Origin of the sequence: Methylobacterium marchantiae (assembly GCF_042679825.1) — a bacterium.
Classification (GTDB): domain Bacteria; phylum Pseudomonadota; class Alphaproteobacteria; order Rhizobiales; family Beijerinckiaceae; genus Methylobacterium; species Methylobacterium marchantiae.
Window position 1 is genome coordinate 1 of the sequence record NZ_JBHTND010000020.1, and the last position, 83,244, is coordinate 83,244.

At 66.9% G+C, this 83,244-nt stretch carries 79 protein-coding genes and 2 pseudogenes; 39 read left to right on the forward strand and 42 right to left on the reverse strand.

Going from position 1 to position 83,244, the window contains the following annotated elements:
- A pseudogene (locus tag ACFQ4G_RS14760) lies at positions 1–102 on the forward strand (IS481 family transposase); the annotation flags it as partial.
- Here the strand turns inward: ACFQ4G_RS14760 and ACFQ4G_RS14765 are convergent.
- Positions 99–3,560, reverse strand: a complete 3,462-nt coding sequence (locus ACFQ4G_RS14765; RefSeq protein WP_238205210.1) for a DUF3971 domain-containing protein — start codon at positions 3,558–3,560, stop codon at positions 99–101. The pseudogene ACFQ4G_RS14760 and the gene ACFQ4G_RS14765 sit on opposite strands and share 4 nt — an antisense overlap.
- Before the next feature lie 170 nt (positions 3,561–3,730).
- On the opposite strand from ACFQ4G_RS14765, the gene ACFQ4G_RS14770 reads away from it, so the two are divergent.
- A complete protein-coding gene (locus ACFQ4G_RS14770) occupies positions 3,731–4,198 on the forward strand; it encodes a peroxiredoxin (RefSeq protein WP_238205212.1) in 468 nt (155 codons plus the stop codon).
- A gap of 105 nt (positions 4,199–4,303) precedes the next feature.
- Positions 4,304–5,566: a M23 family metallopeptidase gene (locus tag ACFQ4G_RS14775; RefSeq protein ID WP_238205214.1), complete on the forward strand. Its 1,263-nt coding sequence runs from the start codon at positions 4,304–4,306 to the stop codon at positions 5,564–5,566.
- A gap of 51 nt (positions 5,567–5,617) precedes the next feature.
- Here ACFQ4G_RS14775 and prfB read toward each other — a convergent pair.
- Positions 5,618–6,746 (reverse strand): peptide chain release factor 2 gene (gene prfB, locus ACFQ4G_RS14780; protein ID WP_238205215.1). Its coding sequence is split into 2 segments (ribosomal slippage): positions 5,618–6,676 and positions 6,678–6,746, totalling 1,128 coding nucleotides; the frame shifts between segments, so codons are not numbered across the junction.
- A 131-nt stretch (positions 6,747–6,877) separates the two neighbouring features.
- Between prfB and ACFQ4G_RS14785 the strand changes: the two genes are divergently transcribed.
- Positions 6,878–7,348, forward strand: coding sequence for a DUF2809 domain-containing protein (locus ACFQ4G_RS14785; protein WP_238205216.1), 471 nt, complete (start codon positions 6,878–6,880; stop codon positions 7,346–7,348).
- On the opposite strand, the gene ACFQ4G_RS14790 is transcribed toward ACFQ4G_RS14785, so the two are convergent.
- Positions 7,342–7,665 (reverse strand): hypothetical protein, encoded by a 324-nt coding sequence (locus tag ACFQ4G_RS14790; protein WP_238205217.1) that lies wholly within the window; start codon positions 7,663–7,665, stop codon positions 7,342–7,344. The two genes, ACFQ4G_RS14785 and ACFQ4G_RS14790, sit on opposite strands and share 7 nt — an antisense overlap.
- A 227-nt stretch (positions 7,666–7,892) precedes the next feature.
- Between ACFQ4G_RS14790 and ACFQ4G_RS14795 the strand changes: the two genes are divergently transcribed.
- Positions 7,893–8,186 (forward strand): hypothetical protein, encoded by a 294-nt coding sequence (locus ACFQ4G_RS14795; protein ID WP_238205218.1) that lies wholly within the window; start codon positions 7,893–7,895, stop codon positions 8,184–8,186.
- A 124-nt stretch (positions 8,187–8,310) separates the two neighbouring features.
- Here ACFQ4G_RS14795 and ACFQ4G_RS14800 read toward each other — a convergent pair whose 3' ends face one another.
- The 3 genes from ACFQ4G_RS14800 to ACFQ4G_RS14810 form a co-directional block, all read right to left on the reverse strand.
- On the reverse strand, positions 8,311–8,523 hold the full coding sequence (locus ACFQ4G_RS14800; protein WP_238205515.1) for a hypothetical protein: 213 nt from the start codon (positions 8,521–8,523) through the stop codon (positions 8,311–8,313).
- A gap of 131 nt (positions 8,524–8,654) precedes the next feature.
- Positions 8,655–9,872: an LL-diaminopimelate aminotransferase gene (locus ACFQ4G_RS14805; protein WP_238205219.1), complete on the reverse strand. Its 1,218-nt coding sequence runs from the start codon at positions 9,870–9,872 to the stop codon at positions 8,655–8,657.
- A 125-nt stretch (positions 9,873–9,997) separates the two neighbouring features.
- Positions 9,998–10,258, reverse strand: coding sequence for a hypothetical protein (locus tag ACFQ4G_RS14810; RefSeq protein ID WP_238205220.1), 261 nt, complete (start codon positions 10,256–10,258; stop codon positions 9,998–10,000).
- 224 nt (positions 10,259–10,482) lie between these two features.
- Here ACFQ4G_RS14810 and ACFQ4G_RS14815 point away from each other — a divergent pair, with 224 nt between their 5' ends.
- Positions 10,483–12,285 (forward strand): PHA/PHB synthase family protein, encoded by a 1,803-nt coding sequence (locus ACFQ4G_RS14815; RefSeq protein WP_238205221.1) that lies wholly within the window; start codon positions 10,483–10,485, stop codon positions 12,283–12,285.
- A gap of 288 nt (positions 12,286–12,573) precedes the next feature.
- Here ACFQ4G_RS14815 and ACFQ4G_RS14820 read toward each other — a convergent pair whose 3' ends face one another.
- Complete coding sequence (locus ACFQ4G_RS14820) at positions 12,574–13,896, reverse strand: OmpP1/FadL family transporter (protein WP_238205222.1); 1,323 nt, start codon at positions 13,894–13,896, stop codon at positions 12,574–12,576.
- A 434-nt stretch (positions 13,897–14,330) separates the two neighbouring features.
- On the opposite strand from ACFQ4G_RS14820, the gene ACFQ4G_RS14825 reads away from it, so the two are divergent.
- From ACFQ4G_RS14825 to bioB, 3 genes are all read left to right on the forward strand, one after another.
- Entirely contained in the window at positions 14,331–15,215 is an 885-nt protein-coding gene (locus ACFQ4G_RS14825) for a fumarylacetoacetate hydrolase family protein (RefSeq protein WP_238205224.1), read from the forward strand.
- Between the two features lie 75 nt (positions 15,216–15,290).
- Complete coding sequence (locus tag ACFQ4G_RS14830) at positions 15,291–16,283, forward strand: DUF808 domain-containing protein (RefSeq protein ID WP_238205225.1); 993 nt, start codon at positions 15,291–15,293, stop codon at positions 16,281–16,283.
- An 88-nt stretch (positions 16,284–16,371) separates the two neighbouring features.
- Positions 16,372–17,391 carry a biotin synthase BioB gene (gene bioB / locus ACFQ4G_RS14835; protein ID WP_238205227.1) on the forward strand — a complete coding sequence of 340 codons (1,020 nt, stop codon included), beginning with the start codon at positions 16,372–16,374 and terminating at the stop codon, positions 17,389–17,391.
- Positions 17,392–17,614: 223 nt separating this feature from the next.
- Here the strand turns inward: bioB and ACFQ4G_RS14840 are convergent, their stop codons facing one another.
- The 4 genes from ACFQ4G_RS14840 to mnmA form a co-directional block, all read right to left on the reverse strand.
- Positions 17,615–19,099, reverse strand: a complete 1,485-nt coding sequence (locus tag ACFQ4G_RS14840) for a sensor histidine kinase (protein WP_379040477.1) — start codon at positions 19,097–19,099, stop codon at positions 17,615–17,617.
- 184 nt (positions 19,100–19,283) lie between these two features.
- Positions 19,284–20,066 (reverse strand): TVP38/TMEM64 family protein, encoded by a 783-nt coding sequence (locus ACFQ4G_RS14845; protein WP_238205228.1) that lies wholly within the window; start codon positions 20,064–20,066, stop codon positions 19,284–19,286.
- Between the two features lie 22 nt (positions 20,067–20,088).
- Positions 20,089–20,739 (reverse strand): class I SAM-dependent methyltransferase, encoded by a 651-nt coding sequence (locus tag ACFQ4G_RS14850; protein WP_238205229.1) that lies wholly within the window; start codon positions 20,737–20,739, stop codon positions 20,089–20,091.
- A 38-nt stretch (positions 20,740–20,777) separates the two neighbouring features.
- Positions 20,778–21,935: a tRNA 2-thiouridine(34) synthase MnmA gene (mnmA, locus tag ACFQ4G_RS14855; protein WP_238205230.1), complete on the reverse strand. Its 1,158-nt coding sequence runs from the start codon at positions 21,933–21,935 to the stop codon at positions 20,778–20,780.
- Between the two features lie 660 nt (positions 21,936–22,595).
- On the opposite strand from mnmA, the gene ACFQ4G_RS14860 reads away from it, so the two are divergent.
- The 10 genes from ACFQ4G_RS14860 to ACFQ4G_RS14905 all read left to right on the forward strand — a co-directional run bounded on the left by ACFQ4G_RS14860 (position 22,596) and on the right by ACFQ4G_RS14905 (position 31,838).
- Positions 22,596–23,591, forward strand: coding sequence for a flagellar hook-length control protein FliK (locus tag ACFQ4G_RS14860; RefSeq protein ID WP_238205231.1), 996 nt, complete (start codon positions 22,596–22,598; stop codon positions 23,589–23,591).
- A 10-nt stretch (positions 23,592–23,601) separates the two neighbouring features.
- Positions 23,602–24,279: a flagellar hook assembly protein FlgD gene (locus ACFQ4G_RS14865; RefSeq protein ID WP_238205232.1), complete on the forward strand. Its 678-nt coding sequence runs from the start codon at positions 23,602–23,604 to the stop codon at positions 24,277–24,279.
- 104 nt (positions 24,280–24,383) lie between these two features.
- Positions 24,384–24,659 carry a CtrA inhibitor SciP gene (gene sciP, locus ACFQ4G_RS14870; RefSeq protein WP_018044452.1) on the forward strand — a complete coding sequence of 92 codons (276 nt, stop codon included), beginning with the start codon at positions 24,384–24,386 and terminating at the stop codon, positions 24,657–24,659.
- Between the two features lie 361 nt (positions 24,660–25,020).
- Positions 25,021–26,634: a flagellar basal-body MS-ring/collar protein FliF gene (fliF, locus tag ACFQ4G_RS14875; RefSeq protein WP_238205233.1), complete on the forward strand. Its 1,614-nt coding sequence runs from the start codon at positions 25,021–25,023 to the stop codon at positions 26,632–26,634.
- Positions 26,635–26,697: 63 nt separating this feature from the next.
- Positions 26,698–27,747, forward strand: coding sequence for a flagellar motor switch protein FliG (gene fliG / locus ACFQ4G_RS14880; protein ID WP_238205234.1), 1,050 nt, complete (start codon positions 26,698–26,700; stop codon positions 27,745–27,747).
- Positions 27,744–28,352 (forward strand): FliH/SctL family protein, encoded by a 609-nt coding sequence (locus tag ACFQ4G_RS14885; protein WP_238205235.1) that lies wholly within the window; start codon positions 27,744–27,746, stop codon positions 28,350–28,352. Before fliG ends, ACFQ4G_RS14885 begins: the two co-directional genes overlap by 4 nt.
- 30 nt (positions 28,353–28,382) lie before the next feature.
- Positions 28,383–28,727: a flagellar motor switch protein FliN gene (fliN, locus tag ACFQ4G_RS14890; protein WP_238205236.1), complete on the forward strand. Its 345-nt coding sequence runs from the start codon at positions 28,383–28,385 to the stop codon at positions 28,725–28,727.
- A 68-nt stretch (positions 28,728–28,795) separates the two neighbouring features.
- On the forward strand, positions 28,796–30,160 hold the full coding sequence (gene flbD, locus ACFQ4G_RS14895) for a sigma-54-dependent transcriptional regulator FlbD (RefSeq protein WP_238205237.1): 1,365 nt from the start codon (positions 28,796–28,798) through the stop codon (positions 30,158–30,160).
- Positions 30,161–30,277: 117 nt separating this feature from the next.
- Positions 30,278–30,604, forward strand: coding sequence for a (2Fe-2S) ferredoxin domain-containing protein (locus ACFQ4G_RS14900; protein WP_238205238.1), 327 nt, complete (start codon positions 30,278–30,280; stop codon positions 30,602–30,604).
- A gap of 181 nt (positions 30,605–30,785) precedes the next feature.
- On the forward strand, positions 30,786–31,838 hold the full coding sequence (locus tag ACFQ4G_RS14905; RefSeq protein WP_238205518.1) for a lysylphosphatidylglycerol synthase domain-containing protein: 1,053 nt from the start codon (positions 30,786–30,788) through the stop codon (positions 31,836–31,838).
- Positions 31,839–32,029: 191 nt separating this feature from the next.
- Here the strand turns inward: ACFQ4G_RS14905 and ACFQ4G_RS14910 are convergent, their stop codons facing one another.
- The 10 genes from ACFQ4G_RS14910 to ACFQ4G_RS14955 all read right to left on the reverse strand — a co-directional run bounded on the left by ACFQ4G_RS14910 (position 32,030) and on the right by ACFQ4G_RS14955 (position 41,330).
- Positions 32,030–32,416, reverse strand: coding sequence for a glyoxalase superfamily protein (locus tag ACFQ4G_RS14910; protein ID WP_238205239.1), 387 nt, complete (start codon positions 32,414–32,416; stop codon positions 32,030–32,032).
- A 13-nt stretch (positions 32,417–32,429) separates the two neighbouring features.
- Positions 32,430–33,083, reverse strand: coding sequence for a guanylate kinase (gene gmk, locus ACFQ4G_RS14915; RefSeq protein WP_238205240.1), 654 nt, complete (start codon positions 33,081–33,083; stop codon positions 32,430–32,432).
- A 12-nt stretch (positions 33,084–33,095) separates the two neighbouring features.
- Entirely contained in the window at positions 33,096–33,974 is an 879-nt protein-coding gene (locus ACFQ4G_RS14920; protein ID WP_238205241.1) for a YicC/YloC family endoribonuclease, read from the reverse strand.
- A gap of 67 nt (positions 33,975–34,041) precedes the next feature.
- Positions 34,042–35,418 (reverse strand): endolytic transglycosylase MltG, encoded by a 1,377-nt coding sequence (gene mltG / locus ACFQ4G_RS14925; RefSeq protein ID WP_238205242.1) that lies wholly within the window; start codon positions 35,416–35,418, stop codon positions 34,042–34,044.
- Positions 35,419–35,578: 160 nt separating this feature from the next.
- Positions 35,579–36,574 (reverse strand): acyltransferase family protein, encoded by a 996-nt coding sequence (locus ACFQ4G_RS14930; protein ID WP_238205244.1) that lies wholly within the window; start codon positions 36,572–36,574, stop codon positions 35,579–35,581.
- Positions 36,575–36,786: 212 nt separating this feature from the next.
- On the reverse strand, positions 36,787–38,046 hold the full coding sequence (gene fabF, locus ACFQ4G_RS14935) for a beta-ketoacyl-ACP synthase II (protein ID WP_238205245.1): 1,260 nt from the start codon (positions 38,044–38,046) through the stop codon (positions 36,787–36,789).
- A gap of 94 nt (positions 38,047–38,140) precedes the next feature.
- Entirely contained in the window at positions 38,141–38,377 is a 237-nt protein-coding gene (locus ACFQ4G_RS14940; RefSeq protein ID WP_018044468.1) for an acyl carrier protein, read from the reverse strand.
- Positions 38,378–38,677: 300 nt separating this feature from the next.
- Complete coding sequence (gene fabG / locus ACFQ4G_RS14945; RefSeq protein ID WP_238205246.1) at positions 38,678–39,418, reverse strand: 3-oxoacyl-[acyl-carrier-protein] reductase; 741 nt, start codon at positions 39,416–39,418, stop codon at positions 38,678–38,680.
- Positions 39,419–39,432: 14 nt separating this feature from the next.
- Entirely contained in the window at positions 39,433–40,374 is a 942-nt protein-coding gene (fabD, locus tag ACFQ4G_RS14950) for an ACP S-malonyltransferase (protein WP_238205247.1), read from the reverse strand.
- A 233-nt stretch (positions 40,375–40,607) separates the two neighbouring features.
- Positions 40,608–41,330, reverse strand: a complete 723-nt coding sequence (locus ACFQ4G_RS14955; protein ID WP_238205248.1) for a carbonic anhydrase — start codon at positions 41,328–41,330, stop codon at positions 40,608–40,610.
- Between the two features lie 246 nt (positions 41,331–41,576).
- Between ACFQ4G_RS14955 and rpoZ the strand changes: the two genes are divergently transcribed.
- The 4 genes from rpoZ (at position 41,577) to ACFQ4G_RS14975 (ending at position 46,289) form a co-directional block, all read left to right on the forward strand.
- Complete coding sequence (rpoZ, locus tag ACFQ4G_RS14960; RefSeq protein WP_019904660.1) at positions 41,577–41,987, forward strand: DNA-directed RNA polymerase subunit omega; 411 nt, start codon at positions 41,577–41,579, stop codon at positions 41,985–41,987.
- 198 nt (positions 41,988–42,185) lie between these two features.
- Positions 42,186–44,423: a RelA/SpoT family protein gene (locus tag ACFQ4G_RS14965; RefSeq protein WP_238205249.1), complete on the forward strand. Its 2,238-nt coding sequence runs from the start codon at positions 42,186–42,188 to the stop codon at positions 44,421–44,423.
- A 245-nt stretch (positions 44,424–44,668) separates the two neighbouring features.
- Positions 44,669–45,259 (forward strand): orotate phosphoribosyltransferase, encoded by a 591-nt coding sequence (gene pyrE, locus ACFQ4G_RS14970; protein ID WP_238205520.1) that lies wholly within the window; start codon positions 44,669–44,671, stop codon positions 45,257–45,259.
- A gap of 358 nt (positions 45,260–45,617) precedes the next feature.
- Complete coding sequence (locus ACFQ4G_RS14975) at positions 45,618–46,289, forward strand: LabA-like NYN domain-containing protein (RefSeq protein WP_238205522.1); 672 nt, start codon at positions 45,618–45,620, stop codon at positions 46,287–46,289.
- Between the two features lie 75 nt (positions 46,290–46,364).
- Here ACFQ4G_RS14975 and ACFQ4G_RS14980 read toward each other — a convergent pair.
- The 3 genes and pseudogenes from ACFQ4G_RS14980 to dapA form a co-directional block, all read right to left on the reverse strand.
- Positions 46,365–47,106, reverse strand: a pseudogene (locus tag ACFQ4G_RS14980) (prephenate dehydrogenase/arogenate dehydrogenase family protein).
- Between the two features lie 227 nt (positions 47,107–47,333).
- On the reverse strand, positions 47,334–47,807 hold the full coding sequence (smpB, locus tag ACFQ4G_RS14985; protein ID WP_238205250.1) for an SsrA-binding protein SmpB: 474 nt from the start codon (positions 47,805–47,807) through the stop codon (positions 47,334–47,336).
- Positions 47,808–47,889: 82 nt separating this feature from the next.
- Positions 47,890–48,789: a 4-hydroxy-tetrahydrodipicolinate synthase gene (gene dapA / locus ACFQ4G_RS14990; protein ID WP_238205251.1), complete on the reverse strand. Its 900-nt coding sequence runs from the start codon at positions 48,787–48,789 to the stop codon at positions 47,890–47,892.
- Between the two features lie 185 nt (positions 48,790–48,974).
- On the opposite strand from dapA, the gene ACFQ4G_RS14995 reads away from it, so the two are divergent.
- Positions 48,975–51,281 carry a lytic transglycosylase domain-containing protein gene (locus ACFQ4G_RS14995; RefSeq protein ID WP_238205524.1) on the forward strand — a complete coding sequence of 769 codons (2,307 nt, stop codon included), beginning with the start codon at positions 48,975–48,977 and terminating at the stop codon, positions 51,279–51,281.
- A 75-nt stretch (positions 51,282–51,356) separates the two neighbouring features.
- Here the strand turns inward: ACFQ4G_RS14995 and ACFQ4G_RS15000 are convergent, their stop codons facing one another.
- The 5 genes from ACFQ4G_RS15000 to ACFQ4G_RS15020 form a co-directional block, all read right to left on the reverse strand.
- The gene (locus tag ACFQ4G_RS15000; protein ID WP_238205252.1) at positions 51,357–51,665 is read right to left on the reverse strand and encodes a hypothetical protein; all 309 of its coding nucleotides are present in this window, start codon (positions 51,663–51,665) and stop codon (positions 51,357–51,359) included.
- 16 nt (positions 51,666–51,681) lie between these two features.
- On the reverse strand, positions 51,682–53,739 hold the full coding sequence (locus ACFQ4G_RS15005) for a hypothetical protein (RefSeq protein WP_238205260.1): 2,058 nt from the start codon (positions 53,737–53,739) through the stop codon (positions 51,682–51,684).
- A gap of 316 nt (positions 53,740–54,055) precedes the next feature.
- Positions 54,056–54,961, reverse strand: a complete 906-nt coding sequence (locus ACFQ4G_RS15010; RefSeq protein WP_238205261.1) for an amino acid ABC transporter substrate-binding protein — start codon at positions 54,959–54,961, stop codon at positions 54,056–54,058.
- 61 nt (positions 54,962–55,022) lie between these two features.
- Positions 55,023–56,231: an aminotransferase class I/II-fold pyridoxal phosphate-dependent enzyme gene (locus tag ACFQ4G_RS15015; protein WP_238205262.1), complete on the reverse strand. Its 1,209-nt coding sequence runs from the start codon at positions 56,229–56,231 to the stop codon at positions 55,023–55,025.
- Between the two features lie 28 nt (positions 56,232–56,259).
- A complete protein-coding gene (locus tag ACFQ4G_RS15020) occupies positions 56,260–56,931 on the reverse strand; it encodes an RraA family protein (protein ID WP_238205268.1) in 672 nt (223 codons plus the stop codon).
- A gap of 93 nt (positions 56,932–57,024) precedes the next feature.
- Here ACFQ4G_RS15020 and ACFQ4G_RS15025 point away from each other — a divergent pair, with 93 nt between their 5' ends.
- Both ACFQ4G_RS15025 and ACFQ4G_RS15030 read left to right on the forward strand, forming a co-directional pair.
- Positions 57,025–57,927 (forward strand): LysR family transcriptional regulator, encoded by a 903-nt coding sequence (locus tag ACFQ4G_RS15025; protein ID WP_238205269.1) that lies wholly within the window; start codon positions 57,025–57,027, stop codon positions 57,925–57,927.
- Positions 57,924–58,187: a hypothetical protein gene (locus ACFQ4G_RS15030; RefSeq protein ID WP_238205272.1), complete on the forward strand. Its 264-nt coding sequence runs from the start codon at positions 57,924–57,926 to the stop codon at positions 58,185–58,187. Before ACFQ4G_RS15025 ends, ACFQ4G_RS15030 begins: the two co-directional genes overlap by 4 nt.
- Before the next feature lie 560 nt (positions 58,188–58,747).
- Here the strand turns inward: ACFQ4G_RS15030 and ACFQ4G_RS15035 are convergent.
- The 4 genes from ACFQ4G_RS15035 to ACFQ4G_RS15050 form a co-directional block, all read right to left on the reverse strand.
- Positions 58,748–60,565: an ATP-binding cassette domain-containing protein gene (locus ACFQ4G_RS15035; protein WP_238205274.1), complete on the reverse strand. Its 1,818-nt coding sequence runs from the start codon at positions 60,563–60,565 to the stop codon at positions 58,748–58,750.
- Positions 60,566–60,621: 56 nt separating this feature from the next.
- On the reverse strand, positions 60,622–60,834 hold the full coding sequence (locus ACFQ4G_RS15040; RefSeq protein ID WP_238205276.1) for a hypothetical protein: 213 nt from the start codon (positions 60,832–60,834) through the stop codon (positions 60,622–60,624).
- An 83-nt stretch (positions 60,835–60,917) separates the two neighbouring features.
- A complete protein-coding gene (locus tag ACFQ4G_RS15045; protein ID WP_238205278.1) occupies positions 60,918–61,235 on the reverse strand; it encodes a polyhydroxyalkanoic acid system family protein in 318 nt (105 codons plus the stop codon).
- 156 nt (positions 61,236–61,391) lie between these two features.
- Positions 61,392–61,697: a septal ring lytic transglycosylase RlpA family protein gene (locus ACFQ4G_RS15050; RefSeq protein ID WP_238205280.1), complete on the reverse strand. Its 306-nt coding sequence runs from the start codon at positions 61,695–61,697 to the stop codon at positions 61,392–61,394.
- Between the two features lie 647 nt (positions 61,698–62,344).
- On the opposite strand from ACFQ4G_RS15050, the gene ACFQ4G_RS15055 reads away from it, so the two are divergent.
- Positions 62,345–63,538, forward strand: coding sequence for a site-specific DNA-methyltransferase (locus ACFQ4G_RS15055; protein WP_379040490.1), 1,194 nt, complete (start codon positions 62,345–62,347; stop codon positions 63,536–63,538).
- A 323-nt stretch (positions 63,539–63,861) separates the two neighbouring features.
- Here ACFQ4G_RS15055 and mutY read toward each other — a convergent pair whose 3' ends face one another.
- Positions 63,862–65,169: an A/G-specific adenine glycosylase gene (mutY, locus tag ACFQ4G_RS15060; protein ID WP_238205284.1), complete on the reverse strand. Its 1,308-nt coding sequence runs from the start codon at positions 65,167–65,169 to the stop codon at positions 63,862–63,864.
- Positions 65,170–66,241: 1,072 nt separating this feature from the next.
- Here mutY and ACFQ4G_RS15065 point away from each other — a divergent pair.
- The 9 genes from ACFQ4G_RS15065 (at position 66,242) to ACFQ4G_RS15105 (ending at position 72,433) form a co-directional block, all read left to right on the forward strand.
- On the forward strand, positions 66,242–66,727 hold the full coding sequence (locus ACFQ4G_RS15065; RefSeq protein ID WP_238205287.1) for a DUF721 domain-containing protein: 486 nt from the start codon (positions 66,242–66,244) through the stop codon (positions 66,725–66,727).
- A 185-nt stretch (positions 66,728–66,912) separates the two neighbouring features.
- Positions 66,913–67,566 carry a thioredoxin domain-containing protein gene (locus tag ACFQ4G_RS15070; RefSeq protein WP_238205289.1) on the forward strand — a complete coding sequence of 218 codons (654 nt, stop codon included), beginning with the start codon at positions 66,913–66,915 and terminating at the stop codon, positions 67,564–67,566.
- A gap of 206 nt (positions 67,567–67,772) precedes the next feature.
- Positions 67,773–68,165: an AtpZ/AtpI family protein gene (locus ACFQ4G_RS15075; RefSeq protein WP_238205291.1), complete on the forward strand. Its 393-nt coding sequence runs from the start codon at positions 67,773–67,775 to the stop codon at positions 68,163–68,165.
- 105 nt (positions 68,166–68,270) lie between these two features.
- Complete coding sequence (locus ACFQ4G_RS15080) at positions 68,271–69,026, forward strand: F0F1 ATP synthase subunit A (protein WP_238205293.1); 756 nt, start codon at positions 68,271–68,273, stop codon at positions 69,024–69,026.
- 90 nt (positions 69,027–69,116) lie between these two features.
- Entirely contained in the window at positions 69,117–69,344 is a 228-nt protein-coding gene (locus ACFQ4G_RS15085; protein ID WP_018044493.1) for a F0F1 ATP synthase subunit C, read from the forward strand.
- Between the two features lie 104 nt (positions 69,345–69,448).
- On the forward strand, positions 69,449–70,009 hold the full coding sequence (locus tag ACFQ4G_RS15090; RefSeq protein WP_238205294.1) for a F0F1 ATP synthase subunit B family protein: 561 nt from the start codon (positions 69,449–69,451) through the stop codon (positions 70,007–70,009).
- Positions 70,010–70,081: 72 nt separating this feature from the next.
- Positions 70,082–70,567, forward strand: coding sequence for a F0F1 ATP synthase subunit B family protein (locus ACFQ4G_RS15095; protein ID WP_238205526.1), 486 nt, complete (start codon positions 70,082–70,084; stop codon positions 70,565–70,567).
- Between the two features lie 166 nt (positions 70,568–70,733).
- Positions 70,734–71,660 carry an ABC transporter ATP-binding protein gene (locus tag ACFQ4G_RS15100; protein WP_238205295.1) on the forward strand — a complete coding sequence of 309 codons (927 nt, stop codon included), beginning with the start codon at positions 70,734–70,736 and terminating at the stop codon, positions 71,658–71,660.
- A gap of 11 nt (positions 71,661–71,671) precedes the next feature.
- A complete protein-coding gene (locus ACFQ4G_RS15105) occupies positions 71,672–72,433 on the forward strand; it encodes an ABC transporter permease (RefSeq protein ID WP_379040501.1) in 762 nt (253 codons plus the stop codon).
- 130 nt (positions 72,434–72,563) lie between these two features.
- Here the strand turns inward: ACFQ4G_RS15105 and ACFQ4G_RS15110 are convergent, their stop codons facing one another.
- Positions 72,564–72,893 carry a DUF6714 family protein gene (locus ACFQ4G_RS15110; protein WP_379040503.1) on the reverse strand — a complete coding sequence of 110 codons (330 nt, stop codon included), beginning with the start codon at positions 72,891–72,893 and terminating at the stop codon, positions 72,564–72,566.
- Here ACFQ4G_RS15110 and ACFQ4G_RS15115 point away from each other — a divergent pair.
- The gene (locus ACFQ4G_RS15115) at positions 72,873–73,067 is read left to right on the forward strand and encodes a hypothetical protein (RefSeq protein ID WP_238205297.1); all 195 of its coding nucleotides are present in this window, start codon (positions 72,873–72,875) and stop codon (positions 73,065–73,067) included. The two genes, ACFQ4G_RS15110 and ACFQ4G_RS15115, sit on opposite strands and share 21 nt — an antisense overlap.
- Before the next feature lie 314 nt (positions 73,068–73,381).
- Here ACFQ4G_RS15115 and ACFQ4G_RS15120 read toward each other — a convergent pair whose 3' ends face one another.
- Positions 73,382–74,146, reverse strand: coding sequence for an alpha/beta fold hydrolase (locus ACFQ4G_RS15120; protein ID WP_238205529.1), 765 nt, complete (start codon positions 74,144–74,146; stop codon positions 73,382–73,384).
- A gap of 259 nt (positions 74,147–74,405) precedes the next feature.
- Here ACFQ4G_RS15120 and ACFQ4G_RS15125 point away from each other — a divergent pair, with 259 nt between their 5' ends.
- Entirely contained in the window at positions 74,406–74,852 is a 447-nt protein-coding gene (locus ACFQ4G_RS15125; protein ID WP_238205298.1) for an SRPBCC family protein, read from the forward strand.
- Between the two features lie 536 nt (positions 74,853–75,388).
- On the opposite strand, the gene ACFQ4G_RS15130 is transcribed toward ACFQ4G_RS15125, so the two are convergent.
- Positions 75,389–76,735, reverse strand: coding sequence for an MFS transporter (locus ACFQ4G_RS15130; RefSeq protein WP_238205299.1), 1,347 nt, complete (start codon positions 76,733–76,735; stop codon positions 75,389–75,391).
- 422 nt (positions 76,736–77,157) lie between these two features.
- Between ACFQ4G_RS15130 and ACFQ4G_RS15135 the strand changes: the two genes are divergently transcribed.
- Entirely contained in the window at positions 77,158–78,006 is an 849-nt protein-coding gene (locus ACFQ4G_RS15135) for an FkbM family methyltransferase (RefSeq protein ID WP_238205300.1), read from the forward strand.
- Positions 78,007–78,285: 279 nt separating this feature from the next.
- Here ACFQ4G_RS15135 and ACFQ4G_RS15140 read toward each other — a convergent pair whose 3' ends face one another.
- The 5 genes from ACFQ4G_RS15140 to ACFQ4G_RS15160 all read right to left on the reverse strand — a co-directional run.
- A complete protein-coding gene (locus ACFQ4G_RS15140; RefSeq protein ID WP_238205301.1) occupies positions 78,286–79,818 on the reverse strand; it encodes an acyl-CoA carboxylase subunit beta in 1,533 nt (510 codons plus the stop codon).
- A 115-nt stretch (positions 79,819–79,933) separates the two neighbouring features.
- Positions 79,934–80,728: an ATP12 family chaperone protein gene (locus ACFQ4G_RS15145; RefSeq protein WP_238205531.1), complete on the reverse strand. Its 795-nt coding sequence runs from the start codon at positions 80,726–80,728 to the stop codon at positions 79,934–79,936.
- Positions 80,729–80,783: 55 nt separating this feature from the next.
- The gene (locus ACFQ4G_RS15150) at positions 80,784–81,482 is read right to left on the reverse strand and encodes an HAD-IA family hydrolase (RefSeq protein ID WP_238205303.1); all 699 of its coding nucleotides are present in this window, start codon (positions 81,480–81,482) and stop codon (positions 80,784–80,786) included.
- 86 nt (positions 81,483–81,568) lie between these two features.
- Entirely contained in the window at positions 81,569–81,946 is a 378-nt protein-coding gene (locus ACFQ4G_RS15155) for a hypothetical protein (protein ID WP_379040496.1), read from the reverse strand.
- A 178-nt stretch (positions 81,947–82,124) separates the two neighbouring features.
- Positions 82,125–83,244, reverse strand: a 1,120-nt coding sequence (locus ACFQ4G_RS15160; protein WP_379040498.1) for an RluA family pseudouridine synthase, incomplete at its 5' end; no start/stop codon positions are given.

Here is an 83,244-nt window from a genome sequence, read left to right on the forward strand (position 1 = left end):
TTCCGCTACAACTGGCAGCGCCCTCACATGGGCATCAACCGACAAACACCCATCAGCCGACTCCGCCTCTCCGAGGACAACCTGTTGATGCTCCACATCTAGCGTTGAGTCTCTCCTGCGGGGGGCACGCCGGGCAGCCCGTCATTGCCGCCTCCGGCGCTGAACAGCCGGCGCAGGATGCCCGGCGCCAGGACGGAGAGCGGGTTCACGCTCACATCGGGTTTCGACAGGCGGCCCGAGACCCGGAAATTCAGGGCGAACAGGCCCTCGTTGTTGCCCCCGCCCAGGAGTTGGCCGAACAGCGGCACGTGGGAGACGACGTTGTTCAGGCCGTAGAGCGGAACGAAGGTGCCGTTGATGTCCGCGCGTTCCTTGGCCGTGTCGAGGTAGCCGCTCATGGTGAAGCCCATGGCGGCGTTGGAGATCGCGGCATCGGTGAAGTCGACGCGGCTGCCGATGCGGGTGAAGTTCGCCCTCAGGCGGTCGAAGCTCACATCGTTGCCGGCGTTCTGGATGATCTGCTTGCGCCCGGCGGAATCGACCACTTCGCTGGTCGCCGGTCCCTGCGCCATGATGCTCGACAAGGCCGGCTCGTTGCGCAGGATGAAGTCCCGGATCTGGACGACGCCGGTCTGCGGCCCATCGCCGAGAGAACTGCCGAGGAGGAGTTTCCCGCCATACATGCGCTTGTAGATGTCGACGAAGCGCAGGGTCGCCCCGGCATCGGTGGTCTCGATGTTGATCGCGGGGTCGCCGCGCCCCGAGCGCGACACCACCGCCGAGAACCCCGCGCCGTTGAACCGGCCCTGCAGGCGCCCCGAGCGGAAGTCCTTGCCCTTCATCGATAGTTTCGCGCTGGCGCCGGTCAGGGCCTCGCCGTTGAAACCGGTGATGATCCCCAATGTGATGTCGGCTTCGATCTCTTTGGTCGCCTGATCGCGGCCGCCTTCCTTCGAGGCCTTGCCTTCCGGTCCGCCGAGGGTCTTCAGGAACGGGCGTGCATCGGCCACGGCGCCCTTCACCCCGACCTTGTAGAGGCTGCCGCTGCGGTCGATCTGGATCCGCATGTCGTCGCCTGGGGACAGCTTGAAGCTCGACAGGTCCGCCCGGTCGAACTGTCCGTCACCGTTGATCGCGGCGGTGCCGCGAGCACTCGCGGTGCCGGCATCGAGGACGATGTCGCGCAGGTCCATCGCCCCGCCCGCATTGGCCTCGGTCATGACGAAGGCGACTCGGCCCGGCTTGCCGGCCGCCTTGACGAAGCCGGGGATCAGGCCGTCGATGGAGGCGCGGGCGAGATCCGCCTCGACGCGGATGGGCGCGCGGGCCGGGCTGCCCTTGCCGATGGCGAGGTTGATCTTCAGCGGAATCGGCCCGGCGAGCTGGGGTGCCACCGGCAGGCCTTTCCTGGCACGCAGGGCCTCGTCGAGGAGAAGCGTCGCGTTGATCTCGCCCGGTGCGCCGGCCTTCGGCTGACGCAGATCGACGGTGAGCGGCGAGCCCAGCACCTTCCCGTCGCCCTTGAGCGTGAAGCCGCCGCGCTCGTAGGTGACGGCGAAGCGTCCGGCCTCCAGCTTCTCCTTGCCGAAAGCCTTGTCCACCGCGACGTCGCTGAGAGTCCCGCTGATGCTCACGGGCAGCTCCGGCAGGTCGGGGATGTTCTTGAGGTTGAGCGGGAAGTCGATGCGCAGGTCGGTGTTTCCCTTGACGGAGGCCGGATCGATATCGACCCCCGTCAGGCTCTTGAACATCTTGGTCTGCAACAGGGCGACGAGGGCATCCGCACCGCCGCCGAGCTTGAGCCCGATCTGTGCGACGACGTTCTCCGGCGTAATCTTCGGGATCACGAAGGACCCGTCGGTGACGAAGAGGGTCCGATCGTCCGGCAGCCTGAGATCGGCGGTGACGCCGCGGATGTTCGTGGTGAGGCCGGTAATGGTTCCCGTGACGCGGCCTCTGCTCAGGGGTGGAGCATCCGCGGTCACGGCCAGCGTCGCGTCCGAGACGGAGAAATCGATATGGACGGCGCCGTCGGGCATCGGCTCGCCTCGCGTGGCGGCGGCAAGCTCGCTGCCGCTCATGTCCACGGTGATGTCCACCTTTTCCACGAGGCCGCCCTGGAGGTTGTCCACCAGGTAGTTCCGTGCCGGAGGGGCGATGTGCTCCGGCCAAAGGCGCATGGCCATGCGCCCGTCGGTATGGCCGGCCGTGATGTGCAGGGTCAGGCCGCCCTCATCCGCCGTCGTGTCGACCGTGCCGGTGACCCGGCCGGTGGCTCCCCCGGCGCCGGCGACCGTGAATTCGTCGATGGACATGCCGCCATCGCGGCCGGTGACGTGCGCCGACAGAGCGTCGAGCTTCACAGGCTTGTCCGACTTGGCGGCGCCCCGCAGGATCGCGTCCTTGCCCGCGAGCGCGAGGGTCCAGGCCGTCGGTCCGCCCGCCGGGCTGGCGGTCCAGACACCGGCGAGGCGCACGGCGTTGCCGGCCCCGAGGTAGTCGATGCTGTTGAGGTTGAGGACCCGGCCGGCCTCGTCCCAGCTGATCGCGGCGGTCAGGCTCTCGATGGTGACCGGGTTGAAGTCCTTCTCCTCGATGAGGAAATTGCCGTCGCTGGTCTTGACGGTCGCGCTCAGCGTCGCGATCCGGCCGTTGTCCAGGGCGACCTCCGCCTTGGCCGAGACTTTCAGGTCGGTCTCGATCGGCAGTTTCGATTGTCCCGAAAGGAGGAGCAGGTCGGTGACGGGCAGGTCGTCGAGGGTGATGATGCCGTTGCGCTTGCCGCCGCCATCCTCGTGCAGGTCGCCGCCGAAGCGCCATTCCCCATGGGGGCCGTCGATGCGCAGTTCGAAGACACGGGAATCGCGCACTGGATCGCGGCGGAACAGCCCGTTCACGTGCTCGAACACGCCGCGCTGGCGGGCATCGTCGTCGATCAGAGTCAGGCGGCCATTGGTGATCCGTGCCCGGTCGAGGGCGCCGACCACCCCGGCGGGATCGAGCACGATGCCGAAGATCGAGGCGACAGCCGCGGAGATCGGCGATGTCGTTCCCCGGGTGGAATCGACGCTCGGCAGCGTATGGGGCTCCGCCGCGAGGCGGTTCGCATCCGATCCGGCGAAGGCGATCGACCCGTCGCGGTGGACGAGTGCGGTCATCTGGAGGTCGCGGAACTCGATCGCCCTCGGCTGGATAGAGAGATGAAGGAGGCCCCATGTGTCGAGGCTCACGACGGCCTGCGGCGCGCGCAGGACCAGGGCTCCCTCCGGATTGCGGATATCGAGCCCGGCGACCTGAAGCGCCAACGAGTTTTCCGAATCGAGCTCTACGGTGCTGTCGCGCAGGTCCACCCGCCAGCCGGGCCCGATGCTGCCGGCGATGGCCGAGGCCACGCGCTCGGACATTCCGTCGACGCGGAGCGGACCGTTGGTGAGACGCCAGACCAGACCGGACACGCCGAGCACCAGCCCGACGATCAGGACGAGCGAAAGCCATAGCAGGGGCCGCCGCCGCCGGGGCGACCTGCCCCGTCGTAAACCTGTGGCCGTGTCCTGATTCATCGATCCTTGAGCCGCTGGATCGGACAGGCCGCTCGCGCTATCGAGCGGATGTCCGTGGATTCGGGGTTGCCTTGACCCGGCAATCTTTCGGTCCTCATCCGAGGGGCTCGCTGCGCCCCTCGTTCAACGCCCTTTGTGGCACACTATCAATCGGCCGAAAGGAAGGCACCATGCCTCTCGACATCGGAGATCGGGCCCCCGCATTCACATTGCCCGGTGCGGGTGGTGAGGAGATCAGCCTGGATGCGCTCAAGGGTCGCAAGGTCGTACTTTATTTTTACCCGAAGGACGACACCAGCGGTTGCACCCTCGAGGCACAGGGCTTCAACGCCCTCGGCGAGGCCTTCGGGGAAGCCGGCGCGGTCGTGGTTGGCGTCTCGCCGGATTCGGTGAAGAGCCACGACAAGTTCCGGTCGAAATACGGCCTGACCTTCCCCCTCGCTTCCGACGAGAGCAAGGCCATGCTCGAAGCCTACGGCGTGTGGGTAGAGAAGAGCATGTACGGCCGGAAATACATGGGCGTGGAGCGCACCACCGTGCTCATCGACGGGCAGGGCCGCATCGCGCGCATCTGGCCGAAGGTGAAGGTGCCCGGCCACGCCGAGGAAGTGCTGGCGGCGGCCCGCGCACTCACCTGACCCTCCTTCTTCCGGGGATTCATGGTGAACCATCGATTCCCGGACTTTGCGCTTCGTTAACCCTGTTCGGCTCAGATGGCGCGAGTTGGATCGGGGTCGGCCGGAATGCGCCTTTCGTTTCCCATCGTCGGAGGGATGCGCCTGCCGGCCACCGGACGGCGCCTGGTTCCCGCGCTCGTATGCGGCTTCGCGCTCGCCACGCTCTGGGCCTGTGCCGCCACATGGTACCTCGTGTTCCATGACGAGGTCCTGGCCCGCTTCGTCTCCCAGCAGAGCGCCATGCAATACGGCTACGAGGAGCGGATCGGCGCCCTCAGGCTGCAACTCGACCGGGCCGCGATGGAGCATCTCGCCACGCGCGAGGGCGTGACCGCACGGGTCGCCGATCTGTCGCAACGGCAGGCGGCCATGGAGAAGCGGCAGGCCCAGCTCTCGCTTCTGGCCGGCGAGGCGGGTCGCCCGGTGGCACCTGCCGGCCAATGGGACGGGGATGATCCCGCCGAGACGGGTGCTCTCGGCTATGCGAGCCCGGAAAAGCCGGCCGCCAAACCGATCCTGAAGCCGATGCTGAAGCCGTTCCCGACACCGGATGCCCTCGAATTACGCTCACGCGACAGCGACGGGCCCGGTGATCCGGGCCGCCAATCCATGCGGGAGGCCGAGCAGGTGCTGACCGGCATCGAGCAGCGCCTCGATCGACTGGGCGCGAACCAGATCCGAACCCTCGACGGGCTGGGTGTGCGCGCCATCCGCGGCTCCCAGCGCCTGCGCGACATCGTCATGCGGGTCGGCCTCGATCCGCAGCGTTTCGAGCGCCAGCGTGACACGGGCGTCGGTGGACCGCTCGTTCCCCTCTCCACCGATCCGTTTGGCCTCGCGGCCGCACAGGTCCAGCGGGCCATGGCCGAAGAAGAACGCCTCCGTCGGATCGCCTCGTCCCTGCCCCTGCGGCGGCCCCTATCCGGCGATTACAGCCTGTCGAGCACTTTCGGGCCGCGCCTCGATCCGTTCACGCGAGGGCTCGCCATGCATACCGGCCTCGACATGAAGGCCGAGTTCGGAGAAATCGCCCGTGTCACGGCGGCGGGCCGCGTCACGATCGCGGATTACAACGGCGGCTACGGCAACATGGTCGAGGTGGATCATGGAAACGGGCTCGCCACCCGTTACGCCCATCTCTCCTCCGTCTCGGTCGGTCCGGGCCAGTGGGTCGATGCCGGCTTCCCCATCGGCCGGGTCGGCTCGACCGGCCGCTCGACGGGAAGCCACCTGCATTACGAGACCCGGATCGACGGGGAGCCGGTGGACCCGCAGCGGTTCCTGCGTGTGCTCACCGGCCCGGACTCGCAGTTCCTCGCCGCCCGATAGGAAGATCTCGCCTCCGCGCATGATCCCGACGGCCCTCGATGAGACCGAGGCCTACTCGATGTCCTCGACCTCGCCTGCGCCGCCATAGACCCGCTGGGCCAGAGACGCTTCCATGAACGGATCGAGGGCACCGTCGAGCACCTCGTCCGGGTCGGTGGACTGAGTGCCCGTGCGCAGATCCTTCACCAGCTGGTAGGGCTGCAGCACGTAGGACCGAATCTGGTGGCCCCAGCCGATATCGGTCTTGGCCGCGTTCTCGGCATTGGCCTTCTCTTCGCGCTTCTTGAGCTCGGCCTCGTACATCCGGGCGCGCAGCATGTTCCAGGCCGTCGCGCGGTTCTTGTGCTGCGAGCGCTCCTGCTGGCAGGCCACCACGATCCCGGTCGGATTGTGGGTGATGCGCACTGCCGAATCCGTCGTGTTCACGTGCTGGCCGCCGGCGCCCGACGAGCGATAGGTGTCGATGCGACAGTCCGATTCCTTGATCTCGATGACGATGCGGTCGTCGATCACCGGATAGACCCTGACGCTGGCGAAACTGGTGTGCCGGCGTGCGCTCGAATCGTAGGGTGAGATCCGCACGAGGCGATGCACCCCGGACTCGGTCTTGAGCCAACCATAGGCGTTGTGGCCCTTGACCATGAGCGTGGCGCCCTTGATCCCGGCCTCGTCGCCATCCGACCATTCGACGATGTCGACCTTGTACTTCCGGCGCTCGGCCCAGCGGCCATACATGCGCTGGAGCATGTTGGCCCAGTCCTGGCTCTCCGTACCACCCGCGCCCGCATGGACCTCGACATAGGTGTCCAGCCCATCGGCCTCTCCCGACAGGAGGGTCTCGATCTGGCGGCGCGCGGCCTCCTTCTCGACGGCGCGAACCCCGTTCTCGCCTTCGAGAATGGTGTCCTGGTCGCCCTCCATCTCCCCGAGCTCGATCAGCGTCGCCGCGTCGTCCAGATCCTGGGCGAGCTTCCGGATCGCGCCTGCGGCCTCTTCGAGGGCGCCGCGTTCGCGCATGACCTTCTGCGCCGCCTCGGCGTCGTTCCAGAGGTCGGGGTCCTCGGAGGCTGCGTTCAGCTCAGCGAGGCGTTTCTCGACGGTATCCCAGTCAAAGATGCCTCCTCAGCAGTCCGATCGACTGCTTGGCGGCATCCGAGAGTTGTTCGATCTCGGCGCGCATCTGGTGTTTTGGCTCGTGGTGCGAAGGTTATGGGGTCCGGCGTGTGAGCGCGGGTGATACCGAGACGCCCGCCCGGTGTAAACGGCGGCTCCCGCCTTCATTCTTCTCTCGATCCAGGACGCGCGACACGCATGCCGGGTTTCCTCATGCCAAGTCTCCTCATGCCAGGCTTCCTGAAGGCAAGGGCGATCTATCTCGCTGCGACGGTCGTCGTCGTGGGTGTGGGGCTCACCCTTCGCCTCGTGCCTCTCGGATTGCCGATGGGGGTCGTGAAATACGGCGGTTCGGCCCTGTGGGCGGCGATGGTCTATGGATTGGTCGCGACCTGCCTGCCGGAAAAGCGCGGGCGAATTCTCGTCGTCGCCGGAGCGATCGCCGTTGCCGTCGAGCTCTTCCGCCTCGTGCACACGCCCTGGCTCGACAGCTTCCGGCTGACGCTCGCCGGCGCGCTCCTGCTCGGGCGCATCTTCTCGATCTGGAACCTCGTCGCCTATGCCGCAGGTCTTGCCGCGGCAGCGCTCGCCGATCGATGGGTCGGCCCCGCCCGTCCCCCGAGACGACAGGCAGGTTATCCCGCCGGGGACGGTGTCAGACGTCAGTAACGGGGGGTGGGAGGAGCGACTCGGGCGGGTGAGAGGACGTATTCATGGGGACGGCGGCGTCCGTTGAGCGGACCTTCCGTCGGCGAATCCTCGAAATAGCTGTTTCCCGTCAGGCCGAAGCCACCGCCATTCATCACGCTCGGTACCGGAATGGCGCGCGCTTCGTCCGGGATCGGACGGCCCGTCGCACGGTCCGTCGGCAGGATGTAGGGGCCGGTCGCCCCCGTATAGGTGGTCTGGGCGACGGCGCCGCCGGCGACGGACAGGCCGAGGCCGATCAGGCCGGCGGCGACGACGATCTTCGAGATGGGCTGCACCGGTCACTCCGTCGCGGATGTCTGAATGCGGCCGCTGCCGCGCGTATTCCCATCATGCCCGAGGAGAGGTTGCCTGTCCGTGTCCTCGCCGCGCCAGGCCGCAACTTTTTCGGAAGCCGCCGTCTCGGCGAAGCCGGCGCATCGCCATTCAGTCGGCAACCGGCTCCGATCCGTCGCGTTGACCCCGCAAGCGCAACGAACAAGCGCATTCAGCAAGGAGCCACAACGTGACCGCCATCAAGATCTCCGCCGCCGCTGCCGCCATGGTCCTCGCCCTGTCGGGCACCGCCTTCGCACAGGCCGGCATGCCGGAAAGCCACGGCACCAACGCCGCCGGTTCCAAGTCGGGCGTCGTCGGCAAGGGCGACAGCCTCGAGGCCGGGCCCGCCACCACCGGGACCGCGACCGCGCCGGGTGCACGCATGGCACCGGGCACCGCGATGCCCGCCACTCCCGGCATGACGAACGATAACCCGAGCGCCGCGCAGCGCCCGGTCAGCCCGGCACCTGCTGCCCGCTGAACTGCGGATTTCGTCATCCCAGAACAGGAAAGGCCGGAGAACCCCTCCGGCCTTTTTTCGTGCCACCGCGCAAGTCCGACGAGGTGCTTCCGGCCAAACTCTTCCGTCCGAGACCGGAACAGGTTCAGCCCTTCGCGCGGAGAACGACCTGGGGCTCGCGCTGCACGGGCTGGCAATTGGTGCGAACAGCGTTGAGCACGAAGGGCTGCGAATCGCAGATATAGCCGAGACCCGGCTCGGGCGCGGGAACAGGGTCACGCGCGACGATCGGGTTCGGCGCGCAGGCACCGGCCGATGCGGCCAGCAGCAGCGCGACGGTCAGGGTCAATCCGCGCATACGATCCTCGGTGACAGGCGACATGGCGCGACCCTGCTCACCCGCAGGGCCCGTGACAAGCGCGAGGGGCCGCCGGGCACCGCTTTGGCGCCGGCTGTCTCCTCACCGCAACATCGTGGCCCTGCGGCGCCTCAGGCCGTCTTCGTCAGCGGCACGACGTTGTGGAGCGTGCGGTCCGACGTCTCGAAGAAACGGCGGATGTTGCGCGCCGCCTGGCGGATGCGCTGCTCGTTCTCGACCAGGGCGATGCGGACGTAATTGTCGCCGTGTTCACCGAAGCCGATGCCCGGTGCCACCGCCACGTCCGATTTCTCGAGGAGAAGCTTGGAGAATTCCAGGCTGCCGAGGCTCTGGAACTTCTCCGGGATCGGCACCCAGGCGAACATCGAGGCCGAGGGGCTCGGGATCTTCCAGCCGGTCTTGTCGAAGGACTCGATCAGGGCGTCGCGGCGCTTCTTGTAGATCGAGCGCATCTCGACGATGCAATCCTCCGGTCCGTTGAGTGCGGCGGTCGCCGCCACCTGGATCGGCGTGAAGGCACCGTAATCGAGGTAGGACTTCACCCGGGTCAGCGCCGCGAGCAGGCGCTCGTTGCCGACCGCGAAGCCCATGCGCCAGCCTGCCATGGAGAAGGTCTTGGAGAGCGACGTGAACTCCACCGTGCAGTCGATGGCGCCCGGCACCTCCAGCACGGAGGGCGGCGGATCGCCGTCGAAATAGACCTCGGCATAGGCGAGGTCCGACAGGATGATGATCTCGTGGCGTTTCGCGAAGGCGACGAGGTCCCGGTAGAAATCGAGGCTCGCCACGTAGGCGGTGGGGTTCGAGGGATAGCAGACCACGATCGCCACCGGCTTGGGAATCGAGTGCTGCATCGCCTTCTCCACCGCCGGGAAGAAGGCCGGCGTTGGCTCGGCCGGGACGGAGCGGATCACGCCGCCCGCCATGAGGAAGCCGAAGGCGTGGATCGGATAGCTCGGGTTGGGCACCAGCACCACGTCGCCGGGCGCGGTGATCGCCTGCGCCATGTTGGCGAAGCCTTCCTTCGAGCCGAGCGTCGCCACGACCTGCGTATCGGGGTTGAGGCTCACGCCGAAACGGCGCTTGTAATAATTCGCCTGGGCGCGGCGCAGGCCGGCGATGCCCTTCGAGGACGAGTAGCGATCCGTGCGCGGGCGGCCCGCCGTCTCCACCAGCTTGGCGATGACGTGGCGCGGCGCATCGAGATCGGGATTGCCCATGCCGAGATCGATGATGTCGGCGCCGTTGGCCCGTGCCTGGGCCTTGATCCGGTTGACCTGCTCGAACACGTAGGGGGGCAGGCGCTTGATGCGGTGAAAATCGGTCATGGGCTTCACGGGATCCGATGCGCCAATCGCATGATTCGCGCGTTCAAAACTGTCATCACTCTGACGTGGTCGGCCTGTCTACCATCTCGGGCGCGCGGAGCCGACCGTTATTGTGCCGGCTGGCGCTATTGTGCGGGCGGCGTCTGGCCGGTGGTGCGCGCGGCACTCTCGGCGGCGCGGCCCTTAGCCTCGTTCTGTCCCCGCGCGCCCATCAGGTCGTTTTCGAGGGCCTTGGTCCCCTCGGCGGTTCGGGCGCGGATGGATCTGGCGGGCGCCGCGACGCCGACCGGCAGGTACTCCGCATTGGGCTTGCGCGATTCGGCGACGAAGTCCGGCGCCTTCAGGTCCTTCTGTCCTCCCCCGGCCAGCGCATAGGCGTCGCGCATCGGATTGAGGTCGCTGGAGCAGCCTCCTGCGGCGAGGAGGCCGGCGACGGCGAGAACCAGGCGTGAAGCGACGCCGCACCGCCTTTGATTTTGTGATGAAGGCTCTGACATATCGACCTTAAACGTAAGCCGCACCCTGGCACAAAGTCGAGCTGCCGCGTTAATTTGTCGGGAACGAGGACGGTTCGACCGGACCGTCCCGAGAAGTGAGGGGAAACACACGCGTGACGACCGACAGGACGACACCGCTTCCCGACATCGACGCCTTGTCGCGCAACGCGACGCTGCTGATCGAGGAATTCGGTCGTACCGCCAGCGCTTACATGAAGCCGATCAGCCACGCCGATCCGCTCGATCCCGAATTGGCAAAGCCGCCGGAAGAGGTCAACGACGTCGTCAAGACCCTCGGTACCGTGGCCGAGCGCTGGATGGTCGATCCTCAGAGGTCGATGGAGGCCCAGAAGAAGCTCAGCGACGCTTTCATCACCCTCTGGGGCTCCACCTGGTTTCGCCTCCAGGGCGAGGTCGCGCCCCCCGTGGCGCTTCCGGAGCCGAAGGACACGCGCTTCAAGCACGCGGAATGGACGACCAATCCGATCTTCGACTTCATCAAGCAGAGCTATCTCATCACGTCTCGCTGGGCGGAGGAGCTGGTCGAGGAAGCGGACGGGATCGACGAACACACGCGGCACAAGGCGCAGTTCTACCTGCGCCAGATCGTCGGCGCCCTCTCGCCCTCGAACTTCGTGATGACCAACCCGGAGCTGATCCGGCACACGCTCCAGGAGAACGGCGCCAATCTCGTGCGCGGCATGAAGATGCTCGCCGAGGATATCGAGGCCGGCAAGGGCCAGTTGAGGGTCCGCCAGACCGACCCGTCCGGTTTCGAGGTCGGGGTCAACGTCGCGGTCACGCCGGGCGAGGTCGTGTTCCGCAACGACCTGATGGAGCTCATCCAGTATTCCCCGACCACGGAGACGGTGCTGAAGCGCCCGTTCCTGATCGTGCCGCCCTGGATCAACAAGTTCTACATCCTCGATCTCAACCCGGCCAAGAGCCTGATCGGCTGGATGGTGTCCCAGGGCCTGACGGTGTTCTGCATCTCGTGGGTCAATCCCGACGAGCGCCATGCCGACAAGGATTTCGAGAGCTACATGCGCGAGGGCATCGAGGCGGCCATCGACGCGATCGGCGTCGCCACCGGCGAGAGCGAGGTCGCCGCGGCCGGCTACTGCGTCGGGGGCACCCTGCTGGCGGTGACGCTGGCGATGCAGGCGGCCACCGGCAACAAGCGCATCAAGAGTGCCACGTTCCTGACGACGCAGGTGGACTTCACCCATGCCGGCGACCTCAAGGTCTTCGCCGACGAGGAGCAGATCCGCGGTATCGAGGCGCGCATGAAGAAACGCGGCTATCTCGAAGGCTCGGGGATGGCCACTGCCTTCAACATGCTGCGCCCCAACGACCTCATCTGGTCCTACGTGGTCAACAACTACGTCAAGGGCCAGACACCTTCGGCCTTCGACCTGCTATACTGGAACGCCGATGCCACGCGTATGCCGGCGGCCAACCATTCCTTCTACCTGCGCAACTGCTACCTCGATAACACCCTCGCGCAGGGGCGGATGATCCTCGGCAACGTCCGCCTGGACCTGAAGAAGGTGAAGGTGCCGATCTTCAACCTCGCCACCCGCGAGGACCATATCGCTCCGGCCATCTCGGTATTCGAAGGGTCCTCCAAGTTCGGCGGCACGGTCGATTACGTCCTGGCCGGGTCCGGCCATATCGCCGGTGTCGTCAACCCGCCCGCCAAGCCGAAATACGGGTTCTGGACCGGTGGCCCGGCCAAGGGACGCCTGGAGGACTGGATCTCCGCTGCGACCGAGCACAAGGGCTCGTGGTGGCCCTACTGGTTCGACTGGCTGGAGCGGCAGGCCCCGACACGCGTGCCCGCGCGCATCCCCGGTGAAGGCGGATTGGCCTCCCTCGGCCCGGCGCCGGGCACCTATGTCCGCATGAAGGCGTGATCGGATTGGACGCCTGCGATTCGGCCTGAAGAGCCGGGTCGAGGACGAAACTGTCGGCGCCCCCGTGTCCGCCCGATGATTGTTCGACTGGGCTTTTCAAACACCATCACCTCATCCTGAGGTGCCGGAGCGTAGCGGAGGCCTCGAAGGAGGGCTCCAGTTCGCGCAATGGTGTCTGGAGGGCTCCTTCGAGGCGGCTCTCGCCGCACCTCAGGATGAGGTGGAGGATGGACAGGTCTCCTCAAGGCACCGGCGTTTACTCAGGTGCCCGACGTCCTTCCTATACCCTCAGAACTTCCGCACCAGCGGTGCGGGAGCGATCGGCGCCGCCGGGGCGCCGAAGACGTAACGGAAGCCCACCGAGACGATGTCCGCGCTGCCGCTCGTGTCGGCGGCGAGGGCGATGCCGGGGACGTTGTAGTCCCGACCCGGCCCGGCCAGGAGCTTCGAATCACCCACGAGGAAGAGGTGCGAATAGGCGATGTTCAGGGTCAGCTTCTCGTTCCAGCGGTAGCTGCCGCCGACGGAGACGTTGAAGCGGTCACTGTCCGGCAGTCGCACCGACCTGTTCGAGAAGTCGATCGGCGATTGCTCGTAGGCAACGCCGGCCCGGACGGTGAGAGCGGGGGACCAGTCGTACTCGCCGCCCACCGAGTAGGTGTAGCCGTCCTTGTAGTTCAGGGGCAGCGTGGTCGCGATGCCGCCGGTGGTGCGGCCGACGATACCCACCGTGCCGAGCCTCGACCAGTTGTCCCATTCGAAGCCGAGGCTCATGCGGGCGACCGGGCTGACGGCCTGGGTCAGGCCGACGCTGAGCTTCTCCGGCGTATTGAGATTGGCGGTGACCTGCTGGCTCAGGAACGAAACGGGGGCCGGCAGCGCGAAGGCGCCTTCGATGTCGTGATGCACCGATGAGCGATAGCCGATGCCCAGCGCCGTACCGGTCCAGGGCGTGATCAGGACACCCGCCGTGAATCCGACCCCCCAGGATTCGCCCTTGAGCGACGCGTTCGGCAGGTTGAGCAGGTTGGGCGAGATCGGCAGGGCCTGGCGCAGGGTCAGGCGAAAGTATTCGATGTTCGGGCCCGCCGCGATCGAGAGCCACTCGTTCACCTTGAAGCCGACGATCGGATTGAACGAGAGCGAGAAGATGCGGCTCGATCGCCCGTAGACTTCGCCGGCCCAGTTGTCGCGCGGCTTCGTCACGAGGCCGAACGGGGCGCCCGTCTGGATGCCGATCCAGAGCCGGTCGCTGAGCTGGTAGGAGGTCGCGCCGGCCGGAATGACAGCGCCCTGGCCGATATCGCCGCTGCCGCCGAGGCCGGCAAAGGCCGGATTGGTACCCTCGGTCGGGGTGATCTTCGACGAGAGGTTGATGAAACTGAGGTTCTGCTCGCTGACCCAGCCCGGGTTCATCGTGATCGTGGCCGGGTTCCAGAACATCGACGAGACGCCGCCGGAGCCGGAAGCCGCGCCCGCGAAGGCCTCGCCCTGGGCGAGAGTGCTCTGTTCGCGAATTCCGAACGCACCGGCGAAGGCTCCACCCGCGGTCGAGGTCAGGACCGCGACGGAGATTCCCGCCAGAGCCGCGCCGCGCATCGTCGTTCTCATGTCCCGCTCCCCGACCCTTGCTTGCGATGCTCGGTTCTGTCGCGGCGCGATGTCCGGCCGGCATCTTGAGCAGAAGAGTGACGATCTTGGTCGATCTGGACAACCCTTTCACGCCGGAGGTTTTAACAATCCGTAAACTATGAATTACTTCGAAAAATAGTGAGGAAGATCTTCGCGTGGTGTCACCTCAATGCATTTGAAAGAATGGTTCATATCTAAACTGTCGGATCGACTTGGATGGAGGTCGGCATGAAAATGCGTATTCCGTGGGATTTGGGCGGGCCTGTATGAATTATGCAACATGCCTTGTTTGCGGCATCCCAGCCTCCTCCTGCCGATCGCCGCTGGCGCAGCAGGGCGGTCGGCATCTTGCCAGGACGGGTCGAGAGTCCGATGTCTCTGCCACGACGAGGATCGAAGGGGAGCGAGAGCCGATGAAGCTGGTGCGTCACGGAGATGTGGGCGACGAGAAGCCGGGCCTGATCGACGCGAAGGGCGGCCTGCGGGACCTGTCGGGTCTCGTGCGCGATATTTCCGGATCCACCCTCGCCACGACGTCGTTGGAGCGCCTGCGATCCATCGATCCCGAGACGTTGCCGCTCCTGTCTCCGGAAACGCGCCTCGGTCCCTGCGTCGGCGGCACGCGCAACTTCATCGCGATCGGGCTGAACTATTCCGACCACGCGGCGGAGATCGGCGCGGACATCCCGTCCGAGCCGATCGTGTTCAACAAGGCTACGTCCTGCATCTCCGGTCCCAACGACCGGGTCATCCTGCCGAAAGGCTCGGCCAAGACGGATTGGGAGGTGGAACTCGCCATCGTCATCGGTGCGCGCGCATCCTACGTCCATGCCAACGAGGCGATGTCCTATGTGGCGGGCCTGTGCCTCTGCAACGACGTCTCGGAGCGGGAATACCAGCTCGAACGCGGTGGGACCTGGACCAAGGGCAAGGGCTGCCCGACCTTCGGCCCCCTTGGGCCGTGGCTGGTGACGCTGGACGAGATCCCCGACCCGGCCGCCCTCGATCTGTGGCTCGACGTGAACGGTGAGCGGGTGCAGACGGGGTCGACCTCGACGATGATCTTCGGCGTCGCTCAGATCGTCGCCTACCTCTCGCATTTCATGATGCTGGAGCCCGGTGACGTGATCACTACGGGCACGCCTCCCGGCGTCGGCATGGCGCGCAAGCCGCCGCGCTTCCTCAAGAGCGGCGACGTGATGACCCTCGGCATCACCGGACTCGGCGAGCAGCGGCAGGAGATCATCGCCTTCGACGACTGGACCGCGAAGGTCGCCGCCGGCGAACCGACTCATTGAAGCCGGGCGGGGATCGAAATCCCCGCTCACTCGTCTCCTCTGCTGAAGCAGCTTGGCAGTTGGAAGGACCGGACCTTGAGCATCGGACTGATCGCCCTCCTCGACGACATCGCGGGGCTCGCCAAGGTCGCGGCGGCCTCTCTCGACGACGTCGCCGGACAAGCCGCCAAGGCGGGTGCGAAAGCGGCGGGGGTCGTCATCGACGATGCCGCCGTCACTCCGCGCTACGTCGTGGGATTCGCGGCCGAGCGCGAATTGCCGATCGTGGCCAAGATCGCCATCGGGTCGCTCCGCAACAAGATGCTGTTCCTGCTGCCGGCGGCCCTCCTGCTCCAGGCCTTCGCGCCCTGGGCGATCACGCCGCTGCTGATGCTGGGCGGCGCCTATCTCTGCTACGAGGGCATCGAGAAGGTCTACGAGGCGCTGTTTCCGCATCGGGCGCACGCGCACGAGGCCAAGCTCGATGCCGATGCCGCCAGCGGTGAGGCGCTGGAGGCGCGCAAGGTCTCCAGCGCGATCAAGACCGATTTCATCCTCTCGGCCGAGATCATGGCGATCTCCCTGGCCTCCCTGCCCGATGGCAGCATCTGGACGAAGGCCGTCGTGCTCGCGGTCGTCGCCATCGGCATCACCGTCTTCGTCTATGGCGGCGTCGCGCTGATCGTGAAGGCCGACGATGCCGGGGTCGCGATGGCGAAGAACACGTCGGCTTCCGTGTTCGGCAGTGCGATCCGCGGCTTCGGCCGTGCCCTGGTCAAGGGCATGCCGGTCTTCCTGCAACTCCTCGCCGTGGTCGGCACCGCCGCGATGATCTGGGTCGGTGGCGGCATCCTCGTCCACGGTCTGGAAGGCTATGGCCTGCCTCAGGTCGCGCACGTGATCCACGAAGCCGCCGCCGCCGGCGCGAAGCTGGTTCCGCCGATCGCGTCCGTCGTCGAATGGGTGGTGACCGCGGCAGGGTCGGGCCTCGTCGGTCTCGTGGTCGGCGCAGCCCTCATCCCGATCGCGAGCTATCTCATCGCTCCGGTCTGGTCCGGCCTGTCGGGCCTGCGCAGCAAGGCGGCGTGACGAGGATTGCCCTGGGCGCGAGGGAAAAGCAGCCTCGCATGCATCGCGCCCGGCTTGATTTTCCTGCCGAGATTCGCCTCATGGGGCCATGACCGAGACCGTGGCCCCCCTCGCCCCCTTCCCCGCCACAGAGATCGCCGCGATCCGCCACGATTGGACCGTGGCCGAGATCCAGGCGATCCACGACCTGCCGCTCCTCGACCTCGTTTATCGGGCGGCACAGGTCCATCGCGCGCATAACGACCCGGCCGATATCCAGCGGGCGAGCCTGCTGTCGATCAAGACCGGCGCATGCCCCGAGGATTGTGCCTATTGCCCGCAATCGGCGCATCACAAGGGGACCGGCCTGCCGCGCGAGCGCTTGATGCCGGTGGACAAGGTCCTGCAGGAGGCCGCCGCGGCGAAGGCTGCCGGTGCCCACCGTTTCTGCATGGGTGCCGCCTGGCGCCAGCCCAAGGACGGCCCGGAATTCGATGCCGTCCTTTCGATGGTGCGCGGAGTGCGCGGCCTCGGGATGGAGGCCTGCGTCACCCTCGGCATGCTCACCCCGTCACAGGCGGGCCGCCTCGCCGAGGCCGGGCTGACCTCCTACAACCACAACCTCGATACCGGCCCGGAATTCTACGGCGACATCATCTCGACCCGGACCTACGAGGACCGCCTGAACACGCTGCAGAACGTGCGCGACGCCGGCATCGGTGTCTGTTGCGGTGGCATCGTCGGCATGGGCGAGGGTGTGAAGGATCGCGCGGCGATGCTGCAGGTGCTCGCCAACCACGCTCCGCACCCCGAGAGCGTTCCGATCAACGCCCTGGTGGCCGTCGAGGGCACGCCGCTCGAAGACCGGCCGCCGGTGGACCCGCTCGATCTCGTGCGCATGTGCGCGACGGCCCGGATCGTGATGCCGAAGGCGCGCGTGCGCCTCAGCGCAGGCCGCAAGGGGCTGACCCGCGAAGCTCAGATCCTGTGCTTCATGGCTGGTGCGAACTCGATCTTCTACGGCGAGCGTCTGCTCACCACCGCCAATAACGAGACCGATGCCGACGCGGAATTGCTGCGGGACATCGGCATCACCGTGCCGGGCCTGACCCTCGCGGCGGCGGAATAGGCGAGGAATCCGTTCGGCGGACTTCGCCTCTTCAGGTGAAGACGCTCATCTCCTCCACGACTTCACCCTGAGATGCTGCAAAGCAGCCTCGAAGGGGCCTTCCAGAAGTCTCGCGCGAAGCGGAGGCCTCCTTCGAGGCCTCCGCTTCGCGCGAGACTTAGGATGAGGTCTTAGTCACGAGAAGCGACGTCACAATCACTGAACGGCGCGGTTAGGCCGGATCTCACAGAGACGACGGAGCGCGATCCGGGATGACGATCCGGAAACGGGCGCCCTCCCCCTCGCCGGTCTGGTCGAGGGTGAGGCTGCCGCCCTGGAACTGGATCAGTTCGGCGGCGATCGGCAGGCCGAGCCCGGTTCCACCCGGCCGCATCGACCCTTCGAACGGCGAGAACAGGTTCGCCCTCGCCCGTTCGGGAAGCCCCGGTCCGTTGTCCGAGACGACGATCGTCACCTGACCCGCTCCGAACCGGCCCTGGCGCGTGGCCTGTATCTCGATCGCCGGATCGGGCAAGGGCGTCTTGTCCGAAGTCAGTGCCTGGACGGCGTTGCGCACGATGTTGGTGAGCGCACGCGAGAACTGGTCGGGGTCGACGTCCACTTCCAGATCCCGCCCGCAGACCACGCGGATCGTCACCGCCGAGGCGCCGCCCAGCCTGGACAGGTCGGATTGCTCGGCGAGGAGCGGCGCCAGCAGGACCTTCCGCCGCTGCGGCACGGTCTCGGTCGTGCGTCCATAGGCCAGGGTCTCCTCGCAGAAGCGGATCGCCCGGCCGAGGGTCGCGAGGAGACGCGGGGCGATGCGCTGGACCGCCGGGTCGGACACCGTCTCGAGGCGATCGCCGAGGAGCTGCGCCGTGGTCAGGAGATTGCGCAGCTCGTGGTTGATCTTGCTCACCGAGAGGCCGAGTTCCGCGAGGCGGCGCTTCTGGCGCAGCTCGCTCGCCAGCGCATTCTCCATTCGCGCCAGGGCCACTTCCGCATGGCCGATCTCGTCGGTCCTGCGTGAGGGTACGATGACGCGGTCGCTGCCCTGGGGATCGTCCGCGAATTCGGTGATGTTGCGGGCGAGGCGCCGGACCGGGCGCACGATGATCCGCTGCAGCATCAGGAAGACGAGGCCGGCGACGGCCGCGGCAATCGCCAGCGAGGAGAGCAGCAGGCGGCCGGCGAAATCGATCAGCGCCTCGCGCAAGGGAGCCTCGTCGAGGAGGATCTCGACGAGGTCGAACCCGTCCCGCCCATGGCCGACGACACGGATCGGCGCGGTGCTTTCGGTGAAGACGGTGCGCCACGCCCCACCGATCGACGCGACCCAGTCGTGCGAGCGCAGGTCGACGAGGCCCGAGACTTCGGAAGGCATCGCATCCACGGCGAGGAGACGGCGCGTTCCGTCGCCGCGAACTGCGATGGCGCTGGCACCGACTCCCCTCAGGAGGTGCCGTGCGAGATCTTCCGAGACGCGCTGATCCGGCGAGGCTTCGAGGACGAGGGCGGCGATCTGGGCGGCGGCGATGCGGTCCGACAGCCACATCCGCCGGTAGTTCGCCACGGTGGGCACGTAGATGAGGATTTCGACCAGGGCGACGAAGGCGATGGTGACGAGGAACAGCCGGCCCGACAGTCCGAGATGGCGGACGATGCCCTTCCGAGCCTCCGCCGGCACGGGTAAAGGCGCTTCCATGCCGGCGCGCGGCGTCGCGTCCATCACGGGTCCCCGATCACTCTTTCTCCCGGGCTTCTTCGCGCGTCCCGGTTTCTCCGGCGCGGCTCCGAGCCCCGACCGTCATTCCGCATTCTCTGCGCCCGGCTACGACGCCCGACACACGAGACTCCTCGCCAAGACGGTTACGCTCCGGGCGCCGCGCCGTCGAGTGCCCGATCGACGGGATTCATGGGGTGCCGGCTCGCCTGCGGGCGAACCGGCGCCTCAGCCCGATCGAGAGGAGTGCGAAGGCGGCGAGGCTGCCGAGGCCCGCGACCGTCTTCACGGTGACAAGCGACCGCAGGGACAAGGCTTCGTCACAGGCGGTGGCGCCGGTGGCGAGGCAGGCTGCCTTGGCCGCCGCGTTGGCCGCGACGACATCCTCGATCGCCGATCCGGTGGCGGCATAGACGAAGGCGCCGGGGGCCAGTCCGAGAAAGGTGGCAAGCACGAAGGTGCGCAGGGGAACGCCGAACGCCGCCGGTGCCAGGTTGGTCATCCAGAAGGGAAACAGCGGCAGGAGCCGCAGGACGAGGATATACCCGAAGGCGTCGTCTCGAAACCCGGCGGCGAGGCGGGCGAGGCGCGGCCCGGCCCTGTTCAGCAGAAGCTCGGAGACCGGCCCGCGGCCGATCGAGAAGACGATGGCCGCTCCCGCCGTCGCCGAGACAAGGGCGATTCCCGCGCCGGTGGTGATCCCGAACAGGAATCCGCAGAGGATCGTCAGGACCAGCGAGGCCGGCACCGACACGATCACGCATCCGACATAGATCAGGCACGCGATCGCGATGGCGCGCGGCCTGTCCTCGGCCACCGCCTCGCTCAGCCAAGCGCGATACGAGAGCAGGCGATCGAGGCTGAGGAGGTGCGGGACGCCGGAGACGAGAATGCCGAGCGAGATCGCCAGGAGGGCGGCGACGGGGAGCCATCGCAGGATTCGGCGGGCGGAACCGCTCGATGCGCGTGCCATGGCCCTGCTTCGCAACGCCGGGTCAGCCGGCCTTCCGCATCCTGAGGATCTTGAAGAAGCCGCCGGGGAAGGTCGGGGCGACGCCGATGAATTCGACGCCGTTCCGGTTGGCCCAGGCCTCGATCCGGGTCGACTTGAAGGCCGAGGACCAGCCGATCTTGGTGCAGAGCGGCGCCACGATCTCCTCGACCTTGGCCACGGCGCCCTTGGTCTGGCCGAAATGGTTGGCGAGGACGATCTCGCCGCCGGGTCGCACGACCCGCAGGAATTCCGAGAGGGCGGCTTCGGGGTCCGGGACCAGGGTGATCAGGAACTGGGCGACCACCGCGTCGAAACTGGCATCGGCATAGCCGAGGCGGCACACATCCATCACCTGGAGGCCGCGGACATGACCAAGCTTTCGGCGCAGGACCTTGGCGCGGGCGCGCTTCAGCATGTCTTCGGACAGATCGACGCCGCAGACGAAGCTGCCGGCCGGGTAATAGCCCAGCGACAGGCCGGTGCCCACGCCGGCCTCGAGGATCCGCGGTCCGCAGGCGGTGGCCGCCATCACGGCGTCGCGGGCGGCCGGCTCCGTCAGCTTGTCGTAGACGACGTCATAGACCGGCGCCCAGCGGGCATAGGCCTTGCGCATCAGGGCCGTGCTCGGACCGGCCTGCGGCTCGCTCAGCATATCGTCTCTGGATCCTGCGGATGGGAAGGGTGGTGATGTCAGGCGGCCTGCGCCGCCCCGGCTGCCAACGCGGCGATGCGGCGGATGGTGCCGCCGCCGAGCACGCGCGAACGTGGACCGTCATCGGCGTAGATCACGCAGGCCTGACCCGGCGAGACACCGTCCTCCGGCGTGGCCAGCACGATCTCGGCGGTCGCTCCGTCCGCGGCGAAACTCAGGTGCGCCGGACGCGGCTCCCGGGTCGAGCGGACGCGGACGGCCACCGGCATGTCCACGATCCCGTCCGATGCGGCCGGGCCGAGCCAGTTCAGATCGTCGAGGCGGATGCGGCTGGTGGCGAGCGCCGCGCGCGGACCCACCACCACGCGGGCCGAGGCCGGCTCCAGGCGGATCACGTAGAGCGGTTCGCCGACCGCGAGGCGAAGGCCCTTCCGCTGGCCCACCGTGTAATGGATGATGCCCTCGTGCCGGCCGAGGACCCGGCCGTCGAGATCGACGATGTCGCCCGCCCGAGCCGCATCCGGCCGCAGCTTGGCGATGACGTCGGCGTAGCGCCCCTGCGGCACGAAGCAGATGTCCTGGCTGTCGGCCTTCTCGGCAATGGCGAGGCCGAGCTCGCGAGCGAGGCGGCGGGTCTCGTCCTTGGGCAGCTCGCCCAGGGGAAAGCGCAGGAAATCGAGCTGTTCGCGCGTCGTCGCGTAGAGGAAGTAGCTCTGGTCGCGGGCCGGATCGAGGGCGCGATAGAGGCCGCGGCCGCCGGTCTCGAGGGGCCGGCTCGCCACGTAATGGCCGGTCGCCAGCACGTCGGCGTCGAGGTCGCGGGCGGTGGCGAGGAGATCGCGGAACTTGATCGAGCGGTTGCACTCGACGCAGGGGATCGGCGTCTCGCCGGCGAGGTAGCTCTCCGCGAAACGATCGATCACCGATTCCCGGAACCGGTCCTCGTAATCCAGCACGTAATGCGGGATGCCGAGCGTCTCGGCCACGCGGCGCGCATCGTGGATGTCCTGGCCGGCACAGCAGGCACCCTTACGGTGGATGGCCGCCCCGTGGTCGTAGAGCTGCAGCGTGATCCCGACGACATCGTAGCCCTGCTGCTTCAGCAGCCCGGCCACGACGGACGAATCCACGCCACCGGACATGGCGACGACGACACGCGTCTCGTGCGGGGCCTTGGGAAGGTCGAGGGAGTTCATCACGTCACGGGTTCGCCGGCAGGCCGCATCGCCCGCTCACGCGGAGTCTATAGCGATCCTGAGATCGAACTTCCAGGCAGTCTGGGGTCGCCCGTTCCCGCTCACGGGCGCCGCGCACCCGGCAAATCCTGCCGGGACCGGGACGATTCCGCCGAGCCGGATCGGTGCGGTCCTTGGGTCATTGGAAATGATCGTTTATCTTCAAATGGTTGATCGGCGTTGCGTATGGCGCGGGGCTTGCGCGGAGAGGCCCCGAGGAGATCGAGGCTGATGGCCGTGACGTCGACGAAAATGGAGCATCCGGTGCGCCCCGCGGTCACGAGTGCCGCGCGTTCCGCCACGACTTCCCACCTCGACTCGACCAGCCGCGACGCCTTTGCCGTTTCAGAGCGGGAACCAGCCCCGCCACCGCGTCGGCCCTCGGCGGCGCCACGCGAGCATCACCCGACGAATGTCGAGAGACGGGAAGCGCCACAACGGCCGGCCGCATCCGAGATACGGTCAAATCGTGAGGCGGAATCGGGCAAGCCCGCCGATGCTGCTGCGAAGTCCAAGCCGATCACTGATTCCAATGTCCCATCTTCGGGAAAGATCGGGACTAACCCCCCTGTCCCGGCGAAGACGGACGCGGGGAAGGACGGCAGGGGGACATCGCCGACTGTGCCGCAGCCGGGGAAAGGCCAGGCGCTTGCGCCGGCTGTCCCGACTGCGCCACCGACGCCGGTCCAAGCCCTGGCCGCTCAGGAAGCCTCCGCCGGCGCGGTCGCGGGGAGCGAGGGACATACCGAGGAAAAGCCGGTCTCGAAGGACGAGGTCGATGACGAGGCGTCGGATGAATCCGCCCTGGCGGAGGCGACCCTCGTGCCGATCGATCTCCTCCTCCCGCCGCCTCCGGCGAATCCATCCACGGTCCAGGCCCGAACCGGCGCGTCCGCGCCGGGCTCGGGCGCGACCGCCTCTCTCGATGGGATCGCAGCGAAGGGCAGCGCCGCAAAGTTGGCCGCCGTGCCGGTCATGGGGACCGATCGATCCGACACGGCGATGGCGCCGGACGGCGAGGGTCTGGTGGCCAAGCCGCTCGAGGCGCTCGCCCCCATCGCGACCGCGTCCTTTGGCGATCTCGTCGCCTCCTCGTCGCCGTCCGCTCCTGCACCTCTGGCGAACAACGCCGCGCCGGTCGCCGATACGGGCGCGGCGTCCCCTCAGGCCCAATCCGCGCCGGTCCCTCTCGGCGCCGTGCCGATGACGATCGGATTGCGGTCCCTCGCCGGCTCGAACCGATTCGAGATCCGTCTCGACCCGAAGGATCTCGGGCGGATCGACGTGAACCTCGACATCGACAAGGACAACGGCACCGTCACCGCGCATCTCGTGGTCGACCGGCCCGAGACCCTGGCGCTGCTCCAGCGCGATGCCGGCAATCTCCAGCAGGCCCTGTCGCAGGCCGGCTTCGAGGCGACCGACGCCAGCATCAACCTGTCCCTGCGCAGCGATACCGGCTCCGACGGCCGCAACGGCGCCGAGCGGGATAGGGGGAGCGGCCGCGAGGGCGCTTCCGGCGCCCCCGGTTCCGACTTGAAAGACCCACGCCTTTCCATCGACGCCATGCCGCTGCGGATACTGCGCGGCCTCGGCGGCATCGATATCCGCATCTGAGGAGATTGCCATGACATCCGGAATCAGTTCGATCTCGAGCAGTTCCTCGACGAATTCCACGACGGCGACCGGCACGTCACAGGAGATCGCCGGCAATTTCCAGCAGTTCCTGACACTGCTGACGACGCAGCTTAAGAACCAGAACCCCCTCGACCCCCTGGACACGAACCAGTTCACGCAGCAGCTCGTGCAATATGCCGGCGTCGAGCAGCAGCTGAAGTCGAACGACCGGCTGGACTCGATCCTCAGCAACTCGAAGGCGGCGAGCGCGGCCTCGGCCACGAGTTTCGTCGGCCAGACGGTGACGGCCGACGGGCAGGTGGCCGATCTCAAGGACGGTTCGGCGACCTGGACGCTGACGCCCTCGCGGGCCGCCAAGCAGGCGACGATCACGATCAGCGATGCCAAGGGCAACGTGGTGGCGACGCAGACGAAGGCCCTGACCACCGGCGCGCAGAGCTTCACCTGGGATGGGCGATCCACCTCCGGCTTCACCTCGGCCAATGGCAGCTACAAGATCAAGGTCGATGCCATCGACGCCACTGGAGCGAAGGTCACCGTCGATACCCAGGTCAGTGGTAAGGTCGATGGCGTCGACCTGAGCGGCAGCGCGCCGGTCCTTCTGATCGGCAATTCCCGGGTGCCGATCGCGAGCGTCCAGAACATCGGGACAGGGTTGTCCACATGAACCCAGAGGAAACGAATCAGATGCGATCGATCCGCTTCAACATATCTTAAGCGGGCGCAAGTAGCTTCCAAGCTCGACAGGTCAGTCGAGTTGTAGAGCGTATCATGACCGAACCAAGCCGCCCGAGAGTCAAATACGTCATCGGGCCCGACGGCAGTCCGTTGACGATCGCCGATCTTCCGCCGACCACGACCCGAAGGTGGGTCATCCGCCGGAAGGCGGAGGTCGTCGCAGCCGTCCGCGGCGGTCTACTCAGTCTCGAGGAGGCCTGCCAGCGTTACACCCTCACCACCGAAGAGTTCTTGAGCTGGCAGTTCTCCATCGACCAGCACGGCCTTGCCGGCCTGCGGACCACCCGCATCCAGCATTACCGCCACTGAGATCGAGCACTGAGATCGAGACGGGCCGGCATCCATCTTGGATGCCGAAACGCCCTTTTAAGAAACCTCCCCTCGAAAAAGAACCGCGCCCCTCCCCGGGGGCGCGGTTCTTTATTTTTTCAGTCCTGCGTTTTCCAGTTCCGCATTTTCCAGCCCGGTCCGCGAGGGGCGTGGCCGGCACCGGGACATCCTCGTCCATCGGATATCCCCCGCGACCGGAAGCGGTCGGCCTCTCCCCGTCGGCGTGCCCTTTTTGACCCGCGACACCATTCGTTAACCGGACGCTAACCACGGCCTGGGCAAATTTTGCCGAGCGAGCGCGGCCCCTCCGTCGCGCCGGTTCGGGTGGGTACGTCGCGTCGTGAAGTCGGTTCTCGAACTGGTGACGAAGTTGGGACCGGCGCGGCTCGCGGCCATGGTGGCCGTGACGCTGACCTTGGTCGGCTTTTTCGCCTTCGTGATCCTTCGGGTGTCGAAGCCCGACATGGGCGTCCTGTTCGCTGACCTGTCGATGCAGGATTCCGGCGCCGTCATCCGCGATCTCGATGCGCGCGGCATCAAGTACGAGACGCGCGGCGATGCCGGGCAGACCATCATGGCGCCCCGTGCCGATCTTCCGCGCCTGCGCATGGACCTCGCCGGCAAGGGCCTGCCCAGCGCCGCGGGCGTCGGCTACGAGATCTTCGACAAGGGCGACGCGTTCTCGTCCACCAACTTCGTCCAGAACGTCAATCACCTGCGCGCCCTGGAAGGCGAGCTCGCCCGTTCGATCCGGGCCATCGGCCGCGTCCAGGCGGCCCGCGTCCATCTCGTCATGCCGGAGCGCCGCCTGTTCGAGCGCGACCGGGAAATGCCGAGCGCGGCCATCGTCCTCAAGCTCGTGGGCGATATCGACCCCTCTCAGGTCCGCGCCATCCGCCATCTCGCCGCCTCCGCCGTGGAGGGATTGAAGCCCGAGCGGATCTCCATCGTTGACGAGCGCGGCCGCCTGCTGGCCGATGGGGCTCGCGGCGCGGAAGCCGATACCGGCGCCGGCATGGAAGAGAAGCAGGTCGGGCTCGAGCGCCGCCTGCGCTCGCAGATCGAGGAGATCGTGGCCGGCATCGTCGGCACCGGCCGCTCGCGGGTCCAGGTCACCGCCGAGCTCGACAGGAACCGCATCGAGAGCCGATCGGAAACCTTCGATCCGGAGAGCAAGGTCGTCCGCTCCACCCAGACGCGCAGCGAAAGCGCACTCACGGGAGGCACCGAAGGCGCCGTGACGGTCGGCAACGAATTGCCGGGTGCCAACCAGCAGAACCAGAATGCGGGGCCGAAGGACACGTCCAAGAAGGACGAGGAGACCACTAATTACGAGATCTCCCGCGTCACCAAGACGGTGGTGGAGGAAGGCGGGCGGGTGAAGCGGCTCTCGGTGGCGGTGCTGGTCGACGGCGCCTACGCGCCGGGGGCGGACGGCAAGCCCGTCTATCAGCCGCGCCCCGCCAACGAGATCGAGCGGATCGCCACCCTGGTCCGCACCGCCATCGGCTTCGACAAGACCCGCGGCGATCAGGTCGAGGTGGTCAACCTGCGTTTCGCCGAGACCCCGGCACCGGTCGAGTTCACCGAGCCCACTCTCGTCCAGTCCCTGCTGACTCCCACGAAGGAGGACATCATGCGGGTGGTCGAGCTCTCCGTCCTGTTCCTCCTGACGGTGATCGTCCTCCTCGCCGTGGTGCGTCCCCTCGTGCGCCGCGTCCTCACCGCCGAACCGGCACCGGCCATCATGGTCGCGGGTCCGGGAATGTCCACCGGCGATCCCGCCCTCGACCAGATGCTGGTGCCGCGCGACAACCCCACCGCCCGCCTCGTCGACTTCGCGCAGCTCAACGGCAAGGTCCAGGCCGAGACGGTCCAGCGGGTCGTGGACATGGTCCGTGGCAGCCCGGGCGAGACCGTGGAGGTCTTGCGCAACTGGATCCACGACAGTTGAGCGGAACGGCGAAGACCACGACGAGACGAGCAGTAGCGACAAGAGCGGAAGAGGATTGAGGTCATGGCCTCGGGGTTGAGTGTCGGCACGGACCAGGAGAGCGGCAAGGCAGGCCTGAGCGCCATGTCCGGCGCCCAGCGTGCGGCAGCACTTCTGCTTCTCCTCGGCGAGACGGACGGCGCGCCGATCTGGCAGCTGCTCGACGAGGAAGAGGTGAAGATGGTCTCGCACGCCATGGTCCAGCTCGGTTCGCTGGAGGCGGAGACCGTCGAGAGGCTCATCGTCGATTTCGTCTCGCGGCTCTCGTCCGGCGGCGGCATCACCTCGAATTTCGAGCGGACGGAATCGCTCCTGCTCAAGATTTTTCCATCCGACCAGGTCTCCTCCATCATGGCGGAGATCAAGGGCGCCTCCGGGAAGCGCGTCTGGGCGAGCCTGACGCAGATCGATCCCGAAATCCTCGCATCCTTCCTGCGCAACGAGTATCCTCAGACCGTCTCCGTGGTGCTGTCGAAGGTACGTCCCGACTATGCGGCCAAGGTGCTGACGATCCTGCCCGAGGACTTCGCCATCGACGTCCTCAACCGGATGCTGCGCATGGAGACGGTGCAGAAGGAGGCCCTCCGCCATATCGAGGAGACCCTGCGGGTGGAATTCGTCTCCACCATCGCGCAGACGACCCGGCGCGACGCGCACGAGCTGATGGCGGACGTGTTCAACGCCTTCGACCGCCAGACGGAAGGCCGCTTCCTGGCGGCCCTGGACCAGGCCAATCGCGGCTCGGCCAAGAAGATCCGCCAGCTCATGTTCACCTTCGAGGACCTGCTCAAGCTCGATGCCGGCAGCGTGCAGACCCTGCTGCGCAAGGTCGACAACGACACGCTGTGCCGCGCCCTCAAGGGCGCCGACGAGCGCGTGCGCGGGTTCTTCCTCAAGAACATGTCCACCCGCGCGGCCAAGAACATCACCGACGAGATGGGCTCGCTGGGCCCGATCCGCCTGAAGGATGTCGACGAGGCGCAGTCGAAGATGACCGAACTCGCCAAGGAACTGGCCGAGAAGGGCGAGATCATGATCGCCAAGTCCAGCGGCGAAGAGGAGCTGGTCTATTGAACGCCCGTCGCTTCCTCTTCGACACCGACTTCCGGCCGCGCGACGGTGCGAGCGCCTCGCCGAAGGAGGCCGCAGCTCTCGCCGAGGCCGTGGCCCAGGCCCATGCCCGCGGCGTCCAGGAAGGCCGGGCCCAGGCGGAGGCCCAGGCCCAGGCCCGCATGGCCGACGCCCTCACCCGCGTCGGCCTCGCCGCGGCTGGCCTCATCGGTCAGGCCGATGCCCGCGATGCCGCCCGCGAAGAGGAGGCCCTGGCCTTCGCCGTGTCCCTGGCGCGCCGCATCGCCGGCGATGCCCTCGACACCCAACCGCTGGCGGCCATCGGCGACGCGGCGCGCGCCGCCCTGCAGCACCTGCGCGGCGTGCCGCATCTCGTGGTGCGGGTGAATGACGGGCTGGTGGACGAGGCCGAGGCGCTGGTGAAGGGCCTCGCCCGCGAGCGCGGCTTCGAAGGGCGACTCATCGTCCTCGGAGAGCCCGATCTCGCACCGGGCGACGCACGGATGGAATGGGCGGATGGCGGCGTCGTGCGCGACCGCGCCCGTATCGAGGCGGCCGTCCTCGATGCCATCGGCCAACCTCTCGATCCCCGATCCGCCGACGCCTGAACCCCGCTATTTCTGCACTGAAAGCCCGCAATGTCCGACGATTTCAGCCTGCCGCAGCTCAATGGCACCGATGCCTCCTTCGACGGCCTCGGCTCCGAATCGATCCGCGAGGCGCCGACGACCCCCAAGAGCGCCGCGGATCTCGAACAGGTCTTCGACGTCCCAGTGGTGGTCTCGGCCGTGCTCGGCTCGTCGCGGATGCCCATCGGCGACCTGCTGCGGCTGCAGCCGGGCGCGGTGCTGGAGCTCGACCGCAAGGTCGGCGAAGCCATCGACATCTTCGTCAACAACCGGCTCGTTGCTCGCGGCGAAGTCGTCCTCGTCGAGGAGCGCCTCGGCGTGACGATGACCGAGATCATCAAGAGCGACCACTGATCCCGCCCGCCGCGCTTCTGCCCGCCGCGCTTCCGCGCGAGGCCCCCACCGACACAGGATCCTAGACCATGCGGCTACTCATCATCGGACGCTTGAGCGGCGAACTCGTCACCGCCTCCAAGATCGCCATGAATCGCGGTGCGGCCGTGACCCATGCGGACGGGGTGGCCCAGGGCCTCGCCGTGCTCCGTGCCAAGGGCGCCGACCTCGTCATGATCGACGTGGCGCTGCCGATCCGCGAGCTGGTGACGGCGCTGGCCGAAGAACGCATCCGCACCCCCGTGGTCGCCTGTGGTGTCGCCACCGATGCCAAGGCGGCGGTGGCCGCGATCCAGGCGGGAGCCCGCGAATACATCCCCCTGCCCCCCGATCCGGAACTGATCGCCGCCGTGCTGCAGGCGGTTTCGGAGGATGGCCGCGCTTTCGTCTGGCGCGACGCCTCGATGGAGAAGGTGGTGAAGCTCGCCGAGCAGGTGGCGCGGTCCGAGGCTTCGGTGCTCATCACCGGCGAGAGCGGCACCGGCAAGGAGGTCCTGGCCCGGCATGTCCACCAGAAATCCACCCGGACCAACCGCCCCTTCGTCTCGGTGAACTGCGCCGCGATCCCCGAGGCGCTGCTCGAATCCGAATTGTTCGGCCATGAGAAGGGCGCCTTTACCGGCGCCGTCGCCCGCCGGATCGGGCGGTTCGAGGAAGCCAATGGCGGCACGCTGCTGCTCGACGAGATCTCCGAGATGGACGTCCGCCTGCAGTCGAAGCTGCTGCGCGCGCTGCAGGAGCGGGTGATCGACCGGGTCGGCGGCACCGCCCCGGTCAAGGTCGATATCAGGGTGCTCGCCACCTCCAACCGCAACCTCCTCGACGAGGTCCGCAAGGGCACGTTCCGCGAGGATCTGTTCTACCGCCTCAACGTGGTGCATCTGCGCCTGCCGCCGCTTCGCGAGCGCCCGGCCGACATCCTCGAACTCGCCGGCCACTTTGCCAAGAAATACGCCGAGGTGAACGGCCTGCCGTTCCGGTCCCTCAGCCGCGAGGCGCAGGGCATCATTCGGGAGAACCCGTGGCGCGGCAACGTGCGCGAACTCGAGAACACGCTGCACAGGGCGGTGCTGCTGGCGACGGGATCGGAGATCGACGCCGATGCGATCTCGACGCCGGAGGGCGAATCCTTCGCGCGCTCGGCAGGACCGGTCGAGCGCGCCGCACACGTCGCGGAGGCCGCGACCCGGGGCCTCGTGGGACGCACGGTGGCGCAGGTGGAATGCGAGCTGATCCTCGACACCCTCGACCATTGCCTCGGCAACCGCACCCATGCGGCCAAGATCCTCGGCATCTCGATCCGCACCCTGCGCAACAAGCTGAACGAATATGTCGATTCGGGCATCAGCGTCGCCGAACCGGGCAGCGTCCGCGCCATGGCGGCCTATGGCTGAGGCGTCGAGGGCGGGCGAACCGTCGCGCGCCGTTGCCGCCCCTCTCCGCTTTGACTAGGTGTGACCGCGACGGCGCTCCGTTTCTCGGATCGCCCGAAGCGGATCGGTCACTCGGATTTGGCAAAGCACGACAAGGACACCACCGTGCGGACCGCGAAGTCGGGCTATTCCGACATCGTCATGGTCTGCTCGAAATGCACCAAGCGCGTCGGTTTGAAGAAGGATGAGATCCGCGGGCGGCTGAAGCGCGAGGTCAAGCGGCGAGGCCTCGGCCGTGTGACCCGCGTGGTCTCGACCGGCTGTCTCGGTCCGTGCCCGAAGAGGTTCGTCGCGGTCGCGACCTCGTTCAGCCTGTCGCGCAACCGCATCGTCCTGATCGATCCCGATGGCGACGCCGCGCAGACCCTCGATACGGTCTATCCGGCCGCCCGCAGGTTCGAGTGAGGCGACCCCCGATTTCAGCCCCAATGACGCGATAGGGCGGATCGGAATTCGATTTTTCCCGAGGCGGGCGCTGTGCCGGATAAGGTGACCGCCGAACAGACAGATCGTCGCCGTTGGCGCTCATTCATCCCAGGGGTTCAGGCATTTGACACGCCGCGTCGTGGCACCTCCTCCCGCCCGTATGGGAATCGGGAGACATGCCCTGCGATACCTGCCCGTCCTGGGTACGGTGCTCGGCCTCGGCCTCGCGATCTGGCTGGTGGCCACCCACGATCTCGCTGCCGTTGCCGATGCCTTCGGCCGGATCGGTTTGGCCGGACTCGCCGGAATCGTGCTGATGCGGATCGTCGTCCTGACCCTCTGCGGTATCGCCTGGGAGCGGGTGCTGCACCGTCTCTCGGCCACGACCGAGGCGGGCGCCTTCCTCATCCTCCGTTTCGTGCGCGACGGGATCAACGTGCTTCTTCCCGTGGCCTCGGTCGGCGGCGATGTGGTCGGTGGGCGCCTCCTCACCTTCTGGGGCGTTCCGGGAAGTCTGGCCGCCGCCTCGATCTTGGTGGACATGCTGATCCAGGTCGCGACGCAGGCCCTGTTCGTCCTGATCGGCGTCGTCCTGCTGATGCAGATGGAGAGCGATTCGGCCGCATCCCTCGCTGCCTGGGCGTTGCGGGCCCTCGGCGTCACCGCCGCTCTCCTCGCCGCCTTCTTCGTCTTCCAGCGCAGCCCGCTCATACGGGGCGTCGAGCGCCGCATCGCCGAACTCGGTCGGCGCTTCCTGCGCGATGAGGCCGAGGTCTCTCCCGGCACGGCACCTGCCACGGCTCCATCGGATGCAGGCGTTCACGGTGCCCTCGATGCGGTCTGGGCGCCGGGGCGCTGGCCCATGCTCGCCCAAGGCTTCGCCCTTCATCTCCTGGCCTGGATGCTCGGCGCGGTGGAAATCTGGATCGCGCTGACCTGTATCGGCGTCGAGGGCGTCGGCCTCACCGAAGTGATCGTCATCGAGGCGCTGAGCCAGGCGATCAAGTCGGCGGCCTTCCCGGTGCCGAGCGGGCTCGGGGTCCAGGAAGGCGGGTTCGTGCTCGTGGGCGGATTGTTCGGCATCGATCCGGGAACCGCCATCGCCCTGTCCCTCGCCAAGCGCGTGCCCGACGTCGTGCTCGGCCTGCCCTCCCTACTCCTGTGGCAGACCCTGGAAGCCCGCCGTGCCACGGTGATGCCGCCGCGCGGCTGAGGTCTTCGCGAGAGGGGTGTCTTCCGATCAGGTGAGTTGTCTTACCTCAGCCGATGCCGGAACCACCGCCGCCGACGACGGCGCCCGTCCCTCATGCCGAAATCGATCTCTCGCCGATGCTGCGTGGGTCCGGGCGGGTAGCTTCGCCTTCCGACCGGCCATTCCCGCGCTGCGAAGGCTGCTGCTCCGCCTTACGCCTCGCAGAAGCGGAGGTTGTTGCCGAAAGGGTCGGCCACCGTCATCACGAGACCCCAGGGCAGGCTTTCCACCCCCGGCTTGGCATGGACGTAGTTTCTGCCGATCAGTTCCCGCTGGAAGGCATGGATGCCCGCCATCCGGACGAAGGTCGTCGAGCCCGGCGTAGCGTCGCCGTGATGCCCGCTCAGATGCAGGATCAGGCCTGCCCGCGAGACCTGGGCGTAGAGCGGGAAGTCATCGCCGAAGCGATGCTCCCAATCGAGGCCGAAGCCGAGGAAATCGAGGTAGAATTCGCGGGCCTTGGCCTCGTCGAAAATGCGCAGGATCGGACAGGTCTGATCGAAGCGGATGTCGCCGTCTTGGGGCTTCGTCGGAACCATGGCACCGTACTCCTCAGGCGATCCTATCCGGTTCGGCCAGCAGCCCGTCGACGAAGTCGGAGAGCCCGGTATTGCGGGTGCGCTTCAGGCGTTCCGCGATGAGGATGCCCTGAAGCTTGGCGAACGCGTCGTTCAGGTCGTCGTTGACGAGGACATAATCGTATTCGTTCCAGCGCTGGATCTCGACGCGGGAATTGGCGAGGCGCTTCTCGATGGTCTCGGGCGAATCCTCGGCGCGCCGCTCGAGCCGGTGGCGCAGTTCGGCGAGGCTCGGCGGCAGGATGAACACCGTCACTACGTCCTCGGCGAGTTTGGCTCGCACCTGGCGCGTGCCCTGGTAGTCGATGTCGAAGATCATGTCCCGGCCGGCACCGAGCACCTTCTCCACCGGGCGGCGCGGGGTGCCGTAGAAATTGCCGTGAACCTCGGCCCATTCGAGGAGGTTGTCGGCCCCGCGCAGGGCGTCGAAGGCCTCGCGGTCGATGAAATTGTAGTGCTTGCCGTCGATCTCGGACGGCCGGCGCTGGCGCGTCGTCACCGAGATCGAGAGGTCGAGGCCCCATTTCGGATCGCTGGCCACGGCACGCGTCAGCGTGGTCTTCCCCGCCCCCGAAGGCGAGGACAGGATGAGGATGAACCCGCGCCGCCCGATCGTCGTGGCCTGCATGTCCGAAAAAACCTACTCGACGTTCTGAACCTGCTCGCGGAATTGCTCCACCACGGCCTTCAAGTCGAGTCCGATCCGCGACAACGCGATGTCTCCCGCCTTGGCGCAGAGGGTATTCGCCTCGCGGCCGAGCTCCTGGGCCAGAAAATCGAGCTTCCTGCCGATGGCGCCGCCATGGGTCAGCAACTCGCCGACGCTGTCGAGATGGGCGCCCAGGCGGTCGAGTTCCTCGCGCACGTCGGCCTTGGCCGCGATGAGGACGGCCTCCTGGTGCAGCCGGTCGGGGTCGAGGCCGCCGGCTTCCATCAGCGCGGCGATGCTGGCGGAGAGCCGCGCCTTCACTGCCTCCGGCTGGCGACCGGGGCAGGTCTCGGCGGCTTGGCGGAGGCGGGACATGGCGACGAGCTGGCCCTCGATGATGGCGCGCAGCTGGCGCCCCTCGGCGCGGCGCGTCTCCACCAGGTCGGCCACCAGCCGTACGACGCCCTCGGCGAGATCGTGGGCAAGCGTGTCGGACTCCGCCGCAGGCTCTTCTTCGGATTCGATGACGCCGCGGATGCCGAGCAGCCCGTCGAGAGAAGCGGGGGCGAGCCCCTCCGGGCGCGGCACGCGGGCGGTGGCGGCGGCGAGTTCGGCGAGCAGCTTTTCGTTGATCCGCACCCGTGCTCTTGCCTCGGGCCGTGTGAGGTTGAGCGAGAGTTGGCACTGCCCTCTGGTCAGGGTCTTCTGCAGGGCGGTGCGGGCGACCTCGCCCACGGCCTCCAGGCCGTTCGGCACGCGCAGGCGTACATCGAGGCCACGACCGTTCACGCTGCGAACCTCCCAGGCCCACTGGACCGGACCGGTCGTGCCGGTGGCGCGGGCAAAGCCCGTCATGCTGGAGAGGATCATGATGTCGTCTCGTAGCGGCCCTCTCCCCGTGAACGGCGAGAGGGGATGCGCGCGGCGTGCGAACCGATCATTGCGGCTTCAGCGCCGGGACGCTCTTCGCCGAGTTGAGGTCGAAGGTCCTGTTACGCAGTGGGTCGAGCTTGGTACCTTCCGAGGCGTCGAAGGCCTTCGGGCGCGGGGCCGAGGGGTCGGCGGCACTGCCGGCGAAATTGGTACCGTCTGGCGCATAGGCCGAAGCCCGGCCCGGAGCACCCGCCGCGTCCACTGGGGGCTCGGCCTTGTCCACCGGAGCGGCGTCGGTGGGCGTTTCCTTGCGGGCGCGCTCCACCTGGCGCCAGCGTGCCACGTTGCGCGAATGGCCCTCCAGACTGTCTGCGAAGGCATGGCCGCCTGTGCCGTCGGCGACGAAATAGAGGTCCTTGGTGCGCGACGGGTTGGCGACGGCTTCGAGCGCCGCGCGGCCCGGATTGGCGATCGGTCCCGGCGGCAGGCCCTCGATGACGTAGGTGTTGTAGGGGGTCGCCCGGTCGATCTCGGAGCGCTGGATGCCGCGGCCGAGGGTGCCGCGCCCGCCCACCAGCCCGTAGACGATGGTCGGGTCGGATTGCAGCTTCATGCGCTTGTTGAGGCGGTTGACGAAGACGCCGGCCACGCGCGGGCGCTCGTCCGCCCGGCCGGTCTCCTTCTCGACGATGGAGGCGAGCGTCACCATCTCGGCCGGGGTCTTCACCGGAATGTCCGCCGAGCGGCGCAGCCAGATCTGGTTCAGCACTTCGCGCTGCTTGGCGCGCATCAGGTTGACGATCTGCTGGCGCGTGGCGCCGCGCTCGAACTTATAGGTGTCGGGCAGGAGCGAGCCCTCCGGTGGGATCTCGTTGACGTCGCCGGTGAGGATGTCGTTCTCGTTGAGACGTACGACGATCTGCTCGGACGTCAGTCCTTCGGGGAAGGTGATGGCGTGCTGGACCTGCCGGCCGTTGGCCAGCGTCTCGATCGTGTCGCCGATGCTGGCATGTGCCTTGAAGGTATACTCGCCGGCCTTCAGCGCTTTGCCCGAGAAGCGGGCGGCCCATTCGAAGAGGGCGGTGTGACTGATGACGCCCTCGCGGGAGAGCGCGTCGGCGATCTCGGAGGTGCCGCTGCGGGGCGGGATGACCACCACCTTGTCGGCGGCAAGCGGGCCGGGCTCGCGGACCTGACGGTCGAACAGTGTCACGCCGATCATCGCGGCGATGGCGAGGACGACGGAGGCGGTGAGAAGGCCGCTGATGGTGCTGAGCAGGCCGCCGCGCTCGCGCACGGGACGGTCGGGCGGCGGCGGCGCGGCCGTGGGCTTGATCGCCTCGCTCGGGCTGCGCGGGGACGCCCGGTTCAACGGGGCCGGCTCGTCGGACGGCACCGGTATCGATGCCTGATCCGGATCTTTGCGTTTGCGGAAGAACATGGACATCCTGTTCAGGCTCGCATCTCGCCCGTGCTCCAACGGGTCGGGCGCGAAGGAAGCCACAGCAAGGAAGCGCAGGGTTCCGTGCGTCAAGCCTCCCCGCGCCTGAGCCGATGGCTATTTCGAGCGAACTGAACCGGTTTTGTGGCGAAAAGGCGTATCAGGACTTCGCCGAGACGGCCTGTCCCCCGATCTCCTTCCTTGCCGAAAGGGCCTTCACGCTCCGTCCGAGGAAGGCGCCCATCGGCTTCTCGAACAGGCGATAGGAGGCGAGGGAGACGGCAACCGCGATCGCCCCCGCCGCGACCTTGGCCGGGACGCTCGTCCCGATGGTCTTGGCCGCGGCCGAGATCACCAGCCCATGCAGCAGGTAGAGCGAGTAGGAGGCGTTGCCGCCGATCTCGATCAGGCGCAGACCCGACGGCCACCGACCCGCTCTCTCGATCGCCAGCGCTCCGGCGACGATGAGGAAGGCCGGCATCCCCCAGGTGAGCAGGCGGAGATTCTGGTCGCCGAGACCGAGGGCCGTGAACCCGGCAAAGCCAGCCAGACCGAGACCGACCATGGCCGCGCCCTTGCCGAGCCCCGCCGGCCTGACGAAGGTCGCGAGCGCGAGGCCGGCGGCGAATTCCAGCAGCAGCGGTGTGGTCCATTGCACGAGGATCGCACTCTCGGGCTCCAGTACCGCTCCGGCCAGGGCCAGGAGGGCGAGGGCGACGAACGCGAAACGGATCGGCGCACCCAGAACGAGCCCGACGGTGAAGACCGCGTAGAACAGCATCTCGACATTGAGCGTCCACCCGACGACGACGAGAGGCCACAACCCGCCGCCCGGCTCGTAATAGGGGATGAACAGCAGTGACAGCACGAGGCGGCGCGGGTCGACGGTGAACTGGGTGAAGACGCCCGCCAGCGAGACGACGCTCATCAGCAGCGTCACCGCCCAGTAAAGCGGAACGACGCGGATCAGGCGCTTCGCCAGGAAGGCCGCGGGCGGCTCGCGCACCCCGATCGTTCCCATGATGAAGCCGGAGATGATGAAGAACACGTCGACGCCCGCCGCCCCGACGATGAAATGCCCGTCGGCGAGATGGAACGCCACGACGAGGAGGGCCGCGACGAAGCGCAGCGCCTGGATCGAACGGTAATGCGGCATGGATCGGCCCCGAAGCAGGAGCGCGACGAGCCGTCATGGGTTTGGCAAAGTCAATGTTTCGGGGTTGCCGGGCATCCGGTCTCCGTAGTGCGGACGGTGGAGAAGGCCGAGTTTGGACTTCGCGCTGGCGAGGCCTGCGTGTGGTCCGAGGGCACTGTCATCCCTTCCCCCGGAGGACAGAGGGCGGCGGGCGATTGTGCCAAGCCTGTCCGTCAGACCCGCCGCATCACCAGCGACGCATTCGTCCCGCCGAACCCGAACGAGTTCGAAAGCACCACATCCACCTGCTTGCGCTTGGCTTCGTGCGGCACGAGGTCGATTGCCGTCTCCACGGAGGGGGTATCGAGGTTGAGAGTCGGTGGCATCACGCCGTCGCGGATGGTCAGCACCGAAAAGATCGCCTCGATGGCGCCGGCCGCGCCAAGAAGATGGCCCACGGCCGATTTGGTGGAGGACATGGCGGCCTTGCCGGCATGGCCACCCAGCAGGCGCTCCACCGCCTTGAGTTCCAGTTCGTCGCCCATGGGCGTCGAGGTGCCATGGGCGTTGATGTAGTCGATGTCGGACGGCTGCAGACCTGCGCGCTTCACGGCGGCGCTCATGCAGCGGAAGGCGCCGTCGCCGTCCGGGGCGGGCGAGGTGATGTGGTAGGCGTCACCCGTGAGGCCGTAGCCGACCACCTCGGCGTAGATCCTGGCGCCGCGGGCCTTGGCGTGCTCGTATTCCTCAAGCACGACGACGCCAGCGCCCTCGCCCATGACGAAGCCGTCGCGGTCCTTGTCGTAGGGGCGGGAAGCCTTGGCCGGCTCGTCGTTGAAGCCGGTGGAAAGAGCGCGGCAGGCGGCAAAGCCCGCAAGCGCGAGGCGGTTCACCGGAGACTCCGCGCCGCCGGCCACCATCACGTCGGCATCGCCGAACTGGATCAGCCGGGCCGCGTCGCCGATGGCGTGCGCCCCGGTGGAGCAGGCGGTGACGACCGCATGATTTGGTCCCTTCAGCCCATGCGCGATCGAGACCTGGCCGGAGGCGAGGTTGATGATGCGGCCGGGAATGAAGAACGGTGAGATCCGTCGCGGCCCCTTGTCGTGCAGGGTCACGGAGGCGTCGTAGATGCCCCCGATCCCGCCGATGCCGGAACCGATCATCACGCCGGTGGCGCATTGATCCTCGTGGGAGGTCGGGTGCCAGTCGGCATCGTCGAGGGCCTGACCGGCCGCGGCCATAGCGTAGACGATGAAGGGATCGACTTTGCGCTGCTCCTTCGCCTCCATCCACTGGTCGGGATTGAAGGTGCCGTCGTTACCGTCTCCGAACGGGACCGAGCAGGCGATGCGGCAGGCGAGATCGGAGACGTCGAAGGCTGTCACCTGCGACGCTCCGCTATCTCCCGCGATCAACCGGCTCCAGGTGGTCTCGACGCCGCTTCCCAGCGGCGTCACCATGCCTAAGCCCGTCACCACAACCCGACGCATCGCGTTATCCCGAACCGGTCCCGTCATTATCACACCAAATGGCGCACGGGGGTTTCACGCCCCGTTTGTCTCTGCGCCCTTTGTCCTGTCGCCCTTAGGCGGAGTTCTTCTCAAGGAACTTCACGGCATCGCCGACCGTCTGGATGGTCTCGGCGGCGTCGTCAGGGATCTCGACGTTGAACTCTTCCTCGAACGCCATCACGAGCTCGACGGTGTCGAGGCTGTCGGCGCCGAGATCATCGATGAAGTTCGCGCCCTCGACCACCTTTTCCGGCTCAACGCCGAGGTGCTCGACAACGATCTTCTTCACGCGCTCAGCGATATCGCTCATCGTTCCTGGTCCTTAGCTATTCGATCGTGATGGTGAAGGCGCCGTGGCCGCTATCCCGCTGATGCGGATTTCTGGAAGCGGCCGGTGTCCGATCGCGCGTGGTCTTGAGAACCCGCAACACGCTGAACCGTCAACCCCCCTCGCACGGCAGCCGGGGTGGTAGCACAGGGTTTTGGCGCTGGCGAGGGGCGGTTCACAAACCGTTCATCGCTGTGGCTTTTTCGAGCGAACGGACGAGATTTTCAGTGTGCGATGCAGCAATTCCCTGCCTTCCTCCGCGGGAAGAAGGGCGGGTGATCGCTAATACATCGCCATACCGCCGTTGACGTGCAGGGTCTGGCCCGTCACGTAGGCCGCCTCGTTCGAGGAGAGATACACCGCAGCGGCGCCGATCTCCTCGCCGGTGCCGAGGCGATTCATTGGAACGCGGGTGAGGATGCCCTCGCGCTGCTTCTCGCTGAGCACATCCGTCATCGGTGAGGTGATGAAGCCCGGCGCGATACAGTTCACAGTGAGGTTGCGGGTGGCGACTTCCGCCGCCAGGGCCTTGGTCATGCCGACGAGGCCGGCCTTGGCGGCGGCATAGTTCACCTGCCCCGGATTGCCGGTGGCGCCGACCACGGAGCCGACATTGACGATGCGGCCGTGGCGCCGTTTCATCATGCCCTTCACCGCGGCCCGCGAGAGCCGGAACGCCGCCGTGAGGTTCACGGCGATCACCGCATCCCACTCGTCGTCCTTCATCCGCAGCATGAGATTATCGCGGGTGATGCCGGCATTGTTGACGAGGATATCGAGCCCGCCAAGGGCCGCTTCGGCCGCTGGGACCAGGGCCTCCACGGCGTCCTTGTCGGACAGATTGCCTGGCACGACGTGGATGCGCTCGCTGCCGAGTTCTGCAGCAAGGGCCTCCAGCGCCTCGGCGCGGGTCCCGGAGATCGCCACGATGGCGCCTTGCGCATGCAGCGCCTTGGCGATCGCACCGCCGAGTCCGCCGGTCGCGCCGGTGACGAGGGCCTTTCGGCCGGTCAGGTCGAACATGGGCAATCCTGTCTTCAGCTGAGCGTCGGGAAGGCGGCCACGTCGTCGGGAGTCCCGACGGGGGCCGCGGAGGAGCCTGCTGCGATCCGCTTGACGAGGCCGGTGAGGACCTTGCCGGTGCCGATCTCGTAAAACTGGTCGATGCCGGCGGAGGCCATGGCCTCGACGCTCTCTCGCCAGCGCACGGTGCCGGTCACCTGGGCGACGAGGGCCTGGCGGATGGCGGCCGGCTCCAGGACGGGGGAGGCCAGCACGTTGGAATAGACCGGAACCGCGGGTGCCTTCATGGCGACCCGCGTTAGAGCATCCTGCATGGCTTCCGCCGCCGGGATCATCAACGAGCAATGAAAAGGGGCGGAGACGTTGAGCATCACCGCGCGCTTGATGCCGCGTGCTTGCGCGATCGCAACCGCGCGTTCCACGGCGGCCTTGGCACCAGAGAGCACCACCTGACCCGCGCCGTTATCGTTGGCGACCTCGCAGACGTCTCCCTCGGCCGCCTCGGAGGCGATGGATAGGGCGATCTCGGCATCGGCACCGATCAGCGCCGCCATGGCGCCCGCTCCCGGGGCCACCGCGCTTTGCATGGCCTCGCCGCGAATGCGCAGGAGCCGGGCGGTGTCCGAAATCGTGAATGTCCCGGCGGCGGCGAGCGCCGTGTATTCGCCGAGCGAATGGCCGGCCACGGCGGCGACGTCACGGGCGAGGTCGAGGCCGCGTTCGGCCTGGAGCACGCGCAGCACGGCCATGCTCGCGGCCATCAGCGCCGGCTGGGCGTTCGCAGTGAGTGTCAACTCCTCCACCGGCCCCTCGAACATCAGCATCGACAGGGATTGGCCAAGCGCCTCGTCGACCTCGTTGAAGACGGCTTTCGCCTGCGGGAAGGATTCGGCCAGGGCTCGGCCCATGCCGACGGCTTGACTGCCCTGTCCCGGAAAGATGAATGCGCGCGCCATGCTGTCGAAAGTCCTTTGCCACGTCGTCGCACGTGAAAGGGCGGCGCAGTCGCACCGCCTGCCGCACGTGTCAACATGAGGCACTCGAATCATCGGCCCAGAATCACCGGGACGAATGAGGTGTCGAAGGTGCCCGTCCCGATGGTTTCGACGGAGGCGCCGCGTTTCCTGCATTCCATCACGTTTCGTCGTCCGCCATCGCGTCCGGCGTTCCGGAAAGGGTCCGGCTCCGATCAGGCCTCGTTGAAAAAGTCCACCGTGCCGGTATCGAGACTGTAGGACGCGCCGACGATGCGCAGTTTGCCGGCCTTCAGCGGGTCGAGCAGTGCAGGCTCCGACGCGGTGCGCATGCGGTTCACCACCCGGTCGACATTGGCGCGCACGCAATTCTCGAGAAAGTCACCGGGCTTGCCCCGGACGGAGAGCACTGCCGGCACGATCGGCTCGATCATCCGGCCGATGGAGCCGGGATAGACGGTGTTGTTCTCGACCACATCAGCGGCCGCCTGGACGGCGCCGCAACGGCTATGACCCATCACCAGGATGAGCGGCACGCCGAGCTGGGATACCGCGTATTCCACGGACCCCAGAGCGGCGGTGTCGGCAGTGTTGCCGGCGTTGCGGACGATGAAGAGTTCGCCGAGGCCGCGTCCGAACAGGATTTCGGGCGAGACGCGGGAATCGGAACAGCTCACCAGCACGCAGAAAGGCGTCTGCCCCAGAGCGATCTCGATCCGCCGCTCGCGACCCTGCACGGCGCGGACCGGGCTGTCGGTCTTGTAGAGCCGGTTGCCCTCCTTCATCAGCTCCAGCGCCTGGTCTGCCGTCAGGTCGGTCTTCTTGGTGGACGGGCTGGCTGCGAAGCCGAGATTCGGCATCGCGGTGGCGGCGAAGGCCGCTGCCCCGACATGGCAGGCGCAGCTGAACAGGCTGCGGCGACTGAGCGTCTTCGTCATGATCGATCCCCCTGCTCCCCGCAGAAGAAGCGCGCGAGGTCACGGCGTCAGGCGTAGCCGCACGACCGAGCCGTGTCGCCGGGGCGTTAAGTGGCTGCCGCGAGCGGGATGGGTCGGTGCTGCTCGTACGTGCCGGCGGATCATGCCTGAGTCGGTTCGTACGCTCCGCTTGTTGCTGCGCGTGAGCCGGTGTAAGAGGCGCGTTCAATCACGAAATTCCCGGTCCCATGGAAGGAGCCGCTCCGCATGGCTCGCGTCACCGTTGAAGACTGTATCGACAAGGTCGAGAACCGCTTCGAGCTCGTTCTGCTCGCGAGCCACCGTGCCCGCCTGCTCGCCGCCGGCGCGCCGCTGACGATCGACCGCGATCGCGACAAGAACCCCGTCTGCGCCCTTCGCGAGATCGGCGACGAGACCATCACCGCCGATGATCTCAAGGAACAGCTGATCCACTCGATGCAGAAATACGTCGAGGTGGACGAGCCGGAGGCCGAGACCGTACCGTTGCTGTCGAGCTCGCCGGCTGCGGCCGCCGTGGCACCGCAATCCTCCAGCGACGACGGCGCCGTCCAGTTCGACCGGATGAGCGAAGAGGATCTCCTGCGTGGGCTCGAGAACCTCGCTCCGCCGACCGAGACGGACGAAGAGGCGGAGTGATCGGACGACGTGTCCGTCACATATCGACGATCCCATATCGAGGATCTTGCGAGAAACCCGGCCTTGTGCCGGGTTTTTCCTTTTCCGGCATGAAGAAAGCCGTGCCATGCGGCGCCATGGGGCTGGCGCGCTCGGGTGCGATGCGGGACAACGTATGGTGAAGTGGGCGGTGGCGATGAGTGAAGGGTATCTCGGCGGATGATGCGCCAGTACGAGCTCGTGGAACGGGTAAGGCGTTACAATCCCGCCACCGACGAGGCCCTTCTCAATCGCGCCTATGTCTACGCCATGCGCGCCCATGGCACGCAGAAGCGGGCCTCCGGCGATCCGTTCTTCGCCCACCCCCTCGAAGTCGCTGCGATCCTCACGGACCTTCGGCTCGACGATGCCACCATCGTCGCTGCGGTCTTGCACGACACGGTGGAGGACACCGCCGCCACCCTCGACGAGATCAGCGAGATCTTCAGCCCCGAGATCGGCGCCCTCGTGGACGGGCTGACCAAGCTCAAGCGCCTCGATCTCGTCTCGAAACGCGCGGCGCAGGGCGAGAATTTTCGCAAGCTGCTTCTGGCCGTGGCCGCTGACGTGCGCGTTCTGCTCGTCAAGCTCGCCGACCGCCTGCACAACATGCGCACGCTCCATCACATGAAGCTGGAGAAGCGTGAGAGGATCGCCCAGGAGACGCTGGACATCTATGCGCCGCTCGCCGGCCGCATGGGCATGCAGGAGCTGCGCGAGGAACTCGAAGACCTGGCGCTGCGCAACCTCAAGCCAGACATCTACACGACGATCACCCAGCGCCTCGCCGATCTCGCCACCAAATCGGAGCGGCTGGTGGAGAGCATCGAGCGCGACCTGACCGCCAAGCTCGCGGCGCAGGGCATCAAGGCGGTGGTCACAGGGCGCCAGAAGCGGCCCTTCTCGATCTCCGCCAAGATGGAGCGCAAGTCGGTTGCCTTCGAGCAGCTCTCCGACATCTTCGGGTTCCGCGTGATCGTAGAATCGCTCGCCGAATGCTACGGAGCGCTGGGCGTCGTCCATACGACCTGGCCGATGGTGCCGGGGCGCTACAAAGACTACATCTCGACGCCGAAGCAGAACGATTATCGCTCGATCCACACCACCGTGATCGGGCCGAAGAGCCAGCGCGTCGAGTTGCAGATTCGTACCGCGGCCATGGATGAGATCGCCGAATACGGCATCGCCGCCCATGCCCATTACAAGGAAACCGGCGGCAAGGACGACATCGGCGGCGTGCATCCGCGCCTCGCTACCGAGAGCGGCGCCTATCAGTGGCTGCGCCGGACCATCGAACTGCTGGCGGAGGGCGACAGCCCGGAGGAGTTTCTCGAACACACAAAGCTCGAACTCTTCCAAGACCAAGTGTTCTGCTTCACGCCCAAGGGACGCCTCATCGCCCTGCCGCGCGGAGCGACGCCGATTGACTTCGCCTACGCCGTGCATACCGACGTCGGCAATACGGCGGTGGGAGCCAAGATCAACGGCCGCATGGCGCCGCTGCTCATCGAACTCGTCAACGGCGACGAGGTCGAGATCGCGCGGGCCGATGGGCAATCGCCGCCGGCGGCCTGGGAATCCCTCGTCGTCACCGGCAAGGCCCGCGCCGCTATCCGCCGCGCGACTCGTTCGGCGGTTCGGCGGCAATATGCCGGCCTCGGCCGCCAGATCCTCGACCGCGCCTTCGAGCGGGCCGCCAAGAGCCTTTCCGAGGACAAGCTGCGCGGGGCCCTGCCGCGGCTCGCACGCCAAAGTACCGAAGACGTGTTCGCCGCGGTGGGCCGCGGTGAGATGTTCTCGGGAGACGTCGTGCGAGCGGTCTATCCAGACCACAAGGACGAGCGCCGCACGGCGCCGCCCCCGCTCCAGCAGCCAATGGATGGGGGGGCCGGGCGCCTCAGCCTCGCCAAGGGACAGGCCATGCGCCTGACTTTCCCGGAAGGTGGCTCCGATGTCGGCCGCGCCGACGCAATTCCCATCCGCGGCCTCGACAACGACCTGCCGGTGAGTTTCGCCCCGAATGGCGGCGCGGTGCCGGGAGACCGCATCGTCGGCATCCTCACGCCCGGCGTAGGGGTGACGATCTATCCGATCCAGTCGGCAGCGCTCGCCGCCTTCGACAACGAACCGGCGCGCTGGCTCGATGTGCGCTGGGATGTGGAGGCGGACACGAACGAGCGCTTTCCCGCTCGCCTCGCCCTGCAATCGATCAACGAGCCCGGCGTCCTCGCTCAGATCGCCCAGGTCATCGCCGATCATGACGGCAATATCGACAACGTCTCGATGAAGCGACGCACGCAGGACTTCACCGAAATCGTCATCGATCTGTCGGTCTGGGATCTCAAACACCTCAACGCCATCGTTGCCGAACTGCGCGGCAAGCGCACGGTGAGCAAGGTGGATCGCGTCAACGGTTGAGGAATCAGGCCACCACCCGCGACCTGTCCGAGGCCTTCGCCGCGTAGAGGGCGCGATCCGCCATCGCAACGGCATAGACCGTCAGGTCGCCGAACAAGAACAGTCCGGCCAGCCGGCGGCTTCGTCTCGCTGTCTGATGCCGCCGACGCTTGGACGTGCCGACACCGCATCGGCGCGCCTTGCGCCCCCTGCCCCGCACTGCCACAAACGCGGCGTCCAAATCCTATCCAAGGAGCGCCCCTCTCATGACACCAGATGCGGTGCTCGATGAATTTCGCGATGCCGGAGCCCTGCTCGAAGGGCATTTCGTTCTCAGTTCAGGGCTCCATTCCGGGGTCTTTCTGCAGAAGATGGCGATCTTTTCGGATCCGGTCCGCACCGAACGTCTGTGCAAGGCTCTGGCAGACGTCATTGTCGCCCGCTTCGGCGCCATCGACATCGTCGTGTCGCCGGCCATCGGTGGCATCGTGCCGGGCTACGAGACGGCGCGCCATCTCGGTGCCCGTGCCATCTTCGTCGAGCGCGATCCCGGCGGGCCCTTCACATTGCGGCGCGGCTTCAGCATTCCTGCCGGCAAGCGCGCGGTGATCGTGGAAGATATCGTGACCACGGGTCTTTCCGCCCGGGAATGCCTCGCGTCACTCCAGAGCGAGGCGGGTGAAGTCGTCGGCGCTGCCTGTTTGATCGACCGGTCTGGTGGGCGAGGCGAGATTGGTCTTCCCCTCGTCACGCTGGTCACCCTCGACATTCCGGCCTATCCTGCGGATGCGCTACCGGCCGAGCTGGCTGCACTGCCTGCCGTAAAGCCGGGCAGCCGAGTGATTCCCGTTGGATGACCCTGAAGCAAAACTTAAACTTAAGGTGGTCGATTGAAGGTCGTGCAATTGAGAAAAACAGTCGTTCGGTGAGAGATGTTCTAGGCGACTTTCATTCTGGCCTAATTATTTGCACGATTGTCCAAGGATCGAGGTTGACAAATGTGTCTCCCGGTCAATAGCAAGAGAGATTATTGGCGGCGACTGAGGGCGGTCCGTCGATTTTCAAAAATCAATTGTGGATTTTCGTTGATTTGATCGATCAATTTTTATTGATCGCGTTGATATTTGATTAGTCAAGTGCAGGCGTGGCAGATTTGTATCTGATAATTGTCGCGCCATATGTGTGAAAAATCCTAATGAGAAAACGGATCATTCAATGAGCGCACAGCAGCGCAGCGCCCTGTTCATCGATGGGGCAAATCTCTACGCGGCGACGAAGGCCCTCGGGTTCGATATCGATTATCGCCGGTTGTTGAAGGAATTTCAGGCTCGCGATAACTTGATTCGGGCATTCTACTACACTGCAATGGTAGAAGATCAGGAATATTCTTCTATTCGCCCTTTGATCGACTGGCTCGATTACAACGGCTACAGGGTCGTGACCAAGCCCGCCAAGGAATTCACCGATTCCGCAGGCCGCCGTAAAATCAAAGGCAACATGGACATCGAGCTAGCCATCGATGCCCTCGAACTTGCACCCCGTATCGACCACATGGTGCTGTTCTCCGGCGACGGCGATTTTCGCTCTCTCGTCGAGGCGATGCAGCGGCGCGGCGTCCGCGTCACTGTGGTCTCGACGATCCAGACGCAGCCGGCGATGATCGCCGACGACCTTCGCCGGCAGGCCGACGAGTTCGTCGACCTCGTCCATCTCATCCCGCGCGTGGGACGCGATCCCGGCGAACGGGGCGTTCGAAGCCAGGGTGACGGTCCGCCACGTGGTCCGCGCGATCTGCCGCGAGATGTGGCCGACCGGGCGGCACGCCCCAATCCCGGCCTCGAAACCCGCTATGGCATCCGCCAGGGCGACGACGCTCCCGATCAATAGGCTATGTCGAGCGAGAGGAGGGTGTGGTTGCGCCCTCCTCCCCCGTGTGGCCATGCGTCAGTCGGAATGCTCCTATCACGCGGCAGGATCGGAGCGCGGTGTCAATAGCTCCATCTCCAACCGTGAGGCATGAGCGAAGAAACGGCTTCGGACATCGGCGGCACAGGGGCTCGAGCGCTCGATCGCGTCGAAGACCTCTGGCGCATCATGCCTGACCACGCCGACCGCCTGCATCAGTACCTCGAAGCTCCTCGTGGTCACCCGACTCGGCAGTGGCTCCCTCTCGACGAAGACCTTGGCGATCAGGTACGTCGGCCCCTGAACCGAAGCGACCTGCCGGTCATGCGCCCTCCGGATCCGTGAGGATGACGTCGAGGCCTAGAACCTTCCGCATGAATGCCCCTGCGCGTAAGCCGCCCCTCCCCCTGATCGGACAGACGGCGATCTTCAGGCCTCGTAACCCGTCACGCGCGTTCTGTGGGCCGAAGAGCGGGGGCGTTGCGACGATCTACACGTGATCGGGCAATCCTTCCGCCATGATCTGCAGCGATCGCCTTCACCGAGCCGACGTCGAGAACGAGAGTGCCAGGCCGAAAGTGCGGCACGATGGCCGATACCACGTCGGCGAGTTCAGACACCGGCGCGGCTATGATGACGAGAGGGTACGCCGCCGCTTCCGGCAGCGTGCCGAGGCTCGCGCCAGCTTCGGTTCCGTTCTCGGCAGAGCCGGATCATACGCATCGATCGGGAAGGACGAGCCGAGATGCCGTGCGATCAAACGCCCGAAGGCGCCGAAGCCGATGATCCCGAGGGAAATGGAGGACTATGGGAAAACAACCTAAAGACACAGAACTGCCCTCTATGGATCCGAGAGGCCAGCGGTCCTGGGTGATCGGTCAACCGTCGGCGAGTGGGGCGGTTGAGACATGACGGAGCATCTCGCCGCTAAGGGAGCGGCGCTTAATACGATGCGGGGAGGCAGCGGCTTGTCGTCATGGTCGGCTCCTCGCAGCGCTCCGCCGCGCCGTCAACCGGGCCAGCCGGTCAGCCCTTGTCGCGCATGATCCGTGCGCGGTCTCGCTCCCAATCGCGTTCCTTGGCGCTCTCGCGCTTGTCGTGAAGCTTCTTGCCGCGGCCGAGGCCGAGTTCGATCTTCGCGCGTCCCTGCTCGTTGAAGTAGATCTTCAGCGGCACCACCGTGTAGCCCTCGCGCTTCGTCGCGCCGATGAGCTTGTTGATCTGCTTGCGGTGCAGCAGCAGGCGGCGCGGACGCTTGGTCTCGTGGTTGAAGCGATTGGCTTCGAGATATTCCGGGATGTAGGCGTTGAACAGGAACAGCTCGTTGCCCGACGGACCGGCATAGGCCTCGCCGATGGCGGCTTTGCCCTTACGTAGGGATTTGACCTCCGTCCCCGTCAGGGCGATGCCCGCCTCGAGGACGTCCGAGATCTCGTAGTGGAAGCGGGCTGCCCGGTTGTCGGCGACGACGCGGCGGGGATCTTGAGGTTTGGGAGGCATCACATCGTCGGTTCTGGCCGGTCGCGGGATGCGGCCGGGCATTGGTCATATGGTTCGTGGAAACGGCTGACGCGAGGGGCTTTCAGCGCTCGATCAGGCCGGCATGACGCAAGGCCGCGTCGACGATGTCCTTCGTGACGTCGCTGACGGTGAGGAGCGGCAGGCGAACCTCGTCGCTCATATGGCCAAGCCGCGACAAGGCATATTTCACCGGCGACGGATTTGATTCGGCGAACAGCCCGACATGCAGCGGCAGCAATTGGTCCTGAATTCGCAGAGCCGTGGCGTACTCGCCGCTGAGCGTCGCCGTCTGTAGATCGGCGCAGAGGCGCGGCGCGACGTTCGAAACGACCGAGATGCAGCCGACGCCGCCCTGGGCATTGAACCCGAGTGCCGTCGCATCTTCGCCCGAAAGCTGGACGAAGTCTTTCCCCATGGCTTGGCGCTGCAGGCTGACACGGTCGAGCTTGGCCGTGGCGTCCTTCACTCCGGCGATGTTCTTGAGTTCGAATAGCCGCGCCATCGTTTCGACGCTCATGTCCACCACGGAACGCGGGGGAATATTGTAGATGATGATCGGGATGCCGATGGCGTCGTTGACGGCCTTGAAATGCGCGTAGAGTCCGGCCTGGGTCGGCTTGTTGTAATAGGGTGTCACCACGAGGACGGCATCCGCACCGGCCTTCTCCGCGTTGATGGCGCGCTCGACGGCCTCGGCCGTGGAGTTGGATCCGGCTCCGGCGATCACTGGCACGCGGCCGGCGGTCTCGGCGATGCAGGCGGACACGACACGGTCGTGCTCGGCATGGCTCAGGGTCGGCGTCTCACCGGTGGTGCCCACGGGCACGAGGCCGTGAATGCCCTGATCGATCTGCCAGTTCACGAATTTGCGGAAGGCGTCCTCGTCGAAGACGCCGCCGCGAAACGGGGTCGCGAGCGCGGTCATGGCGCCCCTGAGGCGCTGGGTCGTGGTGTCGGTCATCCTGGCGTTCCCGGCCGTCGCTCTTTCGGTGGGCCGGTGTGCCGGCCGCGTCACCGCTCTTGCGGCGGGGCAGACATAGGGCCTCGTCCGCACTCGCGCAAACGCTCTGTCGGCGCGGTTAATGACTTCTTAATGCCCTCCGGGACAGCTTAGGCATGTCCGCATCCGACGGGACTGGAAGAGCCATGGCGTTCTGGACGCGCTCAAATCGTGCCGCCCTCCCCGTTTCCCTCGCGCTCGCGCTGGCGGGAACGACGATGCTGGTCGGCCCGGCTTCGGTCTTTCCTGTGGCGGCCGGCCAGGGTGAGGAGTTCGCCACGCGCCCGGTGAGCGATGCCGTCGCTCCTGCCGTCCTCGTTCCGGACAGCAAGGCGGCCGCTACCGATGCGGTCGCTGCCGATGCACTGAAACTGGAGGATCGCAGCGCCGAGACCGCGCCGAGCAAGGTGCTTCCCGCCGCCGCCAAGGCCTATGCCTCCGCCGACCCCGAAGCGGCCATCGCCTTCCCCCTGCCCGACGCGGCCGTGACACCCGCCGCTCCCGTGCCGGAGGTGCCCGACCCCGCACGTGCGGCCCAGGTCGCTCCCGATATCGACTTGCCGGCCCTGCGCCAGGCCATCGACGCCTATCGCCGCGGCAAGGTCTCCGAAGGCGACCGCCTGCGCGACGGCTTCACCGACCCGGCGGCTCTCGCCCTGCTCGAATGGGTGGCGATCCGCGCCGGGTCCGGCATCGGGTTCGAGCGCACCGTGTCCTTCACACGTTCCAACCCGGACTGGCCGGCGGGTCCGCTGCTGCGCCGCCGCGCGGAGGAGGCGCTGCTGACCGAGCGCAGGAACCCGGCGACCGTACGCGCCTTCTTCGCCGGCTCCCGCCCGGCGAGCGCACCGGGCAAGTTCGCGCTCGCCCTCGCCTTCAAAGCCGAGTCCCTCGACGAGGATGCCGCCGCCCTGGTCCGCGACTTGTGGCGCTCGGAGACCTTCGGCAAAGCATTGGAGACGAAGGTACTCGACGCCTTCCCCGGCCTCCTCACCCGCGTCGATCATCGTTTCCGCATGGAGCGCGCCCTCCTGAAGGAGGATTACGAGTCGGCCGGCCGCGCCGCCTCCTATGCCGGCGGCTCTTATGCCGCGCTCGTGCGCGCCCGCCGCGCCGTGGAGGACAAGAGCTCGTCTGCCGCTTCGGCCCTCAACGCGGTGCCGCCGTCGCTCCGCAGCGACCCGTCCTACATCCTGTCCCGCGCGCAATACCTGCGCCGGGCCGACAAGCCGATGGAGGCGGCCGCGATCCTCGCCACCGCTCCCACCAACGGCGACGTTCTGGTGGACGGCGACGAATGGTGGGTCGAGCGCCGGATCGTCGCCCGCAAGCTCGTCGATATCGGAAACCCGAGACTCGCCTACGAGGTCGCTGCCGGCCATAGCGGCCGCACCGTGGAGAAGCGGATCGAGGCCGAGTTCCATGCCGGCTGGATCGCCCTGCGCTTCCTCGACGATCCGGCCAGGGCCGCCGACCATTTCGGTAAGGCCGCGACCATCGCCGAGACGCCGATCTCCCTGGCGAGGGTGGCCTATTGGCAGGGCCGTGCTGCCGAGGCCGCGGGCGATGCCGGCCTGGCCAAGACCTTCTACGAGCGCGCCGCGCTCCAGCCGATCGCCTATTACGGACAGCTCGCCCGGGCGAAGCTCGGGCAGGCGAGCCTGCCGCTCCGCGTCGTCCCGGAGCTCGAATCCGCCGCCGCCAGGGCTTTCGAAAACCGTCTGACGACCCGGGCGCTCCGCATGCTCGAGGCGGCTTCGCTGAAGGATCTGGCGCTTCCGCTTTACATCGACACGGCGAACCGGCTGACCAATCCGGCGGAGCTCAACGCGCTCGGCAACCTCGCCGTCGAGATGCGTGATTCCCGTGCCCTCGTCGCCGTCGGCAAGCTCGCGGTGCAGCGCGGCCTGCCCCTCGACGCCCATGCCTACCCCACCATCGGCATCCCCGATTACGAGGCCTCCGCCGCCGTGCCGCTGGTGGAGAAGGCCATGGTTTTCGCCATCGCCCGCCAGGAGAGCCAGTTCGATCCGCGCGCCCAGTCGAGCGTCGGCGCGCGCGGGCTGATGCAGATGATGCCGGCCACCGCCCAGCGCACGGCGCGGCGGGTCAGCGCGTCCTACGATCAGGACCGTCTCACCAGCGATCCCGCCTACAATGCCCGCCTCGGACAGGCCCATCTCGGTGAGCTGATGGAGGATTGGCGCGGGTCCTACATTCTCGCCTTCGCGTCCTACAATGCAGGGGGCGGCAACGTGAAGAAATGGATCGACGCCTACGGCGATCCGCGCCGGGGCGGGGTCGACCCGATCGACTGGGTCGAGCGCATTCCGTTCACCGAGACCAGGAACTACGTCCAGCGGGTGATGGAGAACCTGCAGGTCTATCGCAGCCGCCTCGAGGGCAAGAGCGCCCTGCTGATCGAGGGGGATCTCCAGCGCGGCGCGCGGTGAGTTTTTCGGCCGATCGGGAGGGCGTTCGAAGCCGGATTGCGGGGCCGTTCGGTGCCGGATCGGAGGGCGTTTGCCTCAGCCGCCCCGAACCACGCGATCCGGCGAAATTCTCGACCGCCGCATCGGTCCGGCAAACGCGCCCGACACGGCCCCCGCGCAATACGCCGCCAGGTTGAGGGCCGCGCTCTCGACCCAGAAACCCGCCCGGCCCGGGACGAACCCCGCGAGCGCGATGCCGGCGAGGACGAGGGCGCCGAGCGCCAGCCCGATCGCCGAGAACCGGGCGGTCCGCGAGCGCGGCGGGCCGAGATGCCAGCCGATGGCGGCGCCGAGCGCGAGGCTGGCGAGAAGGGCCGGCCACAGGACCGTCAGCAGCAGAAGCATGGGATGATCGTCTCGCTCAGGAGCGCAGGGCGAAGCCGACGCCGAGCCCAGGGGCATTGGCGCGGCCGGGGGCGGCGGCGATGATCCGGTCTGCGGGAATGCCGGCCTGGAGGAGGTATTCGACGATGGTGAGCGCGCGCTGGCGGGCGAGATCGGGCTCCGGCTCGGCCGGCTTGACGTCGGCCTTCTTCGGTTCGCCTTTCTTGGCGTCGGATTTCGAAGCCCCGGCCGCGGTGGGCTTGTCCATCGCTACAGAATCCTTCGCCGCCAAATCTTTGGCCCCTTTGTTCGTGGCGGCGGGCGGCTTGCCCTCGGCGGTCTTGACCACCGGCCTGTCCGCCCCGGTGGTCGCGGGTTGCGCGGCCGGCGGCTTCTCCCCGGCCGGCGCTTTGGCCACATCGACCGAGGACGTGTTCTCGACGCCGGCATCGAGTGCGGCTTTCGGCGCGGCGGCCGCGCCGGCCGGGTCGGCATGCGCGGTCACCTCGATGCGGAGGCTCGGGCAGGTCTTCGCGGCGGCGGCCAGGGCATCGAGCGCCGGGTAGAACTCGGCTTTCAGGGTGACGCTGCCGGGGGCGAAGACGAGCATGCGGCCCTGGACGGCCCGGTCGAACGCGGCGCGGCAGGATTCGGAATCGTCGACGATGGAGATCGCCGGTGGCGTCACCTCGGCCCGGGCCTGCCACCCGGCCGGCATCCGCCGGGCGAGATCGGCCTCGAACCGGTCGGCGCTCTCGCGGTAGAGGCTGTTGCCGGTTAGCGAAAGGCTGTGGTCGGAGACGCGGATCTCGCCGGCGGCGAGGAGGGCGAGGGAGGCGATCCCGGCCTCCACCGCCGGCGAGAGGCCGGCCGGGGCGCCGTCGGCGATGCGGCTCTTGTCGACGATGCGCTCGCGGAAGAAGCGGGGCCTGAGGGAGGCGAGCACGCGGTCGCGCGTCGCCGCATCGGGCAGGTGGCCGCTCAGGGTCACGGACTCGCCCTCGCGCCGGACCATCAGCCGGTAGGGCGAGAGCGGCATGGCGGCGAGATCGACCGGCCCCGCCTCGGTCCCGGCGGGCCGCGCCTCGCGCAGCAGGGCGTCGATCTCGTCGATCGCCTGTCCGTCCAGCGCCGTGCCCGAGACGGAGAGGCGCGACCCGGAATAGGTGACGCTGCCGTCCTGCATCAGCGCCGAGACCCGGAAGGCGAAGCGGCCGAGCGCCGCCGGATCGATTCGCTCGCCGAGGCCGCGAGCGGTCTGCATCCGATCCTCCACCGCCGCCCCGTCCGCGGAATCCTCGGCCATGGCGCGGATCTCGGCGCGGGCGGTCTCGGAGACGGTGTTGCCGGAGAGAACGAGGTTGCCGCCGCGCTCGCGCGTCACCGCGAAGCGGAAATCCGGGATCGCGGCGGGGGTGATGTCGACCTTGCCCATGGTGAAGCCGGCCGGCGGATGGGCCACCGCCTGCCGCAGCGCCTCGTAATCGGCCACGCTCGCCGCCTCGCCGGTGAGCGAGACGGTGGTGTCGGCGATGGTGGCGCTGGCGCCGGGGGCGAGCGGCTTCAGCTGTTCGAGGGCGAAGGAGGAGGCCGCGGCGAAGTCCGGCGGCGCGCCCCGTGCCGCCTTGGCCTGGTCGACGATCCGGGTCTCGGAGGGGAGTTCGGAGGCGAGTTGCGCGGCGAGCGCCCGGGGGCCGATCTCGGAGGGGCGGTTGCCGGTGAGGTCGATCCGCTCCGCGCTCGTGCGCGTCGCCGTCCAGACGAAGGGCGAGGCATCCTCGACGACGCCGATGCGCCCGACCACGTGGCGCAGGCCCGGAAGCCGCTTCAGCCGGTCGAGGGCCGCCACGCGCCCGGCATCGTCGGGCGCCTCGCCGGAGGCGACGAGATCGCGGCCCCGCACCTTCAGGCGCAGCCACGGCTCGAGCCCGGTCTCGGCGGTGCCCCGCGCCACTGCGCCGGCCGTATTGTCGAGCCGCCGCTCCATCCGAGGAGCGAGCAGCGGCGTCGCCACGGCGACGATGAGCACGAGGCCGGGCAGGCCTGCGGCCCAGCCGAGCTTTTTCAGGGAGGGGGGAAGCGAAAGGGCGGACACAGCGAACCTCGACGATCGGATTCCAGCCATCCGACCGGGCCCCAGCCCATACCAGCTTCACGGCATCATGAAGACGGGGTTGGTGGGCGGATGGGAATTTTGCGTAGGCCGTGTGGGTGTGGGCCTGATGGAGGACAACTGATGCCGGGCTCACTGGCAGCATCCGATTTCGACTCTCGGCAGGCCCTGGGAAGGCCCGCTTACAGGCCGCCGAGTGGGAGTGACAGTACGGCCGGGTTGGGCGGCAGCCGGACCCTAGCCTTTCGCACCGAAGCGGCGTTCCGCCTACGATCCACGCTCGCCGCTCACGATAACGCTAGTGGACGTAGGAAGCGGGGTCCGAACTATCGGTCGGGGCGGTGTAGGCGCGCTTCAGTTCCGGCGACATCGGCACGTTGTAGTTGACCCCACGCGGCGGCGTCGGGGACATGAACCACTTGTCGTAAAGGGTCGTGATCTCCGGGCTGCGGTAGAGGTCGGCGGTTGTCCGGTCGGCCAACGCCTTGAAGGCCACGTCGCCCTTGCGCAGCATGATCCCGTAGGGCTCCGGTTCCGAGAAAGCCTCCTTGCTGACCTGGTAAGCGGCCGGATCCTTCGACTGTGCGATCGCGATGCTCAGCTGGACGTCATCGAGCACGAACGCCGCGGCACGACCATTCTCTAGGAGCAGGAACCCCTCAGCGACGTCCTTGGCCGGGATGACGTTGATGCCGAGCTTGCGTTCCGTACTGGCTTTGTAAAGCATGACGATGTTGGTCGAGCCCGCGACCGCGGAGACCGTCCTGCCCTTCAGGTCGTCGATGGTGTCGATCCTCTGCGCTTTCCTGGAGGCGAAGCGGGCGGCCGACAGGAAGTGGGTGTTGGTGAACGCGACCTGCTTCTGCCGTTCGACGTTGTTGGTCGTCGCGCTGCACTCCAGGTCGATCGTCCCGTTGGTCATCAACGGAATCCGGGTCGCGGAGATCAACGGAAGCATCTCGACCTTGAGGTCGGGCAGCTTGAGGTCGCGCTTCACCGCGTCCGCGATCTTCAGGCATATGTCGATGGCGAAGCCGATATAGTTTTGCTTGTCGTCTATATAGCTGAAAGGTGTGGCCGCATCCCGGACGCCTATCACGATCCGTTTGCCGTCCTTGATCTTGGCCAAGGTGCCGCCGAGTTCATCGGCTGCGGCCGGCGTGATCAGGAGGCCGAGGACGAGCGTGGTCTTGAGCAGGCGCATGAGAATCTCCTGGATTTCTACATCACGTAAAGTGCGAAAGCGGAATCGGGCGTGGATCGCGTCAGTCGAGCGTTGCAGCGACCCGGGCGATCGCCGCGCATCCGGCCTCGATCGCTTCTAGAGACGTTGCGAACGAGACCCGCAGGTAAGGACTGAGCCCGTAGGACGTCCCGTCCATGACCGACACGTTGCCGGCGCTCAGCAGGTGATGCGCGAGGGCAAGGTCGTCGGCGATCCGGATCCCATCCGGGCTACGACGGCCGATCAGGCCGACCACGTTGGGATAGGCATAAAAGGCCCCGGCGGGACGCTTGCACGAGATGCCCGGGATGGCGTCGAGCAATTCGACGGCACGGTCGCGGCGGGTCTCATAGGTTGCCCGTGCCTGGACCACGAAGGTCTGGTCTCCCGACAGAGCTCTCACCGCCGCGGCCTGACCGATCGAGGATGGGCAGGTCGTACTCTGGGACAGGAGGTCGGACATCGTTTTCGCGAGCAGGCGCGGACCTGCGGCGTATCCGATCCTCCAGCCAGTCATCGCGTAAGCCTTCGAGACCCCGTTGATTACAAGCGTCCGGTCCCGCAGGGCCGGGACCGCCCGTCCGAACGAGATCTGGGACTGGCCGTCGTAGACGAAGTGCTCGTAGATCTCGTCGGTCATGACGAGCACCCGCGGGTGTCGCTCGATGACTTCGCCGAGGGCCGCCAGTTCCGCGGCGGTGTAGACCGCCCCGGACGGGTTGTTGGGCGAGTTGAGTACGACCCACTTGGTCCTTGCCGTGATCGTGGCTTCCAGCTGCGATGGGCTGAGCTTGAACCCTGTCTCTTCGAGGCAGGGCACCACCACGGGCACGCCGTCGTTGAGTGTCGCCAGGTCGGGATAGGACACCCAGTACGGCGCCGGTATGATAACTTCGTCGCCCGGATCCAGCGTCGCCGCGAACGCGGTTTGGATCAGTTGCTTGGCTCCGCAGCCGACCACGATTTCGTCGGTGCCGTAGCTGAGGCCGTTCTCCCGGATGAGCTTGTCGGCCACGGCCTGCCGCAGGGCCAGGGTACCGTTCGAGGGCGTGTAGTACGTATCGCCAGCCTGCATGGCCGCCTGGGCCGCTTCCATGATCGATCGCGGGGTAACGAAATCGGGTTCCCCGACAGTCAGATCGATGATGTGGCGTCCCTCGGCACGGAGCCGGGTGACCAGAGCCTTGGCCGCGATGCTGGGCGAGGGCCGGATGCTCGCCGGGCGGCGGGCGATGAGTGTCGTGTTCATGATGGGCTCCACGTTTGCGATGCTCCGGTCAGACCGTGATGCCGAAGCTTTCGAGGGTGTCGTGAAGCCAGGCCTGGCGTGCTGCGCCCCCGGCGATCTCAGCCGTGATCGCCTGTTCCTGGCGAAGCTTCGCTCGCGCACCCTTGATGACGGCGGGGAGCTGCTCTGGAGCGAAGGCCACCAGCCCGTCCTCGTCGCCGACGATGACGTCGCCGGGCGCGATCGGCTGACCGCCCACGCTGACCGGGACATTGAGCAGGGCTGGCCCGGACTTGTAGGGTCCGCGGTGGACGACGCCGCGGGCGTAGCAGGGGAAATCGCCTGCCGCGAACGTCTCCACGTCGCGGATGGCGCCATCGACGACGAAGCCCGCGCATCCACGCGATACGGCGTAGGCACGCATCAAGTCGCCGCAGAGGGCATTGTTGAGATCGCCACCCCCGTCGATCACGAGGACATGGCCGGGCTCCATCACCGCCAGCGCATGATAGAATCCGAGGTTGTCGCCGGGACGGGATTTCACCGTGAAGGCGGTGCCCACGAGCTTGCCAGAGCCATTGTAGCGGTTCAGGCCCACCAGTCCCGCAAGGCGATGCAGGTTGTCGCTGAGCAAGGGGGTGGCAAGATCCTGCAGCGCCTCACGATCGGCGGGTGCAAGGACCGCCGGAAGGCCGTCTGAATTTTCGAGTTGAGAAAGCATGGTCGAATCTCCCTGCCGAGAGACATCTCACCTCGCCGCTACGCCGAAAAGCGATTAATCTGCACGGATCAGCATTCGGAAAAGCGATTTGATATGGCGACGCTCAAACAGTTCGAGGCACTGCGCTGGATTGCTCTGCTCGGGAGTTTCGAGCGAGCCGCAGATCGGCTGCACACCACGCAGTCGACGGTGTCGAAGCGTATCCACGAGCTTGAGACGTCCCTGGGGACGCAGCTTTTCGACCGCAGCCAGCGGGGCGCCCGGCTCACGGAAAAGGGCAATAGAATCCTGGAAATCGGCGAGGAGATGCTGAGCCTTCGCGACCGCGTCGTCGCCATCGCCGCGAGCCGCGCCACCATGATCCGGCACCTACGTTTCGGGGTCACGGAGCTGACCGCGCTGACATGGCTGCCACAACTGGTGGCTGAGTTGCGGGCGACCTATCCGAACATCGTTCTCGAACCAGAGGTCGAGCAGAGTACGACGCTGTTCGAGAACCTGAAGAACGGAGCCCTCGATTTCATCGTGACGCCCGATGTGTTCCGCAAACCAGGTTTTCGGAGTGTGCCGCTCGCCAGTGTTCGAAGTGCTTGGATGTGCAGCCCAGTCTTGTTTCGGGATCGGGGTGTCGTAGAACTGGCCGCGCTAGCGCAGTTCAGTATCCTGACCCAAGGTAATCGCTCCGGATCCGGCGTGGTCTTCGACCAATGGCTGCAAGCTTGCGGGGTGTCCTTGCCGCACAAGATCCAGAGCAACAGTTTCGTGGCCATCGTAGGGCTGACGCTCGCCGAAGTCGGCGTCAGCTACCTGCCGGAGCGATGCTTCGACGGATTGATCGAACGTGAGAGATTGCGGATCATCGAGACCAACCCGCCACTTCCGCCCATCACCTACGTTGTAACCTTCCGCGAAACCGAGTCGTCCAACACCGTCGGATCGATTTCGAGGATCACCCAATCGACGTGTAACTTCACCAATCCGATACAGTGGGCATGATGATCGCCGCGGGAACTGGAGCATTGGCGAATCATGTCGATTTCGCTTTCGTGGGCGAACAAGTCTCGGGGGACAGCAGCGCCTCAGACCCAGTCTTCACCCATCGACCAAACGCCAGGTTGGCACTCCTGGCATCTGTATTCTGCACCGTTCGCAGCGTCTTCGAACGTGGCCTGTTCGATACGGAGACATACGCGATGCAGAAACAACTCGGCCTGATGTGCAACGTCTCCATAAAAATAATCATGGTATCAGACTAGGCGCCCTCGAAGATTTCCGCTTTCGGTATGATGCCGCAAACACCAGAACGGCGTATTTGGGTTGGAAACGGAACATCCGCTTCAAGGCGAGGGGCCAAGGTCCGCTCCCCACGCATCACAGACCTTCGATCTGGGCAGCATCCATCATACGTTGACCACTGCCAGAGCGCAGGGGGGCCGTTTATCCTGCTTGTTCCGTCTGATGGAAGACGCCTGGGTGAGTGTTCGGACGATCGGATCGGATCAGGCAAGGCAATATGCGATCAGCTCTTTCACCACGCCGCCCTTCCCTGGACGCCTGGAGCGAAGCGGAAGGTGATCCGGGGTCCAGGGGGACAGGTCGCGGAGCGGCGGAATGCCGGCGCCCTCGGGTTCGAGCCGCTGCGCGGCACGCTCCGGGATGGGTCCCGGATCGCCTTCCGCTGACGCTTCAGGCGTCCGGGAAAGGGGGCGTGCGCAGCCGGGTCGGACGAGGGAAGCGCCATTGCGGGACGGGTGGTGCCCCTCTCCCGGTCGCTGCGCGACCACCCTCCCCCGCAGAGGGGGAGGGTGTGCGGGCCTCACCCCTCGCGCAGCATTTCCAGTTCCAGCCAGCGGTCCTCGGCGGCCGAGAGTTCGGTCTCGGCGGCGGCGAGGGTGGCCGAGGCTTTCTGGAACAGGGCCGGGTCGCGGCTGTAGAGCTGCGGGTCGGCGAGCACGGTGCGGATCTTGGCGATGCCGGCCTGGAGCTTGGCGATCCGCTCCGGCAGGGTCTTCAGCTCGTGCTGGTCCTTGAACCCCATCTTCGTCTTCGGGGCCGGGGGCGCCGAGGTGCTGGCGAGGCGGCCGGGCTTGGCCTTGCCGTCGGGCCGGGGTGAGGCCGCGGCGCTCTTCCGCGCCTCGACGCCCTGGCCGCGCTGGGTGACCATGTCGGTATAGCCGCCGGCATACTCGACCCATTGCCCCTCGCCCTCGCTGACGAGGACGCTGCCGACGACCCGGTCAAGGAAGTCGCGGTCGTGGCTCACCAGGATCAGGGTGCCGGAATAATCGGCCAGCATCTCCTGCAGCAGGTCGAGGGTCTCGAGGTCGAGGTCGTTGGTGGGCTCGTCGAGGACGAGGAGGTTGGCGGGCTGGGCCAGCGCCCTGGCGATGAGCAGGCGGTTGCGCTCGCCGCCCGAGAGCACGCTCACCGGGGTGCGGGCCTGCTCGGGAGCGAACAGGAAGTCCTTGAGGTAGCCGATCACGTGACGGCTCACGCCGCCCACGATCACGCTGTCGCCGCTGCCGCCGGTGAGGACCTCCGTGACCGTCATCGACGGTTCCAGCACCGCGCGGGCCTGGTCGAGCAGCATCATCTTCAGGTTGGTGCCGAGGGTGACGCTGCCCGTATCGGGCGGGGCCTGCCCGGTGAGCAGGTTGATGAGCGTGGTCTTGCCGGCGCCGTTGGCCCCGACGATGCCGAGCCGGTCGCCGCGCATGACCCGGATCGAGAGGTCGTCGACGATGACGCGCGTGCCATAGGCCTTGGCGGCGTTCTTCGCCTCGATGACGAGGGCGCCGGAGCTGTCGGCCTCGGTGGAGGTCATGGTCGCGGTGCCGACGGGGCGGCGGTCGTCGCGCCGCTCCTTGCGCAGGGCGTGGAGATTGCCGAGCCGCCGGACGTTGCGCTTGCGCCGCGCGGTGACGCCGTAGCGCAGCCAATGCTCCTCGTCGGCGATCTTGCGGTCGAGCTTGTGCCGGTCGCGCTCCTCCTCCTCGAAGAAGGCGTCGCGCCAGGCCTCGAAGGTGGAGAAGCCCTGCTCGATCCGCCGCGTGATGCCGCGGTCGAGCCAGATCGTGGTCTTCGACAGGGCCGAGAGGAAGCGCCGGTCGTGGCTGATGAGGACGAGCGCGCCGCGTACGGATTTCAGCTCGGCCTCCAGCCACTCGATGGCGGGCAGGTCGAGATGGTTGGTGGGCTCGTCGAGGAGCAGGATGTCGGGCTCGGGCGCCAGGGCCTGGGCGAGGGCGACCCGGCGCCCCTCCCCGCCCGACAGACTCCGGGGATTCTCTGTACCGTCGAGGCCGAGGCTCTCGAGCAGGTAGCGGGCTCGGTAGGCGTTGTCGCCGTGGGTCAGGCCGTGCTCGACGAAGTCGAGGGTCGTGGCGAAGCCAGAGAAATCCGGCTCCTGGGCGAGGTAGCGGATGGTGGTGCCGGGCTGGATGAAGCGCACGCCCTTGTCGGGCTCGACGAGCCCGGCGGCGATCTTCATCAGCGTCGACTTGCCCGAGCCGTTGCGGCCGACGAGGCAGGTCCGTTCGCCGGGCGAGATCGCGAGCTCCGCCTGTTCGATCAGCGGCGTGCCGCCGAAGGTGAGCGCGACGTTCTGGAGGGTGAGGAGCGGGGGAGCGGCCATGGGCCGGCTTATGGCAGCGCAGCCGCTCCCGAACAAATGCGGTTTTGTGCGATCGGCTACATCGTCGGATTTGCGGGCCCCGTGGGCGAGGGATCGGGCGAGACCGGATCGATGACGGGGATCTCGGTCGGGGACTGGGCCGGGGCCTCGGTCGGGGTCGAATCCGGTATGGCCGGGCCGGGGGTAGGAGTCTGGGGCGCCTCGTAGGGCGTCTCCGGAATCGGTGTCTCGGGAACCGGAGCTTCCGGGATCGGGCCTGGATTCGACATGGGCGACGCCACCTGTTCGCGAGGGGTCGGGAGAGTGGCTGGAAACGGGCGAATGCCCGGCGCCGTTCCCCCGATGGCGCGCCTTATCCCTTCTTGATCAGGAGCTGGTTGCCTTCCTTGCCGATGATCTTCTTCATCCGCTCGGTGAACAGGGCCAGCAGCATCGGCAGCCGCACCTCGATCCGCACCGTCTCGGGCAGCACGTCGACCTCGCCGTCGACCTTCTGGCCCATGGCCGACATGGCGAAGTTCAGCCGGTCGTCGGTCCAGGTCATGTGCTCGACATTGATGCCGGCCTTGGCGCAGGCGGCCTTCGCCTTGTCGAGCCCGTTGGAAATCCGGCGCTTCGCCTCGACGGGGCCGATCTCGTGGGGAATCTCGACGATCAGGGGTTTTGCCATGGTGCGACCATCCTCAAACACGCAGCCAGCCGTCAAGATGGGGCCGATCGCCATCCATGCAACGGCGACCGGCCCCTTACTTCGTCAAGCGCGGCAGTGAAACCCGCTCCTTGCGGAATCATCGTGCGCCATCAGGACGATGAGACGGGCCGCGCGTCAATTCACGACGCTGAGCGCGACATAGGTCGTGCCGCCCATGCCGAGCGCCCGGGCCGGGCCCTTGGCGAGATCGATGATCCGGCCGCGCACGAACGGCCCGCGATCGTTGATGCGCACCACCACCGAGCGGCCATTGCGCTTGTTCTCGACCCGGACACGGGTGCCGAACGGCAGGCTGCGATGGGCGGCGGTCATCCCGTTCGGATTGAAGCGCTCGCCATTCGCCGTCTTGCGGCCGCTGCCGTACCAGGAGGCCGCGCCGGATTGGGCTGCGGCCGGTGCACTGAGTGCGGCGAGAGACATGACGGTTCCGAAAGCGGCAGCGGTCCAACGAACAGGCTTCATATTCATCCGCATTCCCTTTGTTGTTGCAGAGGCCGCGGAACATAGAGCCAATGAAGGCTGAAATGAGATCAGTAGAATGTGGCAGGTCTCGCCTTTTTTAGCCTCGGCCGTTATGGAAATGTGTGAATAAAGTCTGAAGATGTTGCAAATCGGGGCTGCGCTCTAATTCTATAGTGAGAGCGAAGGGAGACAGTCGTCGGCAGGTTTCGGCGGGCCCTCGGAGCCCGTCACATTCCCCGTCACATCGATGGCGAAGCGTGGCCTTAACCCGGCGTCCGGTGCATGGGCGATGCGCGTCCGCCGTGACCCTGACGGTTCCGGAGGCGCCGGGCGACGGGTCGCGCGCGGGCCGCTCGCGTCTTCGTCCGGGCCGGACGAGCCTCCGGGACGAAATCCCTGTCGTCCGCTCAATATAGGCTGGACGACGATGACGATATGAAGCGATGGTTAAATCGATCGGAGCAAGACTTGAAAATCCTCAGTATTCGAGCGGGTAGGCAAATTCTGCAGCCCCAAATCGAGACGCATTTTCCTCGACCCGGCAACCCGCCCTTTACGTTAACGGCCCCATGGTCTGCCGGTCAGTCGCGTAACCGGTGTTTGCCATGGCTTCCCAGCGTACCGCGGTTGCCGACACCGTCGCCCGGAAAAGTGTCTCGCGTACCGGGCGACTCGTGTCGGCGCCGCGGATGGGTCTCGTACCCGCCGCCCAGCGTCTCCCCCTCGACGAAATCCTCGTCGGGGATTGCATCGCCGCCATGAACGCCCTGCCGGCGGCCAGCGTCGACTGCGTCTTCGCCGACCCGCCCTACAATCTCCAGCTCGGCGACGGCTCGCTGCTGCGGCCCGACCAGAGCCGCGTCGACGCCGTCGACGACGCCTGGGACCAGTTCTCGAGCTTTGCCGCCTATGACGAGTTCACCCGCGCCTGGCTCACCGCCGCCCGCAGGGTGATGAAGCCGAACGCCACGTTGTGGGTCATCGGCTCCTATCACAACATCTTCCGCGTCGGCTCGGTGCTCCAGGACCTCGGGTTCTGGATCCTCAACGACATCGTCTGGCGGAAAGCCAACCCGATGCCGAACTTCCGCGGAAAGCGCTTCACCAACGCCCACGAGACCCTGATCTGGGCCTCCCGCTCGGCGGAGGCGAAGAGCTACACCTTCCATTACGAGGCGCTGAAGGGCGGCAACGACGACGTCCAGATGCGCTCCGACTGGTTCATTCCGCTCTGCACCGGCGACGAGCGCCTCAAGGGCGCCGACGGCCAGAAGGTCCACCCGACCCAGAAGCCCGAGGCTCTGCTCGCCCGCACCCTCCTGTCGGCCACCAATGCCGGCGACGTGGTGCTCGATCCGTTCTTCGGCACCGGCACCACCGGCGCGGTCGCCAAGCGCCTCGGCCGCCGCTTCATCGGCATCGAGCGCGAGACGGTCTATGCCGAGGCGGCCCGCGCCCGGATCGACGCGGTCGAGCCGCTGTCCCAGGCCGCCCTCCTCGTCGCCCCGACGAAGCGGGCCGAACCGCGGGTCGCCTTCCTCAGCGTGATCGAGGCCGGCCATATCCGCGCCGGCGAAATCCTCACCGACGCACGCGGCCGCCACGCGGCGGTGGTCCGCCCGGACGGGACGCTGATGGCCGGGCCGGCCATGGGCTCCATCCACAAGATCGGCGCCCTGGTCCAGGGCTTCCCCTCCTGCAACGGCTGGGATTTCTGGCACGCCAAGCGCGACGGCAAGCTCGTCCTGATCGACGTGTTCCGCGGCAAGATGCGGGCGGCGATGGGCTCGGCCGCCTGAGTTTTCAGATGGTGGCACGCGTCAGTGGGTCGGATAAGGTTGGTGGTCTATCCGGAGAGGTCGCCCCTCTCCTGCTTGCTCCGCAAAGAGCCTGTTCGATCGGATGTCTCTGCGAAGGCTTCTGCCAAAGTCGTCATCCCATCAGACCACCTCATCCTGAGGTGCCCTTTGCGCATGCAGAGGGCCTCGAAGGAGCCCTCCAGACACCAAAGCGATCCCTGGAAGCCTCCTTCGAGGTCGCTACGCGGCACCTCAGAATGAGGTAAGGCCTTGGAATAACAACTCAAACTGGCTCTGAGGCGGGAGGGTTCGCGCTCTTTCGATCATAAACGCGTTTTCGGCCGGCCGCGCTTGCGCGGGGTCGCGGGCGGGGGCGCCTCCTCCGGCTCCCCGAAAAATCCATCCGCCTCCTCGTCCGGCGGCTTTGCGATCGGGCGCGGCGCCGGTTTGGGCACCGGGCGAAAGCTCGGGCGCGGCTCGGGCGCCGGCGTCTCGTCGTCGGCGAAGAGCGGCGTGTCCTGAACCGCCCGCATGGCCTTCGGCCGTCCGCGCTTTGCTTCCTCCGGCTTCGGATCGAAGGCGTGGGCGAGCACCTTCTTCATCACGCCGGGCAGCGGCTCCTCGTCGAGGTCGCGCCGGGGCGTAAAGCGCATGCCGGCCGGCGCCTCCGTGGCGAGGCCGACGCGGGCGACGAAGACGGTCAGTTCCAGCGGAAAATGCGTGAAGACGTGGCGGACGACTCCCGGCAGCCGCTTCCAGCGCGCATCGAGGGGCGCGTCGAGCAGGGCCTGGGCGATCTCGTAGTCGCTCTCCCACGCGCTCGTCGGCGGCTCGGCCATGGCTCCGAGAAGCCCCTCCGGAGGACGCGTCCGCAACAGCACCGCCTCGTCGCCGCTGCGGATCGCCACGAAGGCCGCGCCGAAGCGTCCGACGCCCTTCGCTTTTTTGATCTTGCGCGGAAACGTTTCCTGCAGCCCCAAGGCCCGGGCCTCGCAGGGCGCCATCCACGGACACAGCGCGCAGGCCGGGCGCTTCGGCGTGCAGATGGTGGAGCCGAGATCCATCAGGCTCTGGGCGAAATCGCCGGGCCGCGCGGCGGGCACCAGGCCTTGCGTCAGGCGCCGGATCTCGGGGCGCGCTGCGGGGATCGGCGTCTCGACGGCGAAGAGCCGGGTCACCACCCGCTCGACATTGCCGTCCACGGCGGCTTCCTGTCGATCGAAGGCGATGGCGGCGATGGCGCCGGCTGTGTAGGCGCCGATGCCGGGCAGCTTGCGTAGGCCGTCGAGCGTGTCGGGAAAGGCGCCGGCCTCGGCGACCGCCTTGGCGCAGGCATGGAGGTTGCGAGCGCGGGAATAGTAGCCGAGCCCGGCCCAGGCTGACATCACGCTCTCTTCGGGAGCCGTCGCCAGGGCCTCCACCGAAGGGAAGCGTTCGAGGAAGCGCTGGAAATACGGTTTGACCGCCGCGATCGTGGTCTGCTGCAGCATCACCTCGGACAGCCAGACCCGGTAGGGATCGGGCGCCTCGCCCGGCAGCGCGCGCCAGGGCAGGACGCGGCGATGCCGGTCGTACCAGGTGAGGAGATCGGCGGCCTGCGGCCGGGGATCGGAGATGGCGGACGCGGGCATGGGCAAGCGTGCATAAAGGCGCGGGGCCGGCGATGGAAGTGTGCGCCGACCGTCGGGACTCTCGCCGCCCGATCTGTGACGCCTGACAGACACGCAACAAAAAGGCACATGCCTAAGGATGATCGGAGGTGCGTGGTTGGTCAAACCGATCGTAGACCGCAATCTCGCGCTTCAGATCTCGACGCTTTTCGACGACCAGGTCGGAAAGAATGTCTCTTTTATGCGGATCGATTGCAGATAATAAATTGATGTCTGGATAGGAGCCTTAAAAGACCACGAACACCTTCGTTCTAACGTCCGATTTTTTAGGATCGAGTCGTTAGAATCGATGCAATAAAGATTACCCATCGAGTATGATCCTTTATTTAAAGTGATACCGATGCGTTGCAATAGGTTTCGATATCGATGAAGCCGCAAAGTTAAGTCATGAGTAGCTTGTGCGTGTTCGGCGAGCGTCCCTTATGCAGGGTTCTTTTTGCCCGGCGCATGTAAGGCAAAGAGAGCGACCTTTTCGACGTACCCCATCGGCACGACCGCCCCGCAGGGCGCGCAGTGATAGGCCCTGATCGACCGGAACCAGAGGCCGCTGCGAGCGAGCCCCACCCGACATTGCGGGCATCGATGGGTCATCATGACATGGTTGAGATGGACCGGGAGAGACATGCATTTCCTCTCATGAGAGGAGCGCTCATGTCGCTCAGTCATCGACACTCGATTCCTTGGTCTATGATTGGCGACTCTAACCCCTTTTGTTCGACGATGTACCTTGGAATCTGCATTCTCGGCCATTTCAGCCACGATTTTGGCGCCGAAACCGTGAATGGCGGACCGTAACACTCCGCGGATCGAGGTCGCGCCTTCTCCAAATCTCCTGCTTCCGGCGCGGCACGGGCCGGAATCCGCCGTGCGGACCAGGACCGGCGGTTCGGTGTCTTCTGATCATGCCGAGCGGAGTCGACGCGACCCCGGGGCCCTGGCGGGATCGGTCCGACGCTTCAGGCCGCGGCGCCGACATGATATCGTGATGCATGTCAGCGGACGTCTCGGGCATCGCAGGGTCACAACCACCATCATGGCCCGCATCAAACCCCTCGCCGAACTGATCGAGACCTGCATCGGCCCGGCCTTCGCCGCGCAGGGTTTCGCCTCCACCGACATCCTGGCGGCCTGGCCCGACATCGTCGGTGAGCGCCTCGCCCGGTTCTGCCAGCCCTCGAAGCTCGAATGGCCGCGCCGCGCCAGGCGCGAGGAACAGGGCCGGCCCGATCCCGGCACCCTCGTGGTGAGGGTGGAGGGCGTCTTCGCCCTCGAATTGCAGCATCTCGCCCCCGTGGTGATCCAGCGCATCAACGCCCATTACGGCTGGGCCTGCGTCGGCAAGCTCGTCCTGAAGCAGGGGCGCGTCCATCAGGCGGTTCGCAAGCGCGCTCCGGCCATCCTCGATCCGGCGAAGCGCGGTGAAGTGGCCCTTGCGGTCTCCGCCATCGGCGACGACGCCCTGCGCGATGCCCTCGACCGGCTCGGCGTGGCGATCGTCGCGTCGGCGCCCCCGCGCTGAGCAGGTTTCGCAGACGTGGTTTCCGGTTCTGCGACAAGAACCCGTTCAGGGCCGAATCCCGCCCGCGGCGGCGCGGACGTCGCGGCGCATGGAAGCGGGGCCGCCTGTCCCGTCTTGTCAGATTGGGCGCGGGTCTCTACCGCAGGCCGCATGGATCGGATCTGCGAGCGGAGCCCGTCGACAGCATGATCACCCGTCGCGACACTTTGAAACTCACCGGCATGGCGATCGGCGCTGCGGCGCTCTTGCCGCGGATGACCTTCGACGCCTTCGCCCAGGATGCGAACCTCGCCTCGCTGATGGAGCCGGGGCCCCTCGGCGACGTCTGGCTCGGGCCGAAGGACGCCAAGGTCACGATCATCGAATACGCCTCGATGACCTGCTCGCACTGCGCCGCCTTCCACAAGCAGACCTGGCCGACCCTGAAGGAGCGCTACATCGACACCGGCAAGGTGCGCTTCACCCTGCGCGAGTTCCCGCTCGATCCCCTCGCCACGGCGGCCTTCATGCTGGCCCGCTGCGACGGCGACGCGAAATACTACCCCATCACCGATCTGCTCTTCGACCAGCAGCAGGCCTGGGCCTATGTCCAGAAGCCGCAATCGCCGGTGGACGCCCTCGAGCAGATGCTGCGCCAGGCCGGGTTCTCCAAGGAGAAGTTCGAGACCTGCCTCAAGGATCAGAAGCTCTACGCCGCCGTGAACGCGGTGAAGCAGAAAGGCCTCGAGACCTTCAAGGTCGATTCGACGCCGACCTTCTTCATCAACGGCGAGCGCTTCAAGGGCGAGATGACGATCGAGGGAATCGAGAAGGTGATCAAGCCGATCCTGGGGGCTTGAGCGCCAAGCTCGGCCGTTGATTGCGCGTCATGCGCGGGACACATCGGCGAAGATGGGCCAAAAGATCGGTTTTATTCAGTATTTTCAATGGTTTGGTATGTGTTCGGAGCGCCTTGACACCCAAGATGGGCGAAACTATGGTGCGCCGCGCTTGCAGGAGGCTTTCCGGCTGGTTCCCTCCACTCTCGCCAATGTGAGTTTTCGCCGTGAGCGGTAACGACGCAGGGGATGGGCGTGGGGACGGACGGCGCGAGCCGGACGAGGACCTTTCTGCAAGACTCAAACGTCTCGAGAGGCGGATCGAGGAGAAGCGGCCCGCCGCTTCGTCCGGTCCTCTGCCGCGTCCCGGCGCCTCCAAGGGGGCGTCACCCTTGGGCCAGGCGATGCGACTCTCCACGGAGTTCATCGCCGGTGTCCTCGCAGGAGGCATTCTCGGCTGGTTGTGCGATCGGTTTCTGGGGACGAAGCCCTGGGGTCTGATCGTTCTGCTCATGCTGGGCTTCGCAACCGGCGTCTATAACGTCATGCGTGTCTCGGGCTCGCTCCCGGGGTCGTTCAAGAAGATCGAGGCCAACGAGAACGTGGCCGAGAAGGATTAGGACCGCGAGCGGTCCTAATCCGATCAAGTGAGCTTTGCCGCCTTCGGGCGGTCGTGGGGGGAGCGGGCATATCGCCAGCTCGTGGACAGAAGGACGGTAGCGGCAATGGCCGTAAAGATGGATCCGATCCACCAGTTCGAGCTCAAGCCGCTCGTCTCCTTCGGTCATATCGGCAATCAGGAACTCGCGTTCACGCAGTCGGCCCTGTACATGTTCGCCGCCGTCGGGATCATCGCCCTGATCACGATCGTGGCGACGGCGCAGCGCTCGGTGGTGCCGGGCCGCATGCAGTCCATGGCCGAGGTGTTCTACGAGTTCATCGGCTCGACCCTACGCCAGTCGGCCGGCCACGGCTCGGAGCGGTTCATGCCGCTGATCTTCTCCCTGTTCATGTTCGTGCTCGTCCTGAACATGTTCGGCATGATCCCCTACGCGTTCGCCGTGACAAGCCACATCATCGTGACCTTCGCGCTGGCGTTCCTCGTGATCGGCACCGTCATCGTCTACGGCTTCATGGCCCACGGCACCAAGTTCCTGAAGGTGTTCGTGCCCTCGGGCGTGCCCGGCTGGCTCCTGCCGATGATCGTCGCCATCGAGATCGTGTCGTTCATCTCGCGCCCGATCAGCCTCGCCGTCCGTCTCTTCGCCAACGTCCTGGCGGGCCACATCGCCCTCAAGATCTTCGCGGGCTTCGTGCCGGCGCTCCTCGCCGCGGGTGCCTGGGGTGCGATCTCTCCGCTGCCGCTGGCCCTCAGCGTCGCGGTGACGGCCCTCGAATTCCTCGTCGCCGGTCTGCAGGCCTACGTCTTCGCGACGCTCGCCTCGATCTACCTCAGCGACGCGCTCCACCCCGGCCACTAGGCCCCGGCGGTACCCCCTTCCGTCCCCGGTCCGCGGTCGCGGCCGGATTTCTCTCCACGCAACGAACGAACCGACACCAGGAGCAATTTGATGGATCCCTTAGCCGCTAAGTACATCGGCGCCGGTCTCGCCTGCCTCGGAATGGCGGGTGCCGCCATCGGCCTCGGCAACCTCTTCGGCCAGTTCTACGCCGGTGCCCTTCGCAACCCGTCGGCCGCCGACGGCCAGCGCGGCAACCTGCTCCTCGGCTTCGCCCTGACGGAAGCGCTCGGCATCTTCTCGCTGCTCGTCGCGCTGCTCCTCCTGTTCGCCGTCTAAGACCGGCCTACTCGTCGATCCCGACAGCAGACCCGGACCGGGCGCCCCGTTCCATCGGACACGCGCCCGGTCCCTTTCACGCATTTCTTTGAGCGAAGGACGTCATGGCTCAGCCTGCTCATTCCACCGCTACGCAAGGCATCATGGCATCGCCCGCATCCGAACATGGCGGCGGCTTTCCGCCCTTCGAGAGCCATACCTTTCTCTCGCAGCTGATCTGGCTCGCGCTGGCCTTCGGCCTGCTCTACTACCTGATGGACAAGGTGGCCCTGCCCCGCATGCAGGCGATCCTGCATGACCGCGCCACGCGCCTGTCGTCGGATCTCGACGAGGCCCAGCGCATGAAGGCCGAGGCCGAGGCCGCTGGCGCCGCCTACGAGAAGTCGCTGGCCGACGCCCAGGCCAAGGCCCGCACCATCGCGGCCGAGACCCGCGCGTCCCTCACCGCCGAGGCCGAGACCCGTCGCAAGACGCTGGAGGCCGAGCTCAACGACAAGATCGCCGCCTCCGAGGCGACGATCCGGAGCCGCACCGCCGAGGCCATGGGCAGCGTTCGCTCCATCGCCGGCGAGACCGCCTCCGCCATCGTCGAGCGCCTCACCGGACAGGCTCCCGACCAGACCACCCTCGACACCGCGCTGAACCGCGTCGCCATCCCGCACTGAGTGCGGTCGCAGCTGACGTGATCGGTCCGGCCCTGCCCCGCCGGACGCCAACGAGTTAGGACGACGAGAATGTTGTTGGATGCCGAGTTCTGGGTCGCCGTCGCCTTCGTCCTGTTCATGGGCGTCGTGTGGAAGGTCGGCGGCTTCGGGCAGATCACCAAGGCCCTCGACACCCGCGGCCGCCGCGTCCGCTCGGAGCTCGACGAGGCCCGCCGTCTGCGCGAGGAGGCCGCGACGGTGCTGGCCGATTACAAGAAGCGCCGCGCCCAGGCCGAATCCGAGGCCGAGGCGATCGTCGCCGGAGCCCGCGAAGAGGCCCAGCGCATCGCCGAGGAGGGCCATGCCCGCCTGAACGAGTTCATCGCCCGCCGCACCAAGTCGGCGGAGACCAAGATCGCCCAGGCCGAGGTCCAGGCCACCGCCCAGGTCCGTGCCGCTGCCGCCGACGCGGCTGTGAAGGTCTCCGAGGTGGTGCTGCGCGAGCGCATGCAGGGCGATGCCGCCCTGTCGCTGGTCCGGTCCAGCCTCGACGAGGTCAAGGGCCGTCTCCGAGCCTGATAGTCTTCCGAGCCCGACGTCTTCGAGAACGATCGTTTCGAGAAAGCCGCCCCACGGGCGGCTTTTTTGTTGCCGGACGTGCCGCATCACACTCGCGGGCCGCACCCCCTGTCGTGGTATGGCGGCACGCACGTCCATTCCGCCGAATATAATCCATGGAGATCCGATGCCGCCGATCATCTCCATCTCGGGCCTGTCGAAGGTCTATGCCTCCGGCCTCCATGCTCTGAAGGACATCGACCTCACCATCGCCAAGGGCGAGATCTTCGCGCTGCTCGGCCCCAACGGCGCCGGCAAGACCACGCTGATCAGCATCGTCTGCGGCCTCGTCCGTGCCAGCTCCGGCACCGTGACGGTGGATGGCCACGACATCACCGGGGATTACCGCGAGGCACGCCGGGCCATCGGCCTCGTGCCGCAGGAACTCACCACCGACGCGTTCGAGACGGTCTGGGCGACGACGAGCTTCAGCCGCGGCCTGTTCGGCATGAAGGCCGATCCGGCCCATATCGAGCGGGTGCTGCGCGACCTGTCCCTGTGGGACAAGAAGGACAGCCGGATCATGACCCTGTCGGGCGGCATGAAGCGGCGCGTGCTCATCGCGAAAGCGCTCAGCCACGAGCCGCGCATCCTGTTCCTCGACGAGCCGACGGCGGGCGTCGACGTGGAATTGCGGCAGGACATGTGGCGGCTGGTGCGCAAGCTCCGCGACCAGGGCGTCACCATCATCCTCACCACCCATTACATCGACGAGGCCGAGGAGATGGCCGACCGCGTCGGCGTGATCCGTAAGGGCCGGATCATTCTCGTGGAGGAGAAGGCGGAGCTGATGCGCAAGCTCGGCAAGAAGCAGCTGACGCTTCAATTGCAGAACCCCCTCCCCGCTCTGCCGGACGAACTGGCGCTGCACGGCCTCGCTTTGTCGGCGGACGGCCAGGAACTCGTCTACACCTACGACACCAAGGGCGAGCGCACCGGGATCACCACGCTCCTCACCGATCTCACCGCCGCCGGCATCCCGTTCCGCGATCTCTCCACCAGCCAGAGTTCGCTCGAGGACATCTTCGTCGATCTCGTGAGGGAGCAGGCATGAACCCGCTGTCGATGAACTGGCCGGCCGTCAGCGCGATCTACCTCTTCGAGATGGCCCGCTTCTGGCGCACCGGTCTGCAGAGCATCGTGGCGCCAGTGATCGCCACATCGCTCTACTTCGTGGTCTTCGGCGCGGCGATCGGTGCCCGCGTGGCCTCGGTGGACGGGGTCGCCTACGGCGCCTTCATCGTGCCCGGCCTGATCATGCTCTCGCTGCTGACGCAGAGCATAGCCAATGCCTCGTTCGGCATCTACTTCCCGCGCTTCGCCGGCACGATCTACGAGATCCTGTCGGCGCCGGTCTCGCCGCTCGAGATCGTGCTCGGCTATGTCGGGGCGGCCGCCTCGAAATCCATCCTGATCGGCCTCATCATCCTGGCGACGGCCGCGCTGTTCGTGCCCCTGCGCATCGAGCATCCGATCTGGATGGTGGCGTTCCTGCTCCTCACGGCGGTGACGTTCAGCCTGTTCGGCTTCCTCATCGGGCTTTGGGCCGACGGGTTCGAGAAGCTTCAACTCGTGCCGCTCCTCATCGTGACGCCGCTGACCTTCCTCGGCGGCAGTTTCTATTCCATCGAGATGCTGCCGCCGTTCTGGCGGGCGGTGAGCCTCGTCAACCCGGTCGTCTATCTCATCAGCGGCTTCCGCTGGAGCTTCTTCGGCGCCTCCGACGTGAGGGTGGAGATCAGCCTCGCCATGACCCTGGTCTTCCTGGCCGCCTGCCTCGGCGGCGTGGTCTGGATCTTCCGGACCGGCTATCGGCTGAAGAGCTGATCTCGATTGCCTCAGATCGCGTGGCCGCGACGGGCGCCCTCTCCTTTCCGGAGAGGAGACACGCGTTAATAGTGGTAATCCGACGCTTGGTACCTATCCACAAGCATCTGAGAAGCGTGGGTATCTGACGTCAAGTTCGTTGATACCAGTAAGCCGACAGCGAGAAGGATACCTCACGTTCATTCCCTTTCGCCCGCGCCGCGATGCACCATTCCAAGTAGCGGCAAACTGCCCTGGCTTGCCCTGGGTCCAATGCATCCCAACGCTCTCTTAGGAGCGCTAGCTGCCAAGCGATAACTTCGTCTGTTGTAGTAGAGGGGTCAAAGACGCAGAGGTAAGATGCCGGATCGGAATTAAGATCAGCACCTCGTAGGTCAGCAATTATGAACGCAGGAAGGTAGAAACGAGCCGCCTCGTTGGTAAGGAACCCAAAGCCGCTATGACGGTCTATCTCAGCCACCGTGTCTGGCGGGAGGGTGCTCCAATCAGTTATTACAGCGAGATCCGCCCCAATGCGGATATCCTCCTCACGATCACCTTTCGAGATCGAACCGAAATCTTCGGGGCGATGGGTTGGGAAAGATCGCCGAATTTCAGTTTCAACTGGTTCAGCCGCTGTGCTCATGAAGCATAGATATCAATCGTACCAAGGTCCGCAACGGGTCAAGGCTGTGTGAAAACGCAGGACGGCTCTGAAATCGCGGAATAGTCTTCAATGCGTTAGGCATTCAAGCGTCTTACAGGCTGCCTCAGATGCCATAGGAATGCCTATTCCAACGCAACCCATGGAGCTTGAGAGGAAGTTCTTCTACTGCCTCCGCGTTTTCACACAGCCTCGGTCGTGAACGGACGGTACCAACCGTCAGGTTTTGACCACTGGATCATTTCCCGCAGCGACGGTCTCGATCGGCCGAACCGATCGTCCGGAGAGCGTATGATCCATCTTCCTCAGGGCCGCTCGTCGAGGAAGGCGAGGACGCCCTGCCGGTGCAGCTTGTCGCCCACCGCCGTGCTGTGGTCGCGGTTGGGCAGTTCGAGGCTCTTCGCGTTCGGCATGAGCGCGGCGAGGGCCGGAGCCGAGCCCGCCACCGTGTCGAGGGTCCCCACCGTGACGAGGGTCGGTGCCTCGATCTGCGAGACCTCCTCTCGCGATAGGGTCTGTCGCGAGCCGCGCATGCAGGCGGCGAGCGCCTTGAGATCGCTCTTGGTCTGCTCGGCGAAGGTGCGGAAGGCGGCGGCCGTGAGGTTGGGCGCCTTCTCGCCGGCGGGCGCTTCGAGGGCTTCGGCGATGCCGTTGGGCAGGCCCCTGCCCTCCACCAGATGCAGCCCGAGCCCGCCGAGGAGCACCGAGCGGACGCGTTCCGGATTGTCGAGGGCGAGATAGGCCGAGATCCGCGCGCCCATGGAATAGCCCATGATGTCGGCGCGCTCGATGCCGAGATGGTCGAGCAGGCGGCGCGCGTCCTGCGCCATGATGTCGGAGCCGTAGGCCTCGGGATCGTACAGCTTCTCGCTCTCGCCATGCCCGCGATTGTCGAGGGCGACGACCCGGCGCCCCGCCTCGGACAGGGTCCTCACCCAGAGCGTGTTGACCCAGTTGACCGAATGGTTCGAGGCGAAGCCGTGGATCAGCACGATCGGATCACCGCTCCCGCCCTTCGCCGGCACGTCGATATAGGCGATGGTGGTCCCGTCGGAATCGAAGGTCTGCATCGGCTCGTCCATGCCTTTCGAAGAAGTCGCCATCGGTCGAGGGCTCGCCCCCATCGGCCGCCAGACTCGCCCTTCGGCAGGGCGGAGGCAAGGCATGCGCGGCCGAGGCGGTGACAAGAGATCGTTTCCCTCGTCCCGCAGGGGATCGTCCGACGCGCCTGCCCTTGCCGCCCGGCGGCTCCGGCGCGATGAACGACGGGATCGTCATTGCGCTGCAGCGCGACCCGTGCCGGTGGATTGTCGAGGAGACGGACGGCCCATGATCCAGATCGTTCCCGTCGTCGTCCTCAAACACGTGGTGCGCGCGCCGCAGCCGGACGTGTTCCGAGCCTGGACCGATCCTCTCCTGATCATGCGCTGGCTCGCACCCGGCACGTCCGTGGTGGAGCACGTGGAGACCGACCCGCGAGTGGGCGGCGCGTTTCTGCTGCGGGGGCGCGACGCGAGCGGGGCGCCCCATACCGTGACCGGGCATTACGAAGACATCCGGCGCGGGCATCACCTGCATCAGACCTGGATCTATGACGGGCCGAACCCGCTCCTGCGCGTCGGCGAGACCGTGGTCCATGTCGATCTGCTCTCCGTCGGCGACCGAGCCACGGAGATCACGCTCACCCATCGCCGCATCGTCAGCGCGGATGTCCGGAACGCCTATCGGGCCGATTGGCGGAGCTGTTTCGGCAAGCTTCAGGCCGCCCTGGGCTGAGGGTTTTTTCGTGGAAACCGACCCGTTCCCGCTGCGCCCCCTTCTCCTGCGCCCCCTTCCCCGGACGGGTGGAGCGCGGCGGAACCCGATCCGGGGCCCAGCGCAGAAAGCCGCGACGCGGCCGTTCATCTGAAGCCGCTCCCGCGGCACGTCTCGCGCTGGGTCCCGGATCGCCTTCCGCTGATGCTGCAGGCGTCCGGGAAAGGTGGAGGTTTTCGCCTCCTCCGGATCGCACGACGAAAGTCGGTGGCCGGGCCATGGCGATCACGCTCACCCCTCTCCAACTGCGCCCCCTTCCCCGGACGGGTGGAGCGCAGCGGAACCCGATCCGGGGCCCAGCGCAGAAAGCCGCGACGCGGCCGTTCATCTGAAGCCGCTGACGCGGCACGTCTCGCGCTGGGTCCCGGATCGCCTTCCGCTGTCGCTGCAGGCGTCTGGGAAAGGTGGTCTGTTCTCTCCCTCCCTAGATCGAAATACGAAAGAGGGGCCGCGGCGCGCGCCGCAGCCCCCCGGTTGATCGTCGTTCCGTCGATGGTTCAGGCGAAGACGGGCTGGCCGCTGGTGACGGCGCGCTGGGCGACAGCCTCGTCGTAGAGCTTCTGCTCGTTCTCCTTGTGGGTGAGCGAGAAGCGCACCGAGATGGCGCAGAGCGACGAGATCAGCACGGCGATGCCGAGGATGAACAGGGCGCCGGGCAGGTTGCCGACACCTTTCAGGAGGAAGCCCGCCGCCACGGCGCCGACATTGCCGCCGGCGCCGATGATGCCGGCGACGCCGCCGAGCGCCTTGCGGTCGATGAACGGCACAAGGGCGTAGGTGGCGCCGCAGGCCATGTGGGTGAACAGGCCGAAGGCCAGCATCGCGACGACGGCGAGGGTCACCGAGCCGGCATAGGCGAAGGCGAGGAGGCCGAGCCCCTCGCCGACCATCAGCGTGAACAGGAGCAGCGTGCGTCCGTCGAGGCCCTTCGAGCGGGCGACCCGGTCGGAGGCGATGCCGCCGAGCGCGCGGGCGAATAGGGCCAGCAGGCCGAAGCTGCCCGCCGCCATGCCGGCCTGGGTCAGATCGAGGCCGAAACGCTCGACATAATAGGTCGCCGCCACTGCATGGATGAAGATCTCGACGCCGAAGCAGGCGCCGTAGGTGATGGCGAGCATCCAGACACGGTAATTCACCATCGCCTGCTTGAAGACCGCCCAGCCGCCCTTCTTGCCGGAATCCACCGCCACGCCGCGGGCGCGCAGCTCCATGATGTTGCCCTCGGGCGTATCCTGGGTGAAGCGGTAGTACAGGACGGCGACGATCAGCATCATCACGCCGGGCACGATCATCGACAGGCGCCAGCCCATCGTCTTCTCGACGCCGAGGCTGAGGAGGGCCGCGAGGATGAGCGGCATCACGCTTTGGGTGACGCCGCCGCCGGCATTGCCCCAGCCGCCCACGGTGGCGTTGGCGGTGCCCACCACGTTCGGCGCGAACATCACCGAGGTGTGGAACTGGGTGATGACGAAGCTCGCCCCGATGGCGCCGATGGCGAGGCGGAAGAACAGGAAGCTTTCGTAGGAATTGGCGAAGGCGATGCCGATCACCGGGATCGCGCCCAGGGTCAGCAGGGCGGTATAGGTGAGCCGCGGGCCGAAGCGGTCGCACATCGGCCCGATCAGCAGGCGCACCAGGATGGTGATGCCCACGGCGGCGATGTTGATATTGTAGACCTGATCGTTGGTCAGGTGGAACTCGCCCTTGATCACCGGCATCAGCGGCGCGACAGCGAACCAGGCGAAGAAGCAGACGAAGAAGGCGAGCCAGGTGATGTGGAAGGCCCGCATCTGCGGCGTGGCGAGGCTGAAGAGATCGATTCGGGTGGCTTTTCGGGATTGCATCGGAGGGGCTCCAGGCGATCGGATTTCTCCCGGCACTCCTCGCGAGTGGCCCCCGTCCTGCGGGGTGGGGAGAGACTGGTCGCTCACGCCACAGTGAGCACGAGCCGCCTGTGGGACGAGGCGCCTCTCGCGGGCGCCGTTGCCCACGGACGGCCCTGTTGCATCGCACATGCCAAGTGGAGCGCGTCTCGAAAGGCCGGCCGTCATCGCGCCGTCGCGCTCTGGGAAGAGCCTCGGGAGCCGGGTCGGACGACCATTCCGGCCGCCGTCAGGCTGCCTCCCTCATGGTCGCCTGCGCATTCGATGATCGGGAACTTGCGTTGTTTTCAGGCATGGCGCGGATTTGTGCAGAGGCATCGGCGAAGGCCGGCCCGGCAGGTGGCGCTTGCCGTGCGCCCCTCGGGCTGGCATCACCCGCCGCAATGACCGACACGCATTCTTCCGGCATCCCGCCCTTCGGCACTTACGCGCCCACGGGGCTCGTCGCGCGCATCACCGATCGCACGGTGAAACTGTCCGGCCGGAGCTGGGCGGGGCGACGCCTCGGCTTCCTGTTGCGCCGGATGGCGATCACGATGCTGCACGGACAGCCCCTCGACGTGGAGCGGTTCGGTGCGCGGATGCGGCTGCATCCCTACAACAACAATTGCGAGAAGAAGGTGCTGTTCACGCCGCAATTCTTCGATCCCGAAGAGCGTGCGCTGCTGAAATCGCGGCTGGAGCCCGGCTGCACCTTCCTGGATATCGGGGCGAATATCGGCGCCTACGCCTTGTCTGTGGCGGCCTTCGCCGGGCCGCGCGCCCGCATCCTCGCCGTCGAGCCGCAGCCCGACGTGTTCGACCGGCTGACCTACAATATCGGCCTGAACCCGTTCGGCACGGTGAAGGCGGTGGCCTGCGCGGTAGCCGACAAGGCCGGCGAACTCACCCTGTTCGTCGATCCGCGCAACCGCGGCGAATCGAGCCTGAAGATCGTCGGCACCAACGAGGGCGCGCAGATCCGCGTGCCGGCGGTGACCCTGCTGGGCCTCGCCCAGGGCGAAGGCATCACCCGCATCGACGCGATGAAGCTCGACGTGGAGGGCGCCGAGGACCTGATCCTGGAGCCGTTCCTGCGCGAGGCGCCGGCCTCCCTGCATCCCCGCCTCCTCGTCATCGAGGACGGCACGGCCCAGTGGCAGATCGACCTCGTCGGCCTGCTGGAAGCGCGCGGCTACCGCCAGATCGCCCGCACGCGGCTGAACCTGATCTTCGAGCGCAGCGCGGATTGAAGGGCGTTCGGCTGTCCCATCCTGCGCCCTGATCATGTGATCGAGACAGGGATTGCCGAAGACGTCATCGCAGACCCCGGCACCCATCCCTTCCCCGGACGGGTGGAGCGAAAGCGGAACCCGATCCGGGGGCCAGCACGGGAAGCCGCGCAGCGTCCGCGTCTGGCGCCATCGGGCACGAGCCGCTGCGCGGCAATTCCCGTGCTGGGTCTCGGCTCACCCTCCGCTTCGCGGCGGGCGGCCGGGAAATGGCTCCCCTGGCGGGAAGCCCTCTCTCGCTCAGAGCGGGATGTTGTCGTGCTTCTTCCAGGGCTGCTCCATCTCCTTGGTGCGCAGCATGCCGAGCGCCCGGGCGATGCGCTTGCGCGTCGAGTGGGGCATGATCACCTCGTCGATATAGCCGCGCTCGGCCGCCACGAAGGGCGAGAGGAAGCGGTCCTCGTACTCGCCGGTGCGCGCGGCGATCTTGTCGGTGTCGCCGATCTCGCTGCGGAAGATGATCTCCACCGCGCCCTTGGCGCCCATCACCGCGATCTGTGCGGTGGGCCAGGCGTAGTTGATGTCGGCGCCCACATGCTTGGAGGCCATCACGTCGTAGGCGCCGCCGAAGGCCTTGCGGGTGATGATCGTCACCAGCGGCACCGTGGCCTGGCTGTAGGCGAAGAGCAGCTTGGCGCCGTGCTTGATCAGGCCGCCATATTCCTGGGCCGTTCCCGGAAGGAAGCCGGGGACGTCCACGAAGGTGACGATCGGGATCGAGAAGGCGTTGCAGAAGCGGACGAAGCGGGCGGCCTTGCGGGAGGCGTCGGAATCGAGCACGCCGGCCAGCACCATCGGCTGGTTGGCGACGAAGCCCACGGTGCGGCCCTCGATGCGGCCGAAGCCGGTGATGATGTTGCGGGCGTAGGTCGCCTGGATCTCGAAGAAATCGCCCTCGTCGACCACGCGCCGGATCAGCTCGCCCATGTCGTAGGGCTTGTTCGGGTTGTCCGGGATCAGGGTATCGAGGGACTTGTCGAGGCGCAGCGGATCGTCGAAGCTCTCGATCTCCGGCACGCCGTCGATGTTGTTGGCGGGCAGGAAGTCGAGCAGGCGGCGGACCTGCAGGATCGCCTCGACATCGTTCTCGAACGAGCCGTCGGCGATGGAGGACTTGGTGGTGTGGACCTTGGCCCCACCCAGTTCCTCGGCCGTCACCACCTCGTTGGTCACGGTCTTCACCACGTCGGGGCCGGTGACGAACATGTAGCTCGTGTCGCGGACCATGAAGATGAAGTCGGTCATGGCCGGCGAATAGACGTCGCCGCCGGCGCACGGCCCCATGATGACGGAGATCTGCGGGATGACGCCGGAGGCGGCGACGTTGCGGCGGAACACCTCGCCGTAGCCGCCGAGCGCGGCGACGCCCTCCTGGATGCGGGCTCCGCCGGCATCGAAGATGCCGATGATCGGGGCGCGCATCTTGAGCGCCATGTCCTGGACCTTGATGATCTTCTGGGCGTGGGTCTCCGAGAGGGAGCCGCCGAACACCGTGAAGTCCTTCGAGAACAGGAAGACCGTGCGGCCGTTGATGGTGCCCCAGCCGGTGACGACGCCGTCGCCGGGGATCTTCTGCTTCTCCATCCCGAAGTCGGTCGAGCGGTGCTGCACGAACATGTCGAATTCTTCGAACGACCCGTGGTCGAGGAGGAGCTCGATGCGCTCGCGCGCCGTCAGCTTGCCGCGCTTGTGCTGGGCGACGACCCGGTTCTCACCGCCGCCGAGCCGGGCTTCCGCGCGCCGCTCTTCGAGCCGTTCGAGAATGTCCTTCATGCTGTTCGGGCCCTGAGATGGATAAGAGGGAGGATGCCGTGCCGCTTCCCGCAGCGAGGCTTGGCGGTATACGTCAAATGCGCCTTAGCACGAGCCAAAGGCAGCGAAAACGGATTTAAAGCGCCAGCGTCGATACCGTCGCCGCGGCCTCGAACTCCGCCTTCCGCAGGGCGTGGCGCGCCTCCGCCTCGGCGTCGCTGCCCCAGACACTGGCCTGATAGGCCTCGTCCACATGGGCGGCGATCCAGGCCTCCTGCGGGGTCAGGCGCCCGTGCAGGGTCGCGAGAGCGATGAGAAGCGAGCCGGTCAGCGTCGTCATGGTGTGGAGCGCCGCCAGCCGGAACGGCCCGTCCACGGCCGCGATGGCCCCGCGCAGGGCGGCCACCGACTTCTCCGGTTGGGTGACGTGCATCACCCCCTCGCTGAGGATGAGGCGGGCGCCGAAGGTCTCGTGCGCCCAGTCGAGCACGGGGTCCCAGGCGCGGGCCTGATCGGCCACGAGGCGTTCGGGGTCGGCGGCGCGATAGGCCACGAGATCCGTGCCGGCATAGGCCGAGAGATCGTCGATCACCGCCCCGCGCCGGGGCGCGACGCCGTCGATGGCAGTGTTGGCGAGGCGCGTCAGCGGCATGATCGAAGGGTCGATGACGTCGACCTGTGCCGCCCATTCCGCCGCCACGGCCTCGGCGAGCGCCCGCGTCGGCAGGCGCAGCGGGTTGCGGGCCGGCGTGTTGGCGGGCCGTCCGTCGAGGGTCAGGCGAAAGCCGTCCTCCTCCCCGGCGAGACCGGCCTGCGTGTAGAACCGCTTCGGCAGGGCGACGCGCGTCTGCGCGCGCACGGACCGGTGCGGATCGTGAACGGGAGGATCATCGGAGGCGCCGAGCCAGCCGGCGGGATCGTCGTTGCTCATCATGGAGCGGGGTTCTAGCGCATCGCGTCACGGCCCGCGAGCGCCGAGCCGATCGCTATTCGGGTGCCAAGTCTCCGACGATGGTGTCGCCGCCGACGTCGCGCAGGCCGCCCGAGAACAGCTCGCCCAGCGCCGAGGCGGTTTCTACCACCGTCACCGCCCCGGCTCCGAACAGGGCGCCGGGCGGGTGATAGCCCCAGGCGACTCCGATGGCCGCCGCGCCGGCGCTCACCGCCATGTCCATGTCGTAGGTAGTGTCGCCGATCATCACCGTGGTCTCGGGCACGGCGCCCACATCGGCCATCGCCCGACGCAGCATCGTCGGATCCGGCTTCGACGGCGCATCGTCCGCGGTCTGGGTGGTGGCGAACACGTCGCCCCAGCCGTGGCTCTCGATCAGCCGGTCGACGCCGCGCCGCGATTTGCCCGTGGCGAGGCCCAGCCGCAGGTCTTCGCGCGCGCGCAGGCGCTCGATCAGGTCGCCCATGCCGGGAAACAGCGGTTCCTCGTAGGAGGGGTCGAGCCGCAGCGTGTTGAAGGCCCGCTTGTAGCTCTCCGACAGGCTCTCGATGGGCCCCTGCTCGCCCACGAGGCGCCGGAAGGCCTGGGGCAGCGACAGCCCGACCACCGAGAGGGAGACGGCACGGGTGGGCGCCTCCATGCCGTGTTCGGCGAAGGCCATGCCCTGGGCGGCGACGATGAGATGCTGGCTGTCGACCAGCGTCCCGTCCACGTCGAAGACGACGAGCTTCACCGGACCCTACGGCGCGACCGCCTCACGGCTCGGATCCTCGGCGACATGGCCGCCTCATGGCTCGGATCCTCGGCGACATTGGCGCCTCACGGCTGACGCCCCTGCGGGGATTGCTGGGCCGGGTTCTGCCCGGGCTTCGGGCGCTCGTAGCCGAGCTTGCAGCGGATCAGGAAGCGCCGCCGCACGCCGCCGCGCAGGTTGCGCGCATGGGAGAGCCGGTTGCAGCTGGCATAGGACCGCCGCCGGCGGTCTCCTGCTCGTGTCTGCGCGCCCTGGCGGCCGACGGCAGGGGGCGGCGGCGCCTGGTTCTGCGCGGCCGGCACCGGCGTCGCCTTCGGCGCCGGTGCCGGCTGGGGCTGTTGCGGGTTGGGCGCCTGAGCCACGGCCTCGGAGGTCAGCGAGGCTGATCCGAGGCATACGAACAGGCCGACGAGTGCGGTGCAGGCCATGGTCGCGAACGTCATCGGCATGTTGTCTCGCTGCAAGAGCACGGAATGTCGGCGCCAAGAAGCCTGCATCAAGGATAAGGCATGGCGTCCGATTGCCAAGGCGCATGATCGAAGACGCATGATCGAAGGCGAATCCGCGTGCGGCACGCCGCCGACTTGCCTGATTGACCCGATCTCCTCTGCCGGAATCGGTTCAGGCCTCCGGTGCTTCGACGATGGGATCGTAGCGCGACGCGTCGAAGCCGAGCAGGTTCCAGCTCTGCGCCATGTGCGCCGGCAAGGGCGCGGTCACGTCCACGGGCTTCGCCGTGCGCGGATGCGGGATGACGATGCGCCGGGCGAGCAGGTGCAGTCGGTTCTGGATACCGCCGGGCAGTTCCCAGTTCTCGATGCTGAAATATTTCGGATCGCCGACGATGGGGTGGCCGATATGCGCCGCATGGGCGCGGAGCTGGTGGGTGCGTCCCGTCACCGGTTTCAGCGACAGCCATGAGAGCTTCTGCGCGGCGTTGTCCACCATGGCGTAATAGGTCAGCGCGTGGGCGGCCCCCTCGTCGCCATGCTGCGCCACCCGCATGCGGGCGTCGCCGTCCGTGGGCTCCTCCTTGGCGAGGTAGGTCGAGATCCGGCCCTGCGGAACGCGCGGGACGCCGGCGGTGAGCGCCCAATAGACCTTGCGGGCAGCCCGCGACCGAAAGCTCTTGGCCAGCGTCGAGGCGGCGATCCGCGTCTTGGCGACGATGAGGCAGCCGGCGGTGTCCTTGTCGAGGCGGTGGACGAGGCGCGGCTTCTGTCCGTCGGGCCCGGTCAGGGCCTCCAGCAGCCCGTCCACATGGCGCACGGTGCCGGAGCCGCCCTGAACCGCGAGGCCGAAGGGCTTGTTCAGGACCATCATGTCCGCATCCTCGTAGAGGATGAGGGAGCGCAGGAAGTCGGCGTCGGTGGCGTCGCGGGCGATACTGCGCGGACGGTCCGCGACGGGGTCGAGCTTGAGCGGCGGCACGCGTACGCTCATGCCGGGCAGCAGGCGGTCGTTAGGCTTGGCCCGCTTGCCGTCCACACGAAGCTCGCCCTTGCGGACGATGCTCTGCACGCGGGTGAAGGGCAGTTGCGGGAAGCGCGTGGTGAGGAAGCGGTCGATCCGCATCTCGGCCTCGTCGTCCTCGACGATCAGCGTCTGAACGCCGGAGGCAAGCGTGGCGGAGGCGGCGGCACGCTGCTCGCGCCGCGTCGGTCCCTCGGCCACGGGCTCGGGGGGCTTGGTGCCGGCGCGGCGGGGGCGCGGCGCATCGAAGGCTTTCGCCGCGACCTCG

Coding starts and splice junctions, on each gene's coding strand:
- ACFQ4G_RS14995 (WP_238205524.1), top strand. CDS start 48,975: ATGGCGTTCTGGACGCGCTCAAATCGTGCCGCCCTCCCCGTTTCCCTC.
- smpB (WP_238205250.1), bottom strand. CDS start 47,807: ATGCCTCCCAAACCTCAAGATCCCCGCCGCGTCGTCGCCGACAACCGG.
- ACFQ4G_RS15050 (WP_238205280.1), bottom strand. CDS start 61,697: ATGTCTCTCGCCGCACTCAGTGCACCGGCCGCAGCCCAATCCGGCGCG.
- ACFQ4G_RS14845 (WP_238205228.1), bottom strand. CDS start 20,066: ATGGCACGCGCATCGAGCGGTTCCGCCCGCCGAATCCTGCGATGGCTC.
- ACFQ4G_RS14810 (WP_238205220.1), bottom strand. CDS start 10,258: ATGCGCGACGCCTATGCGCTGGCCGGGGGAGGACAGAAGGACCTGAAG.
- mltG (WP_238205242.1), bottom strand. CDS start 35,418: ATGTTCTTCCGCAAACGCAAAGATCCGGATCAGGCATCGATACCGGTG.
- mnmA (WP_238205230.1), bottom strand. CDS start 21,935: ATGAACTCCCTCGACCTTCCCAAGGCCCCGCACGAGACGCGTGTCGTC.
- fabG (WP_238205246.1), bottom strand. CDS start 39,418: ATGTTCGACCTGACCGGCCGAAAGGCCCTCGTCACCGGCGCGACCGGC.
- ACFQ4G_RS14940 (WP_018044468.1), bottom strand. CDS start 38,377: ATGAGCGATATCGCTGAGCGCGTGAAGAAGATCGTTGTCGAGCACCTC.
- ACFQ4G_RS14800 (WP_238205515.1), bottom strand. CDS start 8,523: ATGCGCGGATTGACCCTGACCGTCGCGCTGCTGCTGGCCGCATCGGCC.
- ACFQ4G_RS15065 (WP_238205287.1), top strand. CDS start 66,242: ATGGCCCGCATCAAACCCCTCGCCGAACTGATCGAGACCTGCATCGGC.
- ACFQ4G_RS14955 (WP_238205248.1), bottom strand. CDS start 41,330: ATGACGAAGACGCTCAGTCGCCGCAGCCTGTTCAGCTGCGCCTGCCAT.
- ACFQ4G_RS14850 (WP_238205229.1), bottom strand. CDS start 20,739: ATGCTGAGCGAGCCGCAGGCCGGTCCGAGCACGGCCCTGATGCGCAAG.
- ACFQ4G_RS15020 (WP_238205268.1), bottom strand. CDS start 56,931: ATGCTTTCTCAACTCGAAAATTCAGACGGCCTTCCGGCGGTCCTTGCA.
- mutY (WP_238205284.1), bottom strand. CDS start 65,169: ATGCCCGCGTCCGCCATCTCCGATCCCCGGCCGCAGGCCGCCGATCTC.
- ACFQ4G_RS15140 (WP_238205301.1), bottom strand. CDS start 79,818: ATGAAGGACATTCTCGAACGGCTCGAAGAGCGGCGCGCGGAAGCCCGG.
- ACFQ4G_RS15135 (WP_238205300.1), top strand. CDS start 77,158: ATGACCGACACGCATTCTTCCGGCATCCCGCCCTTCGGCACTTACGCG.
- ACFQ4G_RS15030 (WP_238205272.1), top strand. CDS start 57,924: ATGATGATCGCCGCGGGAACTGGAGCATTGGCGAATCATGTCGATTTC.
- ACFQ4G_RS14905 (WP_238205518.1), top strand. CDS start 30,786: ATGGGAATCGGGAGACATGCCCTGCGATACCTGCCCGTCCTGGGTACG.
- ACFQ4G_RS14965 (WP_238205249.1), top strand. CDS start 42,186: ATGATGCGCCAGTACGAGCTCGTGGAACGGGTAAGGCGTTACAATCCC.
- gmk (WP_238205240.1), bottom strand. CDS start 33,083: ATGCAGGCCACGACGATCGGGCGGCGCGGGTTCATCCTCATCCTGTCC.
- ACFQ4G_RS14785 (WP_238205216.1), top strand. CDS start 6,878: ATGCCGGGTTTCCTCATGCCAAGTCTCCTCATGCCAGGCTTCCTGAAG.
- ACFQ4G_RS14805 (WP_238205219.1), bottom strand. CDS start 9,872: ATGACCGATTTTCACCGCATCAAGCGCCTGCCCCCCTACGTGTTCGAG.
- sciP (WP_018044452.1), top strand. CDS start 24,384: ATGACCGAACCAAGCCGCCCGAGAGTCAAATACGTCATCGGGCCCGAC.
- ACFQ4G_RS14765 (WP_238205210.1), bottom strand. CDS start 3,560: ATGAATCAGGACACGGCCACAGGTTTACGACGGGGCAGGTCGCCCCGG.
- ACFQ4G_RS14825 (WP_238205224.1), top strand. CDS start 14,331: ATGAAGCTGGTGCGTCACGGAGATGTGGGCGACGAGAAGCCGGGCCTG.
- ACFQ4G_RS15015 (WP_238205262.1), bottom strand. CDS start 56,231: ATGAACACGACACTCATCGCCCGCCGCCCGGCGAGCATCCGGCCCTCG.
- ACFQ4G_RS15090 (WP_238205294.1), top strand. CDS start 69,449: ATGGCTCAGCCTGCTCATTCCACCGCTACGCAAGGCATCATGGCATCG.
- ACFQ4G_RS14865 (WP_238205232.1), top strand. CDS start 23,602: ATGACATCCGGAATCAGTTCGATCTCGAGCAGTTCCTCGACGAATTCC.
- ACFQ4G_RS15115 (WP_238205297.1), top strand. CDS start 72,873: ATGACGGTCTATCTCAGCCACCGTGTCTGGCGGGAGGGTGCTCCAATC.
- ACFQ4G_RS15045 (WP_238205278.1), bottom strand. CDS start 61,235: ATGGCAAAACCCCTGATCGTCGAGATTCCCCACGAGATCGGCCCCGTC.
- ACFQ4G_RS15100 (WP_238205295.1), top strand. CDS start 70,734: ATGCCGCCGATCATCTCCATCTCGGGCCTGTCGAAGGTCTATGCCTCC.
- ACFQ4G_RS15105 (WP_379040501.1), top strand. CDS start 71,672: ATGAACTGGCCGGCCGTCAGCGCGATCTACCTCTTCGAGATGGCCCGC.
- ACFQ4G_RS15130 (WP_238205299.1), bottom strand. CDS start 76,735: ATGCAATCCCGAAAAGCCACCCGAATCGATCTCTTCAGCCTCGCCACG.
- rpoZ (WP_019904660.1), top strand. CDS start 41,577: ATGGCTCGCGTCACCGTTGAAGACTGTATCGACAAGGTCGAGAACCGC.
- dapA (WP_238205251.1), bottom strand. CDS start 48,789: ATGACCGACACCACGACCCAGCGCCTCAGGGGCGCCATGACCGCGCTC.
- ACFQ4G_RS15125 (WP_238205298.1), top strand. CDS start 74,406: ATGATCCAGATCGTTCCCGTCGTCGTCCTCAAACACGTGGTGCGCGCG.
- ACFQ4G_RS15000 (WP_238205252.1), bottom strand. CDS start 51,665: ATGCTTCTGCTGCTGACGGTCCTGTGGCCGGCCCTTCTCGCCAGCCTC.
- ACFQ4G_RS15085 (WP_018044493.1), top strand. CDS start 69,117: ATGGATCCCTTAGCCGCTAAGTACATCGGCGCCGGTCTCGCCTGCCTC.
- ACFQ4G_RS15080 (WP_238205293.1), top strand. CDS start 68,271: ATGGCCGTAAAGATGGATCCGATCCACCAGTTCGAGCTCAAGCCGCTC.
- fliN (WP_238205236.1), top strand. CDS start 28,383: ATGTCCGACGATTTCAGCCTGCCGCAGCTCAATGGCACCGATGCCTCC.
- ACFQ4G_RS15155 (WP_379040496.1), bottom strand. CDS start 81,946: ATGACGTTCGCGACCATGGCCTGCACCGCACTCGTCGGCCTGTTCGTA.
- ACFQ4G_RS15010 (WP_238205261.1), bottom strand. CDS start 54,961: ATGCGCCTGCTCAAGACCACGCTCGTCCTCGGCCTCCTGATCACGCCG.
- ACFQ4G_RS14910 (WP_238205239.1), bottom strand. CDS start 32,416: ATGGTTCCGACGAAGCCCCAAGACGGCGACATCCGCTTCGATCAGACC.
- ACFQ4G_RS14775 (WP_238205214.1), top strand. CDS start 4,304: ATGCGCCTTTCGTTTCCCATCGTCGGAGGGATGCGCCTGCCGGCCACC.
- fabD (WP_238205247.1), bottom strand. CDS start 40,374: ATGGCGCGCGCATTCATCTTTCCGGGACAGGGCAGTCAAGCCGTCGGC.
- ACFQ4G_RS14820 (WP_238205222.1), bottom strand. CDS start 13,896: ATGAGAACGACGATGCGCGGCGCGGCTCTGGCGGGAATCTCCGTCGCG.
- ACFQ4G_RS14920 (WP_238205241.1), bottom strand. CDS start 33,974: ATGATCCTCTCCAGCATGACGGGCTTTGCCCGCGCCACCGGCACGACC.
- ACFQ4G_RS15120 (WP_238205529.1), bottom strand. CDS start 74,146: ATGCAGACCTTCGATTCCGACGGGACCACCATCGCCTATATCGACGTG.
- ACFQ4G_RS15070 (WP_238205289.1), top strand. CDS start 66,913: ATGATCACCCGTCGCGACACTTTGAAACTCACCGGCATGGCGATCGGC.
- fabF (WP_238205245.1), bottom strand. CDS start 38,046: ATGCGTCGGGTTGTGGTGACGGGCTTAGGCATGGTGACGCCGCTGGGA.
- fliG (WP_238205234.1), top strand. CDS start 26,698: ATGGCCTCGGGGTTGAGTGTCGGCACGGACCAGGAGAGCGGCAAGGCA.
- ACFQ4G_RS14770 (WP_238205212.1), top strand. CDS start 3,731: ATGCCTCTCGACATCGGAGATCGGGCCCCCGCATTCACATTGCCCGGT.
- ACFQ4G_RS14840 (WP_379040477.1), bottom strand. CDS start 19,099: ATGGACGCGACGCCGCGCGCCGGCATGGAAGCGCCTTTACCCGTGCCG.
- ACFQ4G_RS15040 (WP_238205276.1), bottom strand. CDS start 60,834: ATGTCGAATCCAGGCCCGATCCCGGAAGCTCCGGTTCCCGAGACACCG.
- ACFQ4G_RS15035 (WP_238205274.1), bottom strand. CDS start 60,565: ATGGCCGCTCCCCCGCTCCTCACCCTCCAGAACGTCGCGCTCACCTTC.
- ACFQ4G_RS14930 (WP_238205244.1), bottom strand. CDS start 36,574: ATGCCGCATTACCGTTCGATCCAGGCGCTGCGCTTCGTCGCGGCCCTC.
- ACFQ4G_RS15025 (WP_238205269.1), top strand. CDS start 57,025: ATGGCGACGCTCAAACAGTTCGAGGCACTGCGCTGGATTGCTCTGCTC.
- pyrE (WP_238205520.1), top strand. CDS start 44,669: ATGACACCAGATGCGGTGCTCGATGAATTTCGCGATGCCGGAGCCCTG.
- ACFQ4G_RS14975 (WP_238205522.1), top strand. CDS start 45,618: ATGAGCGCACAGCAGCGCAGCGCCCTGTTCATCGATGGGGCAAATCTC.
- bioB (WP_238205227.1), top strand. CDS start 16,372: ATGACCGAGACCGTGGCCCCCCTCGCCCCCTTCCCCGCCACAGAGATC.
- ACFQ4G_RS15055 (WP_379040490.1), top strand. CDS start 62,345: ATGGCTTCCCAGCGTACCGCGGTTGCCGACACCGTCGCCCGGAAAAGT.
- flbD (WP_238205237.1), top strand. CDS start 28,796: ATGCGGCTACTCATCATCGGACGCTTGAGCGGCGAACTCGTCACCGCC.
- ACFQ4G_RS15145 (WP_238205531.1), bottom strand. CDS start 80,728: ATGAGCAACGACGATCCCGCCGGCTGGCTCGGCGCCTCCGATGATCCT.